The sequence below is a fragment of the Streptosporangium sp. NPDC000563 genome (assembly GCF_040299985.1).
Classification (GTDB): domain Bacteria; phylum Actinomycetota; class Actinomycetes; order Streptosporangiales; family Streptosporangiaceae; genus Streptosporangium.
In genome coordinates, this window is the sequence record NZ_JBEPDA010000001.1 from 24,300 (window position 1) to 137,762 (window position 113,463).

Annotated in this window: 103 protein-coding genes, 4 tRNA genes and 3 pseudogenes (1 of these 110 cut by a window edge); 51 read left to right on the forward strand and 59 right to left on the reverse strand. The window is 69.2% G+C overall.

Translation table 11 applies throughout. The features are described from left to right. The 5 genes and pseudogenes from ABT352_RS00130 to ABT352_RS00150 form a co-directional block, all read left to right on the forward strand. Positions 1-187 (forward strand): annotated as a pseudogene (locus ABT352_RS00130) (DUF1772 domain-containing protein); the annotation flags it as partial. A gap of 331 nt (positions 188-518) precedes the next feature. Next, the gene (locus ABT352_RS00135; RefSeq protein ID WP_350941276.1) at positions 519-1,205 is read left to right on the forward strand and encodes a response regulator transcription factor; all 687 of its coding nucleotides are present in this window, start codon (positions 519-521) and stop codon (positions 1,203-1,205) included. Then, on the forward strand, positions 1,202-2,911 hold the full coding sequence (locus ABT352_RS00140; RefSeq protein ID WP_350941277.1) for a sensor histidine kinase: 1,710 nt from the start codon (positions 1,202-1,204) through the stop codon (positions 2,909-2,911). The genes ABT352_RS00135 and ABT352_RS00140 overlap by 4 nt, the downstream gene beginning before the upstream one ends. 186 nt (positions 2,912-3,097) lie before the next feature. Beyond that, positions 3,098-4,237 (forward strand): serine hydrolase domain-containing protein, encoded by a 1,140-nt coding sequence (locus ABT352_RS00145; RefSeq protein ID WP_350941279.1) that lies wholly within the window; start codon positions 3,098-3,100, stop codon positions 4,235-4,237. 261 nt (positions 4,238-4,498) lie between these two features. Continuing rightward, the gene (locus tag ABT352_RS00150) at positions 4,499-5,794 is read left to right on the forward strand and encodes a hypothetical protein (protein WP_350941281.1); all 1,296 of its coding nucleotides are present in this window, start codon (positions 4,499-4,501) and stop codon (positions 5,792-5,794) included. Positions 5,795-6,014: 220 nt separating this feature from the next. Here ABT352_RS00150 and ABT352_RS00155 read toward each other — a convergent pair whose 3' ends face one another. The 4 genes from ABT352_RS00155 to recD2 all read right to left on the reverse strand — a co-directional run bounded on the left by ABT352_RS00155 (position 6,015) and on the right by recD2 (position 10,707). Next, complete coding sequence (locus ABT352_RS00155; protein WP_350941283.1) at positions 6,015-7,046, reverse strand: ABC transporter ATP-binding protein; 1,032 nt, start codon at positions 7,044-7,046, stop codon at positions 6,015-6,017. Continuing rightward, the gene (modB, locus tag ABT352_RS00160) at positions 7,043-7,777 is read right to left on the reverse strand and encodes a molybdate ABC transporter permease subunit (protein WP_350943511.1); all 735 of its coding nucleotides are present in this window, start codon (positions 7,775-7,777) and stop codon (positions 7,043-7,045) included. Before modB ends, ABT352_RS00155 begins: the two co-directional genes overlap by 4 nt. 232 nt (positions 7,778-8,009) lie before the next feature. Further along, the gene (locus tag ABT352_RS00165) at positions 8,010-8,417 is read right to left on the reverse strand and encodes a TOBE domain-containing protein (protein ID WP_350941284.1); all 408 of its coding nucleotides are present in this window, start codon (positions 8,415-8,417) and stop codon (positions 8,010-8,012) included. Positions 8,418-8,547: 130 nt separating this feature from the next. Then, a complete protein-coding gene (gene recD2, locus ABT352_RS00170; protein WP_350941286.1) occupies positions 8,548-10,707 on the reverse strand; it encodes an SF1B family DNA helicase RecD2 in 2,160 nt (719 codons plus the stop codon). Between the two features lie 1,200 nt (positions 10,708-11,907). Between recD2 and ABT352_RS00175 the strand changes: the two genes are divergently transcribed. After that, entirely contained in the window at positions 11,908-12,378 is a 471-nt protein-coding gene (locus ABT352_RS00175) for a hypothetical protein (RefSeq protein ID WP_350941288.1), read from the forward strand. Between the two features lie 292 nt (positions 12,379-12,670). Here the strand turns inward: ABT352_RS00175 and ABT352_RS00180 are convergent, their stop codons facing one another. Beyond that, positions 12,671-13,645 (reverse strand): helix-turn-helix transcriptional regulator, encoded by a 975-nt coding sequence (locus tag ABT352_RS00180; RefSeq protein ID WP_350941289.1) that lies wholly within the window; start codon positions 13,643-13,645, stop codon positions 12,671-12,673. Between the two features lie 63 nt (positions 13,646-13,708). Here ABT352_RS00180 and ABT352_RS00185 point away from each other — a divergent pair, with 63 nt between their 5' ends. The 3 genes from ABT352_RS00185 to ABT352_RS00195 all read left to right on the forward strand — a co-directional run bounded on the left by ABT352_RS00185 (position 13,709) and on the right by ABT352_RS00195 (position 17,378). Further along, positions 13,709-14,824: an epoxide hydrolase family protein gene (locus ABT352_RS00185; protein WP_350941291.1), complete on the forward strand. Its 1,116-nt coding sequence runs from the start codon at positions 13,709-13,711 to the stop codon at positions 14,822-14,824. A 369-nt stretch (positions 14,825-15,193) separates the two neighbouring features. Continuing rightward, positions 15,194-16,105, forward strand: a complete 912-nt coding sequence (locus ABT352_RS00190; protein ID WP_350941293.1) for a helix-turn-helix domain-containing protein — start codon at positions 15,194-15,196, stop codon at positions 16,103-16,105. A 301-nt stretch (positions 16,106-16,406) separates the two neighbouring features. Further along, a complete protein-coding gene (locus ABT352_RS00195; protein ID WP_350941294.1) occupies positions 16,407-17,378 on the forward strand; it encodes an SMP-30/gluconolactonase/LRE family protein in 972 nt (323 codons plus the stop codon). A gap of 271 nt (positions 17,379-17,649) precedes the next feature. On the opposite strand, the gene ABT352_RS00200 is transcribed toward ABT352_RS00195, so the two are convergent. Next, positions 17,650-18,555, reverse strand: a complete 906-nt coding sequence (locus tag ABT352_RS00200; protein WP_350941296.1) for an AraC family transcriptional regulator — start codon at positions 18,553-18,555, stop codon at positions 17,650-17,652. A gap of 157 nt (positions 18,556-18,712) precedes the next feature. Between ABT352_RS00200 and ABT352_RS00205 the strand changes: the two genes are divergently transcribed. Then, positions 18,713-19,018, forward strand: coding sequence for a putative quinol monooxygenase (locus ABT352_RS00205; protein WP_350941298.1), 306 nt, complete (start codon positions 18,713-18,715; stop codon positions 19,016-19,018). Between the two features lie 34 nt (positions 19,019-19,052). Beyond that, complete coding sequence (locus tag ABT352_RS00210) at positions 19,053-20,027, forward strand: alpha/beta hydrolase (protein WP_350941300.1); 975 nt, start codon at positions 19,053-19,055, stop codon at positions 20,025-20,027. A gap of 236 nt (positions 20,028-20,263) precedes the next feature. On the opposite strand, the gene ABT352_RS00215 is transcribed toward ABT352_RS00210, so the two are convergent. Next, a complete protein-coding gene (locus ABT352_RS00215; RefSeq protein WP_350941302.1) occupies positions 20,264-20,734 on the reverse strand; it encodes a MarR family winged helix-turn-helix transcriptional regulator in 471 nt (156 codons plus the stop codon). A 75-nt stretch (positions 20,735-20,809) separates the two neighbouring features. On the opposite strand from ABT352_RS00215, the gene ABT352_RS00220 reads away from it, so the two are divergent. After that, positions 20,810-22,906, forward strand: a complete 2,097-nt coding sequence (locus ABT352_RS00220; RefSeq protein WP_350941303.1) for an MMPL family transporter — start codon at positions 20,810-20,812, stop codon at positions 22,904-22,906. Between the two features lie 783 nt (positions 22,907-23,689). Here ABT352_RS00220 and ABT352_RS00230 read toward each other — a convergent pair. Next, the gene (locus ABT352_RS00230) at positions 23,690-24,163 is read right to left on the reverse strand and encodes a hypothetical protein (RefSeq protein ID WP_350941304.1); all 474 of its coding nucleotides are present in this window, start codon (positions 24,161-24,163) and stop codon (positions 23,690-23,692) included. 10 nt (positions 24,164-24,173) lie between these two features. Next, complete coding sequence (locus tag ABT352_RS40720) at positions 24,174-25,427, reverse strand: helix-turn-helix domain-containing protein (protein ID WP_502992728.1); 1,254 nt, start codon at positions 25,425-25,427, stop codon at positions 24,174-24,176. A 299-nt stretch (positions 25,428-25,726) separates the two neighbouring features. On the opposite strand from ABT352_RS40720, the gene ABT352_RS00245 reads away from it, so the two are divergent. The 4 genes from ABT352_RS00245 to ABT352_RS00260 all read left to right on the forward strand — a co-directional run bounded on the left by ABT352_RS00245 (position 25,727) and on the right by ABT352_RS00260 (position 27,477). Beyond that, positions 25,727-26,017: a hypothetical protein gene (locus tag ABT352_RS00245; protein ID WP_350941306.1), complete on the forward strand. Its 291-nt coding sequence runs from the start codon at positions 25,727-25,729 to the stop codon at positions 26,015-26,017. Then, the gene (locus tag ABT352_RS00250; RefSeq protein ID WP_350941308.1) at positions 26,014-26,472 is read left to right on the forward strand and encodes an ATP-binding protein; all 459 of its coding nucleotides are present in this window, start codon (positions 26,014-26,016) and stop codon (positions 26,470-26,472) included. The genes ABT352_RS00245 and ABT352_RS00250 overlap by 4 nt, the downstream gene beginning before the upstream one ends. Next, complete coding sequence (locus ABT352_RS00255; protein WP_350941310.1) at positions 26,469-26,732, forward strand: hypothetical protein; 264 nt, start codon at positions 26,469-26,471, stop codon at positions 26,730-26,732. Before ABT352_RS00250 ends, ABT352_RS00255 begins: the two co-directional genes overlap by 4 nt. A 193-nt stretch (positions 26,733-26,925) precedes the next feature. Next, complete coding sequence (locus tag ABT352_RS00260) at positions 26,926-27,477, forward strand: sensor histidine kinase (protein WP_350941312.1); 552 nt, start codon at positions 26,926-26,928, stop codon at positions 27,475-27,477. A gap of 107 nt (positions 27,478-27,584) precedes the next feature. Here ABT352_RS00260 and ABT352_RS00265 read toward each other — a convergent pair whose 3' ends face one another. The 7 genes from ABT352_RS00265 to ABT352_RS00295 all read right to left on the reverse strand — a co-directional run bounded on the left by ABT352_RS00265 (position 27,585) and on the right by ABT352_RS00295 (position 34,875). Then, positions 27,585-28,118, reverse strand: coding sequence for a nuclear transport factor 2 family protein (locus ABT352_RS00265; protein WP_350941314.1), 534 nt, complete (start codon positions 28,116-28,118; stop codon positions 27,585-27,587). Next, complete coding sequence (locus ABT352_RS00270; protein WP_350941316.1) at positions 28,115-28,585, reverse strand: Atu4866 domain-containing protein; 471 nt, start codon at positions 28,583-28,585, stop codon at positions 28,115-28,117. Before ABT352_RS00270 ends, ABT352_RS00265 begins: the two co-directional genes overlap by 4 nt. Beyond that, positions 28,582-29,436, reverse strand: a complete 855-nt coding sequence (locus ABT352_RS00275) for an MmyB family transcriptional regulator (protein WP_350941318.1) — start codon at positions 29,434-29,436, stop codon at positions 28,582-28,584. Before ABT352_RS00275 ends, ABT352_RS00270 begins: the two co-directional genes overlap by 4 nt. 239 nt (positions 29,437-29,675) lie before the next feature. Further along, entirely contained in the window at positions 29,676-30,656 is a 981-nt protein-coding gene (locus ABT352_RS00280; RefSeq protein ID WP_350941320.1) for a threonine ammonia-lyase, read from the reverse strand. A 276-nt stretch (positions 30,657-30,932) separates the two neighbouring features. Beyond that, complete coding sequence (locus ABT352_RS00285) at positions 30,933-32,429, reverse strand: endo-1,4-beta-xylanase (protein ID WP_350941322.1); 1,497 nt, start codon at positions 32,427-32,429, stop codon at positions 30,933-30,935. Between the two features lie 580 nt (positions 32,430-33,009). After that, positions 33,010-33,759 (reverse strand): hypothetical protein, encoded by a 750-nt coding sequence (locus ABT352_RS00290; protein ID WP_350941323.1) that lies wholly within the window; start codon positions 33,757-33,759, stop codon positions 33,010-33,012. Between the two features lie 96 nt (positions 33,760-33,855). Continuing rightward, positions 33,856-34,875, reverse strand: a complete 1,020-nt coding sequence (locus ABT352_RS00295; RefSeq protein WP_350941325.1) for a LacI family DNA-binding transcriptional regulator — start codon at positions 34,873-34,875, stop codon at positions 33,856-33,858. A 249-nt stretch (positions 34,876-35,124) separates the two neighbouring features. Here ABT352_RS00295 and ABT352_RS00300 point away from each other — a divergent pair, with 249 nt between their 5' ends. The 4 genes from ABT352_RS00300 (at position 35,125) to ABT352_RS00315 (ending at position 39,632) form a co-directional block, all read left to right on the forward strand. Further along, positions 35,125-36,402, forward strand: coding sequence for an ABC transporter substrate-binding protein (locus ABT352_RS00300; protein WP_350941326.1), 1,278 nt, complete (start codon positions 35,125-35,127; stop codon positions 36,400-36,402). 93 nt (positions 36,403-36,495) lie between these two features. Then, complete coding sequence (locus ABT352_RS00305; protein WP_350941327.1) at positions 36,496-37,422, forward strand: carbohydrate ABC transporter permease; 927 nt, start codon at positions 36,496-36,498, stop codon at positions 37,420-37,422. After that, positions 37,423-38,274 carry a carbohydrate ABC transporter permease gene (locus tag ABT352_RS00310; RefSeq protein WP_350941329.1) on the forward strand — a complete coding sequence of 284 codons (852 nt, stop codon included), beginning with the start codon at positions 37,423-37,425 and terminating at the stop codon, positions 38,272-38,274. Then, the gene (locus ABT352_RS00315; protein WP_350941330.1) at positions 38,271-39,632 is read left to right on the forward strand and encodes a GH1 family beta-glucosidase; all 1,362 of its coding nucleotides are present in this window, start codon (positions 38,271-38,273) and stop codon (positions 39,630-39,632) included. The genes ABT352_RS00310 and ABT352_RS00315 overlap by 4 nt, the downstream gene beginning before the upstream one ends. Before the next feature lie 52 nt (positions 39,633-39,684). On the opposite strand, the gene ABT352_RS00320 is transcribed toward ABT352_RS00315, so the two are convergent. After that, positions 39,685-40,173, reverse strand: a complete 489-nt coding sequence (locus ABT352_RS00320; protein ID WP_350941332.1) for a VOC family protein — start codon at positions 40,171-40,173, stop codon at positions 39,685-39,687. 236 nt (positions 40,174-40,409) lie between these two features. Here ABT352_RS00320 and ABT352_RS00325 point away from each other — a divergent pair, with 236 nt between their 5' ends. Together ABT352_RS00325 and ABT352_RS00330 are read left to right on the forward strand one after the other, a co-directional pair. Then, positions 40,410-41,282 (forward strand): GNAT family N-acetyltransferase, encoded by an 873-nt coding sequence (locus ABT352_RS00325; RefSeq protein WP_350941333.1) that lies wholly within the window; start codon positions 40,410-40,412, stop codon positions 41,280-41,282. Positions 41,283-41,480: 198 nt separating this feature from the next. Continuing rightward, entirely contained in the window at positions 41,481-42,587 is a 1,107-nt protein-coding gene (locus tag ABT352_RS00330) for a M48 family metallopeptidase (protein WP_350941334.1), read from the forward strand. A 93-nt stretch (positions 42,588-42,680) separates the two neighbouring features. Here the strand turns inward: ABT352_RS00330 and ABT352_RS00335 are convergent, their stop codons facing one another. From ABT352_RS00335 to ABT352_RS00345, 3 genes are all read right to left on the reverse strand, one after another. Beyond that, positions 42,681-43,481, reverse strand: a complete 801-nt coding sequence (locus tag ABT352_RS00335; RefSeq protein WP_350941336.1) for a VOC family protein — start codon at positions 43,479-43,481, stop codon at positions 42,681-42,683. A gap of 62 nt (positions 43,482-43,543) precedes the next feature. After that, the gene (locus ABT352_RS00340) at positions 43,544-43,957 is read right to left on the reverse strand and encodes a VOC family protein (RefSeq protein ID WP_350941337.1); all 414 of its coding nucleotides are present in this window, start codon (positions 43,955-43,957) and stop codon (positions 43,544-43,546) included. Positions 43,958-43,977: 20 nt separating this feature from the next. Beyond that, complete coding sequence (locus tag ABT352_RS00345) at positions 43,978-44,412, reverse strand: helix-turn-helix transcriptional regulator (protein WP_502992829.1); 435 nt, start codon at positions 44,410-44,412, stop codon at positions 43,978-43,980. 180 nt (positions 44,413-44,592) lie between these two features. On the opposite strand from ABT352_RS00345, the gene ABT352_RS00350 reads away from it, so the two are divergent. From ABT352_RS00350 to ABT352_RS00360, 3 genes are all read left to right on the forward strand, one after another. Next, positions 44,593-45,057, forward strand: a complete 465-nt coding sequence (locus ABT352_RS00350; RefSeq protein WP_350941341.1) for a DUF1801 domain-containing protein — start codon at positions 44,593-44,595, stop codon at positions 45,055-45,057. Between the two features lie 260 nt (positions 45,058-45,317). After that, positions 45,318-45,875 carry a hypothetical protein gene (locus tag ABT352_RS00355; RefSeq protein ID WP_350941343.1) on the forward strand — a complete coding sequence of 186 codons (558 nt, stop codon included), beginning with the start codon at positions 45,318-45,320 and terminating at the stop codon, positions 45,873-45,875. A 312-nt stretch (positions 45,876-46,187) separates the two neighbouring features. Further along, entirely contained in the window at positions 46,188-46,766 is a 579-nt protein-coding gene (locus ABT352_RS00360; protein ID WP_350941344.1) for a dihydrofolate reductase family protein, read from the forward strand. Here the strand turns inward: ABT352_RS00360 and ABT352_RS00365 are convergent. From ABT352_RS00365 to lepB, 8 genes are all read right to left on the reverse strand, one after another. Then, positions 46,748-47,374 carry a helix-turn-helix domain-containing protein gene (locus tag ABT352_RS00365; protein WP_350941345.1) on the reverse strand — a complete coding sequence of 209 codons (627 nt, stop codon included), beginning with the start codon at positions 47,372-47,374 and terminating at the stop codon, positions 46,748-46,750. The two genes, ABT352_RS00360 and ABT352_RS00365, sit on opposite strands and share 19 nt — an antisense overlap. A gap of 296 nt (positions 47,375-47,670) precedes the next feature. Continuing rightward, on the reverse strand, positions 47,671-48,075 hold the full coding sequence (locus tag ABT352_RS00370; RefSeq protein WP_350941346.1) for an SgcJ/EcaC family oxidoreductase: 405 nt from the start codon (positions 48,073-48,075) through the stop codon (positions 47,671-47,673). Between the two features lie 199 nt (positions 48,076-48,274). Further along, the gene (locus ABT352_RS00375) at positions 48,275-49,924 is read right to left on the reverse strand and encodes an alpha/beta hydrolase (RefSeq protein ID WP_350941348.1); all 1,650 of its coding nucleotides are present in this window, start codon (positions 49,922-49,924) and stop codon (positions 48,275-48,277) included. Positions 49,925-50,122: 198 nt separating this feature from the next. Continuing rightward, on the reverse strand, positions 50,123-50,500 hold the full coding sequence (locus tag ABT352_RS00380; RefSeq protein ID WP_350941350.1) for a GntR family transcriptional regulator: 378 nt from the start codon (positions 50,498-50,500) through the stop codon (positions 50,123-50,125). Further along, positions 50,497-51,312, reverse strand: a complete 816-nt coding sequence (locus tag ABT352_RS00385; protein WP_350941351.1) for a hypothetical protein — start codon at positions 51,310-51,312, stop codon at positions 50,497-50,499. The genes ABT352_RS00380 and ABT352_RS00385 overlap by 4 nt, the downstream gene beginning before the upstream one ends. Positions 51,313-51,416: 104 nt before the next feature. Beyond that, positions 51,417-51,635, reverse strand: a complete 219-nt coding sequence (locus ABT352_RS00390) for a hypothetical protein (RefSeq protein ID WP_350941353.1) — start codon at positions 51,633-51,635, stop codon at positions 51,417-51,419. A 145-nt stretch (positions 51,636-51,780) separates the two neighbouring features. Then, entirely contained in the window at positions 51,781-51,990 is a 210-nt protein-coding gene (locus tag ABT352_RS00395; protein ID WP_350941355.1) for a hypothetical protein, read from the reverse strand. A gap of 142 nt (positions 51,991-52,132) precedes the next feature. After that, positions 52,133-52,699 (reverse strand): signal peptidase I, encoded by a 567-nt coding sequence (lepB, locus tag ABT352_RS00400; protein ID WP_350941357.1) that lies wholly within the window; start codon positions 52,697-52,699, stop codon positions 52,133-52,135. Positions 52,700-53,365: 666 nt separating this feature from the next. On the opposite strand from lepB, the gene ABT352_RS00405 reads away from it, so the two are divergent. Both ABT352_RS00405 and ABT352_RS00410 read left to right on the forward strand, forming a co-directional pair. After that, positions 53,366-53,590, forward strand: a complete 225-nt coding sequence (locus ABT352_RS00405) for a type II toxin-antitoxin system VapB family antitoxin (protein WP_350941358.1) — start codon at positions 53,366-53,368, stop codon at positions 53,588-53,590. Continuing rightward, on the forward strand, positions 53,587-53,988 hold the full coding sequence (locus tag ABT352_RS00410; RefSeq protein WP_350941359.1) for a PIN domain nuclease: 402 nt from the start codon (positions 53,587-53,589) through the stop codon (positions 53,986-53,988). Before ABT352_RS00405 ends, ABT352_RS00410 begins: the two co-directional genes overlap by 4 nt. A gap of 315 nt (positions 53,989-54,303) precedes the next feature. Here the strand turns inward: ABT352_RS00410 and ABT352_RS00415 are convergent. From ABT352_RS00415 to ABT352_RS00430, 4 genes are all read right to left on the reverse strand, one after another. Further along, positions 54,304-54,377: transfer RNA gene (locus ABT352_RS00415), tRNA-Phe, on the reverse strand. 28 nt (positions 54,378-54,405) lie between these two features. Next, a tRNA-Asp gene (locus ABT352_RS00420) sits at positions 54,406-54,480 on the reverse strand. A 103-nt stretch (positions 54,481-54,583) separates the two neighbouring features. After that, a tRNA-Glu gene (locus tag ABT352_RS00425) sits at positions 54,584-54,656 on the reverse strand. 91 nt (positions 54,657-54,747) lie between these two features. Further along, positions 54,748-56,262, reverse strand: a complete 1,515-nt coding sequence (locus tag ABT352_RS00430) for a metallophosphoesterase family protein (protein WP_350941361.1) — start codon at positions 56,260-56,262, stop codon at positions 54,748-54,750. Between the two features lie 34 nt (positions 56,263-56,296). Between ABT352_RS00430 and ABT352_RS00435 the strand changes: the two genes are divergently transcribed. Both ABT352_RS00435 and ABT352_RS00440 read left to right on the forward strand, forming a co-directional pair. Continuing rightward, positions 56,297-56,647, forward strand: a complete 351-nt coding sequence (locus ABT352_RS00435; RefSeq protein WP_350941362.1) for a metallopeptidase family protein — start codon at positions 56,297-56,299, stop codon at positions 56,645-56,647. 167 nt (positions 56,648-56,814) lie between these two features. Beyond that, positions 56,815-58,110 carry an MFS transporter gene (locus tag ABT352_RS00440; protein ID WP_350941363.1) on the forward strand — a complete coding sequence of 432 codons (1,296 nt, stop codon included), beginning with the start codon at positions 56,815-56,817 and terminating at the stop codon, positions 58,108-58,110. 1 nt (position 58,111) lies between these two features. Here the strand turns inward: ABT352_RS00440 and ABT352_RS00445 are convergent, their stop codons facing one another. Then, positions 58,112-58,570: a PspC domain-containing protein gene (locus tag ABT352_RS00445; RefSeq protein WP_350941365.1), complete on the reverse strand. Its 459-nt coding sequence runs from the start codon at positions 58,568-58,570 to the stop codon at positions 58,112-58,114. Between the two features lie 154 nt (positions 58,571-58,724). On the opposite strand from ABT352_RS00445, the gene ABT352_RS00450 reads away from it, so the two are divergent. Next, entirely contained in the window at positions 58,725-59,882 is a 1,158-nt protein-coding gene (locus ABT352_RS00450) for an acyl-CoA dehydrogenase family protein (RefSeq protein WP_350941366.1), read from the forward strand. 106 nt (positions 59,883-59,988) lie between these two features. Here the strand turns inward: ABT352_RS00450 and ABT352_RS00455 are convergent, their stop codons facing one another. Then, on the reverse strand, positions 59,989-60,612 hold the full coding sequence (locus ABT352_RS00455) for a 3'-5' exonuclease (RefSeq protein WP_350941368.1): 624 nt from the start codon (positions 60,610-60,612) through the stop codon (positions 59,989-59,991). A 116-nt stretch (positions 60,613-60,728) separates the two neighbouring features. Between ABT352_RS00455 and ABT352_RS00460 the strand changes: the two genes are divergently transcribed. Continuing rightward, positions 60,729-60,804: transfer RNA gene (locus tag ABT352_RS00460), tRNA-Lys, on the forward strand. A 255-nt stretch (positions 60,805-61,059) separates the two neighbouring features. Here the strand turns inward: ABT352_RS00460 and ABT352_RS00465 are convergent. From ABT352_RS00465 to ABT352_RS00475, 3 genes and pseudogenes are all read right to left on the reverse strand, one after another. Continuing rightward, complete coding sequence (locus ABT352_RS00465; RefSeq protein WP_350941369.1) at positions 61,060-61,968, reverse strand: tyrosine-type recombinase/integrase; 909 nt, start codon at positions 61,966-61,968, stop codon at positions 61,060-61,062. Positions 61,969-62,814: 846 nt separating this feature from the next. Continuing rightward, positions 62,815-63,393, reverse strand: coding sequence for a GNAT family N-acetyltransferase (locus ABT352_RS00470; protein ID WP_350941370.1), 579 nt, complete (start codon positions 63,391-63,393; stop codon positions 62,815-62,817). A gap of 266 nt (positions 63,394-63,659) precedes the next feature. Beyond that, positions 63,660-63,935 (reverse strand): annotated as a pseudogene (locus ABT352_RS00475) (tyrosine-type recombinase/integrase); the annotation flags it as partial. A gap of 533 nt (positions 63,936-64,468) precedes the next feature. Between ABT352_RS00475 and ABT352_RS00480 the strand changes: the two are divergent. Continuing rightward, the gene (locus tag ABT352_RS00480; protein ID WP_350941372.1) at positions 64,469-64,846 is read left to right on the forward strand and encodes a VOC family protein; all 378 of its coding nucleotides are present in this window, start codon (positions 64,469-64,471) and stop codon (positions 64,844-64,846) included. Between the two features lie 342 nt (positions 64,847-65,188). On the opposite strand, the gene ABT352_RS00485 is transcribed toward ABT352_RS00480, so the two are convergent. The 5 genes and pseudogenes from ABT352_RS00485 to ABT352_RS00505 form a co-directional block, all read right to left on the reverse strand. Then, positions 65,189-65,704, reverse strand: a complete 516-nt coding sequence (locus ABT352_RS00485; protein ID WP_350941373.1) for a LuxR C-terminal-related transcriptional regulator — start codon at positions 65,702-65,704, stop codon at positions 65,189-65,191. Further along, complete coding sequence (locus ABT352_RS40725; protein ID WP_502992730.1) at positions 65,590-65,877, reverse strand: ATP-binding cassette domain-containing protein; 288 nt, start codon at positions 65,875-65,877, stop codon at positions 65,590-65,592. The genes ABT352_RS00485 and ABT352_RS40725 overlap by 115 nt, the downstream gene beginning before the upstream one ends. 120 nt (positions 65,878-65,997) lie before the next feature. Beyond that, a complete protein-coding gene (locus tag ABT352_RS00495) occupies positions 65,998-67,221 on the reverse strand; it encodes an amidohydrolase (RefSeq protein WP_350941374.1) in 1,224 nt (407 codons plus the stop codon). Further along, positions 67,218-68,687 carry an MFS transporter gene (locus ABT352_RS00500; protein WP_350941376.1) on the reverse strand — a complete coding sequence of 490 codons (1,470 nt, stop codon included), beginning with the start codon at positions 68,685-68,687 and terminating at the stop codon, positions 67,218-67,220. Before ABT352_RS00500 ends, ABT352_RS00495 begins: the two co-directional genes overlap by 4 nt. 41 nt (positions 68,688-68,728) lie before the next feature. Beyond that, positions 68,729-68,920 (reverse strand): annotated as a pseudogene (locus tag ABT352_RS00505) (imidazolonepropionase); the annotation flags it as partial. Between the two features lie 91 nt (positions 68,921-69,011). On the opposite strand from ABT352_RS00505, the gene ABT352_RS00510 reads away from it, so the two are divergent. Genes ABT352_RS00510 through ABT352_RS00520 form a run of 3 tightly spaced genes read left to right on the forward strand, consistent with a single transcriptional unit; the run spans position 69,012 to position 72,789 of the window. Continuing rightward, a complete protein-coding gene (locus ABT352_RS00510; protein ID WP_350941377.1) occupies positions 69,012-70,067 on the forward strand; it encodes an Lrp/AsnC family transcriptional regulator in 1,056 nt (351 codons plus the stop codon). A gap of 51 nt (positions 70,068-70,118) precedes the next feature. Beyond that, on the forward strand, positions 70,119-71,516 hold the full coding sequence (locus ABT352_RS00515) for an L-serine ammonia-lyase (RefSeq protein ID WP_350941378.1): 1,398 nt from the start codon (positions 70,119-70,121) through the stop codon (positions 71,514-71,516). Positions 71,517-71,568: 52 nt separating this feature from the next. Further along, positions 71,569-72,789, forward strand: a complete 1,221-nt coding sequence (locus ABT352_RS00520) for a metal-dependent hydrolase family protein (RefSeq protein WP_350941379.1) — start codon at positions 71,569-71,571, stop codon at positions 72,787-72,789. A gap of 46 nt (positions 72,790-72,835) precedes the next feature. Here the strand turns inward: ABT352_RS00520 and ABT352_RS00525 are convergent, their stop codons facing one another. The 3 genes from ABT352_RS00525 to ABT352_RS00535 form a co-directional block, all read right to left on the reverse strand. Next, the gene (locus ABT352_RS00525) at positions 72,836-73,636 is read right to left on the reverse strand and encodes an alpha/beta fold hydrolase (RefSeq protein WP_350941380.1); all 801 of its coding nucleotides are present in this window, start codon (positions 73,634-73,636) and stop codon (positions 72,836-72,838) included. Between the two features lie 4 nt (positions 73,637-73,640). Further along, on the reverse strand, positions 73,641-74,495 hold the full coding sequence (locus ABT352_RS00530; RefSeq protein ID WP_350941381.1) for an enoyl-CoA hydratase/isomerase family protein: 855 nt from the start codon (positions 74,493-74,495) through the stop codon (positions 73,641-73,643). Positions 74,496-74,634: 139 nt separating this feature from the next. Next, positions 74,635-75,234, reverse strand: a complete 600-nt coding sequence (locus tag ABT352_RS00535) for a TetR/AcrR family transcriptional regulator (protein ID WP_350941382.1) — start codon at positions 75,232-75,234, stop codon at positions 74,635-74,637. Between the two features lie 293 nt (positions 75,235-75,527). On the opposite strand from ABT352_RS00535, the gene ABT352_RS00540 reads away from it, so the two are divergent. After that, positions 75,528-76,994: an MFS transporter gene (locus ABT352_RS00540; protein ID WP_350941383.1), complete on the forward strand. Its 1,467-nt coding sequence runs from the start codon at positions 75,528-75,530 to the stop codon at positions 76,992-76,994. A 72-nt stretch (positions 76,995-77,066) separates the two neighbouring features. Here the strand turns inward: ABT352_RS00540 and ABT352_RS00545 are convergent, their stop codons facing one another. The 3 genes from ABT352_RS00545 to sigJ all read right to left on the reverse strand — a co-directional run bounded on the left by ABT352_RS00545 (position 77,067) and on the right by sigJ (position 80,249). Further along, on the reverse strand, positions 77,067-78,389 hold the full coding sequence (locus ABT352_RS00545) for an RNA polymerase sigma factor (RefSeq protein WP_350941384.1): 1,323 nt from the start codon (positions 78,387-78,389) through the stop codon (positions 77,067-77,069). Positions 78,390-78,410: 21 nt separating this feature from the next. Then, positions 78,411-78,752: a YciI family protein gene (locus tag ABT352_RS00550; protein WP_350941385.1), complete on the reverse strand. Its 342-nt coding sequence runs from the start codon at positions 78,750-78,752 to the stop codon at positions 78,411-78,413. 486 nt (positions 78,753-79,238) lie between these two features. Beyond that, on the reverse strand, positions 79,239-80,249 hold the full coding sequence (sigJ, locus tag ABT352_RS00555; protein ID WP_350941386.1) for an RNA polymerase sigma factor SigJ: 1,011 nt from the start codon (positions 80,247-80,249) through the stop codon (positions 79,239-79,241). 212 nt (positions 80,250-80,461) lie between these two features. On the opposite strand from sigJ, the gene ABT352_RS00560 reads away from it, so the two are divergent. The 4 genes from ABT352_RS00560 (at position 80,462) to ABT352_RS00575 (ending at position 84,986) form a co-directional block, all read left to right on the forward strand. Continuing rightward, the gene (locus ABT352_RS00560) at positions 80,462-80,998 is read left to right on the forward strand and encodes a hypothetical protein (RefSeq protein WP_350941387.1); all 537 of its coding nucleotides are present in this window, start codon (positions 80,462-80,464) and stop codon (positions 80,996-80,998) included. Further along, positions 80,991-82,619, forward strand: a complete 1,629-nt coding sequence (locus tag ABT352_RS00565) for a multicopper oxidase family protein (protein ID WP_350941389.1) — start codon at positions 80,991-80,993, stop codon at positions 82,617-82,619. Before ABT352_RS00560 ends, ABT352_RS00565 begins: the two co-directional genes overlap by 8 nt. 329 nt (positions 82,620-82,948) lie before the next feature. Beyond that, positions 82,949-84,142 carry an NAD(P)/FAD-dependent oxidoreductase gene (locus tag ABT352_RS00570; protein WP_350941390.1) on the forward strand — a complete coding sequence of 398 codons (1,194 nt, stop codon included), beginning with the start codon at positions 82,949-82,951 and terminating at the stop codon, positions 84,140-84,142. Between the two features lie 166 nt (positions 84,143-84,308). Continuing rightward, entirely contained in the window at positions 84,309-84,986 is a 678-nt protein-coding gene (locus tag ABT352_RS00575) for a DoxX family protein (RefSeq protein ID WP_350941391.1), read from the forward strand. 239 nt (positions 84,987-85,225) lie between these two features. Here the strand turns inward: ABT352_RS00575 and ABT352_RS00580 are convergent, their stop codons facing one another. After that, the gene (locus tag ABT352_RS00580) at positions 85,226-85,855 is read right to left on the reverse strand and encodes a TetR/AcrR family transcriptional regulator (RefSeq protein WP_350941393.1); all 630 of its coding nucleotides are present in this window, start codon (positions 85,853-85,855) and stop codon (positions 85,226-85,228) included. 102 nt (positions 85,856-85,957) lie between these two features. On the opposite strand from ABT352_RS00580, the gene ABT352_RS00585 reads away from it, so the two are divergent. Both ABT352_RS00585 and ABT352_RS00590 read left to right on the forward strand, forming a co-directional pair. Then, positions 85,958-87,490, forward strand: a complete 1,533-nt coding sequence (locus ABT352_RS00585; protein WP_350941395.1) for an FAD-dependent monooxygenase — start codon at positions 85,958-85,960, stop codon at positions 87,488-87,490. A gap of 161 nt (positions 87,491-87,651) precedes the next feature. Beyond that, the gene (locus ABT352_RS00590) at positions 87,652-88,152 is read left to right on the forward strand and encodes a DinB family protein (RefSeq protein WP_502992731.1); all 501 of its coding nucleotides are present in this window, start codon (positions 87,652-87,654) and stop codon (positions 88,150-88,152) included. Between the two features lie 387 nt (positions 88,153-88,539). On the opposite strand, the gene ABT352_RS00595 is transcribed toward ABT352_RS00590, so the two are convergent. Further along, a complete protein-coding gene (locus ABT352_RS00595; RefSeq protein ID WP_350941397.1) occupies positions 88,540-89,175 on the reverse strand; it encodes a hypothetical protein in 636 nt (211 codons plus the stop codon). Positions 89,176-89,450: 275 nt separating this feature from the next. On the opposite strand from ABT352_RS00595, the gene ABT352_RS00600 reads away from it, so the two are divergent. Both ABT352_RS00600 and ABT352_RS00605 read left to right on the forward strand, forming a co-directional pair. Continuing rightward, on the forward strand, positions 89,451-91,502 hold the full coding sequence (locus tag ABT352_RS00600; RefSeq protein WP_350941399.1) for a sensor histidine kinase: 2,052 nt from the start codon (positions 89,451-89,453) through the stop codon (positions 91,500-91,502). Next, positions 91,499-92,152 (forward strand): response regulator, encoded by a 654-nt coding sequence (locus ABT352_RS00605; RefSeq protein ID WP_350941400.1) that lies wholly within the window; start codon positions 91,499-91,501, stop codon positions 92,150-92,152. The genes ABT352_RS00600 and ABT352_RS00605 overlap by 4 nt, the downstream gene beginning before the upstream one ends. A 118-nt stretch (positions 92,153-92,270) precedes the next feature. Here ABT352_RS00605 and ABT352_RS00610 read toward each other — a convergent pair whose 3' ends face one another. Continuing rightward, positions 92,271-92,726 carry a hypothetical protein gene (locus tag ABT352_RS00610; RefSeq protein WP_350941401.1) on the reverse strand — a complete coding sequence of 152 codons (456 nt, stop codon included), beginning with the start codon at positions 92,724-92,726 and terminating at the stop codon, positions 92,271-92,273. A gap of 235 nt (positions 92,727-92,961) precedes the next feature. Between ABT352_RS00610 and ABT352_RS00615 the strand changes: the two genes are divergently transcribed. Continuing rightward, positions 92,962-93,699, forward strand: a complete 738-nt coding sequence (locus ABT352_RS00615) for a TetR/AcrR family transcriptional regulator (RefSeq protein ID WP_350941402.1) — start codon at positions 92,962-92,964, stop codon at positions 93,697-93,699. Positions 93,700-93,780: 81 nt separating this feature from the next. On the opposite strand, the gene ABT352_RS00620 is transcribed toward ABT352_RS00615, so the two are convergent. Then, positions 93,781-94,380, reverse strand: a complete 600-nt coding sequence (locus ABT352_RS00620; RefSeq protein WP_350941403.1) for a TetR/AcrR family transcriptional regulator — start codon at positions 94,378-94,380, stop codon at positions 93,781-93,783. Between the two features lie 55 nt (positions 94,381-94,435). Between ABT352_RS00620 and ABT352_RS00625 the strand changes: the two genes are divergently transcribed. After that, positions 94,436-95,233 carry an SDR family NAD(P)-dependent oxidoreductase gene (locus tag ABT352_RS00625; protein WP_350941405.1) on the forward strand — a complete coding sequence of 266 codons (798 nt, stop codon included), beginning with the start codon at positions 94,436-94,438 and terminating at the stop codon, positions 95,231-95,233. 76 nt (positions 95,234-95,309) lie between these two features. Here ABT352_RS00625 and ABT352_RS00630 read toward each other — a convergent pair whose 3' ends face one another. From ABT352_RS00630 to ABT352_RS00650, 5 genes are read right to left on the reverse strand one after another with little or no spacing between them, the layout of a single operon-like run. Further along, complete coding sequence (locus ABT352_RS00630) at positions 95,310-97,667, reverse strand: SDR family NAD(P)-dependent oxidoreductase (protein WP_350941407.1); 2,358 nt, start codon at positions 97,665-97,667, stop codon at positions 95,310-95,312. Next, positions 97,664-98,998, reverse strand: coding sequence for a cytochrome P450 (locus tag ABT352_RS00635; protein ID WP_350941408.1), 1,335 nt, complete (start codon positions 98,996-98,998; stop codon positions 97,664-97,666). Before ABT352_RS00635 ends, ABT352_RS00630 begins: the two co-directional genes overlap by 4 nt. Continuing rightward, positions 98,995-101,577: a KR domain-containing protein gene (locus ABT352_RS00640; protein WP_350941410.1), complete on the reverse strand. Its 2,583-nt coding sequence runs from the start codon at positions 101,575-101,577 to the stop codon at positions 98,995-98,997. Before ABT352_RS00640 ends, ABT352_RS00635 begins: the two co-directional genes overlap by 4 nt. Continuing rightward, positions 101,574-104,525 (reverse strand): SDR family oxidoreductase, encoded by a 2,952-nt coding sequence (locus tag ABT352_RS00645; protein ID WP_350941411.1) that lies wholly within the window; start codon positions 104,523-104,525, stop codon positions 101,574-101,576. The genes ABT352_RS00640 and ABT352_RS00645 overlap by 4 nt, the downstream gene beginning before the upstream one ends. After that, entirely contained in the window at positions 104,522-105,799 is a 1,278-nt protein-coding gene (locus tag ABT352_RS00650) for an acyltransferase domain-containing protein (protein WP_350941412.1), read from the reverse strand. The genes ABT352_RS00645 and ABT352_RS00650 overlap by 4 nt, the downstream gene beginning before the upstream one ends. Positions 105,800-106,245: 446 nt before the next feature. Between ABT352_RS00650 and ABT352_RS00655 the strand changes: the two genes are divergently transcribed. After that, positions 106,246-106,782 (forward strand): NUDIX hydrolase family protein, encoded by a 537-nt coding sequence (locus ABT352_RS00655; protein ID WP_350941413.1) that lies wholly within the window; start codon positions 106,246-106,248, stop codon positions 106,780-106,782. 241 nt (positions 106,783-107,023) lie between these two features. Next, entirely contained in the window at positions 107,024-108,310 is a 1,287-nt protein-coding gene (locus ABT352_RS00660) for an endonuclease Q family protein (protein ID WP_350941414.1), read from the forward strand. A 265-nt stretch (positions 108,311-108,575) separates the two neighbouring features. Here ABT352_RS00660 and ABT352_RS00665 read toward each other — a convergent pair whose 3' ends face one another. After that, a complete protein-coding gene (locus ABT352_RS00665) occupies positions 108,576-109,358 on the reverse strand; it encodes a TIGR04282 family arsenosugar biosynthesis glycosyltransferase (RefSeq protein WP_350941416.1) in 783 nt (260 codons plus the stop codon). 267 nt (positions 109,359-109,625) lie between these two features. Beyond that, positions 109,626-109,883, reverse strand: a complete 258-nt coding sequence (locus tag ABT352_RS00670) for a hypothetical protein (protein ID WP_350941418.1) — start codon at positions 109,881-109,883, stop codon at positions 109,626-109,628. A 282-nt stretch (positions 109,884-110,165) separates the two neighbouring features. Here ABT352_RS00670 and ABT352_RS00675 point away from each other — a divergent pair, with 282 nt between their 5' ends. The 3 genes in view from ABT352_RS00675 to ABT352_RS00685 are tightly spaced (each overlapping or abutting the next) and all read left to right on the forward strand, a layout consistent with a single transcriptional unit that may run on beyond the window. Beyond that, the gene (locus ABT352_RS00675; protein ID WP_350941420.1) at positions 110,166-111,380 is read left to right on the forward strand and encodes an endonuclease domain-containing protein; all 1,215 of its coding nucleotides are present in this window, start codon (positions 110,166-110,168) and stop codon (positions 111,378-111,380) included. Further along, positions 111,370-112,188 (forward strand): hypothetical protein, encoded by an 819-nt coding sequence (locus ABT352_RS00680; protein ID WP_350941421.1) that lies wholly within the window; start codon positions 111,370-111,372, stop codon positions 112,186-112,188. The genes ABT352_RS00675 and ABT352_RS00680 overlap by 11 nt, the downstream gene beginning before the upstream one ends. Beyond that, positions 112,185-113,463 carry the 5' portion of a helicase HerA domain-containing protein gene (locus tag ABT352_RS00685; RefSeq protein ID WP_350941423.1) on the forward strand. The gene runs 2,144 nt beyond the window's last position, so the window shows 1,279 of its 3,423 coding nt (coding positions 1-1,279); the start codon lies at positions 112,185-112,187; its stop codon lies beyond the right edge, outside the window. The genes ABT352_RS00680 and ABT352_RS00685 overlap by 4 nt, the downstream gene beginning before the upstream one ends.

The following is a 113,463-nucleotide window of genomic DNA, read 5'->3' on the forward strand; positions in this document are numbered from 1 at the left end:
GGACGCTCCGCACGGGCACGGCCCCGATGTCGTCGGGAAACCCCGCGATCGCTTTGGCGGCACGAGGTTCGAAGCGGCCTGGGTGCGCTGGAACCTCGTCCGCACGCTGGCGTGCGTGGCCGCCTTCGGCTGCCTCACCTGGGCTCTTGTCGTGTACGGGCGCACCGGGCTGCCGAACGGATCGTGACCGGGCGGGTCGATCGGAGGGATGTGCGGCCGAGCAGACGACGGCTCGGGGGCACGACCGGGCGGATGGCGGCCCGGAGATGACCGGGCGGGTCGGTCGGAGGAAGGCGTGGCCGGGTGGACGACGGCCCGGGGGCACGACCGGGCGGTGGTGCCCCGGATTGTGACCGGGACCTGGTGGGGCTGCCCGGTCCGTGTGGACTTCTGCCAGGATGCCGTCTGTCGCCGCCTCCCGCCCCGGAGTGGATCGGCACACCCAGCGGATCGGCACCCCCGGGGAGGCCGGTTCCGCCCCCCGCATCCTGACCACTGACACGCACGGGAGCCCTTCGATGACCGGGTACCGGATCCTCGCCGTCGACGACGACCCCGCGATCCTGCGCTCGTTACGGCGCGGCCTGCGCCTGGAGGGCTTCGGCGTGGAGACCGCGGACTCCGGCGAGCGGGCCCTGGAACTGGCCGAAGGCACAGCGCCCGACGCGATCGTCCTCGACGTCTCGATGCCCGGACTGTCGGGCATCGAGGTGTGCGCCCGCCTGCGGGCGCGCGGAACGGAGGTTCCGGTACTGATGCTGTCGGCGATGGACGAGGTCGCCGACCGGGTGGCGGGGTTGGCCGCGGGAGCCGACGACTACGTCGTCAAGCCTTTCGACCTCGGTGAACTGGTCCTACGGCTGCGTGCCCTGCTGCGCAGGGCCGGGCGGGCGGCCGGCGAGACGGTCAGGGTGGGCCCGCTCACGGTCGACCCGACCGCCCGCCGGGTCACCGTGAGCGGCAGGGAGGTCGAGCTGACCCGCCGGGAGTTCGACCTGCTGGAGGTGCTCGCGTACAACGCGGGGGTCGTACTGTCCAGGTCGGTGCTGCTGGAACGGGTCTGGGGGTACGACTTCGAGGTGACCGGCAACGCCGTGGACACCTTCGTGAGCTACCTGCGGCGCAAGCTGGAGGCCGGGGGTGAGCCGCGCGTGGTGCACACGGTGCGCGGGGTCGGGTTCGTGGTGCGGGACGGGCACCGGTGAGGCTCTCCACCCGGTTCGCGGCCTGCCTGGCCACGCTCGTCCCGCTGCTGGTGCTGCTGGGCGGCCTGCTCGTACTGAACCTGGTCTCCCGCGACCTGCGCGCCGAGCGGGACGAGCAGATGGCGACGCGGGCGCACGCGCTGGCGCCGCTCGCCACCTCGTACTCCTGGCGCGTCCGCATGACCCCCCGCCTACCGCCGGACCTCATCGCGCAACGACTCGCCGGGGCCGCCGCCATGGGGGCCGGCAGCCCCGGCGGGATACGCGTCGAGATACCGGGGAGCACGTCGTTCGACATGGGAGAGGTACCGGCCACGACACCCGCCGTGGCCGGTGAGGGGCCGGCCACCTTCGGCGAAGGCGCGCGGGAATGGCGGTTCGTGGTGTCCGACCTGGGTCCGCGAGGGGGCGCGGGCCGCCTGTGGGTGTTCGAGTCCGAGGAGCACCTCGACCGGCGGCTCGGAGTGCTCCGCAGCCGGTTGGCGCTGGTCACCCTGATCTCGGCGGGGGTGGGCGTCGTCGCCGGTCTCGCTCTCGGCAGGTTCGCGGTGCGTCCCCTGGCGGTACTTCGCGGCCAGGCGCGGGGAATCGGCGCGTCCCCCGTGGGGGAGACACGGCTGGAGACCGCCTCCGGGGTCACCGAGATCGACGAACTGGCCGGCGTGCTCAACGATCTGCTGGACCGGCGTGACGCGGCGGTGACGCGCACCGGCGAGGCGTTGGAGACCGCCCGCGCCTTCGCCGCCACCGTGGCGCACGAGCTGCGGACGCCGCTGACCAGCATGGGCACCAACCTGGAGTTGCTCGGCCACCCCGGACTGGATCCGGTGGAGCGCGCCGAGATCGTCGCCGATCTGAGTGCGGAACACGGCCGGACACAGCGGCTGATCACGATGCTGCGCCGACTGGCGCGCGGCGAGCTGGTCGAGCCCGCGGCCTTCGCCGAGACCGATCTGGCGGAGATCACCGCCGTCGCCGTCGAGGAGGCGCGGCGCCGCCACCCGAGGGCCGCGATCGCCTTCTCCCCCACGGCCGACCTGCCGGTACGGGGATGGGCCGAAGGACTCCGGATGATCGTGGACAACCTCCTCGACAACGCCGCGATCCACGGCACGGATGCCCCGGACCACCCTGACGGTAAGGACAGGGTGGTCCGTCCTGAGGGCGCGGACAGCGCGGACGCCGTGAGCGGCCTGGACAGAGCGAACAACACAGACAGCACAGACCGCACGGACAGCGGCATGGGCAGTGCGAGTGCCAGGGACGGCACAGACCGCACGGACAGCGGCATGGGCGGCACGAGTGCCAAGGACGGCACCGAGGACACCGAGGACACCGAGGACACCGAGGACACCGAGCGTGCCACGATCACGGTGACGCTGTCCGCCGACGGCACGGTCGCCGTACTCGCCGTTCAGGACGCGGGACCGGGGATACCGCTCGCCGAACGCGACTCCGTCTTCACCAGGTTCCACCGCCGACCCGGCAGCCCGGGTTCGGGCCTCGGTCTCACCCTCATCCGCCAGCAGGTGGCTCTGCACGGCGGCACGGTCACGGTGACCGACCCTGAACAGGGCCGCGGAACGCGCGTCGAGGTGCGGCTGCCCGCCTCGTCTCCCCTCTCCCCCCGCTCCCCGACGCGACCCGACGAGCGTCCTCCCGAGGTCGGCTCCTGGCTCACCGAGCCGCGCCGGTCCCCGCCGTAGACCCGCTGAATCTCCGCCGTGGACCGTGCGGGAGATTTGGGATCTCCGCGTAGTCCGTGCCGGAGACCCGCAGTGGGCCGTGCCGAAGTCCCGCAGTGGGCCGTGCCAGAAATCTGCCAAGAAAGTGCGTCATGATCCCCGCCGTACGCGAGCGGCTCACCCCGCCACCGAACCCACGGGGGGAACATGAACATCCATCGCCTGCGAGTACCCGCGATCGCGACGGTCGCCGCACTCACGCTGATCGGCTCGGCGGCTCCGGCCGGAGCCCTGGCCATGACGTCGGCCTCCCTCGCACCGGCCTCGTCGCCGTCCGCGCCGGTCGTCGCCGAGGCCGGTGCCTTCGACCTCGTACGACCATCGGCGAATCCGGTCAGACTGCGGAGCGACCCGAGAAAGCTCTCGGTGACCTACACCTACGAGGGTGACGAGCGCACCCTCGACGACTTCCTCGCGCGCACGAAGACCAACGGCTTCGTCGTCCTGGACGGCCAGAAGATCGTAAACGAGCGCTACGTCGAGGCCGACCGCAACACCCGGTTCCAGTCCTGGTCGATGGCGAAGTCCTTCACGTCGGCCGCGATCGGCATCGCCCTGCAGGAGGGCCACATCCGCTCGATCGACGACCAGGTCACCCGCTACCTTCCCGAACTGCGCGGCTCCGGCTACGACGGGGTGTCCATCCGCAACCTGCTGCGCATGTCGTCGGGGATCGCCTGGGACGAGCGCTCCGACATCCCCAAGGTGCAGATGGCCGTGAAGCGGGGCCGGTCGGTCGAGAAGCTGGCGGCGCGGCAGGTGCGCGGCTGGAAGCCCGGCAGCAGATTCGAGTACACCAGCATGAACTCCTTCGTGCTCGCCGACATCGTCAGCCGCGCCACGGGCACGCCGTACCACCGGTACGTGGAGAAGAAGATCTGGCAGCCCGCCGGCATGGAGTCCACGGCGCGTATCGAGAAGGACGCCACCGGCGACAGCCTCGGCTACTGCTGCTACCACGCCACCGACCGCGACTTCGCCCGGTTCGGCCTGCTCTACCTGCGTGACGGCAAGGCGGCGGGGCGCCAGGTCGTGCCGAGCGCCTGGGTGAAGAAGTCGACCACGCCCTCCGCCTCCTTCAACGCCGGCTACGGGCTGCACTGGTGGCTCGGTGACGGCGGCGAGGGCGACTTCATGGCCGCCGGGTTCGGCGGGCAGTACGTCTACGTCTCGCCCAAGCACGGCGTGGTCGTCGTCAAGTCGACCGTCTCCACCTCGGCCCACGACCAGCGCGAGGCGCTGGTCGCGTTCCGCGCCGTGGCCGCCGAGGTGGCGAAGAGCCGCTGACGACGACCCACCCGCACGGGGGGCGGAAGCCGGATCGGCCGGGGGCCGACCGCGAGGACAGGCCGGGGGACGGCGCGTCCTTCCTGCCTTCCGCCGGAGGCATCGGCATCGGCATCGGCATCGGCATCGGCATCGGAGTTCCGGACCAAAGGTCCGGCATCAAGGTTCCGGAACCGGGCCTCCGACATCGGAGCTCAGGCATCAGGCTCCGGCTTTCCCGTGCCATCGAAAACACCTATCGCAAACAGGGGGACATCTCACATGACCAGCACGAAATCCGGTCCTCGGCGCTCTCTTCGCCTTCGAGGGCTGCTCGCAGCGTTGGGAGTCGGCGCGCTCATCGCCTCTCCGCTCCCACAGGCCGCCGCCGCGACCGCCGCACCGCCGGTGACACCGGACTGCTCCTGGAAACTCCGGGTGAGCGCGGACACCGTCAACGTCTTCTTCCCCGACACCGCGGCGTCGTACTGGGTGCTGCCGTTCACGGTTCAGGACCGTCTGCGGATCAAGCTCTCGGGTGAGTACGCGGACAGCCGGTACACCTCGTTCAACGTGTACAAGGACGGCGGAGGGTCGTTCACGTTCAACGGTGTCGGCTCGTCGCTGCCCGACCACCTCATCGACCCGGACCCGGGCAGTGTCAACCCGTGGCAGCAGCAGGCGGAGCCAGGCGGGCGTTACACGGTGACCGTGAGCTCCGACGCGGCTCCCGGCCAGGTCAACACGCTTCCCCTCGCTCCCGAGGGCACCGCGGAGGGCGCGGACGGCTACGTTCTGCTGAGGGCCTACCTGCCGGCCGACGGCGACTTCTCGCGGGTGCCGCTGCCGTCGGTCACCTTCGAACGCGACGGCGTCTCCACGCCGGTACCCCGGTGTGAGAGCACCGACACACCCACGCAGGCGCAGATGGAGGCGCTCGAAGGACTCCGCATGGACCCGCCGCTCGCCGAGCCGGAGCCGATGAGGTTCGCCCGCGTGAAACTCGACACGCGGCGCGTCGGCGGCTTCCCGAACGCGGACGCCGCCTACCTCAGCGCGACCGTCCCCCCACCGGCCGACCGCGAGGTCGTCGTCGTCCGGGGCAAGGCGCCGCGCGCCTCCGCCGGTTCCCACCCCTCGCCGTGGCCGGGGACGGACAAGGACGTGCGCTACTGGTCCATGTGCACGAACCTCACCTTCCCGCTGCTTCCCGTGGTGGTGAACAACCTGCCGAACGGGACGGTCAGCTACGGGTGCCGCAGCGACGACGAGACCGCGCTGGACTCCACCGGCCACTACACGTACGTGATCGGCAGGGAGTCGCAGCGCGCGGCGATCGAGAGGATTCCGGGGGTGACCTTCCTGCCGTTCTCCACGACGCAGCCGAGGGCCGCGCACACCGTCCTGCTCCGCAACATGGTGGTGGACGAGAACTTCGCCGAGGCCGTCCAGAACGTCCCCGAGGACGGTGACCCGGCCTCCGCCGCCGCCGTGATGGGCCCGTACCACCCGAAGGTCTCGGTCTGCTCGCTCGCCGACCTGGCCACGGGCGGCCCGCGGAACTGCCCGCCGGTCTAGGCGTCCGCCGCCCGCCGGTCCAAGCGTCCGCCGGGGCGAGTCCCGTCAAGGGGGCGGGGATTCGCGCCGGCGGACAGGGGCGTGTGCGGCGAGCACGGGCCGGTTCTCTCTCGCCTTCGCTCGCCGCGGCCCCACGCCCGCCCGGCCGCCCGGCTCTCGGCTACCCACCCGGCTCTCGGGGCGCACGGCCGCAACGGCCGCACGGCCGCACGGCTGCCGATCACGATGGGTAGGCGTGGGTCTCGGTGGCCTTGACCGACGCCCAGATCCGCTGCCCGGGAGTGAGGTCGAGATCCGCGACGGCGGCGGGGGTGACGTCCGCGGAGGCGGTGATGGGTCCCTCCAGGTGGATGCGGACGCATGAGCCGTGCCGTTCGATACCCTCGATCGTGGCCTCCCAGAGATTGCGCGGGGTGCCGTCGGGACGGGTCCGGTAGAGCGCGACCGCGCCGGGCCGGAAGGCGACGAACGCGGGGCCCTCCAGGTTCTCGGCGACGCTGAAACGCACCTCACCGACGGTGACCTGCCGTTCGGCGGCGAGTCCCCGGTAGAGGTTGAGGCCGACCAGACGGGCGACGTAGTCGGTGCGCGGGCGGCGGGCGACCTCGGCGGGGGCGCCGCGCTGCACGACGGCGCCGTTCTCGATGACGACCAGCTGGTCGGCGAGCACCATGGCGTCCAGCGGATCGTGGGTGACCAGGACGGTCGCGCCCTCGAAGTCGGCCAGGTGGCGGCGGAGCCGGGAGCGGATCTCCAGGCGGGTGTGGGCGTCGAGGGCGGCCAGTGGTTCGTCCAGCAGCAGCAGGCGGGGGCCGACGGCGAGGGCACGGGCCAGTGCGACGCGCTGGGCCTGACCGCCCGACAGCTGCCGGGGTTTCGCCGCGGCGTACCCGGCCAGGCCGACGCGTTCCAGCCAGGCGGCGGCACCGCGCCGCGCCTCCGCTCTGGAGGCGCCGCGGCAACGAGGTCCGAAGGCGACGTTGTCCAGGACGGACAGGTGTGGGAAGAGCAGGTAGTCCTGGAAGACCATGCCGATCGGGCGACGTTCGGACGCCAGGGGATGCAGCGCCTCGCCGTCCAGGAGGATCCGCCCGCCGGACAGGGCGGTGAGCCCGGCCAGCGCGCGCAGCGCGGTGGTCTTGCCCGCGCCGTTGGGACCGAGCAGTGCGACGACCTGACCGGCCGCGACCTCCAGTTCGATGTCCAGGCGGAAGCGGGGGCGGGTGACGACGAGATGGGCGTCGAGGGTCACGGGCCGCTCACCCACCGGTCGCGCAGGCCGGCCAGGATGATCACCGAGACGGCGAGCAAGACGAGGCTGAGCACGATCGCGGCCTCGGGTTCGGTCTCCAGGGCGAGGTACACGGCCAGCGGCATGGTCTGGGTCCGGCCGGGGAAGTTGCCGGCGAAGGTGATGGTGGCCCCGAACTCGCCCAGCGCGCGGGCCCAGCACAGCACGGCTCCCGCGACGATGCCCGGGACGATCAGGGGCAGGGTGACACGGCGGAAGATCACCCAGCGGGAGGCGCCCAGCGTCGCGGCGGCCTCCTCGAACCGCAGGTCGGCGGCGCGCAGCGCACCCTCGACGCTGATGACCAGGAACGGCATGGCGACGAACGTCTCGGCGACGACGACCCCGGCCGTGGTGAACGGCAGGGTGATGCCGAAGGTGGAGTCCAGCCACTGACCGACCAGGCCGCGCCGTCCCAGGACGAGCAGCAGGGCGACCCCGCCGACCACCGGGGGCAGCACGAGGGGGACGGTGACCAGCGCCCGTACCAGACGACGGCCGGGGAAGTCGACCCGGGCCAGCAGCCACGCCAGCGGCACGCCGAGCAGCAGGCACACCAGCGTGGCCACGGTCGCGCTCACCAGCGACAGGCGCAGTGCCTCCAGCACCCGCGGCTCGCCCAGCCTCTCCAGCAGGGTGGACCAGGGGGCGCGCGTCAGCAGCCCGACCAGCGGCAGCGTCAGGAAGACCATGCCCGCCACGGCCGGCAGCACCAGCACCCAGGGCAGACGGCCCGCCACCCCGCCGTCGCGCACCCCACCGGACGCACCGCCCGCACCACCGTTGGCCGGACCGCCGCGTACCCCACCGGGAAGGTCTCCCGGCACGCCGCCGGACGGACCGTTTGGAACGGCGTCGGGGCCACCCGCTACCCCGTCGGCCGGGCCACCCGTTACGCCGTCGGACGGACCACTCACGGCGCCGTCAACCCGTCGTACGGGCGTGGTCGGCGATCTCCACGACCACGTTGGTGGACTTGATCACGGCGACGGCCGTCACGCCCACCGCCAGGCCCAGCTCGTCGGCGGCCTGGCGGCTCATCAACGACACCACCCGGTACGGTCCCGCGGCGATCTCCACCTGGGCCATCACCGCGTCCCTGATCACTTCGGTCACGATCCCGCGAAAGCGGTTTCTGGCCGAGGAGTGCCCCGTGCCCTCCTCGGACTCGATCCGGGCACGTGCGAACGCCGCCAGATCGACCCCCTCCACCATCCGGTGGCCGTGCTCGTCCCGCCGGGCCACGAGCCGTCCGGCGTCCACCCACCGGCGGACGGTGTCGGGGCTCACTCCCAGCAGCGCGGCGGCCTCGCTGATCCGAAACGTCGTCACGAGCAATCACCATACCTTCGCATATTCCTACCTAGGACCCACTCCCCCATGGCATTCGCGCCGAGATTCGTCCTCCCGCCGTGGTGCGAGGCATCGGGCCGCAGTAGGTCCTCGGGTAGGCCCTCGAAGGTCAGTCGGGGGCGATCTCGTAGTGGAGGCCCGCGCCGAGGCTCAGCGCGAGCCTGCGGGCGAGGCCCGTGTTGCGGCGGTGGTCCAGCCGATTGACGGCCATCTCCAGGGCCTTGCGCTCGCCGACGACGACCACCCACGACCGTGCCCGGGTGAGCAGGGTGTAGAGCAGCTTGCGGCGCAGCATGACGCCCCCGGACTCGGTGACGAGCGGCGCGACCACGAAGGGATACTCGCTGCCCTGGGAACGGTGGACGCTGATGGCGTACGTGTGGGTCAGCTCGTCGAGCTCGCCGAAGCCGTACTTCACGGTCTGCCCGTCGTCGGTGCGGATCTCGACGACCCTCTCCTCGGGGGTGATGGCGGTGACCGTACCGGTGTCGCCGTTGAAGACGCCCTTGTCGTAGTTGTTGCGGATCGGCATGACACGGTCGCCGACCCGGAAGGCGGAGGCGCCCGACCAGTGTTCGGCGACCCCCTCACGAGCGGGGTTGAGCCGTTCCTGGATCATCCTGCCGAGTTCGGCCGTCCCCGTCAGGCCCCTGCGCATCGGGCACAGGACCTGGACCTGGTCCGGGCTCACCCCCTGCTTGCGGGGGATCGCCACCGTCGCCAGGTGCAGCACCCGCTCGGCGACCTGCTCGGGGTCGTCGACCTCCTCGAACCAGAAGCCTCCCCCGCCGGGAGTCGCGGGCACCTCGCCCGCCCTCACCCGGCGGGCGGCCCGGATGATCCCGCTGCCTTCCGCCTGGCGGAAGACGCGGGTCAGGCGCATCCGCGCGATCGTCTCGACGCGCAGCAGGTCGGCGAGCACGCTGCCGGGGGCGATGCTGGGAAGCTGGTCGCTGTCGCCCACGATCAACAGGTGGCTGCCGGGCGATATGGCCGCGGTGAGGCGGGTGGCCAGGCTCAGGTCCAGCATGGACGCCTCGTCGACCACGATCAGGTCGGCCTGCGCGGGCGTCTGCTCGAACAGCGTGCCGCTGTCGGGATCCGGCTGGTGGGCCAGCATCCGGTGCACGGTCATGGCGGGCAGGCCGGTGAGTTCCGACAGGCGCTTGGCCGCCTTGCCGGTCGGCGCGGTGAGGGTCACCGTGCCGCCCATCGCCCGCACGGTCGCCGCGATGGTCTTGACGGTGTGGCTCTTCCCGCAGCCCGGACCGCCGGTGAGGACGGAGACGGTACTGGTGAGCGCCATGTTCACCGCCGCCCGCTGGTCCTCGTCCAGCCCGGGATCCTCCTGGAAGGTGCGCATGGGCAGCGTCGAGGGAGCCTCCCAGAGCCTGGTCAGCTGGTCGGCGAGCGTGACCTCACGGCTGTGGGTCTCCTTCAGATAGACCACGGCCGTCGCCTGGCCGTCGGGCGACGCCTCGACGACCACGCGTCGGTCGGCGACGAGTGCGTCGACCATCCGCGCGACGAGGTCGTGGTCCTGCTCGACGAGCTCCGCGGACTGGGCGACCAGCGCGATCAGGCGTACGTAGCAGTGTCCGTCGCGGCTCGCCGCCGTCTCCAGCCTGTCCAGGATCGCCGCCTTGACCCGCTGCGGGCTGTCCTCCGCGACCCCGGAGCGCAGCGCGATCCTGTCCGCCGTGGCGAAGGCGATGCCCCTCACCTTGCCGATGAGCCGGTACGGGTCGGAGGTGAGCACCTCTCCCGAGTCGGCCCCGAAGACCTGGTATATCTTCGCCGCGAGCAGCGGGCTGATCCCGAAACCCTGCAGGACCACCATGAGCTCGGCGATCGCCTTCTGCTCCTGCCACGCGTCGGCGATCTGGGCCTGCCGGGCGGGGCCGATGTTGACGACCTCGGTGAGCCGTCCCGGCTCGGTGTCGATGACCGTCAGCGTCGCCTCGCCGAAGTGGCTCACGATGGCGTGGGCGAGCCTCGGCCCGATGCCGCGGATCAGGCCGGAGCCCAGATAGATGCGGATGGCCCGGACCGTGGCCGGAACCAGCCGCTCGCACGCGACGACCTCGAAGCGCCTGCCGTACCGCGGGTGGTCGCCCCAGTCACCGACGAGCCTGAGCGTCTCCCCCGGCTGGACCCCGCCAAGGGCCCGGCCGGAGGCGACGAAGCCGGGCATGCCCTCGGCGCTCATCCGCGCGATCGTGTACTCGTCCTCGCGGACGTACACCAGTTGCTCGACAGATGCCTCCACGGCAGAAAACAACCCCCGTACCGGCTCACCTCATCCTTCGCACATCAGACCAGCTCACCCGGTGTCCCCACAAGCCGTCGCCACCCGCCCGCACCCCGGGCCGCCGTCGTGGCGGGCTGGGGTGGTGACGGGCGACGACGGGCGGTGCCGGGCACGCCGGGACCGCTGGATGTGACGTACGAATCGCCGGCGCGGGCGAGCCACCGACGGAGGTGAGGGCCGGACCGCTACGCGCCAGGCTCACATGGTGCCCGCCGATGGAGGTGCCCCCCGAACGACCAGCGATCCGTCAGCTACCGATGGGCCTGGGTCCCGGCCCGGGAGGCAGCGGAGCCGGGTACGGAGGCCGCCCCGGTCCGGGGGGCAGCGGAGCCGGGTACGGAGGCCGCACGCCCGGATACGGAGGCCGCCAACCCGGGTAGCCGCTCGGGTACGGAGGCCACCCGGGATAGGGAGGCCGCCAACCCGGGTAGCCGCTCGGGTACGGAGGGCGCCAGCCCGGGTAGGGAGGCCGCCAACCCGGGTAGGGAGGGCGCCAGCCCGGGTAGGGAGGCGGGTATCCGACCGGATATCCGCCGGGGTAACCCCCCGGATACCCACTCGGGTAACCCGACACGGGCACGCAGTCGTACTGCGGGCACGGCGTGGTGAAGCACTGCTTGGGCGAGGGGACACAGACGCGACCCGGACCGCAGTTGATCCCCGCGCACGGCGATCCCGGAAGGCACGTACCGGACGTCTGCGCGGCGGCGACCGACCGGGCCGCCGAAGCGGCCGGCGCCACCTCCGCCCAGGCCTTGGTCGCGATGGCGGGTGATCCGGCCGCCGCGACCGCGACCAGGATCGGGATCAGTTTTCGAAGCATTTTTCCCCCAGATGTCATGATCGGTTATGACTCTCCGACGATGCTGACACCGGCCTTACCTGCTAACGGCAAACTGGATCCCAGCAAGTCGGATGGCTTGTCGGGAGTCGGATCTCGACGCTGTCGCACCGATGGAAATCCAGTGGTTTCACCCTTTTTCCGCACTCGTCGGTCCGGGGTGAGGTCCACTCACAGGCATGAACGGAGGCCGACGTCACCCCGAACCGACGCCACGGGCGATCAGGCCTCCTCAGGAATCGGGTGGCCCGCACCCCTTGACGTTAACTTGAAGCATCGAAGCGATTACTCACAGTGATTACGGTGCATGAGGTCACATGCCAATCAACCCTCAGCACCAACGGGAGCACCCCATGCACACCCGCACCACTGCGACGGCGCTGGCCGCGTTCGGCCTTCTCGCCACCCTGACCACCGTCGGCGCCACCGCCACCACCGCCGTCGCCGCCACCGCCCCGGCCCCCTGCGCGCAGGAGCAGCTCGCGCTGATGAACGCCGAGGACGCCCTCACCGACGTCGACGCCCTACCGGAGGTCAAGGCCGCTCACGCCGCCCTGATGAAGGCCGGTGCCGCCGCGAACATCGACCAGCTCTCCCAGAAGGTGGCCCTGCAGCAGCTCGGGGTCAAGGCTCCGGCGCTGGACCCCACCGCGAGGAAGATGGTGGAGGCATACAACGCCGCCGGAGCCAAGTACGTGCAGGTGCGCGACGCCGCGCTCATGAAGATCGCGCCGAAGCGTCAGGACTCCAGGGACACGCTCAAGAAGTGCCTCGTCGCCCACTCGTGAACCCGGCACTCGTGAACCCGACCGAGTGAACCCGAGCGAGTGAAACGGACCGGGTGAACCCGAGCGAGTGAACCCGACCGGGTGAAACGGACCGGAGTCCCCGAGGCCGCGACCGGGGCGACACGCCCCCGGCGATCGGGGACTCCGACCGGATCCGCGCGGAAGGCGGCGTTCGACGACGGCCCGACAACGGCCCGACGACGACTCGACGCGGAAGGCCGCGCTCGACGACGACCGCCCGGCGGTTTCCGAAGGCGGTTCCTCAAAAGACGTCACCCCTCCGCAAAAGACCTCACCCCTCCGCGTGGACCGGCGTGGAGCGGGCGTAGCGAGCCGCGAGGGCCCGCATGTGCTCGACGAGCTCCGGGGGCTCGGTGACCTCGAAGTCCAGATCGAGCATGCCGAGATACACGGCGATCACGTGCAGGCTGTCCGCGCCGGTGTTCAGCACGCAGGTGTGCTCGTCCACGGCCTCCACCACGCCGACCGCGGGGTTGACGCGCTCGGTCACGACGTCGGCGGGCGCGTGGACGACGACCCGTGCCCGGTGGCGCCAGGCCGCCGCCGAGACCCCGCGCGCGACGTACGCGGCCGCGCCGCCCTCCGGCGGATCGCGGGGCGGAAAGCGCGGGCCGGTGGGGGTGCGCGGTTCGACGCGATCCATCCGGAAGGTGCGCCAGTCCTGACGGTCGACGTCCCAGGCGACGAGATACCAGCGGCGTCCCCACGCCACGAGCCGATGCGGTTCGACGATCCGTACACTGGCCGACCCGTCGTGGGCGCGGTAGTCGAACCGTACCCGTTCCCCGTCGCGGCAGGCGGCGGCGAGCACGGTCAGCACCTCGGGGTCGACCACCGGGCCCGGACTGTCCGCGGGCACGGGTTCGACGTAGGTCTGCAACGCGTTGACCCGGTGGCGCAACCGGGAGGGGAGCACCTGCTCAAGCTTGGCGAGGGCTCGCACCGACGTCTCCTCGATGCCGGCGACGGTGCCTCCGGCTGCGGTCCGCAGACCGACCGCCACCGCGACCACCTCCTCGTCGTCGAGCAGGAGCGGCGGCATGACGGTCCCCGCGCCCAGGCGGTAGCCCCCGTCGGTGCCCCGCGTCGCGTTCACGGGATATCCGAGCTCGCGCAGCCGGTCGACGTCACGGCGCACGGTCCGCTCGCTCACGCCCAGCCGATCGGCGAGGGTCGCGCCGGGCCAGTCCTTCCTGGCCTGCAACAACGACAGCAGGCGCAGCAACCGCGCCGAGGTTTCCAACATGTCCCCAACCCTGCCAGGACTTCAGGACAGAAGCTGACCGGAAGGGTCCGTAGTGTTCCGATCATGAGCGAAAACGCCGAGATCAAGCCCTTCCGCATCGACGTCCCGCAGGCCAGGCTGGACGACCTCCACGAGCGGCTCGACCGTACCCTCTGGCCCGACGAGTTGCCGGGCGCCGGCTGGGACTACGGCGTCCCCGTGGAATACGTGCGGAACCTGGCCGAATACTGGCGCCACGAGTACGACTGGCGGGCCCACGAGGCCGAGATCAACCGACACCCGCAGTTCACCACCGAGATCGACGGGCAGAACATCCACTTCCTGCACATCCGCTCGCGACACGAGAACGCCCTGCCGCTGATCCTCACGCACGGCTGGCCCGGCTCGATCGTGGAGTACCTGAAGCTCATCGAGCCGCTCACCGACCCCGAGGACCCGGCGCGGGCGTTCCACCTGGTCATCCCCTCGCTGCCCGGCTTCGGCCTCTCCGGTCCGACCAGGGAGAAGGGCTGGAACCGGTACCGCATCGCCGGGGCGTGGGCGGAGCTGATGCGGCGACTCGGCTACGACCGCTACGGCGCCGTCGGCAACGACGGCGGCTCGCTCATCTCCCCCGAGGTCGGGCGGATCGACCCCGAACACGTCGTCGGCGTGCACGTCACCCAGCTCTTCTCCTTCCCCTCCGGCGATCCGGCCGAGTTCGAGAGGATCACCCCGGAGGACCAGAAGGCCCTGGAGGTGCTGCAGAAGTTCTACGACACCAAGATGTCGTTCAACACCCTGCACTCGCAGCAGCCGCAGACCCTGTCATACGCGATCTTCGACTCGCCCGCCGGGCTGCTCGGCTGGAACTCGCAGCTGTTCGGCGACAGCGCCGACGTCGACGCCGACTTCGTCCTGACCAACACGATGCTCTACTGGCTGACCGGCACCGCGACGTCGGCCACCCGGCTCTACTACGAGGACGCGCGCGCCGAACACCCCACCGAGCCCACGAAGACGCCGACCGGCCTCGCGATGTTCGACGGTGACTTCGTGTCCATGCGCACGTTCGCCGAGCGCGACCACACGAACATCGTGCACTGGAAGTCGTACGACCGCGGCGGCCACTACGCCGCTCACATCGTGCCCGACGTGCTCGCCGAAGACCTGCGCACCTTCTACGACGGCCTGCGCTGACCCCCTGACCACCGCCGGGCACCTCGCCGTGGCGGCGCCGTCGCCGGCTTCCGCGAGCGGCCCGATCGGGGAAGCCGCCGGCGGCCGAGCAGGCGGACCCGCAGATGAATCAGCGGGCGGACCGGCAGGTGGACCGGCGGATGGATCAGCGGGTGAACCGGCGGCGGACCGGCACCGGCTGCGGGCTCCTCCCAGCCGGTGCCCCCGACCGGAAGCGACGCTCACGGGCTTTCGTCGAAGCGAAGAACCGAGTCGTCGAAGGGGGGACGCTCTCATCCTGGGGGCCGGGGCTCGCGCGAACCAGACCCCGCCGATCCCTACCCCGGCGGGGTGAGGCGCGGATCGCCGGCCGCGCGCATACTCGGTTGCATGAACAAGCACGGCCATCTCGCCGACTTCCTGCAGACACGCCGGGGCCAGCTGCGGCCGGAGGACGTCGGGCTGCGGACCTACGGCGAGCGGCGCCGGGTTCCCGGGCTGCGGCGGGAGGAGCTCGCGATGCTCGCGGGCATCAGCGCGCCCTACTACACGCGCCTGGAGCAGGGCCAGTCACACAACGCCTCGCGCGAGGTGCTCGACGCCATAGCGAACGCTCTGCGGCTTGACGATGCCGAGCGTGCCCACCTGCACGCCCTGGCCCGCGCACCGAGACGGGGCGGACTCTCGGGCCGGCCGCGTACCGAACGCGTCACCCCGGCGACCGCCGCTCTGCTGGCGGCCCTCGGGAGCACACCCGCCATCGTGATCGGCCGCCGCAGCGATGTCCTGGCCTGGAACCGCGAGGGCCACGGGCTGTTCGCCGGTCATCTCGACCGGGACGGCCCGAACGTCCCCGGCCGGCGGCCGAACATGGCCAGGCTGGTGTTCCTCGACGCGCACACCCGTGACCTGTACGCCGACTGGCCCGCCAAGGCCAGGGCCGTGGTGGGCAACCTGCGCCTGACGGCCGGGAGACATCCGGACGATCCGCTGCTGGCCGAGCTGATCGGCGAGCTGACCATGCGCAGTCCCGAGTTCGCCGTGATGTGGGCCGACCACCGGGTCCTGGCCTGTGATGTCGCCGACTACGAGATGCGCCACCCCCTGGTCGGGACGTTGACGGTCACCCAGCAGACGCTGCAGAGCCCGCAGGGGAACGGCCCGGCCCTGGTGGTGGCCACGGCCGCCCCCGGCTCCCCCTCGGCGACGGCTCTGACCCTGCTCTCCCAGGCCATCGCACCGCGAGAGGCGACACAGGAAGCAAACCGGCCGCGCATCGGCGCGGAGAGCCGTACCACCTGACCCGAGCCCCTCCATCGGCCGAGGAGGCCGAGGAGGCCGGTGCGTCCGGGCGCGTCTGGTCGCAGCGTGTCCACCACGCCCTCTCTCCACCGTGCCGCCCTCCCCTCCACCGTGCCTCCCGTCGAGACCGGCCTCGCGCTCGGCGACCCGGTGGCACGGTCTGTACCGCCTCCCGGCCGCCCCCGTCTCCGGCCGCCCTCATGCCCGCCGGCCGGCGGCACGATCACGACCTCCCCCGAACCCCCTCTCGACCACGGCGCCGCGCCGCGGCTGCCGCATGCCGGAAAACAGTGAAGGAACCATGTCCAAGCGAAGCATCAAGATCACCATGTCGGCCCTTCTCATGGCCGCGGCCACCATGACCGCGACCGCGCCGGCCAACGCGACGTCTCCCAAGGGACCACTGACGGACGTGCGGATCGCCACCCACTTCGACCTGTCGGCGGGCCAGATGCCGGAGAACATCGCCCTGCTGCCCGACGGCACGGCGAACATCACCTTCGCCGCCAGCCGCCAGGTGGCCCAGGTCACCCCCCAGGGCAAGACGCGCATCCTGGCGACCCTGCCCGCGCCCGCCGACGGCGGGGTCAACACGCCGATCCTCGGCTTCCCCCTGGCCACCGGCATCGCCCACACCTCTGACGGCACCGTGTACGTGCTGTACGCGACCGGCACGGCCGACCTGACGGGGCTGTGGCGGCTGCGCCACGGCAAGGCCCCTCGGCGCATCGCCGCGCTGCCCGCGAACGGCCTGCCCAACGGGCTGGCACTGGACGGGAAGGGCGAGCGGCTCTACATCACCGACTCGGTGCTCGGCACCGTGTGGACCGTCCCCGTCACCGGCGGCACCCCCACCGCCTGGTCCACCGCTCCCGAACTCGCCTCCACCGGTTTCCTCGGGGCCAACGGCGCGAAGGTACACGGCGGCGCGCTGTGGGTGACCAACCTAGACCGGGGCACCCTCCTGCGCATTCCGGTCCGCCCGGGAAACCGGGCGGGAACGCCGCAGGTCAAGGCATCGGGCCTGGTCGGTATCGATGATTTCGCCTTCACCGGTCGCGGCGACGAGATCCTCGCGGCTCTCAACGCCCCCAACACGGTCGTACGCATCAAGCCCGACGGCACCAGCACCACCGTTCTGGACACCGGCGACGGACTTCAGAACCCCACCTCCGTCGCCCTGCGCGGCAATGACGTGTACGTCCTCAGCGCCGCCTACACCACGGCCACCGACCCCAACCTGCTGCGCGCACACCTGCGCAGGCACCCGTAAACCCCGCCACGGTACGACTACGGGGCATGGTCACGGCCACCGTGACCATGCCCTGCCTCCAAGGAAGTGTGGCCCACCACGCTACGGACAACAGGGCACGCATCATGGGCGACGTCACTCCCGGCGACATGGAGGCGCCCCAGGTCTAGGCGACGAACGGACCGGTCCCGTCATCGGCGGCCGGTCCTTCGTCATGCCCACGGCCGGCCGGCCCGCGGACGGCGGCTACCGAAATGCGGGCCGGTGCCCGGCCTTCGGGCCGGGGAGCGCGTCAAGCGAGAGCCGGTGACAGGCGGGACGTCGAACCGCGCAGGCGGGCGGCGTCCTCGCTCGGCGGCACGCCGAACTGGCGGCGGTACTCCCGGCTGAACTGTGACGGGCTGTCGTAGCCGACGCTGTGACCGACGCCGGTGACGTCGTTGGAACGTGTGGCGAGCAGGAGCCTGGCCTCCTGCAACCGGATCTGCTTCTGGAACTGGATGGGGCTCATCGCGGTGACCGCCTGGAAGTTGCGGTAGAAGGCGGACACGCTCATGCCCGCGAGTCGCGCCACCTCCTCGACGCGGAAGGGCCGCGTGTAGTGGTCGCGGATCCACCGGACGGCGCGGGCGATGTGGGCGAGGCTGCTGTCGGCGAGTCCGAGCTGGCGTACGACGGCGCCCTGCTCGCCGGTGATGACCCGCCAGAGGATCTCCCGCTTGATCATCGGTGCGAGCACCGCGATGTCGCGCGGCTGGTCGAGCAGGCGCAGCAGCCTGACGACCGCGTCGACGAGCGCGTCGGGCGCATCACTGACCGCCATGCCGGACGGGGCTCCGCCGCCGGCGGGCGGTAGGTCTCCGGGGGCGGCCTGCAGCAACAGCTCGGCGACGGTGGCCGGGTGCAGGACCAGGCCGAAGCCCATCGCCGGCCGCTCGGGGCTCGCCTCGGTGAAGTGGCCGGTGATCGGCATGTCGACCGAGGCGAGGAGATACTGCCCGGCACGGTATTCGTACACGCGGTCGCCCAGCGCGATCCGTTTCGCGCCCTGCGCGATGAGCGCCAGCACCGTGCCCGACATCGAGGAGGACGGTGGGCTCGGCCGCTCGACCTTCGAGACCAGGACACCGTCGATGGCGGTGGTCATGTCGGGCCGGGCGTGGCGGTCGAGCAGGGAACGCAGCTCCTCAAGGTCCATGCCCTCGATTGAAGCACAGGCCCGATACTCCTCAAAGAAAGAGTATTAGGCAAGGGCGAGAGAGCATCTCTCTAACGTTTTCCCTGGTCGCGCTGCTTTCATGGAGTTGCAAGCATCGCAGGAGCAAACGCGAGCTCCACGAACAAGGAGATCCCCCATGATCGTCGGCCACGGTTTCCACGCCACCATGACCGCGCAGCCCGGAAAGGGTGACGAGCTGGTCGAGTTCCTGCTCAACGCGCCGTCCCTGCCCAACGAGGACTGCGTCGTCTTCCTGGTCGGCCGCTCGGCCGGTGACCCGGACACCGTCCACGTCACCGAAGGCTGGACCAGCCGGGAGACCCACGCCAGGTTCTTCGCGACCGAGGAGGCGCAGGCGCTGGTCGCGAAACTCCAGTCACTGCTCGTCGGCGAGTCCCTCTACAGCGACGAGGTGCCGGTCGGCGGCAAGGCCGCCTTCTGACCCCTCCGGCCGACCCCCGCGAAAGGAACTCACCATGACATCGGTACGCCCCGACCTCGACCCCGAACTGCGCGCGCTGCTCGCGGAGATGCCGCCCATGCCCCCGCTCGGCCCCGAGGTGCTCGCCCAGCTGCGCCAGTACCCGCAGACGCCGATCGACACCCTCCTCGAAGGCCGCGCCGTCGACCGGCGCGAGGTCACCGTCCCCACTCCGGACGGCACGATGCTCCCGCTGTCGATCATCAGTCCCGCCGGGACCGACCGCACCACACCGGCACCGTGCGTCTACTGGATCCACGGCGGCGGGATGATCATGGGGGATCGCTTCTCGCAGATCGACATCCCCCTCGACTGGATCGACCTGCTCGGCGCCGTCGTGATCTCCGTGGACTACCGGCTCGCGCCGGAGGCGACGGGCACGACCCTGGTCGAGGACTGCTACCAGGGCCTGCTCTGGATCGCCGAGAACGCCGAGGACCTGGGTATCGATCCCGCCCGCGTCGTCGTCGCGGGCGCCAGCGCCGGCGGGGGTCTCGCCGCCGGGGTCACCCTGATGGCACGCGACCGCGGCGCCCCGGCGATCGCCGCCCAGGTGCTGATCTGCCCCATGCTCGACCACCGCAACGTCACCACCTCCAGCCGTCAGTACTCCGGCGGGCACGGTGTCTGGACCCGCGAGATGAACGAGTACGGGTGGCGGTCGGTTCTCGGCGACCTCACCGGCCAGGACGTGTCCGGCTACGTCTCACCCGCGATGGCCGACGACCTCTCGGGCCTGCCCACCACCTACATCGACGCCGGCACCGCCGAGGTCTTCCGCGACGAGGACGTCGACTACGCCACCAGGATCTGGGCGGCCGGAGGCCAGGCGGAACTCCACATCTGGGCGGGAGGCTTCCACGGCTTCGACGCGCTGTATCCGCAGGTACGCCTCTCGGCCGCGGCGCGCCGGACGCGCGACGACTGGCTCACCCGGGTGATGAGCCCGGACCATGCCCCGAAGGCATGACCCCGGACCATGAGCCCAGGCCAAGTCCAGGCCGTGAGCCCAGACCATGAGCCCGGTCATGAGCCCTGATTCCGGCACGTGGGCGCCGCCCCGGCCGATGCCCCCGTACAGGCACGGCCTCGGGTCAGATGTCCGGAGGAACGGGGCGGAGACCCGCCGCCCGCACCCCCCGCCCACGACGAACGAGAAGACCGACGCCGTACGCAACCGCCGGGCCCGCGCGCTCGAAGAGCGGGTCAGTGAGAACCCGGCGCGGCTCGCAACACGTCGAGTTCCTCGTTCATCGCGTCTAGGAAGGCGGCCACGGTGCGCAGTTCCTCCGGGCTGAAACGCCGCAGGACCTTGTCCGTGCTGTGGCCGAGCGGGCGGAAGAAGACCGCGGCGAACTCCTGCGCGGCGTCGAGGTAGTGCAGGTGAACCACGCGCCGGTCGTGCACGTCGCGAACCCTGCGGATGTGCCCGGCCCGTTCCAGCCTGTCGAGGCACGCGGTGACGGCCCCCGAGGTGAGGTTCAGCTGCTCCGCCAGCCGGCTCGGGGTGATCGGCGACGGAGCGTCGAAGATCTTCATCAGGGCCTGGACGTCGGTGGGGTGCAGCCCGTGCTGGTGGGCGAACTCGTGGGCGATGCGGTTGAACTCGGCGGTCATCCTTCGCAGTCGCATCGCGAAGGCCAGCCGGTCGATGCCCTCCCCGCTGTCGCCGTTCATGACGCCATGCTACATTACTTCAATTATTGAGATACTCGATGATTGAGTTATCGTATGTCATGGAAAGGTGATGTCATGGGGCGGCGACCGATCCGCTGGCTTGTGCCGGCGCTGCTGGTGCTGGTCTGGCTGGGCATCGGCGGAGGGCTGGGGCCGTTCGCCGGCAAGCTCACCGAGGTGTCCACCAACGACCAGGCCGCTTTCCTGCCCGAGAGCGCGGAGTCGACACGCGTCCTGGAGGCGCAGGAGAAGTTCCGTCAGGACGAGACGCAGCCGCTCATCGTGGTGTGGACCGCGAACGGCGGCGACATCACCCCCGAGCAGAACACCGCGGCGACCCAGGCGCTCGCCTCGCTGCGCGGCACGGACGGCGTCGTCGGGACGCCCACGCCCTCCATCCCCTCCGAGGACGGCCGGGCGCTGCAGGGCGTGGTCCAGCTCAGCCCCGACCTCGACACCTCGCTCAGAGAGGTCCTGGACCGGGTCGGCTCTGCGGTGGCGGTCGACGGCCTGCGGGCCCAGCTCGCGGGTCCCGTGGCGAGCCGGGCCGACCTGTCCGACGCCTTCGCCGGGATCGACGGCCTGCTTCTCGGGGTGGCGCTCACCACCGTTCTGATCATCCTGCTCGCGGTGTACCGCAGCGTCCTGCTACCTCTCGTCATCATCGGCGGCGCGATCTTCGCGCTCGGCCTGGCGTGCGCCGTGGTGTACTTCCTCGCCGACCGCGACATCGTCCGGGTCGACGGTCAGGTGCAGGGCATCCTGTTCATCCTGGTCATCGGCGCGGCCACCGACTACGCGTTGCTGCTCACCGCCCGCTTCAGCGAGGAACTGGCCGCGACCGGCGACCGCTTCGCCGCGGGCCGCGTCGCGCTGCGGCGCTCGTTCGAGCCGATCGTCGCCAGTGCCGCCACGGTGGCCCTCGCCCTGCTCGCGCTGCTGCTCAGCGGCCTGACCAACAACCGCGCGCTCGGCCCGGTGGGCGCCATCGGCATCGCGTGCGCCGCCCTCAGCGCGCTCACCTTCCTGCCGGCGGCCCTGATCCTGCTGGGCCGTGCCGCCCTGTGGCCGTCGAAGCCGCGTCCGGCCGACAGCACGGCACGCGGGATCTGGCACCGCGTGGCCGCCGTGGTCGACCACCATCCGCGCCGGCTCTGGATCGCCACCATCCTGCCTCTCATCGCCCTCGCCCTCTTCGCGCCGCAGCTGAGCGCGAGGGGTGTGCCGCTGGACGAGACCTTCGTGAACGACGCGCCTTCGGTGGCGGCACAGGCGGCGCTGAGCGAGCACTTCCCCGGAGGCTCGGGGCAGCCCGCGGTCATCGTCGCCCCCTCGGAGCGTGCCGAGGCCGTGGAGGAGACGGCACGCGGTGTCGAAGGCGTGTCCGAGGCCGCGACGGTGCCCGAGAGCGGACGGCCGGGTGACGACACCCCCAAGATCGTCGACGGGCTCGTGCTGGTGGAGGCGACGTTGAACGACGCCCCGGACAGCGACGCCGCCCAGGACACGGTCAAGCGCCTGCGCGCCGCCTTCGCCGCCGAGAACGACGTCCTGATCGGCGGTTTCAGCGCCCAGCGGTACGACACGACGGAGACCGCGAAGAACGACACGCTGCTCATCATCCCGGTCGTCCTGGTGATCATCCTGCTCATCCTCGTCGTCCTGCTGCGCTCGCTGATGACACCCGTGCTCCTGGTGGCCACCGTCGCGCTGAACTTCCTCGCCACCCTCGGCGTCTCCACGCTGGTCTTCACGCACGTGTTCGGGTTCACCGACGGCGACGCGTCCGTGCCGCTGTACGGCTTCGTCTTCCTGGTCGCGCTGGGGGTGGACTACAACATCTTCCTCATGTCCAGGGTGCGCGAGGAGACCGTGCACCACGGGGCACGAGAGGGTCTGCTGCGCGGGCTCGTCACCACCGGCGGAGTGATCACTTCGGCGGGTGTCGTGCTCGCCGCCACCTTCGCCGCGCTCGTGGTGATCCCCCTCACCTTCCTCGTACAGCTCGCCTTCATCGTCGCCTTCGGCGTCCTGCTCGACACCCTGGTGGTGCGCTCCCTGCTCGTCCCCGCGCTGGTACGCGAGCTGGGCGCGCGGGCCTGGTGGCCCAGCCGCCTGGGAAAGGCCGACGCGCCGCGGACGTCCCCGGAACTGACCGAGGCGTCACGGTGACCCCCGGGCCGGCAGGCGACGGCACGTCCCGTCGTTTCGTGAGCCTGCGGTAGCGGTGGAGGGCGGCGGTTACCGGGGAGGCCGCCCTCCACCCGGTGTGAATATCCTGTGAGCTCCGGCCCCGGCCCGCCCCGAGCACCGCCGAGGCGCCACCCGAGCGCCACCTGGGCGGCCTCGCGGGCCGGAAAACTCACAGGAGGCTCACAGATCCTCTCCGAGATCGCGCAGCCGGCTGGTCCAGGCTCGGTCACATGATTGAGTTACGGAGGTTGACCAAGCACTACGGCCAGGTGGCGGCGGTGAGCGACCTGAGCTTCGATGTCAGGCCGGGTGTGGTCACCGGGTTCCTCGGCCCGAACGGCTCGGGCAAGGCCGACTACCAAGTTAGGGCGTATCTCTGTAGCCAGATTGTTTTAGATATCCGCAGGCCAAGGGGCCTCATGGGGATCTTTTCATGCCAGGTGCTCAACGCACGGCTTCGCCGGACGCGTCGGCGCGCTGCCTATGTCCAGCTCTGTTTGGAACGGTCGGCACCATGCGGGATCCTGCACCTCCCTCAACCTCATAGCTGCTGACACCGGGACTGCCGACCGGGTTCTGTCAAGTGCGGCTTTGCGTGTACATGTTCCCCGTGACCTTCATACGGGCTGATTGTCCTCCGGTCGCAGCCGTGCTTGACGGGTTCCGGGAGCCCCGGATAATCGGGCGGCGGGGTCACCCACCTGCACGCGCTATGCGAATCGGTGTGTGGAGCGGGCCGTGCAGACCGAACAGACTGAGCCGTTAGCGTTGAGCGCCTTTGGGCCAGATGACGTGAATCCTCAGCCCTCGTTCTCTGGCTTCGGCTACGACATCTGCCGTTCCGCCGTATCCCCTGGCAGGCTTGCCGTCCCAGACGGCGAGTAGTTCGTCAGCGTGATCAAGCATGAAACGGCTGGCCGCCATGTGTGACTCAGCGGTGGACTCGATGAAGTCCATCGTGTGATCCTGCTCGGCTCTGGCGAGTAACGCGTCGTACTCCTGGTGCGCCTCGGCGGGCAGTCCTTCCCGGTACCTCCTGGCAGGGGTCACGACCTCCAGCGTTCCGCCTAGGTCGATGACGGCTCGGGCGAAAATCTGATCAGCTCCGTCCGCGAGGCATGACAAGCCCGTGAGCGGAGGGGTGTATTCGGTGAGCAGCGAGCGAATGGCATCGTCAATCAGAGTAGTGATCTCGGGGGAAAGGTTCCGGTGCCCGGAGACGGCGATGCGGATCATAGACTTCTTTCTAAAGGAGAGTCGCGCGAAGCCGCTCATCAAACGCGCGGGCACTGCCTGTCATTGGACCGCTATAAGTTCGGCGAAACCGTCTAGTGCGTTGGATGATCCGTTCTGAGCCGTAGGTGATCCCTACCGTCAGGGCGTTTGATATCAGGTGAAAAGCCTCGTCGTACTCCTCGGCCGTGGCCTTGGCGGTAGCGATCTCAGTCATGATCACTCCACGTTGCTTGATGGCTGGTTGGGCCGATGACAACGACTCGGCGAACGCGGTCACGGCTTCGTCCGCGCGGCCGAGTCGCACCATGACCAGTGCGCGATAGCCTGCGAGCTTCGCATCATCGAAGGGAAAGACCCAAGGCCACGGTGGTGCTGTTGCTCGTTCGCTGTCGATCACTGCGGATTCGGCCTCTCGCAGCGCGGCTACGGCGGCAGGGGCGTCATGGGCGGTCGCGTGGCCGAGTGCCTCAATGCTGCGCAGCCATGCCCGCGCGGTCGCCGGTGGCCGTTCACCGAGTTCCCTGCGCGCTTGGGCGAGCAGGTCCAGCGCCGACATGGGATCATCGGCGTCGATCTCGAAGGCGGCCAGGCTACCGATCATGTAAGCCGTCAACAGGGGGCGTTCGGCCTGACGGGCACTGTCGATCGCCACACGGTAGTAGGTGCGCGAGGTGCCGATGTCATGCATGTCGGCATGAACCCATGCGGCGAAACCAGCGGCCTCGCTCATCACTGCACGGATGTCACCGGTGAACTCGGAGTGGGTAGCCCGTCCGAGCACACGGTTCGCCAGATTCACATTTGCTATGGCTCCTCGGGCTAGCTCACTAGCGGGCGTCGTCGCCTCTAGACGTCGTTGAGCACCGGTGATGCTGGTCAAAGTGGGCGCGGTGGTTTCGTCTACCTCCGCACGTTTGGGCAAGGGCAGGGCTGCAAGAGCCGTGAAAGCCACCGCCTTGCCAAAATCTCTGCGTTTCGTTGGATCGTCATCCCCTCGGGTACCGAATCGGAGCAAATGGAGCGGAAGCCCGATTCGGACTGATATTTCCCGGACCTGGTCCACCGTGAGCGGCTGACGATTCCGCAGCACTTTAGAAACCCAGCTCTGGGAGTAGCCGACCGCCTCGGCCAGCTGGCCCTGCGTCCATCCGTTGGCCCGCTGCACCTCAGTGAGGACAGCGGGAATGTCACATTCCGCCAGAGCGGCTGCCACGGCGGGCGTGGACCAGAACTGAAGCGAGGGACGGCCTTGGTCCTGTCTCATAACGTTAGGTTAGGCGCGGAAGTGCTACCGCACAGATATTCGCGAGAAGAATAATCCCAGTGCTGCCAGTGCTACGGCATTAATTACGGCAATGCCCGCAGCGATGATCCCCCTGTGAGTGCTTATCCGCTCCGTACAGCAGGGGCTACTGCTTGCAGTCAAGAGTCACGACGCTCCCCTGCCCGCACTGGAGGCATGGCGTAGCCCTGGCTCTCGTCCAGGCTCACACAAGCGCGGACCCGCCTCAGTGATTGCGCACTGGACGGGTCCTTGATCGCACATCTGGAGGTGCACGATCCATGGGTAACTCTATGGCCGCTCGGAACACGGCACGAAATCACCTGGAGCAGCGGTACATCCATCTCGTCCGCCTGGCGTGGGATCTCCGCTGCCTGGGCCTGGGGGCAAGGCTGGAGGTCCCGCAGCAGATCGAGCCGTACCTGCTCGTGCTGGGCGCGAAGCGAGAGTTGCGCGTGGTCATCCTCGCGGAGAGGGGATGGGTCTTTCGCTGGGGTCGCGGCAAGGCCGGGCGGGTCGACGTCCTCAACGAGAAGGCGGCGCAGATCATCCTTCTTAAGGCGGCGCTGTGAGCCGGGAGGGCGTCTACAGCGCGGTGGAGGCGATGTTCCGGCGCTGGGACGGGCTGTGCATCGTGGGCAGTCGCAACTTCGCGGGCGAGAGGCAGTCGGCGGGGCGGGCTCGTGCGTGGGTGAGGGACCTGCTGAGCGCGCATCGCGTCTGGGGAGATGTCCTGGACACCGTGACGCTGCTCGTCAGCGAGGTCGTCACGAACAGCATCCTGCACAGCGACTCGGGCAGCGACCCCGACGGGGTGATCATAGTCGTCGTGGGACTGGGCAACGGCGGGATCCACATCGAGGTGATCGACCGGGGTTCGGCGGTCAACGTACCGAAGATGCGGCCGACCGATGCGGAAAGTCTCAGCGGGCGGGGCCTGGACTGGGTGAACGGCCTGTCGGATGGCTGGGGCTCCGATCACGACAAGGAGATGGGGCGCGCGGTCTGGTTCAGGGTGAAGACATGATGACGGCGGAGGCTGCTGCGGGGCTGTTGTCCGAGGCTCTGGACGATGAGGCTGTCTGCTTCGAGCGCGTCCAGGTCGGTACGGGCAGGGCACACGGGCTGGCGCTGGTGGTGGTCTCGCCGGATTTGGTGGTGTGGTGCGACGGTCAAAAGTTCTGGTGGCCTGCCGGGTGGGACACCGAACGTCAGCGCACGCTCTACGTTTCGCGACGGGTCACCGACCTTGACGAGGTCGTGCGATGGATCGCCGAAACCCGGTGAGCGCCGTCAGGGTTCTTCGTCGTAGCAGGAGTCAGAGCCGGGCCGTCTGCGTGATGGCTCGGCCCTGCTGCGTGCCAGGCTGTGAGAGATCCGGCTCGGAGAGGAAGAACCGTGCCGACGAACTTGGGCTCTGATGGGCGCACCGTGTATCAAGATCGTTTTCGTGGGCCCGCGGCGCCTATTCAAGATCACTATGGAGTGGAGCGGCCGACGCCAATGCGAAGCACCCCGTAGGGGCCGCGTAGCGGTTGGGGCCGACGCCCACCACGACCTGCGCACCCTGGACCCCACCCGCCAGGTGACCCTGACCGGCCCGGACGGCGGTCCTCCCACGCAGGCATCGGTCCACGGTGACGAGGCCAGGCTGCGGCAGGTGGTGACCAATCTCGTCGGCAACGCCGTCACCCACACCCCGTCGGGCACCCCGGTGCGGATCGGCGTCGGCACGGTCGGAGACGAGGCCGTGCTGGTGGTGGAGGACGCGGGTCCCGGGCTCACCGCCGAACAGGCGGCCCGGGTGTTCGACCGCTTCTATCGCGCGGACGGCTCGCGCAGCCGCACCCCGGACGGTGGAACGGGGTTGGGTCTGGCCATCGTCCGCTCCATCGTCACCGCCCACGGCGGCCACGTGGAACTCCGCACGGTCCCCGCCGAAGGCGCCACCTTCCGGGTGGTCCTTCCCGCCACTCCGGATCCCGCGTCCTCCCACACCGAAGGAACAGGCCCAGTCGGTTCCCTCGCTTGAGAGGCAGGACCCCGTCGGACGCGACGGCCCCGAGGAGCCGAACGCCACGTGAAAGCCGGAGGCCTTGGCTCATCCTGAAGACCCTTCGGTTCCGGAGCGGAAACAGATCAGTCCGGTTCGACGCGATCGACGAGCTCCCGTACGGCGATCATGTCCAGGTAGGCGTGGCTGCGCATGACGCGGCCGCCCTGTAGCCACCAGACCCAGCAGTACTCGTTGTGGTACTCCACACCGTCGATCGCCGTCGCGTCGCCGGCGAAGCGAATGATCACGGTGTCGCCTTCACTCCACAGATCATGGATCGTCATCACGAGCGTCGAAGCCAGACGATCCATGATCGGTGCCGATCCCTGTGCGAGGAACTCAGCCTTGGACGTGTACGTACGCCCATTCACGATCGTCCACTTCACATCGTCGTGGAGGATCCCATAGATGTCGCCGCCGGCGTTCTGCCGCTCGAAGGCTCGGAGCACGGCTGCCCTGTTACGGCGCTCCCGAGCCGACCGGCCGGGCCGCGCCGCGTCGGCATCCTCGTGAGGTGCCGCCGAGGCGCCGGCGGTCCCGGACACCATCATCAGCCCGCCGGCGATCCCCGCCGTCACGAATGTGCGCCGGCTCCGCTGTGACATGCCGTTCGTCATCTTTCTTCCTCCCTTGCTCGTCGGTGCGCGTCGCTGCCCTCTCGGTGGAAGACGTAGCCCCCGTGGTGCAGCACGTCCTCGTCGAACGTCCCGTCCGCGCTGAATCCGGTGTCGTCGACGTACTCGATCCGGGTCCCAAGGACCCGGTAGGAACCCGTGTAGGCGCTCTCCCGCTCTCCGCGAGCCTCGTCGTAGCGGCCGTTCGCGAGCAGTTCCTGGCGGATGTGCCCGTCGGCCGTCACCCACATTCCGACGTACGGGTGCGGTGACACCTCTCCGGTCTCGGCCGGACGTGTCCGTGGTGTCGCCGTACCGGGTGGCGAGGGCTCCTGCAGGCTGGGCCGCCCCGTGTTGTCGGGGCCCGCGAGACCTCCGCCGTCCGGCCCCGTGGAGCACGCGGCGAGACCTCCGATGAGGAGTACGGCGGCGCACATGCCGCCGGTCATGGCTTCGAGACGAGCCCTCACGAGGTCCTCCCCCGCAGGTCTTCCCGCTGTCCGGAGCGAGTCGCCGTCAGCGAGCCGAGCAGGCGCAGCGCGTCCGCGGTCCGGGTGCCCTCCTGGGCGTGGTAAACGATCAGTTGCTGCCCAGGGGCTGAGCGTACGTCGAAGGCCTGTAGGCGCAGGGTCAACTCGCCGACCTCTGGATGAAGCAGGACCTTCGCGGCGTGACTCTTGCCGCGCGCGTCTCGCCGCCGCCAGAGGTCGGCGAACTCGCGGCTGTTCTCCGTGGCCGTCCGCAGTATCTCGCGGATCCGTGGATCGTCCGGCCGGGCGCCCTCAAGGAAGCGGAATCCCGCGACCACATTGGCCGCGGCCGTCTCCCAGTCGGCGTAGAACGATCGAAGCGCCGGGTCGAGGAAGATCGCGAGCAGCAGGTTCGTGCCGGGTTGGAGATGGTCGAAAACCGCGCGCCCCAACGTGTTCGCGGCCAAGACGTCGTAGGCCCGTCCCAGGATCAGAGCCGGTGTGCGGTCCCACTGCTCGGCCAAGGCCGGCAGTTGGGGATCCGCGCGCTCGATGCTGCCCTGATGGCGTGGGGACGGGGTCATTCCCCCGATCCGATACAGGTGCAGCCGACCGTCGTCGTCGAGTAACAGTGCGTCGCTCAAGGCGTCCAGGACCTGCGACGACGGCCGCCGCTCACGGCCCTGCTCCAGCCGCAGGTAGTAGTCGACGCTGATGCGGGCCAGCATCGCGACCTCTTCGCGGCGCAGGCCGGGGACGCGTCGCCGCCCGTCCTCCGGCAGACCCACGTCGGACGGCGCCACCTGCGCGCGTCGGCCCTGCAGGTACTCACCCAGTCTTGAGGTTGCCATGTTCTCAGGCTAGGTTTCCCCGCGGCCGGGAGCCTGGTCCCAGTGCTCCCAGGACGGACACGCCCCTCTTCCGCCGAGGCTCGGCCGAAGATGGAGCACATGATCGACATTCTCGCCGTCTTCGGCGCCGCTGACCTTGGCGCTGTCCTCATGAGCCCCGACAGCTCACGGCGCCGACCGATCCGGGGCGGCCACGCGCCGTCCTGCGCGACGGAGTACGGGGAACGTAGGGGCGATCGTCACGATCCGCGGACGGGAGCCGCGCCGATCCAGCGGTGATAGGCGTTCATGTCGACGTTGCCGCCGCACACGACGGTGACCACGTGGCGGCCCGCGAAACGGTCACGGTCTTCGAGGATCGCCGCGACGCCGAGCGCGGCCGACGGTTCGACGACGAGACCGGCGTGGTCGAGGAGCATCCGCATACCGGCGATGATCGACGACTCCCGGACGAGGACGGCGTCGTCGGCGACGAGGAGAAGGTCGTCCAGGACCTCGGGGATGGGACGCCGACCGGCGACGCCGTCGGCGATGGTGTCGGTCGAGTCGGTGGTGACGACGCGCCGTTGGCGCCACGAGTGTGTCATCGCCGGTGCGCCCAGTGGCTGGACGCAGATCACCTCGACTCCGGGCGCGAGGGCTTTCAGCACATGCCCCACACCGGTCGCCATCGCCCCGCCGCCGAGGGCGATCAGGACGGCGTCGAACGACGGTGCGGTGTTCACCAGTTCCAGGCCGATGGTCGCCGCGCCCTCGCAGGTCTCGATGTCCAGGCTGTCCTCGACCAGCCGGATGCCGTCGTGGCGCGCGATGGCCACGGCCCGCTCGCGCGCCGTGTCGAAGTCGCCGTCCACCAGTTCCAGTCTCGCGTCCAACGCGCGGATGCGATCAAGCTTGACCGCGGGCGCGAAACGGGAGGCCACGACGGTGACGTCGAGCCCTCTGCCGCGCCCGGACCAGGCGAGCGCCTGGCCGAGGTTGCCCGCGCTGGCGCACACCGCCGCCCGCGGTCCTTCGTCGGCGAGCCGGCTCGCGATCACCTCGGTGCCGCGGGCCTTGAAGCTGCGCACCGGGTTCGCCGTTTCCAGCTTGACGCTCACCGCGCACCCGAGGCCGGGCTCCAGCGCCTCGCAGCGGTACAGCGGGGTGTCGAGAAAAACCGGGTCGATCACATGGCGAGCCGCCCGGATCCGAGCGGTGTCGAGGCGGGTCTCCAGCACGACACGGCAGCGTAGTGCCACCGGCGCCGTTCCGTACACGGGCCGCCTCGGTGGCCGAGGTTCGTCCGTGTCGACCACGACGCACAGACCCGCACCGAGCAGGCGGGTCTCACCTCTCCGGACGTGAACGCCCTCCACGCGACACGGCGGACTCGGTGTCGTACCGAGCCCGCCGTGCCGACCTCATCGGGTCCTGGTCACGTGCCGTGACGCCGCTCCCCCGGTTCCGGGGAGCTCACGTGCCGGGTGGTGTCAGGGTCTCCTGAGCATCCCGTCCTAGCTGCTCCACCTCTGGGTGGACTGGCCGTTGCAGCTCGCGATGGTCACACCGGAGGTGTTGCCGGTGCCGGTGACGCTGAGGCACAGGTTGTTGGCGACGCTGGTGATGGTGCCGTTGGAGTTACGGTTCCACTGCTGGTTGTTGCCGCTGTGGCAGTCGTACAGCTGGACACGGGCGCCGGAGCCCGCACCGGTCGGGGAGTCCAGGCACTTGCCGAGGATCTGAAGCTGCCTGCCGGAGGTGTAGGTGAACTGCTGGTTGGGGTTGGTGTGGCAGTCGTAGATCTGCAGCTGGGTGCCGTTGGCGGTGGCGCTGTTCGGCGAGTCCACACACCTTCCCGCCGCCTCGTTACGCAGCCGGAACGAGGTACCCGGCGGCGGCGTGACCGTCGGGGTCACCGTCGGGGTGGGGTTCGGGTTGGGGCTGGCGGCGTTGAGCGCGTTCAGCACCGAGGTGTAGGCGGCCTTCTTGTTGCCGTTGCCGTCGAAGAGCAGCGGGCTGGTGTTGGCGCCCAGCCAGGAGTCGCTGTCACGCACACCCCACACGGTGATGCCGGTGCAGCGCGCCACCGCCAGGCAGTCGTTGACCACCGCGGCGTAGGTCTGCGCAGAGCCGCCCTGGATGTCCAGCTCGGTGATCTGCACGTCCACACCCAGCGCCGCGAAGCTGGAGATGGTGGTGCGGTAGTTGCTGTTGTAGGCACTCTGGCTGTTGAAGTGCGACTGCAGGCCCACACAGTCGATCGGCACCCCGCGCGCCTTGAAGTCACGGACCATGTTGTAGACGGCCTGGGTCTTGGCCCAGCTCCAGTTGTCGATGTTGTAGTCGTTGTAGCAGAGCTTGGCGGCCGGGTCCGCGGCCCGCGCGGTACGGAAGGCGACCTCGATCCAGTCGTTGCCGGTGCGCTGCAGGTTGGAATCCCGCCGTCCGCCGGAGTTGCCGTCGGCGAAGGCCTCGTTCACCACGTCCCAGGCGTAGATCTTGCCCTTGTAGTGGTTCATCACACCGTTGATGTGATTGATCATCGCCTGACGCAGGTTGTTGCCCGACATGGCCTCCATCCAGCCCGGCTGCTGGGAGTGCCAGGCCAGCGTGTGCCCGCGCACCCGCTTGCCGTTCTGCACCGCCCAGTTGTAGATACGGTCGCCGTTGGTGAAGTTGAACTGGTTCTGGTTCGGCTCCGTAGCGTTGATCTTCATCTCGTTCTCGGCCGTGATCATGTCGAACTCACGGTTCGCGATCGTGGTGTACTGCGAATCACCGAGCTTGCCCGCGGCGATCGCGGCGCCGAAGTATCGCCCGCTCTGCTGGGCCGCCGCGCCGAGCGTGGTCGCCGCGGCACTCGCGGAGCTCGAGGCGCCGGCCGAACCCGGAACCGTCACCGCCGCGAACGTGCCGAGCACGAGGGTGCCGAGGGCACCGGCGACCAGGGTCCGGCGGAGACCACCGAGGGGTCGCCGGGTTCCGGGCGGGGGAATGGCATTTGTGCCCATAACTGAGCCTCCGTATTTTGGTCATGGAAAGCGGGGAAACGGGGGGACATCCCATGGACCGACGCCGCGTCCCTCGCCGGGGAACGCACACCACTGAGGCGTCGCGGACGACGATCTCTGCCGCGCACCACCGACTGGCAGGAAGACCGTCTCGGGGACTCAGTCTGGAAACGTTGACGAAATATGTCAAGGTCCCTCAGAAACTTTCGGTTAACCTGTATGACACGAGTGCCACGGACCTGCTCCGATGCCGCCCGATCCCGCCGAAAGCCGCGCCGCCGCCACCCGAGCCACGACATCGCCGATGAAACTTTCAGCGCGACACCCTCTCCGACCAGGTAAGGCCACCCCACGAGATGCCGAACAGGCTGGCGCGCCCCACCTTCCTCCCGGCCCGGCGCGCACGGGGTTCTTGACAGCCCCTCCCGCCTGAGGTTTGCTTCCCTCCACCACCACAACCCGCTCGAAAAGAGAACAAAGCACGATTGAAAGGCGGAAAGTTAGCGCTAACAACGCCAGAGAATCGCCTGAAGGCGGGCCCTTTCGCCACCCACAAGGACCCGCCGTCGCTCTCGTGGGATTACTCGTCAGGCAGCAGGTATCGCCAGGAGAGCAGGAAGAGCGTTCCCGAGCCGGTCTTGAAGAGTGACCGCTCGTACTGCTGCCCGGCAGGCACCGCCTTGACGATCGCGCTCACCGCCGCCCCCTCGATGTCCTTCTGCCACACCGGGTCCACCGTGCCCGAAGGCTCCGTGACCCCCGCGGGCCACGGCGCCGGCTTGCCCTCCGCCGACCCGGCCGCTTCGACGACCATTCGGACGCGGGTGGCGACGTAGTCGGTGCCCGCCTCCGCCCGGGCCGCCAAGCCCTCCATCAGTTTCTTCGCGTCCGAGAGCGCCTTCGGGTAGAAGTCCGCGACCTGCTCCAAAGCCGGGACCCGGACCTGGAGCATCTTTCCGTCCTTCCCCCGTACCCCGAAGACGGTGGTCGGCACGTCCGTCACCGCCGGCGCACCCGATCTCGGCTCCGCGGTCGGCGACTGCCCGGTGAGGTACTTCTCCATCGACGCGACCGTCTCGTCCCTTTCCGCATCGGTGAGCTTCAACTGCCTGCTCGCGTCGACGATCACCAGGCCGTCGCTGTACAGCACCACCCTCGGCGGACGCAGCACGTTCGTGGTCGGGGTCACGAACCCGCCCTCCGCGCCCCACAGGGCGACCGGCTTCGCCGGCCCGCCGTCAGCCGCGACAGCCGACATATCCGGTTCCGCTCCCCCGCATGCCGCGGTCAGTGACAACAGCGCGACGAGCAGGGCCGTTCGTAGTCTCATGCCCCACAAACGTACGCTTCCTTCAACTGGTTCAGCCGGTGTCGTCCGAGGTCAGGCGGATCCGGGTGCCGTCGGTGCCCGCACCGGCGATCGCGGTCAGAAACGGGGGTCGGGGCCGGTGGAGCCGCGGACGACAAGGGTGGTGGGCAGGAGGCGCGAAGGAGGGGTGACGTCTTCGTTGATCATCGTGATGACCGCCGCGGCCGCCGCCGTACCGAAGCCGGCCTTGTCCTGGGCGAGCGTCGTGAGCCCCGGCGGCACCAGCGCGGCGAGCTCGATGTCGTCGAACCCGACCAGCGCGATGTCCTCGGGCACCTTCAACCCCGCCTCGGTCACGGCCCGCAGCGCGCCGATCGCCATCTCGTCGCCCGCGGCGAACACCGCGTCGGGCGGCTCCTCCAGCTCCAGCAGGGCGCGCATCGCGGCGTACCCGCTCGACAGGTAGAAGTCGCCCTCGACGACGAGCTCGGGGCGGTGCGCCAGGCCGAGTGCGGCCAGTTCCTCCAGGTAGCCGCGCAGCCGCTCCGCGCCCGGCCTGGTGCGGGTCGGGCCGGTGATGGTGGCGATGACCCGGCGCCCGGTCGCGTGCAGGTGACGGACCGCCTCGCGCGCCCCGGCCGCGTTGTCCGAGGTCACGTAGGTGGTCCGCGGTCCCTCGATGGGCCGGTCGAGGGAGACGCACGGCACCTCCGAGGCCGCCAGCGGCTGGAGCGAGGGGTCGTCCCTGCCGTTGTCGATGAAGACCACGCCGTCGAGGTTGTGCCTGCGCACGGCGCGGAGAAAGTCGTCGGGCGTGCCGTCCTCGCTGGTGGCGAGCATGAGCAGGTGGTAACCGCGCTCGCTCAGCGCGGTCTTCAGCCCGATGAGGATCTCTTGGAAGAACGGGTGCCGCCAGCCGGGACGGCGGTGGTCGGTGTCCCAGATCAGGCCGACCATGCGGGATCTCTTGGTGGCCAGGGTGCGTGCCGACTCGTTGGGCAGGTATCCGATGCGTGCCGCGGTGCTGAGAATGAGCTCGCGGGTCTGTGCGTTCACCACCTCGGGGTTGTTGAAAACGCGGGAGACAGTCGCCGACGACACCCCGCAAAGGCGCGCCAGCTCTCGAATCGTTGCCACGGGCGTACGTTATCGCATCTCGCTGAAACCGGTTTCATGTAACCGGTTGCATGGAAGTTATGCGAGAGGCCGCATCGTGTCAACCCACCATTTCGGGTTTCAGGCGCGTGACGTTTCCGTGACTTGACATCAAGTGGCGACGTTCTGTGAAATATCCCACTGACAGGCCGATGCCACACCGCTGCCACGGGGCTCGGCCCGCTCATCGCATCTCGCAGCCACCCTTCCTCTCCCCCAAAGGAGCCCCAGGTGTCTGCTGAACGAATCCGTCTCGCCGCCGGAGTGCTCGCCATCGGCATGCTCGCCGCAGGGTGCGGCGGCTCCACCTCCACCGGCTCCACGCCGACCGACGGCAAGATCACCCTCACCCTCAACCTGTTCGGGAACATGGGCTTCAAGGAGCTCTACGCCAAGTACGAGGCGGCCCACCCCAACATCAAGATCGTCGAGAGAACGTCGGCGTACAACGACCACCACCGCAACCTCGCGGCGCACCTCGCCACCGGCGCCGGCACCGCCGACGTCGAGGGGATCGACACCGGCTTCATCGCCCAGTTCAGGAACCAGCCCCAGCACTTCGTCGACCTGCGCCAGCACGGCGCCGACCAGCTCAAGGACCGCTGGCTGCCGTGGAAGTGGGAGGCGTCGCTGGCCAAGTCGGGGGCCCAGATCGGCTACGGCACCGACGTCGGCGGCCTCGCCATGTGCTACCGCCGCGACCTGTTCGAGAAGGCCGGCCTGCCCACCGACCGTGAGGAGGTCGGCAAGCTCTGGCCCGACTGGACCTCCTACTTCGAGACCGGCAAGCGCTACACCGCCAAGAAGCCGGAAGGCGCCGCGTTCTTCGACGGCGGCCCCCAGGTGTTCAACGCGATGATCGGCCAGGCCGAGACCGGCTACTACGACGCCGACGACAACATCGTGGTCGCCACCAACCCGGCCGTGCGCTCCGCCTACAACGAGGTGCTCAAGGCCGTGGCCGACGGCCAGTCGGCCAAGCTCGTCGGCAGCTCGCCCGCGTGGAACACCGGCTTCGCCAAGAGCCAGTTCGCCACCATCGCCTGTCCCGCCTGGATGCTCGCCAAGATCCAGGACCAGGCGAAGGCGTTCGCCGGGAAGTGGGACGTGGCCGCCATCCCCGGCGGCGGCGGCAACTGGGGCGGCTCCTACCTCACCGTCCCCGCCCAGAGCAAGAACCAGAAGGAGGCCGTGGCGCTGATCGCCTGGCTCACCGCGCCCGAACAGCAGATCGAGGTGTTCAGCAAGCACGGCATCCTGCCCTCCACCGTCGCCACCTACGAAAAGCCCGAGGTGACCGGCCTCAAGCACGAGTTCTTCAACGACGCGCCGATCGGGCAGATCTTCACCACCGCCGCCCTCAACCTCAAGCCGCAGCACCAGGGCCCGAGGGCCGGTGACATCCAGACCGCCATCCGCGACACGATCAACCGTGTGGAGGAGGGCAAGCAGAACGGCGACGAGGCGTGGACGCAGATGCTCGGGGACGTCGAGCGCATCGGCAAGTGACGACGCGCATCGATCCGTGAGAGCCGCGCGACGGCGGGCTCAGGGCTCAGGGGAGAGCCCGCCGTCGCGCCCCCTTCCCCCGAGGAGTCGACCGTGACCCCCGTCAGATCAGGGCCCCGGCGCCGCTGGGCCTACCAGCTCGACGTCAAGGGCTCGCCGTACCTTTACATCGCCCCGTTCTTCCTGCTGTTCGGCGCGGTGGGCATGTTCCCGCTGTTGTACACCGCCTATGTCTCCCTCACCGACTGGAACCTGCTCGACCCGGAGCGCGAGTGGGTGGGACTGGCCAACTACGCCGAGTTGCTGGCCGACGACTACTTCTGGAACGCGCTGTTCAACACCGTCAGCATCTGGCTGCTCTCCACCGTGCCGCAGCTGCTGGCCGCGCTGTTCCTCGCGCACATGCTCAACCGCAGGCTGCGCGCCCGCACGCTGTTCCGGATGGGCGTGCTGCTGCCCAACGTGACCTCGATCGTCGCGGTCACGATCATCTTCACCCAGCTCTTCGGCCGTGACTTCGGCATGGTCAACTGGGGCCTCGGCCTGGTGGGCCTGGATCCGATCGACTGGCAGGCCGGCACGCTCTCCTCACACGTCGCGATCTCGCTGATCGTCATCTGGCGGTGGACCGGCTACAACGCCCTCATCTACCTGGCCGCCATGCAGACCATCCCCGAGGACCTGTACGAGGCGGCCCGGCTGGACGGCGCGAGCCAGTTCACCCAGTTCCGGAAGATCACCATTCCGATGCTCCGCCCCACGATCATCTTCACCGCCGTCGTGTCCACCATCGGCGGCTTCCAGATCATCGCCGAGCCGCTGCTGTTCCAGGCCGGCACCGGCAACCCGACCGGCGGCTCGGACCGCCAGTTCCAGACCGTCGGCCTCTACCTCTACGAGCAGGGCTTCAGCATGTACGAGTTCGGCTACGCCTCGGCGATCGCCTGGACGCTCTGCGTGATCATCGTGGTGATGGCGCTCGTCAACTTCGCCGTCACCCGCAGGATCAGGAGCAGCTGAATGGCACCCCTCACCGCCGTCCGACGCGGACTGAACCCCCACGGGGCCGGGTTCTGGACCTACGCCGCGCTCGTCGCCGTGCTGCTCGGCTCGATCTTTCCCATCTACTGGTCGCTCGCCGTGGCCTCCCACGACAACGACGTCATCGCCAGCGTCCCGCCGGTCCTCACCCCCGGCGGCCACCTGTTCGAGAACATCGCCCGCGTCTTCGACACCACCGCGTTCGGCCAGGCGATGTTCAACTCCTTCATCGTCTCCGGCTCGGTCACCGTCTCGGTCGTGCTGTTCTCCACGCTGGCCGGCTTCGCCTTCGCCAAGCTGCGCTTCCGCGGACGCAACGTGCTGCTCGTCATGGCCATCGCCACCACCACCGTGCCGCAGCAGCTCGGCATCATCCCGCTGTACATCCTCATGGCGGAGCTCGGCTGGACCGGCAGGCTCGGGGCGGTGATCGTGCCCGGCCTGGTCACCGCGTTCGGCGTGTTCCTCATGACCCAGTACCTCTCCAGCGCCATCCCCGACGAGCTGCTGGAGGCCGGTCGCATCGACGGGTGCAGCACGCTGCGGCTGTTCTGGCACGTCGTGCTGCCCGCCGCCCGGCCTGCCACCGCCGTGCTCGGCCTGTTCACCTTCATGCATGCCTGGAACGACTTCTTCTGGCCGCTGGTCGTCCTCACGCCGGAGAACCCGACCGTCCAGGTCGCGCTCTCCAGCCTGGCCAGCGGCTACACCACCGACTACGCGCTCGTGCTCACCGGCACCGTGCTCGCGATCGTGCCGATCGTGGCGGTCTTCGCCGCGCTGGGCCGTCAGATCATTGGGGGAATCATGTCAGGAGCGATCAAGGGATGACCCAGGACCGTACGCCCTTTCCCGCCGGGTTCGTGTGGGGGACGGCCACCGCCGCCTACCAGATCGAGGGCGCCGTGGACGCCGACGGGCGCGGCCCCTCGATCTGGGACACGTTCTGCCGCGTCCCCGGCGCGGTGGCGAGGGGCGAGAGCGGCGAGCACGCCTGCGACCACTACCACCGCTGGCGGGAGGACGTGGAGCTGATGGACCGGCTCGGCGCCGGCGCCTACCGCTTCTCGCTGGCCTGGCCCAGGATCATGCCCGACGGCGACGGCCGGGTGAACCGGCGCGGCCTCGACTTCTACCGGCGGCTCACCGACGCCCTGTGCGAGCGCGGCATCGAACCGTACGTCACCCTCTACCACTGGGACCTGCCCCAGGCTTTGGAGGACCGCGGCGGCTGGCGCGACCGCGACACCGCCGAGCGCTTCGCCGACTACGCCGAGGTCGCGCACGAGGCGCTGGGCGACACGGTGTCCCGTTGGATCACGCTGAACGAGCCGTACTGCTCCTCCATCGTCGGCTACGCCGAAGGCCGCCACGCACCCGGCGCACGCGAGGGTCACGGCGCGCTCGCCGCCGCCCACCACCTGCTGCTGGGCCACGGCCTCGCCACGGCCAGGCTGCGGGCGCGGGCGCGCGAGGGAGAGCAGGTCGGCATCACGCTCAACATGTCGCCCACGGTGCCCGCGACCGGCTCGGCGGCCGACGCCGACGCGGCGCGCAGGATGGACCTGCTGGTCAACCGGCAGTTCACCGACCCGCTGCTGCTCGGCGCCTACGCGTCCGACATGGAGGAGACCTTCGGCGCCCTCAGCGACTTCTCCTTCCGCCGCGAGGGCGACCTGGAGGTCATCGGCGCGCCGCTGGACTTCCTCGGCGTCAACTACTACTACCGCATCCACGCCGCCTCGGCGCCGTACGAGCAGACCGACCCCGCACTGCGTTCCGCCTTCGACCTCGGGGTGCGCGGCGTCACCCCCGACGGCGCGAGGACGAGCGGGCTGGGCTGGCCGGTGGAGCCGCAAGGGCTCCACCAGACCCTCCTCGGCCTGACCGGGCGCTACCCCGCGCTGCCGCCGATCCTCATCACCGAGAACGGCTACGGCGACGACGGGACCCTCGACGACACCGGTCGCGTCGACTTCCTGCGCGACCACCTCGCCACCATCCGCGCCGCGATGACCGACGGCGTGGACGTGCGCGGCTACTTCTGCTGGTCGTTGCTGGACAACTTCGAGTGGGCCCGGGGGTACGCCGCCCGATTCGGGCTCGTCCACGTCGACTACGAGACCCAGGCCCGCACCGAGAAGGCGAGCTTCCACTGGCTGCGCGAGTTCATCGCGAAACAGGGATAGCCGGGATACCGGCGACATACAGGGACAGCCGGGGAGAACGACCAAGCGCGCCTCAGTCGCCGAGCCGGTCTCGGTCGCCGAGCTGCAGGCGCGCCTCCTCCTCCATCATCGCGGTGAACCGCGCGTCGCGCTCGCCCTCCGCGCGCCGTGCCGTGTAGACGACGGTGTAGCCGTCCGGGTCGGTGACGCGCAGATCCCTGGTGTTCCACGGCGTGTCGAAGGGACCTTCGACGATGCCGCCGCCGTGGGCACGTGCCCGCTCGGCGAGCCCGTCGAGTTGCTCCAGCGCGGCCATCATGCTGATCGTCCATTCGCCACCGGCGGGCGCTTCGCCGAGGCGCACCAGGATGTCCTGGTAGCGCCAGCGGCGCAGGTGCACCAGCACCGGGTTGCCGTCGGGTCCGGGGACGGTGAAAAGCGAGATGAAGTCCAGTCCGTTCACATACCAGTCGACCGTGCGATCGAGGTCGGCGACGGTCACCGTGACGAAGGCGGGCATTCCATAGATATCGCGGTTGATCTCCTGCGTAACAGAATCCATGCGCCCCAGGCTGAAGTCTCCAGCGACCGGAGAGTCAAGCGATTATCGATCACGTTCCATGGACGACTGTGGAAAGCCCGCTCTCGAGGCGCGGAAACAGGCCGAGCACGGCGATCGACACCTTGCCGCTTTCGAGAGGCTTAGCACGTCGAGCATCGCTTCTCTCACGTTCCGATTCACCACGTCGGCGGAAAACCAGGTGCGGACCACCGGTGCGGTGGGGTGTGATCGGGGCCATGGCGATCGTGTCGGGTGAGCCGGGAGTCGACGGGCTGAGCGCGGTCGTGGACGTGCTGCGGGACTGGCAGCACGACGAGGCGCCACCGCAACTCCACCCGGGAGATCTGGGCTGGTTCTGGCGATTCGGCGCGGAGGCGACGGCCGCGGCGGTGCGGACCTGGAGCCGAGACGGACGGATTCTCGCCGTCGGGCTGCTGGACGACCCCGGGGTGTTGCGGCTCGCGATCGCGCCGGACGCCCGGCGGGACGAGGAGCTGGCGCGGCGGCTGGTCGCGGACATGAACGAGCCGGAGCGCGGCATCCTCCCCGAGGGGAGAGCGAACGTCGAAGCGCCCATGCGCGCGCTGGTCCAGGACCTGCTGTCCGGGAACGGCTGGAACGCCGGCGAGCCGTGGACGCCGCTGCGCCGCGACCTCGCGGAGCCGGTGCGAGACCCGGGCGTGCGGGTCGAGGTGATCGGGCCGGAGCGGGCGGACGTGCGGGCCGCCGTACAGCGGGCGTCGTTCGACGGGTCGACGTTCACCGACGAACGCTGGCACGCGATGGCGGCCGGACCGCCGTACGCCGACGCCCGGTGTCTGGTCGCGTACGACGACCGGGGCGACGCGGTGGCGGCGGTGACGGTGTGGTCGGCCGGTCCGGGGAAGCCCGGGTTGCTGGAGCCGATGGGCGTGCACCGCGAGCATCGGGGCCACGGCCACGGCCACGCGATCACCCTCGCCGCGGCGGCCGCCCTCAGGAGGCTGGGCTCGTCGAGCGCGACCGTCATCACCCCGAGCTCCAACGTGGGCGCCGTCGCCACCTACGGGTCGGCCGGCTTCCAGCGACGCCCCGAGGTCCGCGACCTGCGCCGGGACGCCCCCTCGTGAAGCCGGGGATCAGCGCGGTATGAATGCCGGGGGGGGATCGGCGCAGTCGCGCGCGAACGGCGTCGGTGGCCCGCGTATCCCTGAGCTCGACGAACTTCTCGACGGAGAACTTCCCATCTTTGCGGCGTATTGCCGCCATTCTCGGGCTCTGACACCTTGTTCGTCGTGTCCACCGATCTACCAGCCGGAACATCGGGCGTGTTTCAGGAGCGTCCGCGATCTCCCGGCCCCTTCCTGCCCCCTCCGGCGGCCCCCGTCCGGTCACGCCGAGCGACCGGTCGCGTCTCCCGAACCGGCGGCTACCTCCTTGCCCTGGCCGTCCACCTGCTGGCACCGGCCTTCCTGCTCACCGGCGTATACCTGGTCACCCGTCTGACGATAGGTGGCATCCTGTTCGGTCTCGTGGCCCTGGACCTCGCCTGGCTGCTGCGCCCCCGCCCCGCCCCCTTCCCCGCCTTCGCCGTACCTCTCGCCCGCGAGGACGCTCCCCACCTGTACGCCCTCGTCGACCGCATCGGCGAGGAGTTGGGAGCCCCCCGAACAGATCTGGTCGCCGTCAGCGGTGCGGTCAACGCCTCGTTCCGCACCTACGGGTGGCGACGCAGCCGTCTGGTGGAGATCGGCTACCCGCTCTGGCTGATCCTCACCCCGCAGGAACGCGTCGCCCTGCTGGCCCACGAGATGGCCCACTCCAGGAACGGCGACGCCAGACACGGCCTCGTCGTCGGCAGTGCCCTGCACTCGCTCCACGAACTCCGCGTCGTCACCGGCTTCGAGTGGCACCCCGGTGACGGCTTGTCCGCTCTCGTCACCCAGTGTCTCCTCGCGATCCTGGGCGTCCCCGTCCGCGGCTTGATCTTCCTGCTGGAGCTCCTGCTGAACCGCTCCTCCCAGCACGCCGAATACCGCGCCGACGAGATGCAGGCCCAGGTAGCCGGCTCCGCGGCCGCCGCTTCGCTTCTGGACGTCCTGACCACCCGGACACGATCGGTCGAAGGTCTCCTCGCATCCAGCGCGGTGGCCGTCGGAACCGGGAACCTGTGGACGGCTCTCCGCTCCCACGTGGACGCCGTCGCCGACACCGAACTCGAACGACACCGCGAGTCCGCCCGCCTTGAGAAGACGGGGGTCGACACGACCCATCCGCCGACGTACCTGCGCATGCAACGCGTGCTGGCACTGCCGTACCCGGTGCCCAGGGTGTCCGCCGCGGGGGCGGAGCAGATCGAAGAAGAACTCGACAAGGCGGCTGGACGCGTGGCGCGGCGTTTGAGGGAGGACGCCCAGTCCGTCCGTTATCGGTAAGCCTGGCGGGCAGGAACCAGCCGACCGTCGTCACGCGATTCCCGAAGCGGTATCCGACTCGGGGGTCGCGTGACGACGGTCGGCCTGTCGCGGTCAGCCGGGTGTGGTGATCATCCAGTGGTAGCCGTCGGGGTCGGTGCAGTGCCCGGCGTAATCCCCCCGATCGGTTCGGGCCGCCGCGGCGGTGACCCGACCACCGGCCGAGCCCGCGGTGGCGAGAAGAGCGTCGACGTCGTCACGGGAAGCGGCGATGTGGGTGAGTACGAGCGCCGAGAAGCCGTCACCGTGTTCGTCGACGCCGGCGTCCTTGGCGAGGGCTTTACGTGGCAGCAGGCCCAGTCGACACACGCCGTCGGCGATGACGAAGTCGAGGAATTTGTCACCGTAGTCGTGATTGACGCTCATGCCCAACGCCTCATAGAACGTCCTGGATGCCGTCGGATCGGCGACGCCGAGGTAGACGGCGGTCTCGGTCGGCTTCGGCGGGTCGGGGACGGGACCGGTGTCCTTCTTGGAGGCCGCGGCCAGCTTCCACACGGCCCCGTCCGGTGCCCGGTAAGCGGCGCTGAACTCACCGAAAAGCTGCTTCTTCGGCGGCTTGACGACCGTCGCGCCCTTGGCCGTGGCGGCATCGAGAAGGGTCCTGACCTCGGCGGGCCGGTTCACGATGGAGGACAGGACGTAGCCACGGAAACCCGAGGTCTCCGGGGCCGTACCGGAGTCGGCGGCGAGCGCGTCGATCGGGCGGAGAGCGAGCCGCCCGGTGCCGTGAAGGTCAAGGCTCGCGGTGTGGTCGTTCTCCGTCGCCGTGGCCGAGAACGCGGACGTGTAGAAGGTGCGTGCGGCTCCTACCTGAGGTACGCCGAGAGTGACGATGTCGACAGAGAGCGGCATCAGATGGTTCCTCCGTGCTTTCCGAGATCGGTCGATTCGGGGCGAGCGTCGTGCGGGCGGGCTCAGGCAGACGCGCCGGTTATCCGGACGAGGTTGCCGGCGGGGTCACGGAAGGCGCAGTCGCGGACCCCGTAGTCCTGGTCGATGGGTTCCTGGATCACATCGGCCCCGGCGGCCTGGAGGCGGTCGAACAGCCCGTCGAGGTCATCGGTGGCCAGCGTGACGGCGGCGTAGACGCCCTTGGTGACGAGTTCCAGGATGGTGCGGCGCTCCTCATCGGTGATGCCCGGATCGGCCGCCGGCGGGTGCAACACGATGGAGGTGCCGGGCTGTCCGACCGGACCGACGGTGATCCACCGCATGTCCTCGTAACCGGCGTCGGCCCGGACCTCGAAGCCCAGGATGTCGCGATAGAAACCCAGAGCGGCCTCGGGATCGGTGTGCGGGAGGAAGGTGTGCTGAATGATGACGTCCACGCCCGGCACGCTACGCATGACTATCGGGGGCGGGCTTCTCGATTCTTGACCGGTCTGGTCACCTGCTTGCTCAGGCACGGCGGAATACCCGCCGCGGCCTGCGAACGGTCACGCCGGTAGACGCTCGGCGGCACGCCGACGAGTTCCGTGAACCTCGTACTGAACGTGCCCAGCGAGGAGAAACCCACCTCGAAACACACTTCCGTGACGCTGAGGTCTCCGCGGCGCAGCAGCGTCATCGCCCGTTCGATCCGCCGGGTCATCAGATACGAGTACGGAGACTCGTCATAGACGCGACGAAACTCCCGACACAGGTGCCCGATCGACATGTGCGCCCCTGCGGCCAGTGCCTGGAGGTTCAGCGGCCTGGCGTACTCACGATCGATCCGGTCTCGGACACGGCGGATCACGGCGATGTCGTGCAACCGCTGCGCCTCCGCACGCCCGAGCTCCATACGCACCATCGTTCCACCTCGTCTGCCGCGCGAACGACAGCCGACGGTGCGAGGCCTTATTACAAGGAGTGTCCCGGAAGCACGGGGCGAGCATCGATCAGGAATCGAGAAGCACCGGCTTCACAGCGCCGATAGCGTCACAAACACCCCATACCGATGACGACAAGGAGAGTGACGGCGATGAGCGCGGGCACCGGCGCGGCGAGCAGGAAGAACACGGACGGCTTCTCCGAGGAGGAGCGCGCCGCGATGAAGGAGCGCGCCGCGGAACTGAAGAGGGAGGCGAACCGCGGCCGTGGCAACAAGGCGGCCGCCGAGGAGCTCGACGTACTGTCGAAGATCGCGGAGATGGAGCCGTCGGACCGCGCGATGGCCGAACGCATCCACGCCATCGTCACCGCCAACGCCCCGGAGCTGTCGCCGAAGCTGTGGTACGGCCAGCCGGCCTACGCCAGGAAGGGGAAGGTCGTCTGCTTCTTCCGCAGCGGGAACGTGGACAAGGAGCCGTACTCGGCCTTCGGCTTCACCGCCGAGGCGAACCTCGCCGACGCCGGTGGCCTGTGGCCCACGTCCTTCGCCGTGACCACGTTGAGCGAAGAGGCCGCGAAGACGATCACCGCTCTCGTCAGGAAAGCCGTGAGCTGAGGCACCGCCCCGACTGGCAGGGAAACACCTCGGCGAGGCACCGCCCGACGGCAGGAGAGCACTTCGGCGAGACAGAGCGGAAGCGCGGGAGCCGACACCGTACTTCGCCCGGCGGCGTGCCCGATGAGCGCGGGCCCGTGAGGTCGCCGGGCGGCTGGAAGAGGGTGGCGATCCGGCGCTCGGCCGCGACCGACCGAAGAACCGCGACGACCGGCCACGCCCACTGTCGGTATCGGTCGGCTGATCGCTAAGGTGGCGCCGTGATCGCCAAGCCGCCCGGATGGCCGTTGCTCACGGCGTTCTCGTTCGCGGCGTTCGTGTGCCTGTGGTGGTCCAGCGCGCCGTACCCGTACGTCGAGCTCTTCATCTGGGTGATCTTCGCGGGTGGCGCGCTCTTCCTCCTGTGGATCATCCGGGCCGTCCCGGCGCTGCTGACCGACATCGGCGCGATGGAGGCGAACATGCTCCGTTGGTTGATGCCATGGATCATCGCCGGCTGCACCGCTTTGGCGATCAGCGCCGACATTCCCTTCCAGGTACGGTTCACGCTGTCGAAGTCCGCACTGACCGACCACGCCCAGGCCGTGGCCCGGAGCGGCACCTCCTCCCACGAGTGTCGACTCGTGGGTCTTTATCCGGTCTGCTGGTCAGCGGCCACCCCCGACGGCGGAGCCCAGTTCAGCATCGACGACTGGCGAATACGCACGTCGGCGGGGTTCGTGTGGAGCCCGACGGGCCAGGTGTCCGAAGAGGGCCCGGGACGACTCGATCCGATCTCCGGCCCCTGGTACGCATGGTCGGCCTGGGACAGGTGGTGATCCCCCAAAGCCCCCACGTGGGCAGTTGTTCAGAGCGTCGAGATTGCAACCGAGTAGCCCCGGGGCCCATTGATCGCTTCCCCGTTCGCCACATAGAAGCCCGCTTTATCGGTGACGTACGTTCCGTCGAGATCGTAGGTACATCCCGAGGGGCGATCGGACGGCCGCCCCTCCGCAGAGGGCGCCAATGATCGTGTACAGCGGTGTTGCAGTACGCGTTCCGGACCCGCTGTCGTTTTCATCCAAGACGGTCACGGCAGCCGCGATCTACCGTGGAGCCGGCAGTTCGCCCGAACATGAGGAGACAGCACAATGCGTGACCTGGTCTACACCGGTTTCATGTCGCTGGACGGCGTCGTGGACTCGCCCGGCGGCGGGCCGGGGGAAGAGCACCGCAGCGGCGGGTGGGTGGTCAAGGACCTCGATTTCGTCCCGGAAGCCTGGTCGCTGAAGGGTGAGGAGCTCGCCGACACCACGGCGCTGATGTTCGGCCGCCGCAGCTACGAGGTGTTCGCACCGGTCTGGCCCGGTTCGGAGGACCACGCCGACTACAAGGAACTGCCCAAGTACGTGGTGTCGACCACGCTGTCCGACGACGCCCTCGTCGACGGGTGGGGGCCGACGACGATCCTGCGCTCGATCGAGGACGTCGCCGCGCTCAAGGGGAGCGAGGGCGGCGCGATCTTCATCCACGGGAGTGCGGAGCTGGCCCGGCGGCTGTCGGACGCGGGCCTGATCGACCAGTACAACCTGCTCGTCTTCCCCGTGCTGCTCGGTGCCGGGAAGAGCCTGTTCGGCCGGGCCGACCGAGACAAGCACCTGCTGACGCTGCGGGAGTCGGAGAGCTACTCGAACGGGATCCTGAAGCTCGTCTACGACGTCAAGCGCTGATCCAGGTTGAGGGCGATCGCGCCGCCCGCGCCCTCGCGCAGTTGCCTGACGGTGCGTCCGACGTAGGAGCGCAGTGCTCGGGCCAGGTGCGGCTCGTCGAAGTAGTCGAGCTTGGCGACGACATCGGCGGCCGGGTCGCCGGCGGCCAGCAACTCCGTCGCCGTACGGGCCCGCTCGATCTGCCGGACCACGCCCCGCGTCAGTCCGGTCGCGGCGCGGAACCGGCGTTCGACCGTGCGCCCCGAGACGGCCGGGCGGTGCCCCCGCAGCACCTCGACGACGAGCGGGTCACGGACCACGATCCCGGCCCGGACAAGCCCGTCGACCAGTGCCTCGGCATCGTCGGGGCCGGGCGTCTCCCAGCGCGCGCCGTCCAGCCGGAACGTCCGGCGCGTGGTGTCGGGGAGTTCGATACCGCCGTCGACGAGCGTCGGCGTGGGCACGGCACGCAACGAGGTGCCCACGGCGAACTCGATGCCGGTAAAGGTCGCACCCTCCGGCACCGGCGCCGTCCCGGTTCGGGTCTCGGGACCGGTGATGCTCGTGTACGTCCGGCCGGCCTGCTCCCAGAACACCAGCCCCCAACACGTCCCTGCGACGGACGTCATCGAAGTGACCTGCCCGCTCGTGCATGTCCACACGGTGTCGACCCACGGCGAGTCGGACCGACGTGTCTTGAGCCTCAGACCCATGGGCGAAGAATACGCCGCTTCGCGCTCCGCGGATGACCGGCTCGGCGTCGCTCGATCGGGGGTGATCCCCGCATCGGTCGCCATGGTGCGAGACGGGGTGAGTCCTCCAGCAGGTCGTCGGTCTTCACGTACAGCGTGGTGGCGAGGACACTCAACCCCTACCGATGTTGGGTGCCCTCGCCTCATGCGTACGGCCGATCCCCCGGAATCGATCAACCGGCGACGACCCCCGTGTTCTGGCAGGCGGTCAGCAACCAGCGGCCGTCGCCCTGCTTGGACATCACGTACAGCGGAGCACCCTCGCTCTCGTCGCCCGGGGTCAGGTAGAGCTGACGAACCTTGACCGCCGCGACATCCGGGCGAATGAAGAACACGTGGACCACCTCGTAGGTGACCTTGCCGTCCCAGTTCGCCGCGGGGAGAACCTTGCGGGTGAACTCCGAGATCGCGTCGAGGCCTATGAGGACCTTGCCGCCGGCCGTCGTCCAGACCGCGTCGGGGTGGAAGAGGGCGAGGAACTCATCGGGGTCCTTGTGCTGCTGGGAGTGTTCTACCGTGGCTACGACCTGTTCGATGGCTTCGAGGTCTGCGGCGTACGCCGTGGATTCCGTGTTCACGTGCACCACGGTGCTACCTCAAGCATGGTGGAGGTCAAGAGACGATCGACCGCTGACCCCTTGGAATCGATCATTGAACCGCTCCGGGATCGGTGGGGACCAACGGGGAGGGCCGGCAGGCCGGGTCGCGAGGGTGACAGCGGGAAACGGGTCGCTCGTTCGGTATCTACCGGCACACGGCGGTCCACAGGCAGCGGCCCTACAACGGACCCACAGAGGGAATGTACGGCAGGGCCGTGGAGCGGGCGGCGGCCGGTGGTTGCGTCCCCGGAGCCGGGCAGAAGCGGTCCCGCCCAGGCAGTGCCCCGGTGGCGAGGAAGGAGCTCATCGCCTCGTCGGCGCAGCTGCCCAGCCCGACGACGCCGTGGCCGCCCTGGTCGACCGTGATCATGGCGGCCCGCCGTCCGAGGGCGGCGCGCAGGCCGCGCGCACTCGCCAGGGGCGTGGCCGGGTCACGGGTGTTCTGCACGATCAGCACGTTGCGCGGCCCGTGACCGGTGACCGTCACCGGCGGCTCCACCGGTCGGGTGGGCCACGCCGCGCACGGCCAGATGTTCGCGGGCATACCCGCCGTCACCGGCCACGCCTGCCGGTCGGCTGCGACCTGCCGGGCGTACAACGCCGCGCTGCGCGGCCAGGCGACGTCATCGCAGAGCACCGCGTAGAGCGCGGCGACGCGGTTGTCCGCCGGTATCCGCGTCGTCCCGGTGCCATTGCCACCAACGGCGCCGTCGTCGGCCCTGCCGACAGAGCCCAGCCGGTCCGGTCGCCTCAGGACGGCGGGGTCCACGGTGGATCCTGAGACGGCGGCCGTGAGCTCCTGCCAGAACCCGGCGATGAAAGGGAAGTCGCCGTCGAAGTAAAGCCCCTCTCGGGTGATCTCGCGCAGTGCGTTGCCGTCGAGCACGGGACCGCCCGGGATCGGCAGGGGCCGCCTGTCGAGGGCCGCGAGCAGCCGGCCGTAGGTGCGCCGCACCTCCTCCGGTGTCGCACCGAGGTGGTAGACGGTGTCCCGCTCGGCTGCGAAGGCCAGCAGGTCGAGCAGGCGCACCGCGATCGACTGACTCCAGGTTCGCCACATGTCCCGCCACACCAGGTCCGGATCGACGGCGCTGTCCAGCACGATCCGATCGGTGCGTCCCGGGAACATCGAGACGTAGACGGCTCCCAGATAGGTGCCGTAGGAGAGGCCGAAGTAGGACAGTTTCGGCTCACCGAGTGCGGCTCGGATGCGGTCCATGTCCCGGGCGGTGTTGGCCGTGGTGATGAACGGAAGCAGATCGCCGGAATGCTCGGCGCACGCGGCCGCGGTGTCCCGCGCGAAGACGACGTTGCGCCCGATGCCGCCGTCCGGCCCCGGGTAGGGCAACAGCAGCGTGAACTGCCTCATGAGATCGAGGCCACAGGTGACCGGGGTGCTGTGGCCGACCCCGCGCGGATCGAAGCCGATCAGGTCGTACCGATCCAGGACCTCGCGCGGTAGTACGTCCGCCAGCCGGCTGGGCAGGTCCAGGCCGCTGCCGCCCGGGCCGCCCGGGTTGGACAGCAGGATCCCGCGGCGCGCCCCGGGACGCGCCGTGCCGATCCGGGAGATCGCGATCTCGATGCTCCGCCCGCCCGGGGCGCGGTAGTCCAGCGGCACCCGCAACGTCGCGCACCGCTGGCGTGGGTCGCGCGAGACGCCGCCGGATTCCACCGCCAAGCACTCGCCCCACATCGGAGCCGCTCCCCTGGCTTCGGCCACCACCGGCTCCGGCGTGCCGACCCGGGCCCCGGCCGACGTGGGCACGCCTGTCACCGCGATGGCCACCGTCGCCGCGGCGATGAACAGCGTCAGATTTAATCGCACTGCTACTCCTTTTCGAAAGGAACAGATGCTTTCTCGATGACTGTGAAATCGGCACCGCCGGGTACGCGAGACCCTTCGCTTGATCACGCGGAGAAACAGGGGCCCTGGTTCGGTCGCTCTCAGCAGGTCACCGGGCTTGATCGGCCGCTACACCGACGTCGTGCGTTCGACGACGTGACACCTGCGGCCGAGTCGTGGTCATGACGAGGTCGGTGCCGCCGTGCCGGATGTCAGGGCCGCTCGTACGATGCGGATCGCCTCGTCCTCGTCGATGCCGAGGCCGGCGATCACGGCGGCGTAGTCGGCGGCGGCCCGGTGGGCCCGCTCTCGGCCTTCCTGGCCGGTGGCCGAGACGAACGAGCCCGCTCGTCCGCGTGTCTCGATCAGTCCGGCCTCCTCCAGTTCCCGGTAGGCGCGGCCGACGGTGTTGACGGCCAGGCCGAGGTCGGCCGCGAGGTGGCGGATGGTCGGCAGCCGGGCGCCCACGGTCAGCGTGCGGTCCTGGATCTGCCGGGCGAGCTGGGATCGTAGCTGCTCGAACGGCGGTACCGGTGAGGCAGCGTCGATGACGATCATCGTACGCTCATGACCTGTCGGGCCACCGTCGCGCACGACGGCGTTCTGAAGCGGAGCGCGATGAGAGCGATCATGCCCAGGATCAGGTAGGTGATCGCGGTGGCGCCCCACCAGGTGGGCGCGGTGCCGAACAGCAGCACCATGGGCAGTGACCACTGCACGTTCGGGGTGGCGAGCTCGCGGGCGTCCTCGACGCGCATGATGACGTCGGCGGTGAGCGACTCCTCGTCCTGCGCCACGACCGGGTGGCGCAGCAGGTGGCGCAGTTGCAGGGCGGTGATGGCCGTCGCGCCGAGCAGGCCGATCAGCACGACGACGGCCAGCTGCCGCACGGTGGGATCGGCAACGGCCAGGGCGCTCGCGGTCAGCACCATCGCGCCGACGAACGTGGTGGCGGCGAAAACGGCGTAGGGCCGGCCGAGCACGGTCCGCCAGCCGGGCTGGATCGGGTGGGCGGCCCTGCGGGACAGCGTCGCGGCCGCTCGCTGGTCGACGTGTCGTATCCACCGGACGAGCAGTGACTGTGCCAGCAGCAGCCCGGCTACGGCCGCGGTCAGGGCCAGTAACGGTGGCGGGCGATGGGGCTGGGGGTTGCCGAACGCGGAGACGGCGGCCAGTGCGCTGACGATGATCAGCGCGGCCAGGATGAGGTAGGTGGCCAGGCGGGCGCGTTCACGGACCGCCAGCCGGCTGGCGAGCAGCGGGGTCGGGCGCGCGTCGGTCAGACCGTGCCGGGTCAGCCACGCGCCTGCCAGCCGCAGATCGGTCGTACGCGCCGACGGGCCTGCGTCCGGTAACGGATCACGGGTCATGACATCTCCTTTGTCGCAAGTTTTGCACCAATAGGATGCGACAAAGATTGCGACAAAGTCAACGCCCTTGGGGTCTCGTCGCCCCGGGTGGCGCGAGCCTCGGCTCAGCGAGGGCCGTCGCCGTGGACCATTAAACGGACGGCGGCCGACACCGCCTCGAGCATCTCCTCCTTGGCGGCGACTTCGAAAACGCGCCGCGGCGACGTGCGCCCCCACCCGACCGTGGCGCCGGCGGTCTCTTCGTTGGCCCTGACCAGCACCGCGCCGCCGTGAGCGCCGATCGTCGCCGTGACGTACGGTGCCGCCTCATGGGCCGGGTTCACCAGAATCCCCGCTCGTACCTGTCCAGCCTGCCCAGCCTCTTCCCGGGCGAAACGGCACCCCCGGCGACGCCCTCGGCTGACATCGCACGTACACAAATGAAGCGTCCCGGAGGTCACCCTCCGGGACGCTTCATTGCCGCCCTCGTTAATAGCACCACTTTTCGCAATGGCGATGCCTGGTCGGCTCTGGTTCCTCACCGCGCAGCAATGTGAGTCGTACCCGCTGCCGGGCCTTGCGCTCCGCCAGGTTGGCATCTTCACCGATGCCCGAATAGGAACCGCCCATATCGTGCCTGTAGCGGCGACCATCCTCCTCCTGCAAGCGAAGCGGCATCGTGTTGTCCGTCCTGCTCACGTTCTTATGATCCTGCGTTTGGGCGGGATCGTCCAGGACACGAAAAACCTGGGGGTTGGAAAGCGACGGGAACGATCAGGGCACCGCCCCATACGGCAGCAGCCACGAGCACCGTGATCGTCGAACGCTTCATGAGCGAGTTCTACTTCGCGGTGCTGACGTCGATGACTCCGATGACGTTGGACACAGGAACGGTGCCGTCAACCCCCACGCTATGGTGGTTACGCGAGTCAAGAGAGACATCGCGATTGTCGCCTTGGACCCAGATACGCCCCTCCGGGACGACTATCGGCTCGAAGATGAGCTGCGAAGCCCGCTCGTTGGTCACATATGGTTCATCCACCGGCTTACCGTCAATGACCATCCGATGCTGCGGGTCGCAGCAACTGACCGTGCTCCCTGGAACGCCGATGATTCGTTTGATCATGTAGCCGCCACTTCCGCCCCACGACTTAGGGGGCAGAAAGGCAATGACGTCACCCGCCTTGGGTGCGTACGTCCCGTCGGTCACCGTACCGGTTACCACGGCACCCTCCTTGAGCGTAGGCATCATCGCCTCGCTCGATTCGCGGTAGGACTCTCTTCCTGTCGCCTTGGAAATCAATGGCGCAGGTATGACCGAGCACGCGGAAACCCCCACAACCACAAACGGGATGATCAGCACACATAACGCACGAAACACCATCGCAGCATTATCAGGGCTGGACATCACTCCGATGACTCGCGCCTCATTACGATCTTGTAGCGGGATGCCTGAGCTTGTTCCGCTTCGGCGAACGCCCTTGGTGTGGTGGTCAGGCTGCCGGGGCGGCCTTGTAGATGTCGGGACCCACGTAGCCGAAGCCGACCTCGACCTGGAACGTCAGAACCCGTTGTCGTCAAGCACAACGAAAAGCGCCCCGGCCATGATCGGCTTGGGGCGTTTGTGCTGCTCAGTTGCTGTGGTCAGGTGCGGGGTCGAACCGCCGACCTTCCGCTTTCAGGCGGAGCGATCACCCTGCTCCTCTCGACGAACACGAGGTCATAAGGCGTTGGACGGCTGCAGCCGCGTGCTCACGGTGGCCGACGTCATCGTCACCGTTGTCGTCAACCCTCGCGTTCCAGAACCGGGACCGGCCGCACACCCCCCTCAGACATCAACACATGTTGCCCTCACTGGGGCCAGAACCGACCTGCAAGGGGTAGCCGTCACCCATCTGTATGCCACTGCCGTACACCACCTCCACAGACACATCCCAACCCCCGGCAACCGACAGCCTCCAACCTCCCGGCAGGGACGTGATCCTCCTTTTCGCGCGTTCAGGTTGCGAACAGCGTCTCCGGATCAACATCGCTGATATACTAATCTCAGTTTGTATATACAGGCGGGGGTGTCATGACCAAGACCCTGATCGACCTCGATGACGAGGCACTAGCCGAGGCCGCGAAGTTGCTCGGCACCTCGTCCAAGAAAGATACGGTCAACGCCGCTCTACGAGAGATCGTTGATCGACGCAAGCGGGCGGCGGCCGTCGCTCGCATGCGGGAGATGGTGGCTGAAGGCGAGATCGACTTCTCAGCCATCGACAAGGGTGACGGTGCAGGCCAGGCTGTGGCGTGACAGAGCTCTATCTCATCGATACCAGCGCCTTGGTCCGCTTCTATCGCGGCCAGGTCGGAACAGAATGGGACCAGACGGTCTCTGCCGGGCTCGTCGGCATCTGCGAGCCTGTCAGGCAGGAATATCTCCGAGCCGTCGGCGGTCGGCCGGCCTTCTATGAAGCAGGAAATCTGCTCCAGGAGACCTTCCCGTACTACGTCGTCCCCGAATCGGCCTGGGACGAGACGAGCGAGTTGCAACGCGAACTCGCCGACAAGGGGTGGCACCAGAGCGCCTCCCCGGTCGATCTCCTCATGGCCGTAACGGCTCGGCACCACAAGCTCACCGTGCTGCATGCCGACGCCGACTTCGAGACCATCTCCCGCCTGACCGGGCAGCCGGAGCGCCGAATCAACTGACGGATCAACAGAAGATCTTCAGGGATTCTTGAGCTGAGGTTCCCCCGTAGTCCGGACACCGGCGGTGCCAACAAGCTCCAGGGGCCGGCGGCTGGTGACGCCTTCGCGCTGTTCGGGGTTGAGGGCGAGGAGACAGAACAGTTCGGACTGGTCGCGTTGAGCGTTTCTTCTGCGACTGACATTCCTACGGTGAAGCGGCTCCTGATCCAAGGTGCGGAACTCGCTCCCTCAACGAAAAGAGCGCGTTGTCGTCAAGCACAACGAAAAGCGCCCCGGCCATAATTGGCTCGGGGCGTTTGTGCTGCTCAGTTGCTGTGGTCAGGGGCGGGGTCGAACCGCCGACCTTCCGCTTTTCAGGCGGACGCTCGTACCGACTGAGCTACCTGACCTCGGTGGTGGATCGAACACCTACCAGAGCGGTCCTGACGGGACTTGAACCCGCGACCTCCACCTTGACAGGGTGGCGAGCACTCCAAACTGCTCTACAGGACCTTGCTTCCGGGGCTTTTGTCCCGGTCGTTCTTGCCTCGCTTAGCCTACCAGTTTTCCGGAGGTCTTCGACCTGCCGTTTCCCTGGCGAGCCTTGGCTCGGCCGTGCCCCCAACGGGATTCGAACCCGTGTCGCCGCCTTGAAAGGGCGGTGTCCTAGGCCACTAGACGATGGGGGCTCAAGACTCTCGTCTCGTTCCGTTGCCGTCTTCCGTTGGAGACCTCTGAAGCATAGGGGACTTTTGCCCTGTTGCCAAAGCGGTTTGCGACCTACGGCGACGGTGTGACGGTGACGGACCCCGTTGGAGACGGGGCGGTCGTCGGCACAGGAGAAATTGTACGGCCAGGGTCGGTCTCAACGTGACGCTGGATCTGAACCGACTGCTCGCCCAGCCCGCCCAGGGTGATGTCGTCCCAGGCCCGCAGGCGGTTCGTGTGGGCGTCGAAGTACAGAACGGAGGCCTCGACGGGGGTCGGCTCGTCGTGTTCGAGGGCCCGCAGGCCGGCTCCGCCGGTGGATCCCTGGACCAGGACGCGGGTGCCGGAGGGCAGCAGCTCGGTGGATCGCGCGTGGGAGTGGCCGGCGAGGACCATCGGGGCCGCTCCGGAGAGCCCCTTGGCGATCGTCGGGTCGTGGACGGCGACAAGATCGACCTGCTTGGGCAGCTTCGCCAGTTCGGCGGCGTGCGAGCGGCCGAGGGCGTCGAGCGATTCGAGGTTCGAGTCGACGGGGACGGATTTGTCCGGGGTGAACCGGGGGTCGCCGATGCCGTAGATGCGCAGCCCCGCCACGGTCTTGGCCTCGCCGTCGAGGACGACCGCGCCCTTCTGTTTGGCCACGGCCCGCTGGGTGGCCATGGAGTCGTGGTTGCCCCTGACGAAGACGTACGGGACCCCGAAGGTGCTGATCTCCTCGGTGAACCTGTCCTCGGGGCCCGTGCCGTGGTCGGTCAGGTCGCCGGTGTCGATGATCGCGTCGATCTTGAACTGGGTGGTGATGGAGCGGATGAGGTTCCAGGCGATGGGGCTGAGATGGATGTCGGAGACGTGCAGCACCCGGATCGAGGTGGGGTCGGCGTCGTAGACCGGCAGGGCGGAGACGGTGTCGTAGAGCTGGGAGACGTTGTTGACGAGTTTGGCGAGCTGGACCCGGTAGGACTCGAACCTGGTCACGATCGACTCGGCGTCGCCGACGAGGGACGGCGCGCCGGCGAGCAGGCCGGTGTACTTGGGCTCCACCACCGAGTCGGGCCTGAAGGTGAGGGCGATGGCGGCCCCCGTGCCGGCGATCGCGACGGTGATGCCCAGCAGGCCCGCGAGGGCCGGTCCCGGCCTGCGGAAGACGATCAGGGACGTCACCAGGGCGCCCACCAGGCCGCTGAGCGCGGCGCGCAGGACCAGCGTCCTGACTCCGGCGCCCAGTTCCTCCTCCAGGAGCGCGGGGAGGCGGTCGGCGGAGAAGCGCGGGTCGTCCAGGAATCCGCGGGCCCGCTCGGGGTTGATGTTCTCCAGGGTCACCCGGAGGCCGACGGGGGCGTCGTGGGTGTCGAACAGAAGTGTGCCGAAGGGGTGTGCGTCGACGACGGTCTCCCCGGTCCACGAGGGTTCCGCCGACATGCCGAGCTCCACCGGGCCGACGTTGGCCCGTACGGCACCGCCCAGCATGACGCCGAGCCACGCACCGGCCAGGGCGACGGCGGCGACGGCCACGCCGCGGGCGATTCGCCCGGTGGCGAGACCGGTGACGAAACGGCGGGCTCCCTGGGTCCAATCAGCGAATTTCATGCGCCTCCACCTCTACCCGGGATCACGGGGCAGAATGACGGGTGTGATCGAGATCTCGCGGGAGAAGTTTGAGGAGCTAGTGGCCGAAGCCCTGGACACCATTCCCCCCGAGCTGACGAAAGTCATGGACAACGTGGTGCTCGTCGTCGTGGACGACCCCCCTGAACCGAATCTTCTGGGCCTCTACACGGGTATTCCGCTCACCGAGCGGGGCGACTGGTACGCAGGAGTGTTACCCGACCGGATCGAGATCTACCGCAACCCGATCTGCTCGATCTGCGAGACCGAGGACCAGGTCATCGAAGAGGTTCAGATAACCGTCGTTCATGAGATCGCCCACCATTTCGGCATCGACGATGACCGGTTGCACGAGCTGGGCTGGTAAGTAGCCCGCACTGCACGTCAAAGGCCTTCTTTCCGGAATGTCGCGGCTTATCATCACAGTTTGCATGCGCTTAATCGCTTTCGGTTGCGCAGCGGCTCCGTAACAGGCACCGTAGGTTACACAGTGAACACCCACAGTCAGTGTGCCTGCGAGCTCAGCGGAGTCCTATGGCGGCGACAAAGTCCGGCCGACTACCCGGGCGGCACCGCCGTCCGGCGGAACGCCAAGCGACCTACGGCGAGGTCATCGCCATCAGGGAGTTCCGTGCGCTCTGGCTGGGCCAAGGGCTTTCCCTCCTCGGTGACCAGCTCTCACGGGTGGCACTGTCCATTCTCGTCTTCGAACGGACGGACTCACCCCTCGCGACGGCCTCGGTCTACGCCCTGACCTACCTGCCGCCGATCATCGGCGGGCCGCTTCTCGCGGGACTCGCCGACCGCTACGCCCGCCGGGGCATCATGATCACCTGCGACCTGCTCCGGGCCCTCCTCGTCGCGCTCATGGCGGTGCCCGGCGTCTCGTTCGCCACGCTCTGCGTGCTGGTCTTCTGCGTGGTGCTGCTCAGCGCGCCGTTCTCCGCGGCGCGGGCGGCTCTGCTGCCCGAGCTGCTCAAGGGCGATCGCTACGTGGCGGGCTCGGCCCTGCAGAACATGACCAACCAGGGCGCGCAGATGCTCGGCTTCGCCGTCGGCGGCTTCCTGATCATGGGAATGGGTCCGTACCGCGCGCTGGCGCTGGACGCGTCGACCTTCCTCGCCTCCGCGCTCATCATCGTCTCCGGGGTACGGCGGCGTCCCGCGCCTCTCCCCGCCGACGAGAACCGGCCCTCGATGTGGACGATGACCCGCGCCGGCGCCAGGCTGGTCTTCGGCGACCCCCGGCTGCGTACGCTGGTGCTCTTCGCCTGGCTCTGTGGCTTCTACGTGCTGCCCGAGGGGATCGCCGCCCCGTACGCCGCGGAGCTGACCGGAAATCCCCAGCAGCTCTCGCTGGTCACCGGTCTGCTGATGGGCGCCATGCCCACCGGCACCGTCGTCGGCGCGTTCCTTTTCAGCCGCTACGTCAGCCCATCGAACCGGTTGCGATCGATGGGCCGGATGGCGATGCTCACCTGCGCGCCGCTGATCCTGTGCGCCGCGCAGCCACCGCTTCCTGTGGTGCTGCTGTTGTGGTTCGTCTCGGGCCTGGGTGGGGCCTACCAGCTCGCGGCCAACGCCGCGTTCGTGCAGTGTGTCCCCTCCGAGCGGCGGGGACAGGCCTTCGGTCTCGTCCAGTCCGGCCTGCTCGCCTCCCAGGGCGTCGGCATCCTGATCGGCGGAGCCGCCGCCGACCACCTCGGCCCCGAGCTGGTGGTCGCGCTGGCCGGCGCGGCCGGGCTCGCCGTGGCGGCCGCGCTGGCCGTGTTCTGGAGAGGTTCCCGTAAGGAGATCATCGAGAGGGTTCGCGCGGAGGCGACCTCCTGACTCACACCTGGGGACGGGTGTCGTCCTGCCGCGGCTCCGTGCCGTACGGGGCCTGAGTGGGCGTGCCGTACGGGGCCTGGGGGGCGGCAGGCGGGAAGGGGGCCTGGTGGGTGGGGTACTCCGAACCCGGCTGGTGCGGCGCGCGGTGCTGGTTGGTGGCCTTGGCCCAGCCCTGCTCGGCCTTGGTCTTGGCGTCCACCCAGATCGGGTTGTCCTTGTTCTTCTCGACCATGTCCTGCAGGAGCGACCTGTCCTTCCTCTCGTCGGGCAGGAGCACCCAGCCGATCGCGTAGACCGCGATACCGAGGCCACCGAAGAAGGTGGCGATCGCGAGGGCCGCGCGGATGATGTTGGGGTCCACTCCGATGTAGCGCCCGAGACCGGAGGCCACACCCGCGATGATGCGCCCGTCCTTGGTCCTCTGAAGCTTCTTGACGCCGGTGAAGTCGTTTTCGTTCATATCCACAGACTGCCCGAGAGTGAGCTTTCCTCACATCGGGATTCCCCCTGGCACGACCCTGACTCCCACCCCTTCCTAGGCCGGTCACGACCCTGACCTCCGTCCCACCGGCACCGGTAATACCCTGACAGGGCCGAAGAGAGAGGGAAATCCCATGGACGATCTCCTGCGCATCGACGACGCGCTCGCAGAGGAGCAGCGCCTCATCCGCGACACCGTACGAGAGTTCGTCGCGGACCGGATCCTCCCCCACGTCGGCGACTGGTTCGAGGAAGCCGTCTTCCCCGCCCGCGAGCTCGCCCCGGCCCTCGGCTCGCTCGGCGTGCTGGGCATGCACCTGGAGGGGTACGGCTGCGCGGGCCTCGACGCCGTCTCGTACGGCGTGGCCTGTCGTGAGCTGGAGGCGGGAGACTCCGGGCTGCGGTCGTTCGTGTCCGTGCAGGGCTCGCTCGCGATGTTCCCGATCTGGAAGTACGGCTCCGACGAGCAGAAGGACGAGTGGCTCCCCAGGATGGCCGCGGGCGAGGCGATCGGCTGCTTCGGCCTGACCGAGCCCGACCAGGGCTCCGACCCCGCCGGCATGCGCACCCACGCCAAGCAGGACCCCTCGGGCGACTGGATACTCAACGGCTCCAAGATGTGGATCACCAACGGCTCCGTCGCCGACATCGCCGTGGTCTGGGCGCGGACCGAGGACGGCGTCCGCGGTTTCGTGGTGCCCACGGACACCCCGGGGTTCAGCGCCCCGGAGATCCACAGGAAGATGTCCCTGCGGGCCTCGGTGACCTCCTCGCTCTACTTCGACGACGTACGCCTGCCCGCCTCCGCCGTACTGCCCGGGGTGCGCGGCCTGAAGGGCCCGCTGTCATGCCTGTCCGAGGCCCGTTTCGGCATCGTGTGGGGCGTGGTGGGCGCCGCCCGCGCCTGCCTGGAGTCGGCCGTCGACTACTCCACCTCCCGCGTCCAGTTCGGCAGGCCCATCGGCGGTTTCCAGCTGACCCAGGAGAAACTCGCCTGGATGTACGTCGGCGTGGGGCAGTCGCAGCTCACCGCCCTCCACCTGGGCCGCCTCAAGGACGAGGGCACCCTCACCCCGCACCAGGTCAGCTTCGGCAAGCTCGCCAACGTCCGCGCCGCCCTGGACATCGCCCGCCAGGCGCGCTCCATCCTGGGCGGCAACGGCATCACACTGGAGTATCCGGTGATCCGGCACATGAACAACCTGGAGAGCGTGCTGACGTACGAGGGCACCCAGGAGATTCACACCCTCGTGCTCGGCGAGGCCCTGACCGGCATCCCCGCCTACCGCTGACCATCTCCGGGATCATCGGTTTCCCTGATCCGCCGACGGCGGGGAGACCCCTTCGGGGACTCATTTTTCCGGACTCACCTTCCGCGCTCTCGACGGCTTTCCGGGCTCACCGGCGACGCGGAGGCCGCTGGGGAAGCCCGGAGGGCCGCCACTCGGGGGCCTGGGCCGCCCTGCTGAGCTCCTCCTCCCAGGAGACGCCCGTACGCAGGTAGTGACGGAGCAGTTCGGCCCCGGCGCGGGCATCGGCCAGCGCGGCGTGGGCCCCGAGCAGCGGGATTCCGGCGCGCTCGCAGCACGCGGCGAGCGTCCACCTGCCCTCGGGGATGAAGGCGGGCGCCAGCCGCTGCGTACACAGGGTCTCGGTCACCCACTCACTGCCGGGAAGGCTCCGCAGGAAGCGCAGGTCGAAGGAGGCGTTGTGCGCCACCAGGACCCGGCCGGCGATCCGCCGCCAGATCTCGTCCAGCAACTCCTCGATCACCGGCGCGCCCTGGACCATCGCGTTGGTGATGCCGTGGACGTGGACGGCCCCGGTGCCGCGCCGGGGATCGACGAGCGAGTGCCACTCGTCGACGATCTCGCCCCGGGTGTCCAGCGAGACGAGCGCGATCTCGCAGATCCGGTCCCCCCTCGACGGCGAGAAACCGGTGGTCTCGACATCGACCACGACATACCCTGGGCGCGTGGAGACCTGGGAGGCGAAGGCGGGCTCAAGCCCCGAGCTCGTCATGCCTGCCACTCTAGGAGCCGATCCCGCCCCCCACCGGGTGTTCCGCAAACCGATGACCATGAATAGGCCTGGCGACGGACGTCAGTGGACACTATCCTCGGTACGCTGTCACCTGCGGGGCGTTAGCTCAATGGTTAGAGCTGCGGACTTTTAATCCGTAGGTTCTGGGTTCGAGTCCCAGGCGCCCTACCACTCGCGAGCAGGAACGTAGGCTCTGACCTGGGCCTACGTCCCTAGCGATCTTTCTCCGCCCATGCAGCCGGATGCAGTCGAATGCAGCCGTCTGCCAGGAGTCCCGGAATATACGCGGAATGGGACCGCCGCTGTTTCCCCAGGTCAGCCCGAGAGTCACGGAAGCTCGCGGAACGATTCCGGGACCATGGGAGCCGACACGACAAAGGACCCCGAGGGCTACCCGGAGTCCTTCGTGTCCTGCTGTTGAGAATGTCACGTCGTGAGCACTTCCAAGATCCGTTTGTTGGCCACCTCGTGTTGGCCGTCGATGCACTTGGCGTAGACCTTGAGCAGCACATCCACCCCGTGCCCCGCCCGCTCCGCCACCTCCGGCGCGTGGACCCCCGCGTTCAGCCACAGTGAGACCGCCGCGTGCCGCAGGTCGTACGGTCTGCGTGCGAGCGGCGAGGCGACCTGGTCAGGCGTGAAGGCGTACGACCGGGCCTGCTTCCAGACCATCGAGACCGTGGAGCCGGGGAAGCTCTGGCCGGTACGGGTCCGAAACAGCCGGCCATCCTCGGCGACGCCGTACCGCTCGATGTGCCCGCGCAGGATGGCCACCAGTTCCGGGGGGATCGGCACGGTCCGCGTGGCTTTCTCGTCGCGGTGCTTGAGCCCTCGTTCGTCGTTGGACTCTCCCGAGTCGGTGTAACGCTTGTTGCTCTCCGGCCGGGTCTTCTCCAAGGTGAGCGTGCCCCATCCGGTCTCCGGAAGCTCACAGTTCGCCTTGCGCAGACCGGCCGCCTCAGCCGGGCGAAGACCGGCGAAGTACATGCAGGCGAACATGGCCGCCATCATCTGGCCACGGGTACGGCCCGCATAGGTCACCGCGATCAACAGCTGACGGGCCTGCTCAGGATTGACCACCGACCGACGATCGATCTCGCCACCGGTTTTGACCTTGCGGAACTTGACCTTGTGGATCGGATTTGCCGAAAGCTCCCCCAGCTCCACGGCGTACTCCAGAACGTGATGGAAGACCGCCCGCTTACGCCGGTAGGTCAAGGCGGCGGCGCGGCGCGCCGCCGCACGGCCCTCCCCCCGCCCGCCGTCCGGGCGTGCGGCGTGGGCGCCGGTCCCGAACGGCGGCGGAAATCGGGCCGCCCGCCGCACCGCCCACACGCCGCACCAAACCAACCCGCCGCACTGAGGCCGCACCGCCTCTCAGGGGCGAAAGTCGCAATCACCGGCCCAAATCTTCCCAAGGCTCCTCGGTACGCTCCGCATCGGCGCTGGCCGCTCCGCTTCTCTGGTGACATCCACCGGCTATGACCTACAGTCACTCACTATGTATGGTCGCCGGATCTTCCTGACGATTGGTTCGCTTGCCCTCCTGTTGGGTGGATGCCAGACCATAGGGAGCACAGGCATGAACGGATCCGGGCGACCCGTCACTCTCGCTCTGATAGGCATCGGCTTCATGCTGGGCGCGGTCGCCATGGCCATCATCGAGCAGCGAGACAAAAAGCAAGAGCCTCCGGCGGGGGCACTTCGGCTCCGGGATGATCGGCAGGAGCAAGAGCCAGGTTCGTAGGTGGTTGGGGGCCGGCTCTTCCCGTCGCCGTCGTCCCAGGGCAAGCCGAGCAGACCGGGGCCAGGGCGCCAAGGTCGTTCGTCCGGTGGGGCGCTCCACCTTGGCGCCCTGGCCCCGGCCCGCTCCCCGGAGGGTGGGACGACGGCGACGGGAAGATCCGGCGGGGGAGGTGTGTGCGTCCGCACGGGGTTCTCAGGCCGTGCCCGTTGCGTGCCCGTCAGGAGGGTCACCAAGGGGGAAGCACGGGGACTCACGGGCAAGGCGAAACCACCTCTGACCTGTAACGCAGCAGCTCATAGGGTCGCGTGCCGAGATCTTGTAAACTGTTGTACAGCGTTGAAGCTGGTACCGCCCTTGAACGATCCGGTGCTTGGTTCCTCAATACCGGCTCGCCGGATCGGCAAGAATTCTTCTTTGATTATCCTCACGGGTCGTCACAAGGAGCGCCACCGGTCGGCGCTGAGCCGATAGAGCACCGCATGGCGGACCGGACTCTCCGCCGGAACGAGCGGGTAATCGAAGTCATCCGCCGGATCTCGGGTCATTCCCAGCCGCTCCATCACCGCACGGGAACGGATATTGGACACGGTGGTCATGGACACGATCTCCGTCAGTTCCGCCACCTCGAAACCGTGGGCCAGTGCCGCGCGGGCCGCTTCCGTGGCGTAACCATGGCCCCACGCGGAACGGGCCAGCCGCCAGCCAATCTCGACCGCCGGCGTGAAGTGCGCCTCGAAGGTCTGCACCGCCAAACCGGTCCAGCCGATGAACTGTCGCGTCTCGCGGACTTCGAGCGCCCACAACCCATAGCCGTACCTATCGAATCCCGCCTCGATGCGATCGACCATTCGATCGCTCTGCTCCGGGGTGAGAGCCGAGGAGAGAAACTCCGTGACCTCAGGGTCGGCGTTCAACGCCGCGTAAGGCTCCCGGTCGGTCTCCTGCCACCGACGCATGACCAAGCGTTGGGTCTCCAGCATGAAACTCTCCATCGACGTGATCGGATCCAGCATGAGTCGCACATCCTAGGAGGCAACGGAAGGTTTCAAGATCCGGACTATGTGCGGATTGCCCGCGCTGGACCCGACGAGGCATCGCTCGAAGGCGCCAGGTCAGAGCACTGAGAAAGCCAATAAGCGCCCTCCACTTTTAATCCGTAGGTTCTGGGTTCGAGTCCCAGGCGCCCTACCCCAATGAACTGGGCAGACTTCCCATTTTCCATGATCGGGAAGCCTGCCCAGTTGCATTTCCAGTTGCAGTTACGACCAGTTCGTTGCCGTCAGCCGTCCCACAGTGCCCGCCCCATCCGGCCCGCCGCCTCGATCGCCAGTGCCTCCGTGATGTGGGTGTACCGCTTGGTCGTGGTCAGCTGGGAATGGCCGAGGACCGCCTGAATCACTCGGATGTCCACCCCTTGTTCAAGCAGGAGTGTCGCGGCCGTATGACGCGCGTCGCGAACGCGGGCGTCCTTGTCGATCTCAGCGAGTCGCAGGACTTCCTGCCAGCCGTCCCAGTCGTCCCCGGCATCGATCGGGCTTCCGTTCGGCGTGCACCATACGAGATCCCAGTCTTTCCAACTTCCCCGCCGCTTCCCGTTCGAGCCTCTGAGACTCCTTGTGGCGCTTGAGAAGGATGATCAGGGTAGGAGGTAAGGCGATGGACCGTTTGCCCTTGCCCTTCGGCTTGGTGAACGTCCGCCCCCGGCACGGTTCGGGCAGGCAAGAGTGGGGTGCCCCGATCTTCCCGGACACGGACCCAAGTAGGGGGCGCTCGATGAAAAACAGAACGTAGAGCCTCTTGAGGAAGACCGTGTCGACGTGGAACAGATCGCATGCCCAGATGCCCTTGGCCCGCGCCTTCACGGTGCCGGCGCAGCAACGTCACATTCCGGCTCGTGATCGGCCCATCGGAGAACAGCCGGGCCGCCGCCGAAATCGAACGCTCGGCCCCCAATCTGGCCCATGCGCCGTTGCTCCGGCGGGCACTCACCCGGCCTGGCGGCCGCTCCTATCATGGAAACGAGGAGGCGAAAGACGTCGCGGCCCTTGTCGTACCCCCGCGTAGGGACCGTCTGGGAAGGAGATCGACATGTCAGTGCGGTTGAATCACACTATTGTGGCAGCCCGTGACCGCGAGGAGACCGCCGCGTTTCTGGTGGAGATTCTCGGTCTGCCGCCCGCGACGGCCTTCGGGCCGTTCCTCGTCGTCGATCTCGGCAACGAAGTGTCTCTCGACGTCGCCGGAGCCGATGGTCCCGTGCATCCCCAGCACTATGCCTTCCTGGTCACTGAGGAGGAGTTCGACCAGATCTGGGGCCGGATCAAGGGCCGCGGACTCACCTTCTGGGCCGACCCGTTCCACCAGCGGCCGGGTCAGATCAACACCAACGACGGCGGTCGCGGCCTGTACTGGTCCGACCCCAACGGCCACAACCTGGAGATCATCACTCGCCCGTATGGAGGGTGAGCGGAATCTGAGAGATTGGGTCCGACATAGATCCTCACGACTTTTAATCCGTGGGTTCAGGGTTCGAATTCCTGGCGCCCCACCACTTATGACCTAATTTGACCGGTGGTTCTGGGCCGGTTTGGGGCCTCGGCGGCGAGGCGAGATCGGCCGTGGTTGCTCGCCGGTTGCTCATTGGTACGTCCCCGCGCAGCGGGAACATCGCCGCGGGCCCTCACACGAAGCCGGACGCGCATGACGGCCACAGAACAACCCTCGAGAGCGACCCGGCGGGGCTCTCTCCTCCCTGAACAGCCCGGCTAAGGGTCAAGCCCTGGCCAAAGACGGTCGGCAGAGGCGATCTCAGCGGTACGGAACTGCACCGGCGCGGAACGCGATGATGACCGCATGCACCCGGTCGCGAGCTCCGATCTTCGCGAACACCCGCCCTACGTAGTCCTTCACAGTCGACTCCGCGAGATGCAGGCGCGTGGCGATCTCCGCGTTCGTGGCGCCCTCGCCGATTGCCACGAGGATCTCGCGTTCCCGGTCCGTCAAGGCCGTGACCGCGGCGAGCGCCAATGACCGATCCTCGTTGTCGCGCCACGACAGGGGTGTCGCGGCGAGCCGGTCGAGCAGACGCCGAGTGGCGCTCGGCGCTATCACCGCATCTCCAGCGGCGATGGCCCGGATCGCAGAAAGGATCTCCGTCGGCTCCGCGTCCTTGGTCAGGAACCCGCTCGCGCCCGCCTCCAGCCCCGCGATCACGTACTCGTCGACGTCGAACGTCGTGAGGAGAAGGACTCTGGTCTCGCGTAGGCCGGCAATGATCTGCCGGGTGGCCTCGATGCCGTCTGTCCCGGGCATCCGCACGTCCATGATGACCAGGTCCGGGCGCAGCCGCTCCGCCTGACGGATCGCATCGTCGTCGATTTCCCCGCGCCGTTCGGCCCGAGGAATCCGGTCACCACCCCGGGACGGACGGTGAACGACAGGTCGTCGACGACGGTCTTCTCGCCGTAGCGTTTGGTCAGATTCCGAGAAACGATCACCCCCCACGCCAGGAATCCGTCGACGGTGTGACATCTGCCCTCAGTACCAACATGGGTGTGTCCGTGGTACCGACCTCCGATGACCGCAGTACCGGTGATGACGCTCGGTGCGTTCCCGACTCACGCCCCGGTGGGCTCGAGACCCGCGCGCAACGCCTCATGTGAGAGTTGACCGAGGTGAGGTCCCGTGACGACGTCGACGACGGTGAGAGCCATCGCCAGGGCGCCGTCGATGGCGGCGCGTTCCGCGGCCGGGCCTGTCGCGTCCGCGGTGAACTCGGGGGTGTGCGGCCAGGACGTACTCCCGAGGACCGCGATAAGAGGGTGAATCGATGGCACCGCGTGCGACACGTTTCCCATGTCGGTGGACCCGGCCGCGGGGCGCGGCCGTTCGCGTATTTCGCGGCCGAGCGATGCAAGGCTGCGGTCCCATGCGGCTGCCAGGATCGGATCCTGCCGCATGTCGGCGTATGTCGGCTCCGCTTCATCCCAGCTCCATGTGCATCCCGCCGCCGTCGCTCCTCCCTCGAAGCAGGTGAGAATTCGTCGTCGTGTCTCTTGCAGGTCCTCAAGGGTGTCGGCCCGGACCTCGACACGCACGGCGGCCGCGGCGGGGACGACATTGGTCGTCTGCCCGCCCTCGGAAACGAACGCATTGGCGCGAACGCCGTCGGGGAGATGCTGGCGGAGCAGACCGAGGGCGACGAGTCCGATTGTCGCCGCGTTTGAGGCGTTGTCGCTGCTCGGAGTAGGCCCGCCCGTATGTCCCGGCCGGCCTTGGAACATGATGTGCAATCGGCACACGGCCTGCGTGCGGACATCGAGGCAGCGGACGTCCTCGCCGGGAGCACCGTGCACCATGAGGGAGAACGTGACGTCGTCCCACGCGCCCGCATCCAGCATGATCACCTTTCCGCCGCCGTGCTCCTCCGCGGGGGTGCCGAGCAGCTTGATACGGAGGCCGATTCGATCGGCGACAGCCGTCAGTGCGATGGCCGCGCCGACGGCTGCCGCGCCGATGATGTTGTGACCGCACGCGTGACCGATGCCGGGGAGCGCGTCGTACTCGGCGCAGATCGCCACGGTCACGTCGCCGCTCCCATAGGTCGCCTCGACCGCGGTGTCGAGTCCATACGCGCCGATCGCGACGTCGAAGCCCGCGGCCTCGAGCTCTCGCGCGACGAGGGTCGACGCGTGGCGCTCCTGGAAGGCGATCTCGGGAACTCGGTGTATCTCTCGGCTGAGTGCGATCGCGGACTCCTCCCATTCCGTCCGGGAGGCGAGGATCGCCTCCCGGACAGAGTTGGACGATTCCGGATGGGAAGGGCGTTTTGCGATGGTCATCTTTCCTCGATCGGCTCGGCGGTGGGGGATTCGACGGTGGATGTCTCGTCGGTGTCAGGTTCTCTCGCCACGCGCATCCGCAGGGCGAGGGCGGAGAGCGCCAGGGAGATCACCAGGCAGATCCCCCAGACGGCGAAGAACGACAGGGGCGTCGAACTCACCGCGGTCGATCCTTCGACGCTCCGCGTGGTGACGAAGAGGGACATCACCAGCGCGAAGACGGCGCCCGCGACCGCGCCCGCCGCAGTGCGCGCGGTGTTGAACAACGCCGAGGCGATGCCCACGGAATCGGCGGGTGCGTTGCGCACCACGATCGAGGGGAGGACGGCGAGGAGGACACCGGCGGAAAGACCGCCCAAGGCCATCCAACCGATGAACATCGCCGTCGACCCGGAGAAGATGATCATGAGGGCGAAGCTCGCCCCCGCGACGACGCCGGCCAGCGCGACGGCTCTCGGCGGGGTGACCCACCGCGCAAGGCGTTCGCCGAGCAGCGTCCCGGCGAACGCGGCGATCGCGTAGAGCACGATGATGGCGCCGGCACCGGCCGGGGGCAGACCGAGTCCGTATCCCTCCCGGGCCGGATCGCTGAGAAGCCAGAGGAAGCTCGCGGTCTGCCCGCCGTAGGTCTGCGCTCCGAAGAGGGCGGATACGACGATCGGCAGGCCGATGCCGCTCTTCGCCAGCATTGACAGATCGACCAGGGGGTTCTCCACCCGGCGCTCCACGAACACCCAGAGCGTGAGCACGACGACGCCGCCGAGCACCAGAGAGAGGGTCCTCGCCTCGAGCCAGCCCCAGGCGCCGCCGTTCGAAATTCCCGTGAGGGTGGCGAGGAGACCGGCCGTGAGCAGGATCGCGCCCGTCCAGTCGATGCGGCCTTTCTTGCGTACGGTCGTCTCGGGCACGAGAAAGATCACCACCGGAACGCACAGGGCGATGAAGATCGCGGGGAACAGCAGGACCACGTTCAGGTTCTGCGTCGAGGCGTACAGCAGGCCAGAGGCGAGTGAGCCGACAGCCGCGCCGAGAGTGAGGGCACCGACCAGGACGCCGATGTTCCTGCTTGCCGACTTCACGTCGCGGGAGCGGACGATCGCGAACTCAAGCGGCAGGAAAGCCGCCAGCGGCGCCTGAAGCGCGCGACCGAGAAGGAACAGCTCGAAGGTCGGCGCGAAGGCGACGACCAGCGAGCCGACGGCAACGAGTGCCGCCGCGACGACGAGGAGCCGCTTGTGGCCGAACATGTCCCCGAGCTTCGCCAGGATCGGGACACACGCGACCGTGACCAGCATGTACATCGCGTTGACCCAGTTGAGGGAGCCCGCGCTGACGGAGAACTGCTGCCCGATCGCCGCGAGCAGAGGCGAGAACCACCCCTGCAGCATGCCGCTCCCCAGCTCCATGACGACCAGAAAGCCCACGACACCGAACGGCGATCGGGAGCGGAAGGCGAATCGCATCATCAATGACTCCAGTGTCAGCGCGGACATAGACGCTTCGTCTCACGCAGGCGCTCGCGCACGCCGTCGCGCAGGTTCACGGGGCGGTGCCGCGTGTCACGGTGACGGTGGAGCCGATGCCGCCACCGGCCGCGGTGATCGCGCTCGGCGTCGCGGTTGCCCGGGTAGACGAGGTGGGTGCGGGCGTCGATCAGGCCCGGCGTAACAAGCGTGCCGCCGAGGTTCTCCACGTCCTCGCGGTGACCGTATCGCCGAGATCATGATCAAACTATTTAAGTCCGGTTATGTGCTGATAGTCGTGCACCAACGACACTAAAGTGACAGTTTATGGACAAAAAAGACATTAATCCGCAGATTCGCGGCCTGGATGAGATCGACAGGCGACTGATCCACGCGCTTCAGATCCATCCTCGGGCGCGATGGGCGGCGATCGCACCAATCGTGGGGGTGGATTCGGTGACGCTTTCCCGCCGCTGGGAACGCTTGTCCGGCGACGGTCTTGCCTGGGTCGCCGGGCATCCGGGGGCTGACGCTCGCGGACCCTCCGCGATCCTCGAAGTGGAATCCCACCCTGGTTCGACCCTTGAGATCGCTCGGGCATTGGCGGCCGACCGGGAGGCGTTCACCGTCGACCTCACAGCAGGCGGCCGCGACATGCTGGTCATCGCGGGCGCCGAGAGCCTGGACGCCCTCGGCGAATACGTCATGACCCGGATGCGTCGGCTTGAGGGCGTCCGCGCGACGCGGACACATCTCCTCTCCTCGCCGTTCACCGACGCGGGTCAGTGGCGACTCCGCTCGCTGAGCGCCGCCGAGGCCGCCGCGGTCAAACGCACGGTCTCGGCCGACGCGCCCGAACCGGCGCGCATCGACTCCCAACTTGAGCGTGAGCTCCTGAAACTGCTCGGTGTGAACGGGCGTGTGACCATCGCCTCGATGGCGAGGGTTCTCGATGTCAGTGAGCGGCGCGTGCGGGAGACCATGGCTTCGATGGCGAGCAGCGGCCGCCTGGTGGTTCGTCTCGACCTCGCGCGGGCGCACTCCGGCTGGCCCGTGCACGCATGGTATTTCCTGCGGGTCCCTGCCAGGTTGACCGCTCGGGCGGGGACGGCCCTCGCCGGCATCAGCGAGGTCCGCCTCGCCGCCTCGACAATCGGCCCGTCCAATCTCGTCCTCTCCGTCTGGATGAAGACGCTGGCGGACATTCAGCGGCTCGAGGTGGCGATCGAGGAGAACATCCCGGAAGTGGCTATCGCGGATCGATCGTTGGTGCTGCGGACGCTCAAGAAGGAGGGGCGCCACCTCGACGCGAACGGGAACGCAACCGGCGATTTCACGCCGCTTCCGATGTTTTTCCCGCATGCGGGAGCGCCTCCGCGATAGAAACCTGCATCGGATGGATCGGGGCCGCCATGGTGCGTACGGTCCTCATTCATGACTGTCTCGGAGCCAACTGTCGGCGTGTTCGACCTTTTCACGATCGGTATCGGCCCTTCGAGTTCGCACACGGTGGGCCCCATGAGAGCCGCCGCCGAGTTCGTTGATCGTCTCACCGACGAGACGATCATCGATCGGGTGGACAAGGTACGCGTGGAGATCTTCGGTTCCCTCGCCGCGACCGGTGCCGGACATGGCACATTCAGTGCCGTGCTCCTCGGGCTGGAGGGAGTCCGGCCCGATGCGGTGACCCCAGCGGAGATCACCGCAAAGCTCGCCGTGATCGAAGACACAGGGTTTGTCGCTCTCGGCGGCCGTCATCGCATCCACTGCCGCGTCGAAGACTTCATCCTCCGCCCGCTGACGGTCCGCGCCCGGCACAGCAACGCGCTGTCCTTCACCGCGTTCGACTCCACCGGCGCGGAGCTTGCCACGGATACGTACTACTCGATCGGTGGCGGCTTCGTCGTGCGTGACGGTGACGAGGAGAACGCCGGACCTCCGGCGGCGCGTCGGCCCTTTCCGTTCCGCACCGCGGCCGAGCTGCTCACCGTCTGCGAGGAGACCGGATTCAGCATCGCCGAGGTAATGATGGCGAACGAACGTGTCCTGCGCTCGGAAACCGACATCCGGCACTTACTGCGAGGTCTGTGGGATGTCATGGAGTCGTGTGTCCGCTCGTCGATCGCCCGCGACGGCATTCTGCCCGGCGGTCTTGGCGTACGTCGCCGCGCCGGGGAATGGGCCGCCCGTCTCGCCGCGGAAGACCCCGACCACGCCAACGGATACTGGCAGCAACGAGTCAACCTCGTCGCCCTCGCCGTGAACGAGGAGAACGCGAGCGGAGGACGTATCGTCACGGCACCTACGAACGGTGCCGCGGGCATCATCCCCGCCGTGCTGTACTACGCCTTGCACTACACGCCGACCAGTAGATCCACGACCACCGGCGGAGACGACATCGTCCAACGGTTCCTGCTCACCGCCGCGGCGATCGGCACCCTCTACAAGGCGAACGCGTCCATCTCCGGCGCAGAGGTCGGCTGCCAGGGCGAGGTCGGCTCCGCCTCGTCGATGGCCGCCGCCGGCCTTGCCGAGATCCTCGGGGGCACCCCCCAGCAGGTCGAGAACGCCGCCGAGATCGCCATGGAACACAATCTCGGCCTCACCTGCGACCCTGTCGGCGGACTCGTCCAGATCCCGTGCATCGAACGCAACGCCATCGCCGCGGCCAAAGCCATCAACGCCGCGAACATGGCGCTCTGGGGGGACGGCGAACACCATGTCTCCCTCGACCAGGTCATCGCGACCATGCGGGAGACCGGCGCAGATATGAGCGACAAGTACAAGGAAACCGCCCGCGGCGGCCTCGCCGTCAACGTCGTCGAATGCTGATCGGCGCCAATACACCCCAGCCGGATCATCAGTCCAGGAGAAGCGAGCCCACATGCACTCCCGTACCGTGTTCAAGAACGGCGTCGTCTTCGATGGCACCTCCGTCTCCGACGCCGATGTCGCCGTGGCCGGTGACCGCGTCGTCGCGATAGGCGTGGACCTGGATGGCGACGAGGTCGTCGACTGCACCGGAATGTCGATCGTTCCGGGCCTGTTCGACTGTCACGTCCACGTGATGGCGCGCGATCTCAACGTCGCGCGCACCGAACAGCAAGCCTTCTCGCTTCAGTACTTCGAAGCCGGTCGCAATCTGTCCCTGCTACTGGACCAGGGCATCACCTCCGCGCGAGACGCTGCGGGGGCGGACCTCGGCATCAAGCAGGCGATCGAGCGCAAGCTCATCGAGGGGCCGCGGCTGCAGATCGCCATCGTGATGCTGTCACAGACCGGAGGGCACAGCGATCTGCATCTCCCATCGGGCGGAGAACGCTCGGTGCCGATGATGCTCGAGCATCCCGGCCGACCACGCTCGATCGTCGACGGCGTGGACGGCCCCGGCGGCGTTCGGCGTGGCGTCCGGGAGGTCCTGCGCGCCGGCGCCGACGTGATTAAGATCGCTACGACTGGCGGGGTCATGTCGCTGGGAGACAATCCTCGGCATTCACACTTCCGTGACGACGAGCTCGCAGCCATCGTGGCGGAGGCCGCGGCAGCCGAAACCTACGTCTTCGCTCACGCGCAGGGGACCGAGGGGATCAAAGCGGCATTGCGTCACGGGGTTCGCTCGATCGAGCACGGCTACTATCTCGACGACGAGGCGGTCGCCCTCATGCTGAAGAACGAGGCCTGGCTGGTCCCGACGCTCTCGGCGACGCGTGCCATCATCGACGCGGCGGCAAGCGGGGTGCCGATACCGGCCGAAAGTCTCGCGCTCGCCCAAGAGGCGCTCGAGGCTCACCGCGCGAGTTTCGCGCTGGCGGTCAACGCCGGCGTGAAGATCGCGATGGGAACGGATACCCCGCCGTACTGGAGCCCGTCCGCCAGTAACCTGGACGAGCTGGGACTCATGACCGAGGCGTCCTCCATGTCGGCGATCGAGGCGTGGCGAGCCGCGACGTCGAGCGCGGCGAAGCTGCTCGGGCACGACGATCTCGGTGTTATCGAGCCGGGCGGGCTGGCTGACATCGTCGTCGTGGACGGCGACCTGCTCGATCTTCGAGGCCTTCGCGGCCGGATCCGTCAGGTGTGGCTCGCGGGTGTTCGCGTCCGCTGAGAGCTCGTACAGGGAACGGATCCCCGGCGGGGATCCGTTCCCTGTACTAATCCGAGCCGGTCAGGAAGGCCGCGATCAGCGCGGCGGCCGATTCGGGTCGTTCGTTCTCCCATGCGTGACCCGCGTCCGCGAGCTGCAGAACGCTGGCGCCGGGGATCTCGTCCGCCATCGCCAGGACGTCGGCGACCCGTATCGTTGCGTCCCGTCGACCGTGCACCACGAGGGTCGGCGACGTGACGGAGCCGAGAAGGCCACGCGTGTCGAACCCGCGCGTGGCGGCAAACCGTCGCACGAGCTGCTCGCCCGCGGACTCCGGCGTCTCCCCTTCCGAATCCCGCGGTCTCGCAGCGGCGCGGCCGACGGCGGGGGCCATCTGAGCCAGAAGAGCTCGGGCTCGCGCGTGATCGCCCGTTTCAAGCGCCCCGAGAAGGGCGCGGACGCCGTCAGGAAGCCGGGCGGGATCGAAGGGGAACCGATTCGTGGAGCCGAGGATGAGCCGGTCCAATCGATTCGGATGCCGCAGTGCGAACGCCTGCGCGATCATTCCCCCGTAGGAGGTGCCCAGGACGTGGGCCTGGTCGAAGCCGAGAGCTGAGATCAGCGCGGCGAGATCGTCAGCGAGATCGTCGATCGTGTACGGCTCCGGAGCGAAGACACTGGCACCCCGATCGCGCTGATCGTACGTTACGACCGTGAACGTGTCGATGAGGTGACGGCGGAATGCGTCGAAGAGGTCCTGCCCGATCTGCAGTCCGTGGACGAGGACGACCGGGGGCCCTGCTCCGTCGATCCGGAAGGAAGTGCGGCCACCGTTGGTAACGGTGATCGCACCCTCACCTCCGGTCACCGTCTTACCAGACCTTGCGCTGGCGTGCGTCCGCGACCAGATCAGGGACGGGGATCAACGCCTTCGACCCGACCGTCGCGAGCGACTGCTGCGAGAAGTGGAAACCGAAGTCCTCCGCGACGAGTTTGCGCCAAGGGCGGTTGACGATGTTGTGCGTCGCCCATCGTGCAAATCGCGGCCGCTTCATGATGTCGCGCGCGAGCTCCCACGCCTTGGGCAGCAGTTCCTCGCGGGGCAGGACGTCGCTCACGAGCCCGTACTCAAGCGCCTTGGGTGCCGGGATGGAGGTGCCCCCGTAGATCGCGTAGGCGGCGCGCTTGCTCCCCATGAGATGCTGCAGCGCGAGCGCGAGACCGTCACCGGGGGCGGTGCCGGCCATGAAATGGGGATCCATGAAGTCCGCGTCCTCGGCGGCCAGAGTAACGTCGCACATGAGTGCGAACTCGGTGTGAATGCCTGGCCCGTTCACCGCGGCGATCGTGGGGATGTCGATGTTGTTGACGAAGTTCTCGATCAGCTTCCAGGCGTCGATCGTCTGCTGAAAGATGTAGTCGGGCTCCTCCTCGACCAGCGGCTTCGGCCACGTCTGTCGCGGGTCGCCCTGGAACCAGGTCTCGCCCGTGCCGGTGATGATGAGCACGTGGTTCTCGGAGTCGTTGCCCACGTCCTGCCACACGCGGCTCCACGCGTTGTGGGCGGCCCAGTTGTGGACGTACGGGCCGCCGTCGGTGTGGAGCCGTAGTTCGATGATCCCGTTCTCGCGACGCATCTTGAAGAACGCCGCGTACCTCTCGGAGTACTCCTCGAACGTCGTGGGGGGCACGTGACCGGCCCATCCGAAGCTGGACGCATTCGCCATCATGGCTCCTTTCGCCGAAGCGAGCCGACCTCGCTCGTTAATGAGACAAAGTATCTCTTTAACTGCCGTCGGCCGGTCTCCGCCACGCGGTGCGCAGAGAACGGCACTCGAACGCGCGCACCTGCGAAGATTTCGCGCCCTACACGGCACCTCTTTGCCGCAAACCGGCGAGGACCATGCCGACGATCTTGTCCGCGTCGTCTCTGGTGAACGGTCGAGTCCGGCGGACAAGGAACCACTGCACAGGTCCGGCGAGCATCATGTTCACGAAACGCGCATCGACGGCCGGGAGCTGACCAAGGGCCGCTGCCGCATCGAGCCGGAGTTGCAGATCATCCGTGCGCCGCTCAAGGAGTTCCAGGCCTATCTCGCGCAGGCCGTCGCTCTCGTCGGCCCTCCGCATCAGGATTTGCAGGACCGCGCGACCTTCCGGAGTGGCGGAGGCCTCGGCGAAGGCACAGACGAACGCGACCAGATCGTCATGGATGTCACCGGAGTCGTGGAGGGGGACAAAGGTCTCCGCGAACCGCGCGAGTATGTCGCGGAACAGGTCCCCTCGATTCGGCCAACGTCGGTACACCGTCGCCCGAGCGACCTGTGCTCGCGCGGCGAGGTCCTCGTACTGGAGGCCGTCAACCCCCTTCTCGGCCAGGATCTCGAGCGTGGCCGCCCACAGACGCTCGCTGACCAGCCGCGTGCGGCCCCCCGGCCGGCGTGCCGGTTGTAGTTCTGCACTCATTCTCGTCGCATCGACGCGGATCCGGCCCACCTGCGTGTTCTGTCGACCGGTACGGCCGCATCGATGACTCTCCCTCCGCTTCTCGTCGGCGACTCCCGATCGTAGTGACCAGACGATCATGCAACGATGTCGCCCGGAACGTTCGCAAGATGCTCAATCCCGGCAGTTTCCCGCGTCGAGTCGCCGACCACAGCCACTTTTCTGCAAACGCTAGGGGCGTTAGCCGGGCAGGCCGACAATGTCCGGAATCTCAGATCGATGCCTCGATCGAGTCCAGATTCAGGGAAGTGGCCATGACTCAGACACCCACGAGCCCCTCCGAGACCGAGACTCCAGGCAACGGGTGGAGCGGTCGGATCCTCTGGTGGGTCACCATCCTAATCGTCGCCAACACGGTGGTTGACACGGTCATCGTCGCACCATTGCTCGTGCTGCCGCAGATGTCGGAGTTCTTCGGAACCGACCAGAGCGCGTGGCTCAACGCCAGTGCGATCCTCGCCGGCGCGATGTGGGCACCGCTCCTCGGCAAGAGCGCCGATGTCTTCGGCAAACGCCGAATGCTCGTCCTCGCACTACTCGTGGGCGGCATCGGCGCGCTGGTCTGCCTCCTGGCCCCCAACATCGGGATCTTCCTGGTCGGCCGCGTGATTCAAGGCGCCGCCGTCGGTTCCGTGTTCATCACCGTCGTGTTCATCCGCCAGGTCTTCCCGCCCCGCGTCGGTATGACGTCCGTCGGCATCGTCACCTCTGGCTCTGCGATCCTTGGCATCGTCTCGCCCTTCCTCTTCGAGATCGTCGTAGGTGCGTACGGTTTTCGCTCGGTCTTCGTCGTGTCCGCCGTGCTCGCGTTCTTCGCTGCGCTGACCGTCCGCATCTTCTTGCCCGAGTCGCCGATCAAGGTGAGAAGCCGCGTGGACGTCGCCGGCGCCGTTCTTCTCGGGGCGGGCCTCGCGGGCATCCTGGCGTACATCAGCCTGGGTCATGACCTGGGCTGGATGAGCGCCGGCATGATCGCCCTGCTCACTGTCGGGATCGTCCTCCTTGGCGCATGGGTCCTGACGGCGCTGCGCCTGCCCGAACCCGTCATCGATCTGCGGATGCTTACTCGTCCTGTCGTAGCCACCCTGGTGGTCGTTGTGCTCGGCGCCGGCGCCTACCAGGCACTCCTTCAGCTGGTCGGGCTGATCGCGCAGACCCCCGTGGACGAAGGGCTGGGGTACGGGCTCGCCGGCGCGTCGGGTGCGCTCGGCTTGCTCTTCGCCGTGCCGTCCTTCGGCGCCATGACAGGCGGGATCCTCGCCGGATGGCTCGCCGGACGGATCGGCCCAGCCCGCACACTCGCCGGCGGAATGGTCATTGGCACATTCGCCACACTCGGGCTGCTGTTCTCCACCTCCGCCTTCCTCCCCGCCGTCATCTCCGCCGGACTCCTCGGCTTCACCGCCGGGGCCGTGATCACCTCCGGCTTCAATCTGTCGACAACGCTGGTGAGCGAGGAGAAACAGGGGATCGTGGCCGCTCTGGTCCAGGTAATGCTTGGTGTCGGCGCTGTGATCCTCAACATCATCGGAGGAAGCATCCTCCGGGCGACCTCCCTCACCGGCAACGGCGAGCCGGTGAACTCCGCGGCGGGAGTCTCCCTCTACATCCTCGTGACGCTCGTGCTGTTCGCCGTCGCGACCATCGTCGCGCTGGCGATCTCCCGCCGTCGACCACACGACCGTGGCGCAACGCACGGAAACGCGGCTCAGCCCGCCTGAGCCCTGCCCGCGACAAGAGCATCCTCGGAGATGCGAACAGACATACCACCCTCCGTCAGCTCCATAGCCAGGTCAGCCGCGGTAGCCCGGCCGGCATGCGCTCTCGGCTGTCATGTCTCCTGTTTCCGTTACAAGTCCTACGGCCGCACGCGGGGGCCGAGCAGGTCGTCGGAGGAGCCGTAGCCGGTCGCGCAGGAAACGGCGTTCGGCGTCGGTGGGTGCGAGGTCGAGGGCCGCACGGTAGGCGTCGGCCGCCTCCCGCGTACGACCGGCGCGTCGCAGCAGGTCGGCGCGGGTGGCGTGCAACAGGTGGTAGTCGTCGAGCTGTCCGGTCCCGGCGATCGCGTCGACCAGGGGCAGCGCCGCCTCGGGACCGTCGGCCATGCTGATCGCCACGGCCCGGTTCAGATCCACGATCGGGCTCGGTGCCATCCGCGCGAGCCGCGTGTACAGCCCGACGATCTGCGGCCAGTCCGTCTGGTCGGCGACCGGCGCGGTGGCGTGACACGCCGCGATGGCCGCCTGGAGCTGGAACGGCCCGGCGCGGCGCCGCCGTAGTGCTCGTTCGCAGATCGCGGCCCCCTCCGCGATCTGCGCCCGGTCCCACAGCGAGCGGTCCTGCTCGGCGAGGGTGACCATGTCGCCGTCCGCGTTCGTACGCGCCGGCCGCCGGGCGTCGTGCAGCAGCATCAGCGCGAGCATGCCGTGCGCTTCCGGCTCGTCGGGCATCAACGCCGTCACCACCCGGGCGAGACGGATGGCCTCCAGGCACAGCCGGGCCTTTTCCGGGTCTCCGTACCCTTCGTTGAAGAGCAGGTAGAGCACGTGGAGTACGGCGGGAAGGCGGTCCGGCAGTAGGTGCGCGGGCGGCACCCGAAACGGAATGCCCGCGTGCGCGACCTTCTGTTTGGCGCGGAAGAGGCGTTGGCCCATGGTGCGTTCCGGCACCAGGAACGCACGCGCGATCTCGGCGGTGCTCATGCCGGTCAGGCTCCGCAGGGTCAACGCCACCTGGGCTTCGAGGCTCAGCGACGGATGACAGCAGGTGAACATGAGCTCCAGGCGCTCGTCGGGGATCTCGCTGTCGCTCGAGTAGGGCGACGGTTCCAGGTCCAACGCGGCCACCTCCCGTAGTTTCGCCGCCTCGGTCGACGCGCGACGCATCCGGTCGATCGCGCGGTGGCGTGCCGCGGTGGTGAGCCACGCCAGTGGCTGATCCGGTACGCCTGATTCCGGCCACCTCTGGAGTGCCTGCGCGAACGCGTCCTGCGCACACTCCTCGGCCAGGTCCCAGGCGCCGCCGGTGAATCGGATCATGGTGGCCACGATCCGACTCCACCCGTCGGCGTAGATCCCGGCGATCCGGTCCTTCACCCGAGCCACCTGAGCTGTCATCGACGTCGTCCGCCTCGGCCGTCAGTCCTCGCCGTCGGGCCAGAACGGACGCAGCTCGATCATCCCGGCCCACGCCATCGGGTGCCTGGACGCGACCTCGATGGCCTCGTCGAGGTCGCCGCACTCCAGGACGTCGAAACCGACTATCTGGTCCTTGGTCTCCGCGTACGGGCCGTCGGTCAGCAGCACCTTGCGGTCGCGGACGCGAACCGTGGTCGCGTCGCTCGCCGGCCGGGTGCGGTTGCCCATCAGCCGGATCCCCTTGCCGTCCATCTCCGTGACCCAGTCCTCCACATCCGGGGCGCCGTCGTCCTGGCCGGGCGTGTAGGCCGGGTCGGTGCACACCAGCATCAGGTACTTCATCGGGTTGCTCCTGTCGCGTAGCCGGCGGTGACCATCACGGCGATCGTGGTGGCCATGTTTCGGCACAGGGCGATTGTGCACCGGTGGCCATGCCCATGCGTGTCCATGGGTGCCCTCCTCTCCCGTGCGTCATGTGGATGACGAACGGGAAAGGCCCTCCACTACAACCCACACCAAGATTCTTTCGCGCAGCCGGCCGGGTGGGCGTGTCCCGCGCGCGGACGGGGCGGCGACTCTTCACGTGGAGACCTTCTCTGGGCCGGACCACACGATGACGCCGAGAGGTCACGACGGGCCACGCCTGGCGGTGCTCGGCGAGCGGGCGCTCGACGAAGAGCTTCGCGAGCACGGCCGGGGTCTGCTCCCCGTCGGCCCACAGGATCTCGGAATGTACGTCGTCGAGGAGCGGACGCGGCATCGACGGCCGCGCGGGTGGTCTCGTCCGCGGAGTCCTACGGGTGTCGGTACGTGTCGATGCTCGTGTGCCTATCGCAGTCGTCTTTCGTGATCCATATCTGGATCCTGTTGTGGCGGAGCCGGCGTTTCCAGTGGTGGCCGCTGCGGTTCCGCCGTCCATGAGCGGAGCTTGTCGGGGTTGCGTACCGCCCAGATGCGCTTGATCCGGTCGTCTGCCACTTCGAACGCGTAGACCGACACGGTGACGCCGTCTTCCTGGGCGATCAGGCCGGGCCGGCCGTTGACCGTACGCTCCAGGAACGTCAGGTCGTGGAGCCTTCCCTCAAGCTGGACCAGGGAGCGCACGATCCGCTCGGCGCCTTCGACCGGGCGGAGCAGCGCGCCGGCGACGCCGCCGCCGTCGGCGGTCGCCGTGGCGCCGGGGTCGAGCAGGGCGACGAGGGCGTCGATGTCCTTGGCCTCCCATGCCTGTTTGAACTCCCTGACGATCCTGGCCTGCCGGGCCGCAGGGGTCGTGGACGCCCGCGCGGCGCGGATGCGGCGGCGGGCCGAGGATGCCAGCTGGCGGCAGGCCGCCGGGGTACGGCCGACGATCTCGGCCACCTCGGCGAAGGAGTAGCGGAAGACGTCGTGCAGGACGAACGCGACGCGTTCGGCCGGGGTCATCGATTCGAGCACGACGAGGAAGGCCATGTTGACCGACTCGTCGAGAGTGACCCGGTCGGCCGGGTCGACGGTGATGCCGGCCGGCCGGCCGCCGAACCACTCCGTACGGTCCGGCAGCGGCTCGGGGATCCACTCGCCCACGTAGGTCTCTCGCCGGGCCCGTGCCGAGGTGAGCACGTTGAGACAGATCCGGCCGGCGACCGTGGACAGCCAGGCGCCGGGGGACGCGATGTCGTCCTGCTGCTGCCGGGTCATGGCGTACCAGCGGGCATAGGTCTCCTGCACGACGTCCTCGGCCTCCGCCAGCGAGCCGAGGAGCCGGTAGGCGAGATTGATCAGCCGACGCCGCTCGCCCGTGATCGCGCTCAGGCTTGGATCGAGCGGTATGTCTCCTGGCCCGGGCTGGGTGGTCATGGTGTCCCCCGACTTCTCTGGTCGCGGTCGGCTGTCAGTAGGACGACAAGACAGCTCTTCGAAATGTGAGCTTGACGCGTTGTCTCACATTTCGAAGCGCTGTCTTGTCGTACCGGTCGGACGAACGCCTTTCCACCGGTCGTCTCGCCAGGCGGCGCGCCGACCGGCTTGCCGAGAACAGTCTCTTGCCGAGAACGGTGTGAGGAGAACGCTTGATGGTTACCGCGGCCAACAGGCTCCGCGCGGCCATGTCGGCCCGATCCGATGCCACGCATCGGACGAGGCCCGCCGACTGGGTGCTGCGGGCCGTCGTCAGCGCGCACGTGGTCGCGATCGCCGGTCAGCCGGTGTTCGCCGGGGTGTACATGAGCGGTGACTACGACGGCTTGCGCTGGCATGCGGCTGGTGCCGACGTGGTCACTTATGTCGGCTTTGTGCAGGTGATCGTGGGGGCCGTGATCTGGGTACGGAGGCGTCAGGCCTGGCCGTTCCTTGCCACGTCGGCGCTGATGGCGGCCGAGTCGGTGCAGTACTTCGCCGGGCTGGACGGCGCCCTGTGGTTGCACTTCCCGCTGGGGGTGATGACCGTCGTCGCGCTCGTCGCGTTGTTCGTCGCCGTGTGGAGCCGGCCCCTCCGGAGGCGACAGCACCCCCGGAACGAGCGGGAGCGGGGCGGGCGGGAGCGGGGCGGGCGGGAGCGGATACGGAGCTCGCGGGAGCCGAAGCGGCAGGGGGCCGACGATGCGTGAGCCGTACGACGACCGATCCGGCCGTGCCCGTACGGTGACCAGGCGTCGGGCGCTGGGCATCGGCGGAGCGCTCGGCCTGGTGGCGGCCGGCGGGCTGTCGGCCTCGGCCGCGCTGGCCCGCCGTACGCCGTTCACCGGGGCCGAACTGCGCAGCGCCGTGCCGCTGCCGCCCGCGTTCCAGGTGCCGTTGCCGCTTCCCTCCGTGCTGGCGCCGGTCAGCACTTCGGGCGGGGTCGACCGTTACGAGATCACCCAGCGCGAGGCGACCGTGGAGATCCTGCCCGGTGTCAGGACGCCGCTGTGGACGTACGAGGGTTCCTTCCCGGGGCCGACGATCGAGTCGCGCCGCGGTCGGCCGGTCACCGTGACGCATCGCAACGACCTTCCCGTACCGACGGTCGTGCATCTGCACGGCGGCCGGACCCCGGCGGGGTCCGACGGATATCCGACCGACCTCGTCCTGCCCGAGGGCTGGCCGGACGCCGTCCATGTCACGCGCACGGGTCCGGGCGGGCCGGGACACGTCATGCACGACCCGCGGGCGGTGGTGACCAGGCTGTCGCGGGACTACACGTTCCCGCTGGATCAGCGGCCGACGCTCCTGTGGTACCACGACCACCGGATGGACTTCACCGCCCCCGCCGTCTGGCGGGGCCTCGCCGGGCTGCACGTCGTCCGTGACGATGCCGAGGACTCGCTCGGCCTGCCCGCCGGGCGGCGCGAACTGCCTCTCATGATCGTGGACCGTGCGTTCGCCGCCGACGGCGGCCTCGACTACCCCGCCCTCGATCCCACGTCGCGGGAGCGGCCGGGCGTGCGCGAGCCGTACCTTGCCGGGGTCCTCGGTGACGTGATCCTGGTCAACGGCGCCCCGTGGCCCGTGCACGAGATCGACGCGGCCCGCTACCGGCTACGTGTACTGAACGCCTCCAACGCCCGGCACTACGAGCTTGAGGCGATCACCGACGACGGACACCGGCTCGACCTCGTGCAGATCGGGGCCGACCAGGGGCTGCTCGCGGCGCCGGTCGTCCACCGGTTCCTGCCGATCGCGCCGGCCGAACGCTACGACGTGGTCGTCGACTTCTCCGGCGTCCCGGTCGGCGGCCGCGTCAGAGTCGTCAACCGGCTCGGCTCCGGCCGCACCCGCGACGTGATGGCCTTCCGGGTCGCGCGCGAGGCCACCGACGACAGCCGCATCCCGCGTGTCCTTTCCACCGATCTCCCGACCTGGCGCCGGTCGGACGCCGTCAGGGTGCGCGACCTCTCCTTCCGCACCGGGCGTATGCACGGCGGTCACGGATGGCTGATCGGCGGGCTGCCGTTCGACCCCGCCCGCTCCGACGTCACCACCGGACTCGGCGACGTGGAAGTGTGGCGGCTGATCGCCGACGTCCACCATCCCGTCCACCTGCACCTGGTCGGCTTCCGGGTGCTCTCGCGCCGCGACCGGCCGCCTCTGCCCCACGACGCCGGTCTGAAGGACACCGTCTCCCTGCGGCCGGGCGAATCAGTGGAGATCATCACCCGCTTCGACGGCTATCGCGGCCGCTATCTCTTCCACTGCCACAACGCCGAACACGAGGACATGGGGATGATGGCCAACCTTGAAATCGTCTGACGCCACCGCGCCGCGGAAGGCCGGTTCCACAGGCCGAACTCCCCTGTGTCGCCGGGCGACCATGCCGGACCTGCCGTTCCTTACGCTCCGGGAACGTCAGGTCGCGGAGCCTGTCCTCCGGTGAGGTCGGCGCGTCGCCTCACATTCCGCGGGGCTGTCTTGTCCAACCGGCGAGACACCGTCCAGCACGCAGGAGGGCACCCACGGCAGGTATGCGGATCGCCGTACACGTGATCGTCCGCGCGGCGGCCACTTCGTGAGGGAAGACCGACTCCGCTCATTCGCAAAGCCTCAAGAACCGCCTGAAGTCGAGAAGGAAAGGCCTCGCCATGTCCACGCACGAAGACCACACACCCCGCAAGGTCGTCGTCATCGGTGGTGGTTACGCCGGAGCACTCGCGGCCAACCACCTGCGGATGCGTGCCGACGTCGACATCACCCTTGTCAATCCCCGCCCGGATTTCGTCGAACGAATCCGGCTGCACCAGTTCGTGGCCGACACCGGCGAGGCCACGGTGGACTACGGCTCACTGCTGGGAGAGGACATCCGGTTGGTGGTCGACAGCGCCACGCGCATCGACGCCGCCGCCCGCACAGTGCGGCTGGCGTCGGGGCGCGCGCTGGTCTATGACTACGTCGTCTACGCCGTCGGCAGCATCGCGGCGATACCGTCATCGGTATCCGGAGCGGCCGAATTCGCTTTCCCCATCGCTGAACTCGAATCCGCCCAGCGGCTGCGCGCCCGGCTGGCCGAGTTGCCGTTCGATGCTCCGGTCACTGTGGTGGGCGCCGGATTGACCGGCATCGAGACGGCCGCCGAGCTGGCCGAACAAGGACGCACGGTCACGCTGGTGTGTGGCCGATCCCTCGCGCCGGCACTGAGTGTGCCCGCTCGCCGATCCGTGGCCACGTGGCTGGCCCGGCACGGTGTCACCGTGCTCGGGGCCGGCGTGGTGACCGAAGTCCGGCCGGATGCGGTGGTTCTGGGCGACGGTGAGATGCGTGCGAGCGCACTGACCATCTGGACGGCCGGTTTCGGCGTGCCGGATTTGGCGTCCGTGAGCGGGCTGCGGACCGACGCGCTTGGCCGGCTGCTCACCGACGAGACGCTGACCAGCGTCGACGACGACCGTATCGTCGCGGCCGGGGACGCCGCCGCACCGTCGGGCCGGCCGCTTCGGATGAGCTCCCAGGCCGCTCAGCCGCTCGGGGTGCAGGCTGCCAACACCGTGTTGAGCCGCATCGCGGGAACCGAACCGGCAGTGATCGACCAGGCCCTCACCGGATCGTGCGTCAGCCTCGGCCGGCGCGCCGGCATACGGCAGCTCGCCCGCAAAGACGACACGGCGGTGAACCTCTACGTCGCCGGGCGCATGGCCGCAGTGATCAAGGAGGCGACCTGCAGGCTCGGGGTGTCGAGGATCCGCCGTGAGGCCCGCAAGCCGGGTTCCGGCTTCTGGCCCAAGGGCGGCCCACGTCCCGAGCAGCCCGCCTCCGCTCCGCGAGGGGTCGCGTCCCCGTGACCATTGACGAGCACCCCGGACGGTTCACGGGGGGTGACGAGCATGCGGGCGAATGTCGCGTTCAGCGGCCCCACCGGGCCGGCAGCCCTGGCCGGCCACTTCGTTGTGGAATCGATCGCCACCTGCGACTTCGAACCGAAGTCGCTCGCAACGCAAGGAGAATCTCATGAACATGGCGGACCGACGTGACGAGGAGGCCGCGATGCGAACTCGAACGACCATGACGTCCCAGCACGCGACGGGCGAGAAGCCGACCTCCGCAGCACGAAGCGGCTGGAATCGGGGCAGGATCCGCCCTGTCGCCTTCTGGGCCACCACGTTTGTCATCGTCTTCGAGTTGGTTGCCGGATCGGTGTGGAACCTTGTGCCGATCGAATGGGTGGAAGCCCAGTTACGCCACCTGGGATACCCCGAATTCTTCGCCTATGTTCTGGCCGCGTGGCAGGCGGGCGCGGCCATCGCGATCATCGCGCCCGGGCTGCCGCTGATCAAGGAATGGGCGTACGCGGGCGCCTTTTTCCTATGGTCGAGTGCCGTGGTGTCGCATCTGACGGTCGGCGACGGTCTTCGGACGTGGGGGGTGCCGCTGGTGTTCGGGGTGTGCGCCGTCGCGTCGTGGGCGCTGAGGCCCGACGACCGCAGGCTCCCGGGGACGCGGTTCCGGCGGGAGCGCCGTACCGACGCCGGACAGGATGAGGCAGGTCCGCCGGAAGCCCGCACTCGCGCCTGGGCCGTTCCGATCGGGCTCCTTGTCGTTCTGTACGCCGTTTCGTTCCTCACGCTGCCCGCGGCCGAAGCCATGACGCACGGGTGGGCGGTTGAGCTCGGCTGGATCAACGGGTAACGGTCCGTCTCCGTCGCGTGCTGCACCGTTGCGGGCGCGCGAAACGGTGCCGCACGCGACGGAGACGGTTCGCCCGCTCTCGCCCTTCGGCTTGATGAACAGCCCTCCGCCCACACGCTCAGAGCAGGATGCCAGGTCGTAGGTGGCACCGTTGGCGCGGCCCACACCCGCCCACACGCCTCAGCGCGGGATGGGGCGTCTTGGCGTCGTCCGGCGCACGGAAACCCGCGCAGGAGCCGTCATCCCGGCACACCACGCCCATCGCCGACGCCCACGCAGAGCGGAAGTGCCTGGATGATCAGCTTGCTCGTCGTTTCGACGCAGGAGTCGTCGACGGTGCGGCCGGTGTTGAGGACGCGCCACTGGGTGAGCCCGACCAGTAGGTCGAGGGCGAGGTCGAGGTCGAGGTCGGCGGGTAACTGGCCGCGTTCCATCGCGCTCCTCAGTAACCGCTCGCACGCGGCCCTGCGCGGTTGCCGGATCGCGGTGTCGAACGCCTCGGCGAGTTCGGGGTTGCGAGCGGCCTCGGCTGTCAGATCGAGCACGATGCACATGACCGCGGGATCCGACAGCGTGTCCGCCACCGCTCGGACGTAGGCTCGCACGTCGCCGTTCAGGTCGCCGGCTCCGCCGACCGGGACCTGCCGGGAGGCGACGACGTCGATGAGGTCGACCACCATCGCCTCTTTCGACGACCACCGCCGGTAGAGCGCGGCCTTTCCCGTACCGGCCCGCCGGGCCACCGCGCCCATTGACATCCCGGCATAACCTGTCTCCGCCAGCTCGGCGACCGCCGCCGCGAGGATGGTGTCGGTGACTGTCCGGCGCAGTACGGCTGCGCCGCGACCGCGCGGGCGGATCTCGGCCATGTCGGCGACATTAACACGAGACGGAACGGTTGCGTCCCAGCTTCTGGGCCGCTTATCCTCCAAACGGAACGGATAGGTTCCGTTCCGGAATCGGGGGAAGACATGACCGACGTAGACGTACTCATCGTCGGAGGCGGACCGACCGGACTGACGCTGGCCTGCGAGCTGGCCCGGCGCGGCGTCACCTTCCGGGTGATCGACAGGTCTCCCGAATTCCACCGTCAGTCCCGGGGCAAGGGCATCCAGCCGCGCAGCCTGGAGGTGTTCGACGATCTCGGCGTGGTCCAGGACTTTCTGGACGCCGGGACGTCCGAGATGCCGGCGCGGATTCACATGGACCGCCGGTTCGTCGCGGAGCTGCACCTCCTGGCCGGTATCCGCCCGCGGCCGGATGTGCCGTACCCGACGCTCGTCCTGCTGCCGCAGTGGCGCACCGAGCAGATCCTCCGCGCCCGCCTGACCGAGCTGGGCGGCCACGTGGAGCGCGGCCTGCGACTGGCCGACCTCAAGCAGTCCGACAGCCAGGTCGTCGCACGGCTCGCCACGGGTGAGATGATCCACGCCTCCTACCTCGTAGGCTGCGACGGCGGCGGCAGCGCGGTACGCGAGGCCGCCGGGATCACCTTCCCCGGGCTGGTGTCGGAGACCGAGCACTACCTGCTCGGCGACGTGGAGGTCGACGGTCTGCCCCGCGACGGCTCCTATGTCTGGTACGCAGCGGACGAGTCCTCCGTGGGCCTCGCGCTGCTGCCCGGTACGCTGTCGTGGCAGTTCGGCCTCACCGTACGCCCTGGCGAGGAGGGCGCCGGTCAGGAGCCCTCACTTGAGCTTTTCCAGCGCCTGTTCGAGCAGCGCACCGGCCGGACGGACGTGCGCCTGCACAACGCCACCTGGCTGTCGCACTTCAGCTACAAGGTACGGCTCGCCGACCGTTACCGTGCCGGCCGCGTCTTCATCGCCGGAGACGCCGCCCACGTCCACCCGATCGCGGGCGGGCTCGGCATGAACACCGGCATCCAGGACGCCTACAACCTCGGCTGGAAGCTGGCCCTCGCGGTACGCGGCCAAGCCCCCGACAGCCTGCTCGACACGTACGAGCTGGAGCGCCGCCCGGTGGCCGAATCCGTGCTCAAGGCCAGCGGCGCCGGCATGACCGCGCTGTTCTCCACCAAACCTCTGATGACCTTCCTGCGCGACCGGATCATCCTGCCGCTGATGCGCAGCCCCGCGGTGACCAGGGCGATCGTCGGCAGGACCTCCCAGCTCAACGTGAACTACCGCGCCTCCGAGCTGTCGGTCGGCGACAAGGGCAAGGTCCGTCCCGGTGACCGGGCGCCCGACTCGCCGTGTCGGCACCCGGTGACCGGCGAGCGGTCGCGGCTGTTCGACCTCTTCCGCGGCTCCCACTTCACCCTGCTCCAGTTCGGCGCGGTGACGCCGGATCCGGCCGAGCGCCTGAACAGGCTTCACGGCGACGACATCCGCGTCTACCGGCTGGAGCCAGGACCTCCGAGCAAGCGCTACGGCGCCGGCGGGGGCACGCTCGTCCTCGTCCGGCCGGACGGCTATGTGGCCGTACGGACCCGGTCAGCCGATGCGGTGGTCGACTACCTGAGGACGATCCTGGTCGCCTGAACCGGGACGAACCGCCGGCCGGTCGGCGCCGTCCTCGGCGGAGGTGACCTTCACAAGGACCACGTGGCGTGCCGGACTCACCATCCGGATCGGGCAAGCTCCCCCCGAAGCGTCGATGCCCGCGTCACCGGGCTGTCGCCGGCGGCGGATAGGTTGTGTCCGTGATCGACACGCGCGTTTCGCCACCCTTCAGCGGCGACGAGTTCACCATGCTCACCAACTGGCTCGAATGGCACAGGGCCACCCTCGCCGTGAAATGCGCGGGCCTGACGGACGACCGGTTGCGTCTGCGCTCCGTGCCGCCCTCGGCCATGTCCCTGCTCGGCCTGGTCAGGCATATGGCACACGTCGAACGCGTCTGGTTCCGCCGCGTGCTGAACGGCGAGGACATCCCCAAGCTCTGGGACAAGGACCGCGACAACGACGCCGACTTCAACGAGGCCGACACCGCCTCCGTCGAGGAGGCCTTCGCCACCTGGCGGACCGAGATCGAACACGCCCGCGTCATCTCCGCGGCCAAACCGCTGGACGCCTTCGGTGACCGCAACGGCCAGGACTGCACCCATCGCTGGATCCTCGTCCACATGATCGAGGAGTACGCCAGGCACAACGGTCACGCGGACCTGCTGCGCGAGCGCATCGACGGTGCCACCGGCGAATAACGGGCCCGGTGCGAGATCGGGGAGCCGGTTCCGGCCGCGATCGTCAGACGGCCCGGAACGCCGAGTACGACCATGCCGCCGAGCGGCCCGGAACGCCCGGCACATGACCATGCCGCCGCACCACGAGAGCGGCCAACCTGGTACGCGACCGGATCATCCCTGTCGTCCGTTGCCGCGTGATCCTCCGCGGTCGGGGGCACGAGGTGCTCGTTTCATGTCGGAAGGCCGGGCCGCGTCGCGCGGCCCGGCCTTTCTGCGGGGTCCTGTCCCCCTGACTCGGGGTCCCGACCTCATGGATCGGCTGCTCCTGTGGATCGAGGACTCGCCCCCCGTTGTTCGGGGTCCTGCTCCCGTAGCGACGGACGCCGTGCTGCCGAAGGGGCGTACTCAGTTCTCGCCGCGTACCAGTTCGGGGCGGAAGGCGATGATGAGTCCGAGGGTGGCGTACCCCACGAGCAGGTGGGTCGCGGCGACGACGCCTCCGAGCGAGGCGCCGAGGATCCCCATCGCGGGGATGGACACGATCGCCCAGCTCTCGGCGACGAGCGGCCAGACGCGGGCGAGTCCGCGCCACCGGCCGGCCACCACGACCTTGATGCCGATCACGAACATGCCCAGCATCGAGAGCGGCCAGAAGATGTCGAGGATGCCCAGCCAGAGTTCGTCGCGGGCGGCGGGGAAGAGACCGTGGATCAGGCTCCACACCATGGCCGGGGCGAGGAGCACCCGTTCGACCACCAGCATGACGCGGGCGGTGCGGGTCACCCCGATCGCACCGGTGCGGCTCATGAGCGTGATGAGGGCCCAGAGGCCGAACTGGAAGGCCAGGCCGCCCAGGTCGGTGAGCGTCCAGCCGATCTCGGAGGTGGGCTGGAAGCCGTAGACGAAGCTGAGGGCCGACCAGATGAGCGTCCCGGTGGAGAGGCACAGGGCGAGGCGGCGCACGGTCGATTCGGACGGCTGCGCGGACGAGCCGGCGTCGCGGGTGGTCTGCTGCGTGTGGTCGCGGAGGGTCTCGGTCATCGTTCTTCGTTCCTTGTCCGGTTCGGCGGTACGGAGCACCGCCTGTGGTTCGGCGGTACGGAGCACCGCGGTGACAAGGACGATCCTGGTGATCCGCCGACCCAGGCCGTCAGGGCGTCGTGTCCCGACTCCGGCCCCCTCTGGTGTCCCAGGACAAACGGGACGCGCGTCCTAGGGACATCCCATCCCTGGTGAGGCACACTCATCGGGTGCAGTTTGTGATGGTTTGCCGGTCTTTACGATCAAGGCCCGGCCTCGCATTCCTCGTGGCCGCCGTGATCATCGCGGTGGCGACGGCGCTGCTGGACATGCGGGTGCCGCAGGCCCACCGCACCGTGATCGACCTGCGGCCCGGTGGATTCGACGCGATGGCGGGTGTCGCGCTGGCGGCGGCCGGCACGGTGGTGCTCGCCAGGTATCCGCGGCATCTTCTCGGCTGGCTGATGTCGGCCTTCGGCCTCTGGTGGAGCGTGGACGGCCTGGCCGCCACGTGGCTCGCCTACGCCACCGTGCCCGCCCTCCCACTGCCCGGCGCGTCCGCGGCCTTCTACGTCTTCAACCGGCTCGGTGCCGCTCTGGCGCTGCTCCTCCCCCTGGTGCTGTTCCTGTATCCGGAGGGGAGACTGCCCCAAGGACGGTGGCGGATCGTCTCCCTGGTCAGCCTCGGCATGACCGCCCTGCTCCCGCTCACCCTGATCGCGGCCCCGTCCGGCATCGCCCAGGAGACCTCCGGCGCCGGGCCGATGCCCGCGCCGCTGCGGACGCTGAACCTCGACCCGCTCCATCTCCCCCTGCCGGACGAGATCTGGACCGGACTGCTGCTGGTCGCGCAGTTCTGCCTCCCCCTGAGCCTGATCGCGCCGTTCATCCTCGTGGTGCGGCGCTACCGTACGGCGACCGGGATCGACCGGATGCCCATGCGCTGGCTGCTGTGGGCGGCCCTGGTCGACCTGATGGTCATGCTCGCCTTCCGGCTGCTCCCCAGCTGGTTCGGCTCCTTCGGCATGACCGTCGCCGTCACCCTCACGGCCGCCTCGGTCGCGATCGGGATCGCGTACCCCGAGCTCGTCGACATCGACCGGCTGCTCGGCGGGACCGTCGTCTACGGCATCCTGCTCGCGCTGACCACCGTCCTCGACCTGCTCGTCCTCGGCAGCGCAGGCCGACTGCTCGGGGCACACCTGAACGAGGGCGAGCGTCTGGTCCTCGCCGTCTTCGCGGTCGCGATCGTCTACGCCCAGCTACGCCACCGGCTGTGGCGGCTGGTACGGCGCCGGGTGGTCGGAGACCGGGACGACCCCTACCAGGTGATGTCCGGCCTCGCCGAACGGCTGGAACGCACCGACGACTCGGAAGCCCAGCTTCACACCCTCGCCAGAACGGTGGCCCAGGCCTTCCGCACCCGGTACGTGGGCGTGGAGATCACCCAGGTCAACGGCGAACGACTGCTCGTCGAAGAGGGCGAACCTCCCACCGAGATCCGCGCCCTGCCCATCACCTATCGGGGCGAGCGGATCGGCCGCCTGTTGCTGCCCCGCCAGGCCGCCCGCCTCAACCGCCTCAGGGACAGCGACGAACGACTCCTCGCCGACCTGGTCCGCCAGGCCGCCGCGGCCGCCCGCGCCGTACGCCTCGCCGAGGAGCTGCAGCAGAGCCGCGAACGCATCGTCGCCGCGGTCGAGGACGAGCGACGGCGCCTGCGCCGCGAACTCCACGACGGCCTGGGACCGACCCTCGCCGCGGTCGCGTCCCTGATCGACACCGCGAGGATCACCGGGCGCCGGTCGGCGGAGAAGGCCGACCCGATCCTCGGGATCGCCCGCCAGGAGCTCACCGGCATGCTCACCGAGGTGCGACGGCTGGTGCACGGCCTGCGTCCGCCCGCTCTCGACGACGTCGGCCTGGTCGGCGCGATCCGCCAGCTCGCCGAACGGCTGCGCCCCCCGGAGCTGACCGTACGCGTCGAGGAGCACGGTGAGCCGACCGGCCTGCCGGCCGCGGTCGAGGTGGCCGCGTACCGGATCGCCTCGGAGGCGGTCACCAACGTGGTCCGCCACGCCCGGGCCGGCGAGTGCGTCGTCACGCTCACCCGCGACGTCGAAGCCGGGTGCCTCGACGTGATGATCGTCGACGACGGCGTCGGCTTCGCCGCCGAGGCGGTGACCGGCGTGGGACTGGTGTCGCTGCGCGAGCGGGCCGCCGAACTCGGCGGCTCGGTGAGCGTGGGCCCCGCGACACCGAGCGGTACGCGAGTATGGGCGCGGCTGCCGTTGGCGCCGTCCAGGCAGGCACCGGCACTGATCACCACTGGAGAAAGCGGGATATGAGCCCCGAACAGCCGATAAGAGTCCTCGTGGTGGACGACCACCCGGTGTTCCGTGAAGGCTTCGCGGCACTGCTCGGCAGCATCGACGAGGTCGAGGTCGTCGGCACCGCCTCGTCCGGCGTCGAAGCCCTCGAACAGGCCGCTCGGACAGAACCCGGCGTGGTCGTGATGGACGTACAGATGCCCGGTATGGATGGAATCGAGGCCACCCGCCGCCTCCTCCAGGAGCGCCCCGGGATCGGCGTCGTGGTGCTCACCATGTCCGAGGAGGACGGCACCATCTTCGACGCGCTGCGCGCCGGCGCCCGCGGCTATCTCCTCAAGGGCGCCGAACCCGACGAGGTGGTGCGCGCGATCACCACCGTCGCGGGCGGCGGCGTGGTCTTCGGCGCGGTGCTCGCCTCACGCATCGCCGACTTCATGACCGGGAAGCCGCAGGCCGGCACCACGACGTTCCCCGGCCTGACCGCGAGGGAGCACGAGGTCCTCGACCTGGTGGCCGCCGGTCTGTCCAACGGCCAGATCGCCGCACGCCTGTTCCTGTCCCAGAAGACCGTGCGCAATCACGTCCACGCGGTCCTCACCAAACTCCAGGCGGCCGACCGGGCGGAGGCCATCATCCGCGCGCGGGACGCCGGCCTCGGCCGCTGAAGTCCCCGGAGCCCGTGGAGCCGGTGAAGTCGCGCCGTTCGTGATCGGAGCCTGTCCGACGGACGAGGATCGACCGCGGGTTCGGCGGGCACGTCCGAGACGACCCGATCGACGCGCGTCACCCGGTCGAGGTCGCGGGCCGGCGGCTGTCGGCAGACTCGGAGGCACCGGTCCGCCAGCTGATCCAGCCTCGGCAGAGCACGTACGCCACCGCGGTCGTCGCCACGACGAAGAGGTCGATGAACGCGGTCTGCATCGCGTCGGGCTTGTCCCACATGACGAAGCAGTAGACGGTGATCGCACCCTTCTGGAAGAGCAGAAGCTCCCACAGGCCCCACTGCCTGCGCGGTGCGACGGCGAGTATGGCCCATATTCCCGCGAAGACGATGTAGGCGAGCGTCCGCCAGGCCTCGGTGACGAGACGATCGTCGGAAACGTTGGCCGTGATCATGATGCCGCCCGCGAACGCGACGAGCGCCGCGACCGCGTTGACGGCCATCAGCGTGCGCCCGATCCGATCCGCCAAGGGGGACGGGCGTCCGGCTGTGGGGCGGATGCCGGCTTCGGTAGTCACGAGAACTCCTTGTGGTGAGGGGTATCGCTCCGGGGTGAGCGCTGCGGGCGGCCATGACCGTTCATAACCGCTCAGCGGCCACGGCCTACGGAGGGTGCCGAACGACGGCACCGGACGGCCGCCGCACACCCGTGCTGTTCGGCAACGGCCATGACAACGACGCTAATGACATCGACCCGGATTTAGCAGTGCCAGATTTACCTAACAGTGTTAATCAAACAGTACGGTGTCGGGCATGAAGGACGACTCCGCGACGCCCGACGCCGACCCGGTACCGCTCCGCCGGCGCCGGCGGGCCACCGCGACCCGCGAGATCCTCGACGCGGCACAGGAGCAGATCGCGCTGCACGGCCCCTTCGGCCTGTCCCTGCGATCGATCGCCCGCGGTCTCGGGATGACGGTGCAGGCGCTCTACCACTACTTTCCCAGCCGCGACGAGCTCGTCACGGCACTGATCACGGAGGCGTACCACGAGCTCGCCGACGCCGTCCGGTCGGCGGTCGACAGCGCACCGCCGCATGGCGACCTGCCGAGGTTCGTCATCGCCGCGGAAGCCTTCCGAAGATGGGGGCTGGACAACCCCTCTCGGTTCCAGCTCCTCTACGGGACACCGCTGCTGCGTTACGAGGCGCCCGCCGACGGCCGCACGACCGCCGGTGCCCGCAGGATCGGGACCGTCTTCTACCGGGAGTTGTTCGGTGCGTTCACTCACGAGCAACTGAGCCGCACCGAGGTTCCGCCGCTGAGCCCCGCGCTACGTGCCCGCCTCGAGCAGATGCCGCCCGAGATGTTCGGCGGGCTTCCGCCGCAGGCCGCCGTCCTCTTCGTCAGCGTCTGGGGCCACCTGCACGGTCTCGTGGTCCTGGAGGTGTTCGGGCACACCTCCTTCATCGGCCCGCTGCAGGCGGAGATCTTCCGCGGCGCCATGCACAACCTGTTCTCCGACACGCAACGGCGGATACCCGCCGACTGATCCCGACCGGCCCGACCGGCGGGCGAAGGTCACCCTCTCGCAGGTCAGGAAGGGTTTACCTGCCGGGACGATCGGGGGACGTCAGCAGTCCTCCCCCATCGTGGCGCGGGTCTGCTCGGCCGACAGCGGCGGGACGGGCAGCGGCCGGGCGGCGACGGCGCGCAGGCCGTCAAGGGCGAGGGCGAGGTGCCGCCGCCAGGCCCCCGGCGCCACCCGGTACGTCGCCTTGATGATCGCGGTCACGCCCCGGGCCACGAAGGCCACGTCGGCGAGGGTGATGTCGTCGCGCAGGTCTCCGGATCGCTGCGCGCGTTCGAGGATCCCGCTCATCAGGCCGTATCCGCGCTCCCAGTCCACGGCCGCCCCGCGCGCGGCGAGCTCGTTGTAGCCGAGGTCGACCGCCTGTAGCTCGCACACGCCGGTCAGGAACGCGACGAATCCTTCCCAGGCGTCGTCCATGGTCAGCGCCTGCTCGGCCAATCCGTCCACGATCGCCATTCGATCCGCGAAGGCCGCGTCCACCAGGGCGCCCCGGGTGGGGAAGCGGTTGTAGAGCGTCCCGATGCTCACCCCGGCCGAGCGGGCGATCTCTTCGAGCGGCACGTCGAGCCCGTGATCCGCGAACAGCCGCCGGGCCGCCCGCAGGAGTCGCTCCCGGTTCTGTGCCGCGTCCTTGCGCATGCCCTCGATCCTAGCTAAGTTGAGGTCGATCTCAACTTGAGGAGTGCCTCAACTTATGACCCGGACCATCGTGATCACCGGTGGCACCAACGGCATCGGCAAAGCCCTCGCCCGCCACTACGCCGAACAGGGCGACCAGGTCGTCGCCGTGGGCAGCACCGAGGAGGGCGAACGCCGCCTGCGCGAGGCGGCGCCAAGCGCCCGCTTCGTCAGGTGCGACCTCGGCTCACTCGGTCAGACCCGAGACCTGCTGAAACGGCTCAACGCCGAGTACCCGGCGATCGACGCGCTGGTGATCGCCGCGTACCGGCATAATCCGGTGCGGGTGGAGACCGAGGACGGATTCGAGCGCACCTTCGCCCTCTACGTGCTCAACCGCTGGCTCATGGCGGAAGGGCTACGCGGCCCGCTGGAGAAAGCACCGGCACCGGTGATCGTCAACCTGTGCGGCGCCGGGCAGGGCAGCCGGATCCACTGGGACGACCTCCAGATGAAGAACAGGTACCGGGGATTCGCCGCGACCCTGCAGGGAGCCAAGGCGTGCGAGTTGCTGGGAACGGTCTACGCCTCCGAGCGCATCAAGTACGTGCTGTACAACCCGGGCGTCGTCGCGACCGCACTGTACGAGCCCTTCAGGCAGCCGATGCGCGGTCTCGTACGAGCGGCCTCCGCGGTGTTCGCCCAGCCGGTCGCGAAGGCCGTACCGCCGATCATCGCGCTCATCGACGAGCCGCCGGCCGAGCCGCTCACGGTCTGGAAGAGGGGCAGGCCCGTCGATCTCACGGTGGACCCGGACGAGGCGTCGCGGCTACGGGAGACCGTCCGCGACCTGGCCCAGCCCGCCCTCCGGTAACGGTCACCGGAGGATGACGCGTTTCCGAGTCGGCCGGGAAGTGCGATAGGAGACCGCCTGACGAACGATCGGCTCCTCACCCCGACCGATGCGGGGAACCTGCCGCCGATCTCCCGGTCCTTCGGCTGCCGGGGATCACCCCTGCGACGAACAGTACGGGCTCGCCCGCCCGCGACCCGACCCAGCCACCTTCCACGGGCAGCAGCCGGTCCACGTGCTGCGCCCCTGGGCAGGGCACGATCCGGTCGATGGTGAGAAGATCGCTGCTCACCGGGCCTGCCGCGCGGACGGCGGCCTCCAGAGCGGCGGGCGAGATGCCGTGGACCGGCGGGAAGGGTGTCGTCCACAGGTCGGCGGCCGTCACGACGGGCAGCGGGTCCTCCGCCGTTCCGAGAACGAGCCCCGACCAGGCCAGGCGGCCACCGCCGCGCGCCTTGACCGCGGACGGGGCGGGGACCAGGGGAGAGAGCGCGGGAGGTTCCGGCCGGTGAGGAGGGAGCGCCGGCGGCTCCGGTTCGTACAGCAGGCGCATCGAACCGGCGACCGCGCCGTCGGCGGCGGTGATCGTGACGTTGACCGTCCAGCCCTCCTCCGTCGTCTCGCCCACCGCCGACGTGGTGAACCGGCCGCCCTCCAGGACCAGCGCCGACAGGTGCACCCGCACGTCACGCACCGAGGCCAGGTGCTGCGGCGGCCAGCCGGGCGGCACCACCCAGTCGGCGACCGAGCACGCCTGCTCCACCAGCACCGACACCGGCAGCGCCGGTCGGCCGTCCACCGTGAAGTCGGTCAGGCACGGATGGGAGCCCTGCCGGTGGACGATCGAGCCGCGCAGTGAGTGGAAGGGCCGGAAGTCCTCGACGTCGCCGAGGAAGTGCGCCAGGCCGTGCAGCCGGGGCAGGTCGGGGTGGCCGGTGAACAGCCAGAAACCGCGCAGCTGCGTGGGCACCAGCGCGCCGCCCACCTGACCGATGAACATGACCTCGCCGGTTCCGCCGGAGCGCAGCTCGTCGATCCAGCGGCGCACGCCCTCGGCGGGGTCGAGGGTGGACACGTACCGGACCGCCGCGTCGTAGTTGGCGATCACGCCCAGGCGCTCCCACGTCGGCCAGCAGAGCGTCTGAGTCGGCAGCCCGTGGGTGTTCCGCGCCCAGAATCCCAGCCTCGGCAACGCCTCGTTGCCCGCCGCGTAGTCGATCTGGCCGATCATGCCGCCCATCCGGCCGGCCAGCGACCCCACGTTGCAGAAGACCTTGAGCGCCGCCCGACGCTCCGGGGTGGCGAGCACCGCCCTGGTCAGGGACTCGAACCCCGACACCTTCACCTCCACGGTGCGCACGACCTCCTCGGGGCTCTTCATGTCGAGCCTGGTCGGCACGTCGATGCCCGCGTTGTGCACCACCACGGTCGGAGCCGGGAGACGGGCGAACAGGGCGTCCACCTGTTCCTGCCGAACGCAGTCGCACGCCTCGTACGCGATGCGCAGGCCGTCCCGCTCGGCGGCGGCCAGATTGGCCGCGACCTGGCGCAGCTCCGACTCGCGCTTGAGCGCCGCCCGCGTCTTCCTCAGGGCGTCGGCGGTGCGGGCGGCCGCGATCCGGGCGTGGCGGTGGGCGGCGTAGCGGTCGTCCGGCAGCGTGAGCCAGTCCGCGGTGGGCAGCTCGTCGCGGCCCGTCACCACGACGCGACAGCCGAACCGCTCGGCCAGTCCGCGCGCCAGGGCGAAGCCGACGCCTCGCGCGCCTCCCGAGATCAGCACCACGTCGTCGGCGTCCAGGTCCAGGCGCGGCTGCGGTTCCGGGCTCGGCAGGGCGGTGAGCGCGTGGCGCACGCCCCGCCGGTAGCCGATCTCGAACAGGTCCCACGCCGCCAGCTCGGACTCCAGAAGCCCTGCGAGCCCGTCCGGGTCGGCGGTGTCGACGTCCAGCACCTTCACCGCGAGGTTGGGCAGCTCGCGTGGCAGGCACTTGGCGAACCCCGCCCAGATGCCGCCCAGGGGCGTGTCGATCCGCCCGTCGTCGTAGCCCATCAGGCCGCCCAGGTGGGTGACCGCGACGTAGCAGCATCGGTCGGCGCGCGACTCCGCCCGCCAGGAGGCGTAGCGGCGCTGCACCATGCGGGTGGTCCTGCCCAGCGCGTCCCGCCACTCGCCGCCGCCGAGCCGGTACGGGACGCCGGTGACGTTCAGGTCGACGATTCCGTCCCAGTCGTCGGGCTCCGGCTCGCGACCGGGGGCGCACACGTCGGCGCCGAGGCGGCTCGCCAGCCGCACGGCCAGGTCCGGGTCCGAGCCGAGGACCAGCAGCCGCCGCGCCACGGGGGACGGTGGCGGGAGCGGGTGGGGCACCGGCTCCCAGACCATGCGGCGCACGGGCCTGACGAAGGAGCCGGTCTCGAACGACACCAGATGCGGCCGGACCGCCGTCACGGTCACGTCCGTTCCCGCACGACCGCCGGAAGCCCCGAGCTGGGGAAGAGCGTGATGTAGTGGCCGCTGCGCACCTGGCGCGTGCCCGGCAGCCGCAGCCGGTAGCGCCGCGACAGCATCGCCACCGCCGTCACCAGCGTCGCCATCGCCAGTCCCTTGCCGACGCACATACGCCGCCCGCCGCCGAACGGCAGGAAGGCGTGCTTGTGCCGCTCGTCCTGGGCGTCGCCCAGGAAACGCTGCGGGTCGTACGCCTCCGGGTCCGCCCAGTGCTCGGGCGAGCGATGCGTGCCGTACACGCTGAGCAGGACCGTCGTGCCCGCGGGGACGTGCCGCCCGGCCAGGGTGTCCGGCTCGATGGCGTCGCGGGGGAACTGCCAGACCGGCGGGTGCAGGCGGAGAGCCTCGTTCACCGCCGCCGTCGTCTGGGGCAGCTCGCCAAGCCGTTCGAGGTCGGGCGGCCCTTCGGCCAGTACCTCGTCCACCTCGCGCTCGACGGCGCGGCGGGCCTGCGGGTGGCGGGCCAGCTCGTACATGGTCCAGGCCAGCGCCTGGCCGGTGGTGTCGGAGCCGGCCAGCAGCAGCGTGCGCAGGTTGTCCGACACCTCCGCGTCGGACAGTCCGGCGTCCAGCAGCAGTCCGGCGGCGTCCGTGCCGTGCTCGCCCGCGGCCCGCCGCTCCTCGATCACCTGGCTGACGATGGCGTCGAGCACCCCTTCCGCCCACTTGCGGTCGCGGTGATAACGCGTCGGCACGAAGGACGGGATCAGCGCGGAGATGCCCTTGATCGTGCTGGTGTACATGACCTTGTTGGCGATCCCCGCGGCCCGGGAGTAGTCGGTGCCCGACAGGTCTCGGCTGATCAGGGCCATGCCCATCACCCGTGCGGACACGTCCATCAGGCCCGGCGCGACGTCCACGACCGCGCCCGAGGCGGCATGCTCCGACCAGCGCCGCAGCAGTTTCTCCGTGGCCGCGATCGCCTCGCGGGCGCTGCCGGTCACCCGTTGTGGGGTGAAGGCCGGCTGCACCGCCTTGCGCGGGCCGCGCCAGCCATCGGTGTCGAGCGTGAGCAGGCCCGTTCCCATCGTGCCGACGAACCCCTTGTAGAGGGTGCCCCGCCGATAGTTGTCCGGGTTGACGCGCAGCACCCGCTCGATCGCCTCCGGCTCGGTGACCTGGACGAACGGGATGGGCAGCTGGACCGACACCAGCGAGTCGCGCTCCTGCATGCGCAGCGTGTAGGCCAGCGGGTCCTTGAAGTAGGGGATGGCGTCGCCGATCACCGGCAGCCCTCGCGGGCCGTGGGCGACCGGGCAGGTCCCTTCGGGGGTCATCGGCGCTCCTCGCGGTCGAATCTCTCTCTGTCGACGTACTCACCGGTCTCCTGGTCCACGTAGCCGACAATGGCGCCGACGATGTCCTTCGCCTGTAGCAGCACCTCACCGTTCGACGCGACCGCGATGGCCCGGTTGTCCGGTTCGGGGTCCTCCAGGTCGAGGTCGACCGGGGTGACGTACAACTCCACCGGCTCGGTCAGCGCGGCCAGCGTCAGGTCGGTGTGCCCGCCGTACAGGTCGACGCGGCGGATCGAGCGGGGGATCGCGACCGGCGTCCAGCGGCCCCCCGCCCGCTCCAGGACGGCCACTCGCACCAGGCCGTCCAGCGTCACGGACGGGACCAGCAGGTCGGGAAACCATCGGCGCAGCGCGGGCGCGTCGAGTGCGAGCCGGCCGCGCCGCCCCAGCGGATGCGTCCGGGTGTCGGTCGTGGACACGAACACCTCGCGCAGCAGGACGTCGGATCCCGGCATGTGGTACGGATCGCGCAGTGGCCGGCTCCCGTGCTCGTCCCAGTGCGTCCACGAAGGGCCGGGCACCGCCGCGTCGCGCAGCCGCACCGTGACCGAGAAGTGCAGCCGGTCGCGAGCGACCACGACACCGTTCGGGGCGACCACGTCCCCCAGCACCCGCACGGCCACCACCGACTCACGCTCGTCGGCGCGCACCAGCCTGGCGGTGAGCCGCTTCACCTCCGGCCGGTCCGCGCGGTAGACGCGCAGGAACGACTCCAGCCGCAGGTCCTCGAAGACGGCGGGCACCCGGTCGGGCACGAGCGAGACCGCGGCCTGCGCCGCCAGCTCGGGGACGAACGTGCCAGGCAGTGTCGGGTAGCCGCGGACCCGGTGGAGGTCGAGGTATCCGTCCCGGTCCAGGGAGAACGTCCGCTCGGCCACCAGCTCTGCGGCGTCGTGGCGCAACGTCCGGTCGATGAACGGCAGGGGCCGCTTCGCGCCCGCGGAGAACTCCAGGAACTCCGGTACGGCGGCCCTGATCGCGGCCCGCTCCTTGGCGCCGAAGAACACGGTGACGGGCGCGTCCGGGGCGGCGGCCAGCTCGGCCATGAAGTGCTCGACGCCCTCCTCGGTCGGCGTCGGCGTGAACTCCCCGCTGCCCTCCAAGAAGTCGCGCATCAACGGCAACGCGCCCAGGCCGATGTCGCGCCAGAGCGTCCAGCCGATGGTGAACTCCCCGGCGGCGTTCACGGCGGCCGTGTTGAGGAAGTCGTTGGCGGCGCCGTAGTCGGTCTCGCCACGCTGGCCCGTCAGCCCGATGAACGAGCCGAAGTTACACCACAGGCGTGGCTCGCGGCCCCGGGTCGTCTCCTTCAGGTTCAGGTACGCACGCACCTTGAGGTCGCGCACCGCCCGGAAGTCCTGGACGGACTTGGCGGTGACGTCGGAGGCCCGGTTCGTACCCGCGATGTTGAGCAGCAGGTCGATGGGGCCGTCCACGGCGGCGAGGGCCCGCCCGACCTCGTCGCCGTCACGCAGGTCGCAGCGCAGGTAGCGGACGCGTCCCGGCCCGCACAGCCGTTCCAGCCCGGCCAGCGTACGCCGGGTCTGCCGCGCCTCGCCGAGCCGGTCGTACCGGGCGTTCGCCTCCGGCACCGAGACTCCCCGCCGCACCTGGACGCGGATGAACGCGCTGCGGTCGAGCTCCTCACCGGCGTCGTCGGGCAACTCGGAACTGCCCAGCACCACCAGGCGCGGACGGTGGCGCGCGGCCAGCGCCTCCAGTATCGGCGCGCCGATGCCCCGCGCCCCTCCGGCCGCCACGACCAGGGCGTCCTCGCCCAGCGCCGGGACCTCGGACGGCGGGGCCGGGGTGGGCACCGCTCTCGGTGTGAGCCGCATGCCTCCCGCGTGGTAGGTCACCGGGATGAGCCGCCGCGCGCCCAACTCGGCGCTCACCGTGGCCAGCACCTCGTCGAGCGGCACGTCCTCGTGCACGGTGGCCAGCACGTCGGCGCCGGGGAACTCCAGCGCCAGACTCTTGACCAGGCCCGTGAACAGGCCCGTGAACGGCAGCGGCACGCCCGCCTCCGTCACACCGCCCACGACGCTCACCACGAACGAGCCGCCGTCCAGATACGCGGCGCACTCCTTGGCCTTCAAGAACACGCGTTCGTGCAGGTCGAGCAGCTCATCGACCGCTTCCGACCGGCGAGCCGCGCGCAGACGGGGGTCGGTCGCGTCCACAAGCACCCTGACGTGCGCGGACACACCGTCGTCGCGGCCCGTCCTGAAGCGCGGTGCGTTGGTCAGCACGACGGCGTCCGCCGGGATCGCGGGGGGTGCCGTGCGGACAGGGCGACGCGGGTCGGGGGCCAGCTCGAACACGTGACGGTCCAGCAGCCGTCGCGGTTCGTGCTGTGCGGCGGCCCCCGGAGACCGCGCGTCCCGCACGGCGGCCCCGGCCTTCCGCGGGTCCCGCGTGTCAGGTCTCCTCAGTTTGATGAGGCGCGCGCCGGCGCCGGGGTCGGGCCTGAGCTCGATCGCCCCGTCTCCGCCGCCCTCCAGGAACGCGATCAACTCGCGGGCGCCCTGCGCGCCCAGCAGATTCGCCCTGCTCATGCCGTGGCCTCCAGCCTGTCCTCGGCGACCGCCTCGACGGACACCACGGCCAGCACCGGCAGTCCCTCGGCCAGAGCCAGCGACTCGCGGGTGACCGCGAACAGGAACGTGCCCTCGCCGATCGGCCCGCAGCCGAGCAGGTCGCCCCACGACCGCAGACTGTTGCCGTTACTTCCCGCCACCAGAACGACGTCCACGTCGCCGAAGTCCAGGTAGCGTCCGGCCAGGTCGAAGGCGTCGGCCAGCGAGGCGGCACCGCCGTCCACGGCGATGTTGAGCCCGCGCAGGTCGAAATAGCCACACAGGCGGGCGGCGATGACGTTCGGCATCTCACCGGGAAAGGAGTCCTCGTCCGGCGGCCCGATGAGCCCCTCCACGCGCTCGCGCAGCTCCACCGCCCGCTCGCCCGCCAGGTGATCGAGCTCGTCCAGGTAGGCGCGCACGGCGTACAGGACGGCGTTGCGGGTGGGACCGGTGTGGCCCACGACCACGCCGGTCGTGCGGTTGTGACGGGCGCAGAACTCGCGGACGCGCGGCTCCAGCCGCTGCATGCACTCGATGATCATAAGCTGGGTACGGTCGGTCGCCCGGATCGTGGACGCCGGCAACCGCAGACGGGCGAACGGCGGATGCGGATAGCGGTCGCCGAACGAGTCCGGCTGGAGGTGCCGTCCGCGCGCCCACGCGCCTACCTGCTCGTTGTCCTCGGCCCCCGGCGTGTGCGCCGACCAACCGACGATCACCATGGGCTCGTCGTTCCTGACCCCGTAACCCGCTCGTGCGGGCCGGTCCTGGAGGAACTCCTGCACCAGCAGGTGCGCGTTCGTACCGCCGAACCCGAATCCGGACACGGCAGCCGTGCGCGGCCCATCGGGCCGGGACGGCCACCGCACCGGCCGCGTGGGAATGGTCAGATTGCAGGTCGCCAATCCGAAGGAGTCCGGCGCGGCCGAGAAGCGATGCTGGGGAGGGATCGTCTCGTGCCGCAGCCCCAGCAGCGCGTGGATGACCGACACCACGCCCGCCGCCCAGCCGGTGTGGCCGATCAGCGACTTGTTCGAGGTCACCCGCACCTGACGGGTGCCGGCATAGGCGGCGCGCAGGCTGAGGAACTCGGCCTCGTCACCCGCCGGGGTGCCCGTGGCGTGCGCGATCACCCAGTCGACGTCGTCGGCGCCGACACCCGACTTGTCGAAGGCGCGGGCGATCGCGAGTTCCTGGCCCGCGCTGGAAGGCGCGTAGATCGCTTTGCCCTTGCCGTCCGCCGACAGCCCGACGCCCGCGATGAGGCCGTGCACGGTGTCGCCGTCCGCCAGCGCCCGCGACAGCCGCTTCAGCACCACGACGCCGGCGCCGTCGGAGAACAGCACGCCGTCCGCGTTCCTGTCCAGGGCGCGCACCTCGCCACCACGCGACAGACCGTGGAGCTTGGAGAACAGCACAGAACCGCCGGGGGCCAGCGCGAACGCGCCGCCGCACACGGCGACCTCGGCCCGGTCCGCCAAAAGGTCGCGTACCCCCAGATCGACGGCGTAGAGGGATGACGAGCACGCGGTGTCCACCATGAGCAGCCGCGTGTCCGCCGGGAGCAGGCCGTCGATCGCGCTCGCGCCCACCCGGTGCGGGAGCGGCTCCGACCGGAGGGCGTCGCCGTGCGGCAGCACACCGGGGCCGCCGAGCTCCAGGTCCACCAGCGCCTCCACCAGGTGCTGGCTGCCGTCGGGGGTGTAGCCGAAGCAGGCGGTGAAACGATCGGCGTCCCGCCTGGTCACACCCTCCAGCGCCTGGTGGACGCTGTGCCGCAGCCACAGCGCGGTGTGGTCGAGCCCGGCGTCCGGGCGTTCCTCGGCCAGGGCGGGGTGCGGGGTGAAGTCGGTGATGAAGCCGGAGCGGCGCTGGTAGGTCTTGTCGGGGGCGCCGGGGTCGTCGTCGTGGAAGCTCGCCAGCGGCCAACGGTCCGGTGGGACGTCCACGAACAGGTCGGCGCCCTCGGTGAGCAGCCGCCAGAACGCGTCGGGATCGTTGGCTCCCGGCACGGCCAGCCCCATGCCGACCACCGCGATCGGATCCACGCCCTGGATCCGCTCTGTGCGCGCCTCGGGCACGGGTCCGAGCTCGGATCCGGGTTCCGGCCTGGGTTCCGGCCTGGGTTCCGGTCGCGACCGCGCGGGCTCCGGCCCGGGGTCCGGGGACAGTGCCGCGCGGTGCAGCGACAGGCCGCCGTCCGCGACCACCGTCTGTCCCGTGACCCAGGCCGCACCCGGCGACGCCAGCAGCAGCACCAGGTCCGCCAGGTCGGCCGGGGTCGCCAGCCGGCCCATCGGGGTCGCGGCCACGGCGTTCGCGCTCATCGAGTCGAAGCCGGGGAACATCCGTCCGACAGGGTTGTCCAGCAGCCCTGCGGAGGCGGTGTTCACGCGGATCCCGTCCGGCGCGAACTCGGCGGCCAGGTAGCGGGTCAGCGCCTCCAGCGCCGCCTTGGACAACCCCACCGGCAGATAGTTCGCCGGTGTGTACGCCGCCCCGACCGAGGAGACGTTGACGACGCAGCCCTTGTCCGAGCGCGCCAGCAGCGGACGGGCTGCGCGAGCACACCACAGCGCGCCCTTGACGTTGGTTTCGTACGCCTGGTCCAGGTGCTCCTCGGTGAGCTCGTCCCAGCCGACGAAGGTGCCCGTGGCGGCGTTGTTGACCAGCAGGTCCAGCCGTCCGTACGCCGAGGTCACCTCGTCGAACATCCGGCGCACCTGGTCTTGCTTGGCCACCGACGCCCGGATCACCCGGACGCCGCCGCCCAGCTCGGCCGCGAGCTCCTTGGCCGCGTCGTAGGAGTGGAAACAGTTCAGCACCACCGTGGCGCCTGCCTCGGCGAGCGAGCGCACGAGGTGCGTTCCCACGCTGCCCGCCCCGCCCGTGACGAGGGCCACCCGGCCCTCGAACGCCGTCATGCCGCGTCCGACTTGGCCAGCGAGTCGACCGTGAAGTCCACCACCTGACCGAACGTGCGGTAGTCGGACACTCGCAGGTCCTCGGGGCGCCTGCCCAGCTCGAAAAGGAGGTTGAGCCGGCTCATGAGCTCCACGCGCTTGACCGAGTCGACACCGAGGTCGGCCTCCAGCTCGGCATGGTCCTCGAAGACCTCCTCCGGGTACTCCAGGGCGGTGGCGTAGAGGTCGCGCACGCGGGCGGCGATCGCCTCCCTCGACTGCGAGGCCGCGCCTCCGGCGGAGACGGCGGTGCTTTCTTCGACGGCCACCTGAGTGGTGGGGACATCGACGGTCACCGGCCGGACGACGGCGCTGTCGGCGGAAATCGTCCGGACAGCGGGGTTCTCGATGGTCGTCGACCGAGTGACGGGATTCTCCGCGGTCACCGACCGGGAGGTGGCGGCGGGAGCCAGGAAACGTCCGGTCTCCCGCAACGTGTTCACGTCCTGAAGCAGCGGCGTGCACACGGACGCGGCCCGGTGCGCCGACCGCACCCGTGACGTCAGTGCCCGCCCCGCGCCCACCTCCACCCAGACGCCCGCGCCGGAACGGTGCAGCCGCTCGACGGCCGCGCCGAAGCGCACCGGGGTGACGAGGTGGGAGGCGAGCAGTTCGCCGAGGTCGTCCGAGTCGCGATAGTAACGGCTCAGGATGGGCGAGAAGACGGGCACGTCCAGCTCGCGCCGCCCGTACCCGGTGAGCCTACGGCCCAGTTCCCGCCCGGCAGGGGCGAGCAGCGGGCTGTGGAACGGGTGCGGCGCGCGCAGCTCGGTGACGGAAAGTCCCACGGCGTCGGCGATCGCGGACGTGCGCCGCAGCGCGTCGGCCGGCCCCGCCACCACCGTCTGATCCGGCCCGTTGTCCACCGCGATCACGGCCCCGGAGGTGGGCAGCAGATCCAGGATCTGCTGGGTCCGCTCCGCCGCGCAGCCCAGCGCCAGCAGCCCGCCGCCGCTGCTGTCGTGCTCGCGCAGCACGATGATGCGGTGGCAGAGGATCTCCGCCCCCTCGGCGATGTTCAGCGCGCCGCCGGCGACCAGGGCCGCGATCTCGCCGAGGCTGTGCCCGACGAGCACGCTGAACCGTGCTCCCTCCTCGGTGAGCGCGCGGTGAGCCGCGGTGGACGCGGCGAACACGGCCAGCTGCAGGACATCCGGCGCCTCATTCAGCAACCGCTCCGGGGAATCACCGGAAAAAGCGCGATCCAGGCCCTTGCCCAGCATTCCCCTGGCCACTTCGTCGATGATTTCAATCGCTTCTGTCGCACCATTTCCATGGTCCTTCAACCATCGCAGGGCGTTCGGCACATATGCGCCTTGACCCGGGAAAAGGCCGACCACTATCTCTACGGTGCCCAGCATTTCCTTTCCCTCCCCGAGCATGAAGAACAGGCAAACGCGTCGCCCATTGCAGTCCCCACGAAAAAATGCGTGCGAGGGATTGACTCTTTTGACGACAACCGCGATCATGATGCACTGGGCACCCCTAAGGTTTTAACTACATTCGTAGATCATGGTTCAAGTCGCCGGGGAACGGCCTGTAGCCGGTGGAGCATCCCGCGGCGAGCTTCGCCTTGACCTACGATCTGGTCGTGTCCCGGAATGCCGATCCGACCGCGCTCGCCGGGAAGAACCGGCCGCTCCGACGTCTTTCCGAGCCGACCGCGAAGTACCATCGGTCAATGACCGAAATGACCGAAACCACGCCCGGCTGGCTCGCTCCGGAAGAACTGGAGGCGACCCGCGCGCGGATGCCGATCCTCTACGTCGACGCCGTCCCCGTACGGGTCGACGAGACGGGAACGGTCACGCGCGTCGGCCTGCTGCTGCGCATCGGAGCGGACGGAGCGGTCAGCCGCGCCCTCGTCTCCGGCCGCGTGCTTCACCATGAGCGCGTCCGCGACGCGCTCATGCGGCACCTGGAGAAGGATCTCGGTCCGACGGCACTGCCCTGCATCCCCCCTTCCCCGCAGCCGTTCACCATCGCCGAGTACTTTCCGACCCACGGCGTCACGCCCTATCACGACCCCCGGCAGCACGCGGTCTCCCTCGCCTACGTCGTCCCGGTCACCGGCGACTGCCGTCCCCGTCAGGACGCCCTCGACCTCGTCTGGTTCACCCCCGAGGAGGCTTCCTCACCGGTGGTGCAGCAGGAGATGCTCGGCGGGCAGGGCCTCCTGCTGAAGCAGGCCCTCGCACACGTCGGCTGCCTTTCCTGACCGTCGCACGCCCTGTCGCACGCCCTGGGGAAACGACCGGTCGTCGTACTCGGGCCGGTGCCGCACGCATCGGCCGCTTTCCCGGCCGCCGCACAGGTCGATCACCTTCGGCGACGTACGGCCATGATCCTTTTTCCTGGGCTGTGGCGGGTCTGGGTCATGACGGTCTGGGTATGAGGGCTTCACCGACGCCTACGGGTGGCCCTCGCCGAGCCGGCCTTCCCGGGACAGGAAGCGATGGATGCGTTTTCATGCGGATTTACACATTCACTCGAAATACGCGCGGGCCTGCAGCAAAGAAAGCGACCTGGAGCACCTGACGTGGTGGGCTCGGCGCAAGGGCGTCGCGTTGCTGGGCACCGGTGATTTCACGCATCCGGCGTGGTTCGAGCATTTACGCGAAAATCTCGTACCGGCGGAGCCGGGGCTGTTCCGGCCCCGCGAGGAGATGGCCCCGGAGGCCCTCGGACCGCTGCCCGCCGGTGTCGGCCCCGGTGAGGTGCGGTTCATGCTGTCCGCGGAGATATCCACGATCTACCGGCGCGGCGAGCACACCCGCAAGATCCATCACCTGGTCTACATGCCGGGCTTCGACGAGGCCGCGACGTTCAACGCCAGGCTCGACCGGATCGGCGACCTGAGCTCGGACGGACGCCCCATCCTCGGCCTCGACTCCCGTGCCCTGCTGGAGATCACCCTGAGCAGCGGTGACGGCGCCTACCTGGTGCCCGCCCACGTCTGGACGCCGTGGTTCGGCGTCTTCGGCTCGAAGTCGGGCTTCGACACGATCGAGGAGTGCTACGGCGAGCTCTCCGGCCACATCTTCGCGCTGGAGACCGGCCTGTCCAGCGACCCTGCCATGAACTGGCGGGTCTCCGCCCTCGACCGCTACCGGCTGGTCAGCCACTCCGACGCCCACTCGCCGCCCATGGTCGGCCGCGAGACCACGGTGTTCGAGACCGACCTCGACTACTTCGCCGTCCTGCGGGCGCTCCGGACCGGGATTGGGTACGCGGGAACGACCGAGTTCTTCCCCGAGGAGGGGAGATACCACGTCGACGGGCACCGCAGGTGCGACGTCCGGATGGGTCCCGAGGAGACGCGCGGGCGCGACGGGATCTGCCCCGTGTGCGGGAAGCCGCTCACGGTGGGCGTGCTGAACCGGGTCCAGGAACTCGCCGACCGGCCCGACGGTTTCCGGCCAGACGGCGTCGCGGGCTTCCGCAACCTCGTACCGCTGCCGGAGATCGTCGGCGAGATCCTCGACGTGGGGTCGAAGAGCAAGAAGGTCCTCAGGGAGGTCGACAGGCTCACCGCCGCGCTGGGCCCCGAGCTGGGGATCCTGGAGGACGTACCGGTCGAGGACATCGCGGACCTCTCACCGCCGCTCGCGGAGGCCGTCGGACGGCTGCGCCGCGGCGAGGTGATCAGGGAACCCGGGTACGACGGCACGTACGGCGTGATCCGGCTCTTCGAACCGGGCGAGCTGGAGCGGGCGCGCGAGGAGACCGCCCCGACGCTTTTCTAGTGGGCCGTCACACAAGCTTGCCGGGGAAACCAGACCTGAAGAGAGCCGGTCACCCGGTCGTGACACCCGGTCGACGTTCGGAGACGGGCCACCAGCCCCGCCTGCCAGGCACTACTTTCCAGGTCCCCGCCTTCGAGACACCGCTTTTCCGGCCCGCTGCCCCGACACCCAACCCCGCTGACCGCGACCTCCCGGCCTCCCCGCGGTCCCGATCTCCGTGACCGCGCCCCTCGATTCCGTGCGTGCGGCCTTCCTGGACTCCGGATCACCGCAGCGCGCTCATCCTCGCGAGGGCGGCGGCGAAGAAGGACCGCGGGGCCTGTGCGGCCACGACGAACGCGTCGGCCGCGGTGTCCACGTCGGTGAGGCGGGGCATCAGGGCGACGCTCAGCCCGGCCTCCTCCAGCCTCCGCAGCTGGATCTCTCCGACGGTCGGCTCCGACCTCGGGACGCCGAGCAGGAGTGCGGGCTCGGGAGCGCGCAGCCCGAGCAGCCAGAACCCGCCGGCCGTCGTCGGGCCGAACACCGCGTCGTAGGCGCTGAGCATGGACAGGGCGTAGACGAGCATGTCCGGGGTGACCTGCGGGGTGTCGGCGCCGATGAGCACGACCGGTACGGGCAGGAGCCGGTGGGCGTCGTCGAAGGCCGCGGCGAGCCGCTCGTCCGGCGCTTCCCCGCGCTGCGGCAGCACCGTGAAACCGTGGGGAAGCCAGGGGCCGGGGGCGCCGTCGAGCGCGAGCACCCTCCTGTCGACGGGAACGCGGGCGACCGCGCGCAGCGTGTCCTCGAGGGCGGCGGCGGCCAGCGCGGCCGCCTCACGCGCGGTGAAGGGCGGGATCAGCCGGGTCTTCACCTGTCCCGGCACCGGCTCCCTCGCGATCACCACCACCTGCCCCTCGGGCGGCCCGCCCTGGGACGGTACGCGCCGCGACGGCCCGCCCCAGGCTCGTCGGCTCCTGGACGCCTCGCCATGAGGTGTCTCGTTCCCGGTGTTCCAGATGTGAGGGAACGGGCCGGTGCCGTACCGTCCGCTCCCGGCACGGCTCATGCGTCCGCTCGATCGGCCATGACCCGGCGCGTCAGAACCGCCTCCCCGTACGGGCACTGCGGCACCACGTCGATCTTCATCGTTCGACGTTAAGGCCGGTGGGCGGGCTCCCTCGTGAGGGCGAGGACGTGCTGCCAAGAAATGACCGGTTCAGGCCCACGGTTGGAGAATGTTTGGGAATTCCGGCGCGAATACCCCTACTCGCCACGATCACCAACCGGCGTCGCGCCCCCCGAGCTCTTTCAGGAGCGCGTTCGGGAGAACTCCCTACATGCTCTCGGTGAACGTCCGGGAGTTGCTCTCGCTGCTCTGGTAGCTCTGGTAGCCCGGCCCCCACGTCCAGGTCTCCGTACGATCGCCGTTTTTGACGGTCTCCCTCCCGAAGAGCGAGCATTCGCCCGACACGGCGGGAGTGGGCGGGATGAGGGCGGCGGACGCGACCGGCGCGGCGAGCACCACCGTGGAGGCGGCGAGGGCGGCGCCGGTGAGGGCGATGACAGCGGTGATACAGCGGGCAACAGGCATGGGTTCTCCCATGACGTGCGGATGATCCGACGGAGATATCACCTTTTTTCCGGAAAGCCGAACCACGCCGACCATCAAGATTCACACCGAGCCACATTCGGATCATCCGGATTTGTCCACCGCCTGGAATCACACCTTCCACGACCAGGGGATAAATCATCTCAAATACGAAATTTCGGGCATTGAAAACAGGTGAATTTTATCGCTTCTCGCAAAACACCTGCATCACCCGGCACTGGCGTATAACCTCGCGAAGTCTCAACACGCGAAAAAGGACGTGGCGTGGCAGGATCATGGGCGGAGCTGCCGACGGGACGCGTCGTGCGCGTTCGCGGCGCGGACCCCGACGCCATCGCCCTTTCGATCGACCCGCTTCCCGACGACGCGCCGGCGATTGTCACCTACTACGCGGGTGGCACGCGATCCGCGGGGGAAACGGTCTCCTCGGTACTGAGTGAGCTGGAAAAAGCCGCCGTCGATCTGTTCCCCGCGTGGCTGCCCGGCGCCGAGGGCATCGGCGGCCCCGGTGGCGCGGGCGGGCGCGCCGTACGCGTGCTCGCCCTGCGGGCCGCGTCCGCGACCGAGCACTTCGGCCCCTTCCTCGCCGACCTCGCCGAGCGGGCGCTTCACGAGGTCGAACCTCCCCCGCCACAAGGGGCGTCACGGGAGGCCACGGCCCGGGAGGCGCTCCGGGCGTCGCGGGAGGCGGCGACTCGGGAGGCACTTCGCGGGGCGTCGCGGGCCGCTCGGGAAGCGCTACGAGGAGCCTCTCGCGAGGCGAGAGCGCGGCGCCCCTCCAGATTCACCGCCGAGACGCGGGCAGCCGGCCTGGGGCGAGTGATCGCCGCCAGCTTCGGCCGGTCCCGCGCGGCGATCCTCGTACACGTGCCCGCAGACCTCTCTCCCTCGGCGGAGGAGGCGCTCGTCGCGGGGTGCGAATGGCTCGCCCACCACGGTGGCCTGGGAATCTGGCTCATCGGCGCCCCCCTGGCCACCGTGGACCGGATCGCCGTGACGACCCTGCGACTGCCGGCCGAGGTGACGGACCTCCTCCGCGGCCTACCGGAACCGGCGGATCCCCAGCCCGAGGCCCGTACGGCGCACACGGTCACCTACCCGGCGTTGGCGGGAAGACCGCATCCGGCGAGCGTCGCCGAACGGACGCTGGAGGCCGCGCTCGCCACGTGCGACTGGGCGACGGGACGCGCGTGGAACCAGACCCACCGGCCGCACCCGCTCGTCAACCCCATCCGGGTGGACCTGCTCTGGCGGGACGAGCGGTGCGTGATCGAGATCGACGGCCCCGAGCACCACTCCCCGCGCGCGTACGCGGCGGACAGGCAACGGGACGTACGGCTCCAACTCGACGGCTACGCCGTGCTGCGCTTCACCAACGCGCAGGTCATCACCGATACGAAAACTGTGCTTCACCAGATAAGGCGATTTCTCCGGGACCGTCGCCCCGGAGCGTTGGAAGGATTAGAACATGCCCGATAAAGCACTTTCACTGCCGGAAATCGCCGCACTGCTGGTGTTGATGATCGAGGCGAGAGAGATCTCCAATCCGGAGCTCAAGGAACGTCACGGTCTGACGCTCACCGGGGAAGCGCGCCGGAACTTGAACGACCTGAAGCTGGTGGAGAGCCGAAAGGAAGGGCGCTCGTTCGCCCACGTGCTGACCAACGCCGGATGGGCCGCCCTGGCCACCGAACTCCGAGCCGGGGTCGTCCTCCCTGAGCGCTCGGGCTCGGCGGGAGTCGCGCTCCGCGCCGTCCTGTTCGGACTGCAGAGCTTCATGGAACGATCCGACTGCAGCCTCACCGACATCTTCGGCGGAAACTCCGCCCCTGTGTCCGAGGACTCTTCCGGCGACCCCGCACCGGCACCCGCAGCCTCCTCGGACGATCCCGCGCCCACGACTCTCGCAGACACCCTTGCAGAGGCCCCCATGACCCCGGCCTCCGTAAACACCCCTGCGGAGACCCCCACGACCCCAGCTTCCGCAGACACCCCCGCAGCTCCTCCGGCCCCGGTGGCTCTGGATGTCGAGCAGCGCATTCGTGCCGCCTACCGCAAGCTGGCCACCGAGCCGGGCGCCTGGGTAAGTCTCACGAGGCTCCGCCCCCTGCTGGGCGAGGTACCGAGGGCGACGGTCGACGAGACTCTCATCCGAATGAACCGCATGAGTAATGACGTGAACATCATTCCCGAGGCCAACCAGAAGACGCTCTCCCAAAAGGACAGGGACGCGGCGGTGACCATGGGCGAGCAGGAGAAGCACCTCCTCAAAATCGAGGCGCGATGAGAAACGAGGAGCGCAGGTTACTGACGGAGTTCAAGCTCAGGCTGAACTCGGTGCTGACCGTCGACGACGTGTGGAACACCTCGCCGTTCCACGTGAAAGGCCTGCACCGCCACACCGGCCAGCTCCTGCTCGACGGGCTGGGCGAAGCCGGGGAGAGCCGGGGACCAAGCCCGATCGGTGTGGTCGTCCAGGGGCAGCGGGGCACGGGCAAGACGCACCTGTTGGGCTGGGCGCGCGCCCGGGTCCTGAGGGAGGGCGGATATTTCATCTTGGTGAGCCTGCTGGACGCCAGGAGCTTCTGGGAGAGCGTCGTGGTGTCGATGCTCGACAGCCTCTCCCGCAAGGTCAGGGAGGAGGACGGGGCGAACCAGCTCAAGATCTTCCTGGAGCACCTGTCGGAACTGGTCGAGGTTCCCCGGATGGTGCGGCGCGCGGTGACCGGGAACACGGCGTTGACAAGGGAGGCCCTCGACGCCTTCGTCGAGGCGCTGCACCGCTTCGACGGACCGCTGTGCCTGGACACCCAGAACACCGTGCGGGCGCTCGTCCTGCTCGCCTCCGGTGGCCTCGCGACCCAGGACATCGGAACCTCCTACCTCTCTTCCATCCCCGAGGAGGAGCCAGGCGAGCGCGCCCCGTGGGGGATCCGGCGAGGTGAGAAGACACCGCAGGAGATCGTGAAGGACATCTCGCGGCTGATGGCGCTCACCGGCCCCACCGTGATCGCGGTCGACCAGATCGACATGCTCATCGCGCAGTCCTCGATCGCCGGTGTCAACGACTTGGAGCAGGACTGGCAGCAGGCCCTCGTTGTCGAGCAGGTCGCGGGCGGCTTGATGGCACTGAGGGAGGTCACCCGCAGGACGCTCACGGTCGTCTCCTGCCTCCCCGCGACCTGGATCCTCATCGAGAGGCTCGCGACCGACACCGTCCAGGACCGGTTCAGGAAGACGGTCCAGCTCATGACCATTCCCGACGCGAAGGTGGGCCGCGAACTGGTCGAGCGGCGGTTCGCCCCGCCGTTCCGAGGGGTCGACTTCACGCTGCCCTATCCGACATGGCCGGTGCTGCCGTCCGCGTTCGAGGACGCACCCGACTTCACCCCACGGCAGTTGTTGAAGGTCGTCGACCGGCATCTCCACTCCTGCCTGGTCGACGGCGAGATCAGGGAGCTGGAGAGCCTCAACTCCCGCCCCACCACGGATCCGCCCCCCGTCCCCGGCCCCCCTGTCTCCCCGCAGGAGTTCGCGGCGCTGGACGCCCGCTTCGCCGTGC

Coding starts and splice junctions, on each gene's coding strand:
- ABT352_RS00135 (WP_350941276.1), top strand. CDS start 519: ATGACCGGGTACCGGATCCTCGCCGTCGACGACGACCCCGCGATCCTG.
- ABT352_RS00145 (WP_350941279.1), top strand. CDS start 3,098: ATGAACATCCATCGCCTGCGAGTACCCGCGATCGCGACGGTCGCCGCA.
- ABT352_RS00150 (WP_350941281.1), top strand. CDS start 4,499: ATGACCAGCACGAAATCCGGTCCTCGGCGCTCTCTTCGCCTTCGAGGG.
- modB (WP_350943511.1), bottom strand. CDS start 7,777: ATGGTCTTCCTGACGCTGCCGCTGGTCGGGCTGCTGACGCGCGCCCCC.
- ABT352_RS00175 (WP_350941288.1), top strand. CDS start 11,908: ATGCCAATCAACCCTCAGCACCAACGGGAGCACCCCATGCACACCCGC.
- ABT352_RS00180 (WP_350941289.1), bottom strand. CDS start 13,645: ATGTTGGAAACCTCGGCGCGGTTGCTGCGCCTGCTGTCGTTGTTGCAG.
- ABT352_RS00185 (WP_350941291.1), top strand. CDS start 13,709: ATGAGCGAAAACGCCGAGATCAAGCCCTTCCGCATCGACGTCCCGCAG.
- ABT352_RS00190 (WP_350941293.1), top strand. CDS start 15,194: ATGAACAAGCACGGCCATCTCGCCGACTTCCTGCAGACACGCCGGGGC.
- ABT352_RS00195 (WP_350941294.1), top strand. CDS start 16,407: ATGTCCAAGCGAAGCATCAAGATCACCATGTCGGCCCTTCTCATGGCC.
- ABT352_RS00200 (WP_350941296.1), bottom strand. CDS start 18,555: ATGGACCTTGAGGAGCTGCGTTCCCTGCTCGACCGCCACGCCCGGCCC.
- ABT352_RS00205 (WP_350941298.1), top strand. CDS start 18,713: ATGATCGTCGGCCACGGTTTCCACGCCACCATGACCGCGCAGCCCGGA.
- ABT352_RS00210 (WP_350941300.1), top strand. CDS start 19,053: ATGACATCGGTACGCCCCGACCTCGACCCCGAACTGCGCGCGCTGCTC.
- ABT352_RS00215 (WP_350941302.1), bottom strand. CDS start 20,734: ATGAACGGCGACAGCGGGGAGGGCATCGACCGGCTGGCCTTCGCGATG.
- ABT352_RS00220 (WP_350941303.1), top strand. CDS start 20,810: ATGGGGCGGCGACCGATCCGCTGGCTTGTGCCGGCGCTGCTGGTGCTG.
- ABT352_RS00230 (WP_350941304.1), bottom strand. CDS start 24,163: ATGATCCGCATCGCCGTCTCCGGGCACCGGAACCTTTCCCCCGAGATC.
- ABT352_RS40720 (WP_502992728.1), bottom strand. CDS start 25,427: ATGAGACAGGACCAAGGCCGTCCCTCGCTTCAGTTCTGGTCCACGCCC.
- ABT352_RS00245 (WP_350941306.1), top strand. CDS start 25,727: ATGGGTAACTCTATGGCCGCTCGGAACACGGCACGAAATCACCTGGAG.
- ABT352_RS00255 (WP_350941310.1), top strand. CDS start 26,469: ATGATGACGGCGGAGGCTGCTGCGGGGCTGTTGTCCGAGGCTCTGGAC.
- ABT352_RS00260 (WP_350941312.1), top strand. CDS start 26,926: ATGGAGTGGAGCGGCCGACGCCAATGCGAAGCACCCCGTAGGGGCCGC.
- ABT352_RS00265 (WP_350941314.1), bottom strand. CDS start 28,118: ATGACGAACGGCATGTCACAGCGGAGCCGGCGCACATTCGTGACGGCG.
- ABT352_RS00275 (WP_350941318.1), bottom strand. CDS start 29,436: ATGGCAACCTCAAGACTGGGTGAGTACCTGCAGGGCCGACGCGCGCAG.
- ABT352_RS00285 (WP_350941322.1), bottom strand. CDS start 32,429: ATGGGCACAAATGCCATTCCCCCGCCCGGAACCCGGCGACCCCTCGGT.
- ABT352_RS00290 (WP_350941323.1), bottom strand. CDS start 33,759: ATGAGACTACGAACGGCCCTGCTCGTCGCGCTGTTGTCACTGACCGCG.
- ABT352_RS00310 (WP_350941329.1), top strand. CDS start 37,423: ATGGCACCCCTCACCGCCGTCCGACGCGGACTGAACCCCCACGGGGCC.
- ABT352_RS00315 (WP_350941330.1), top strand. CDS start 38,271: ATGACCCAGGACCGTACGCCCTTTCCCGCCGGGTTCGTGTGGGGGACG.
- ABT352_RS00320 (WP_350941332.1), bottom strand. CDS start 40,173: ATGGATTCTGTTACGCAGGAGATCAACCGCGATATCTATGGAATGCCC.
- ABT352_RS00325 (WP_350941333.1), top strand. CDS start 40,410: ATGGCGATCGTGTCGGGTGAGCCGGGAGTCGACGGGCTGAGCGCGGTC.
- ABT352_RS00335 (WP_350941336.1), bottom strand. CDS start 43,481: ATGCCGCTCTCTGTCGACATCGTCACTCTCGGCGTACCTCAGGTAGGA.
- ABT352_RS00345 (WP_502992829.1), bottom strand. CDS start 44,412: ATGGAGCTCGGGCGTGCGGAGGCGCAGCGGTTGCACGACATCGCCGTG.
- ABT352_RS00350 (WP_350941341.1), top strand. CDS start 44,593: ATGAGCGCGGGCACCGGCGCGGCGAGCAGGAAGAACACGGACGGCTTC.
- ABT352_RS00360 (WP_350941344.1), top strand. CDS start 46,188: ATGCGTGACCTGGTCTACACCGGTTTCATGTCGCTGGACGGCGTCGTG.
- ABT352_RS00365 (WP_350941345.1), bottom strand. CDS start 47,374: ATGACGTCCGTCGCAGGGACGTGTTGGGGGCTGGTGTTCTGGGAGCAG.
- ABT352_RS00380 (WP_350941350.1), bottom strand. CDS start 50,500: ATGATCGTCATCGACGCTGCCTCACCGGTACCGCCGTTCGAGCAGCTA.
- ABT352_RS00385 (WP_350941351.1), bottom strand. CDS start 51,312: ATGACCCGTGATCCGTTACCGGACGCAGGCCCGTCGGCGCGTACGACC.
- lepB (WP_350941357.1), bottom strand. CDS start 52,699: ATGTCCAGCCCTGATAATGCTGCGATGGTGTTTCGTGCGTTATGTGTG.
- ABT352_RS00405 (WP_350941358.1), top strand. CDS start 53,366: ATGACCAAGACCCTGATCGACCTCGATGACGAGGCACTAGCCGAGGCC.
- ABT352_RS00430 (WP_350941361.1), bottom strand. CDS start 56,262: ATGAAATTCGCTGATTGGACCCAGGGAGCCCGCCGTTTCGTCACCGGT.
- ABT352_RS00435 (WP_350941362.1), top strand. CDS start 56,297: ATGACGGGTGTGATCGAGATCTCGCGGGAGAAGTTTGAGGAGCTAGTG.
- ABT352_RS00440 (WP_350941363.1), top strand. CDS start 56,815: ATGGCGGCGACAAAGTCCGGCCGACTACCCGGGCGGCACCGCCGTCCG.
- ABT352_RS00445 (WP_350941365.1), bottom strand. CDS start 58,570: ATGAACGAAAACGACTTCACCGGCGTCAAGAAGCTTCAGAGGACCAAG.
- ABT352_RS00450 (WP_350941366.1), top strand. CDS start 58,725: ATGGACGATCTCCTGCGCATCGACGACGCGCTCGCAGAGGAGCAGCGC.
- ABT352_RS00455 (WP_350941368.1), bottom strand. CDS start 60,612: ATGACGAGCTCGGGGCTTGAGCCCGCCTTCGCCTCCCAGGTCTCCACG.
- ABT352_RS00470 (WP_350941370.1), bottom strand. CDS start 63,393: ATGCTGGATCCGATCACGTCGATGGAGAGTTTCATGCTGGAGACCCAA.
- ABT352_RS00480 (WP_350941372.1), top strand. CDS start 64,469: ATGTCAGTGCGGTTGAATCACACTATTGTGGCAGCCCGTGACCGCGAG.
- ABT352_RS00485 (WP_350941373.1), bottom strand. CDS start 65,704: ATGGACGTGCGGATGCCCGGGACAGACGGCATCGAGGCCACCCGGCAG.
- ABT352_RS00495 (WP_350941374.1), bottom strand. CDS start 67,221: ATGACCATCGCAAAACGCCCTTCCCATCCGGAATCGTCCAACTCTGTC.
- ABT352_RS00500 (WP_350941376.1), bottom strand. CDS start 68,687: ATGATGCGATTCGCCTTCCGCTCCCGATCGCCGTTCGGTGTCGTGGGC.
- ABT352_RS00510 (WP_350941377.1), top strand. CDS start 69,012: ATGGACAAAAAAGACATTAATCCGCAGATTCGCGGCCTGGATGAGATC.
- ABT352_RS00515 (WP_350941378.1), top strand. CDS start 70,119: ATGACTGTCTCGGAGCCAACTGTCGGCGTGTTCGACCTTTTCACGATC.
- ABT352_RS00520 (WP_350941379.1), top strand. CDS start 71,569: ATGCACTCCCGTACCGTGTTCAAGAACGGCGTCGTCTTCGATGGCACC.
- ABT352_RS00530 (WP_350941381.1), bottom strand. CDS start 74,495: ATGGCGAATGCGTCCAGCTTCGGATGGGCCGGTCACGTGCCCCCCACG.
- ABT352_RS00535 (WP_350941382.1), bottom strand. CDS start 75,234: ATGAGTGCAGAACTACAACCGGCACGCCGGCCGGGGGGCCGCACGCGG.
- ABT352_RS00540 (WP_350941383.1), top strand. CDS start 75,528: ATGACTCAGACACCCACGAGCCCCTCCGAGACCGAGACTCCAGGCAAC.
- ABT352_RS00545 (WP_350941384.1), bottom strand. CDS start 78,389: ATGACAGCTCAGGTGGCTCGGGTGAAGGACCGGATCGCCGGGATCTAC.
- ABT352_RS00550 (WP_350941385.1), bottom strand. CDS start 78,752: ATGAAGTACCTGATGCTGGTGTGCACCGACCCGGCCTACACGCCCGGC.
- sigJ (WP_350941386.1), bottom strand. CDS start 80,249: ATGACCACCCAGCCCGGGCCAGGAGACATACCGCTCGATCCAAGCCTG.
- ABT352_RS00565 (WP_350941389.1), top strand. CDS start 80,991: ATGCGTGAGCCGTACGACGACCGATCCGGCCGTGCCCGTACGGTGACC.
- ABT352_RS00570 (WP_350941390.1), top strand. CDS start 82,949: ATGTCCACGCACGAAGACCACACACCCCGCAAGGTCGTCGTCATCGGT.
- ABT352_RS00575 (WP_350941391.1), top strand. CDS start 84,309: ATGAACATGGCGGACCGACGTGACGAGGAGGCCGCGATGCGAACTCGA.
- ABT352_RS00580 (WP_350941393.1), bottom strand. CDS start 85,855: ATGGCCGAGATCCGCCCGCGCGGTCGCGGCGCAGCCGTACTGCGCCGG.
- ABT352_RS00585 (WP_350941395.1), top strand. CDS start 85,958: ATGACCGACGTAGACGTACTCATCGTCGGAGGCGGACCGACCGGACTG.
- ABT352_RS00595 (WP_350941397.1), bottom strand. CDS start 89,175: ATGACCGAGACCCTCCGCGACCACACGCAGCAGACCACCCGCGACGCC.
- ABT352_RS00605 (WP_350941400.1), top strand. CDS start 91,499: ATGAGCCCCGAACAGCCGATAAGAGTCCTCGTGGTGGACGACCACCCG.
- ABT352_RS00615 (WP_350941402.1), top strand. CDS start 92,962: ATGAAGGACGACTCCGCGACGCCCGACGCCGACCCGGTACCGCTCCGC.
- ABT352_RS00620 (WP_350941403.1), bottom strand. CDS start 94,380: ATGCGCAAGGACGCGGCACAGAACCGGGAGCGACTCCTGCGGGCGGCC.
- ABT352_RS00625 (WP_350941405.1), top strand. CDS start 94,436: ATGACCCGGACCATCGTGATCACCGGTGGCACCAACGGCATCGGCAAA.
- ABT352_RS00635 (WP_350941408.1), bottom strand. CDS start 98,998: ATGACCCCCGAAGGGACCTGCCCGGTCGCCCACGGCCCGCGAGGGCTG.
- ABT352_RS00640 (WP_350941410.1), bottom strand. CDS start 101,577: ATGAGCAGGGCGAATCTGCTGGGCGCGCAGGGCGCCCGCGAGTTGATC.
- ABT352_RS00645 (WP_350941411.1), bottom strand. CDS start 104,525: ATGACGGCGTTCGAGGGCCGGGTGGCCCTCGTCACGGGCGGGGCGGGC.
- ABT352_RS00655 (WP_350941413.1), top strand. CDS start 106,246: ATGACCGAAATGACCGAAACCACGCCCGGCTGGCTCGCTCCGGAAGAA.
- ABT352_RS00660 (WP_350941414.1), top strand. CDS start 107,024: ATGCGTTTTCATGCGGATTTACACATTCACTCGAAATACGCGCGGGCC.
- ABT352_RS00665 (WP_350941416.1), bottom strand. CDS start 109,358: ATGAGCCGTGCCGGGAGCGGACGGTACGGCACCGGCCCGTTCCCTCAC.
- ABT352_RS00670 (WP_350941418.1), bottom strand. CDS start 109,883: ATGCCTGTTGCCCGCTGTATCACCGCTGTCATCGCCCTCACCGGCGCC.
- ABT352_RS00680 (WP_350941421.1), top strand. CDS start 111,370: ATGCCCGATAAAGCACTTTCACTGCCGGAAATCGCCGCACTGCTGGTG.